This window comes from Mesorhizobium sp. P3_A2 (genome assembly GCF_056403115.1).
Genome location: NZ_JBFUGC010000015.1, coordinates 1 through 110,309 on the forward strand (window position 1 = coordinate 1; position 110,309 = coordinate 110,309).

Consider the following 110,309-nt stretch of genomic DNA (forward strand, 5'->3'; position numbering starts at 1 on the left):
AGCACTATGAGATATCCCGGTACGGCTCGCTGCGGGAATGGGCAAAGGATCTTGGGCATGATGAGGCGCACAAGTTGCTCAGCGAGATCCTCGACCAGGAAAAAGCCACCAACAACAAGCTGACGAACCTGGCGGTTACGTCGATTAACAGGACAAATTGATCCCCGGCGTTGGTGCGAGCAGTTCCTGGCCTTCGGAGTGACAGTCGCTCCTTAAGCTGTAAGGGGCACAGCGGGGAGGAGGCGCCCCGCTGCATCCAACGAACTGCACAGCGAGCTCAGCTCTGTTTGTTGATGGGTGCAGGAGGCGACCGCCAATTCGTCGGAGGCATGGCCCGCGCGACGCGACTGCGAGCTTATCGAGCGTCCCTGCAAGGGGCTGGACGCCGTGTAGGCATGAGGTAGAGCACGGCGCGATGCGAAAGAGAGGGATGGCGGGGTTTCCCTTATGCCTTTCTCTGCCGGCGGCGCCACATTCTATTGTCGGTGGTGAGACCATTATCATCTTCAGGGCGGGCGAGCGATGGAGTGCCTCCGACGGTGAAGACAATTCCGGCGTCCTCAAAGGCTTGGCGCATGGCAGCGATGTTATGGGGACGCGGTTTCCTAACGCCGTTCTCAAAATCGCTGATCGTCATTTCGCTAAGATTGGCCTTTGCGGCAAGTCGGACCCGCGACCAGTTCAGTAGGGATCGTGCTGCTCTTAATTGATCTGCTGAGAGTAGGTTGCGGCTGTCCATAAGCATTCAAACATTTAATATGGCTAATATGTTCCTTGACCTTTCTGCAGCAATCTGAGGCCTATAAGCCGCGACTAGTGCCAGATCTGCCGCACCTTCGACGATGCGTGCAGCTTGCAGGACCACGAGCTTATCGAACGGCCTGGCAAAAGCTGGGGCGCCGCGGGCAAAGGGTGCAAAGGTCCATCTACTCCAAAACGCGGTGCATGTAAGGGTCGCTATCGGATGGCTAAGAAACTCAAAGTCTATCAAACCTCCATCGGCTTCTTTGACCTTGCCGTCGCCGCACCATCGATGAAGGCTGCCGCAGAAGCATGGGGATCGGACCCCGACATCTTCAAGCGCGGATTCGCGAAACAGACGGAAGACCCCAAAGTGGTTGAAGCAGCGATAGCCACGCCAGGCGTGGTTTTGCGGCGGCCTGTCGGATCGCGCGAGAAATTCACTCAAAAGGCTGCGCTTCCGAGAGCACCCGACGTGGGTCAGCGAGTTGCGCAGGATCGTGTGCAACGCCAGGACGTTAGCAAGAAAGCCGACAAGAAATCCGCAGAGAAAGCGGAACTGAATGCGGCTGCGGCTCTCGAAAAGGAGAAAAAACGTGAGGCCCTCGATCGCGCAAAAGCAGAGGCCGAGCGCGAGCGTGCGAAAAGGCTACGCGAACGAGCGATTGCCAAGGCCAATGCCGTTTTCGAACGGGCTCGTAGCCGCCATGAGAGCGCCATGAACGCCATCAGGCAGCGACGGGAGGACCTGGACAAAGAGGAAGCTGACGAGGAGGAAAGATGGGAGCGCGAGCAGCAGGCGCACGACGCCTCGTTGAACGAAGCAAAGGCGTAGGCTGCAAGCACGGCGCTGTCCGACCGCATCAGTTCGAGCCAGCCCAATAGGGCGGCGCGGCAAATTTGCATTGTGCCCGCTGCCTCCCGCTGACCGGCCATCGCTTGCGTTCGGCCGCCGCAGGAACCAAAGCGGCCGACGGAGGTTGGTTTATCGAAGGGACCTCGAACCGTAAGGATTCGGAACGATGGTCGAAATCTATGACTTTGAAGCGGCGAAGGCCCGGCTGCGCGTGAAGCGTGCGGAGCGTTCGCTTGATCAAGCAAATCAGGCTTTGGACGACGATACCGGCGTTTGTCTCAGCCTTGCGATGCTCTGTAGTCGCATCGGATCCGACCAGCTGCGCCTTAAGGATGATCCCCTTAAGGATAATCCAAAGTAACGCCCGGTGACGCTCAATCGTCCACAATACTGACGTGGCACGATGCTCAACTTGGACCTTGCGACCGCAACGGGGAACAAAAGTCCGGGAGCGATGTTTACCCAGCGAAGGGCACTGTAGTTCCTCGGAGATCTGAAAATGAAGAATACCCTGATTCTGGGCGCGATGTCGCTTTGCCTGGCCGCGCCTACCTTGGCTTCGGCGGCCTCGGCCGACGTGGTCATTGCCACTAATCAGCACCGGTATCACCGCCATCACCACAGGCCCGCAATTGTCATAAATGAGGACGGCCAGCGCCTCCATTATCGCAAGCACGGCCGGGAAGCTTTCTACGACCACGGCAAGCGCCATTGGCACGGCAAACGCTATTGGCACCGGAAACACCGCTCTGACGACGTCGTGGTCATCAGGCGCGATGATCGCCCGCATCGCCATCGTCACGTCATCATCCAGAACTGAGTTCCGTCCATTGCAGACCCGGCTCTGTGAATGAGCCGGGCCGACTGGAAAAAGGAGTCTAATCCATGACACCGACCTTTCCTCTCGATCCTGAAATCGCCAGGAGCGGGCCAATATATCGGCAAGCCCGGCTCGCATTGCTGCAGCACGTACTCGTGCGGAGCATGGACGAAACCGACGCGGCCGCCCAACAGGTCGAGCGAGATATCGCAAGGCTGACAGAAGCAACTGCGCCCTCGCGCCACTAGCCGCGAAGGGCTGTGATGGATTACCTCAAATCGGTACTCAGGGAACTCCTGCCCGCCTGGCTCGTGCGAAAGACGGCCGATGTGGACGTGCGTCCCGTTGAGCAGCAGCCGCCAATCCGCGACCTTGTAGGCGCAGCGCCACCGCGGCGGTATCGAGGCCCCGTGCCACAAGAGGGGCGGCGCTTCTCACGCTGAGACCGTCCTGGCTTGGTTTTCCCGCTTATCAAAGCTCATCTAGAGCGCGCCAGGATGTTTTGGACGTTCGAGTACCTGCCACTGTCCGCCGCGGGCTGTTCGCCTCGGTTGTGGTCGCGACATGCAGAGGTCCACCTGGTCGATAATGGTTGACGAGACTCCGAAGGACTTCAGGCCGAGCTGAGGGTGAAGCCCTGAAAAGTGACGCGATCCTCCGGCTCTAGGGCTTCCTCAAAATAGACGCTTCGCGCAACAGCGATGTCCAATTGTGAGGCCCAAGGAAGCTGACAAGCTCGGTGGCTTGGGCTTCGGTAATCCCGGTCTCTTTCACCAGACGCCGCGCCGCAAGGCCGCTTGCTGTCTCGGTGATCCAACGTAGCGCGACAGACAATGGTTCCGTGTGCGTTTCAGCCGTAGGGGGCTTCACCGGCCCTGTCCTGTTCGGTTGGATAAATGGCGCTCTTTTCCCAGTGATCGTTTCAGGGCCGACCCGTCTAAGGATTAGCGGAACCTAATTTGCTGCCGCAACTTAATCTCGCATGAACGAACAGCCGAACCATAGGAAACTTGTACCCGACCCTCAGCCACGGCGGGAGGTGAGCAAGGGCGCATTGGTAGCGGCCGCGGCACTGTTTCTTGTCTCCTTCGTTCTGGTCGCTTTTTGGGTCCTTCAATGAGCAAGCGCGGAATTGACTTCCTAGAAAAATGGATGACGGAGCATCTGCCGAACGCCTTCACCGACGATCCGGCGGCAATTACCGACCTTGCCGATCAGGCTATTAAGGCGGCCGAAAAAGAGGGCATCAGCCTGGACGAGATCACCGAAGAAGTCGGCAGTGTGTTCGACGTCATCTTCGATGCGATGCAGAACCGCTCCAGATGATTTCGAAAGAACTCGCGGCCAAAGTCGAGAGTGTAGCCAAATTTCTCGAATTGATGGGGAATAAGAAGCGGTTTTTGATCATGAACCACCCTGGCCGGCGGCGAACTCTCCGTCGGTTTCCTCGCCGCGAAAGTTCTGCCGATCGGCCCTCTCGCGGCACATCTTGCCAGGCTCCGCGCCTTTGGCCTTGTCACCCGTCCGATGGCAAATTTTTATTTCTGCTTCTCCGAATGCGGCGCGCGATTGCCCATGCTGGATGGCTTGCTGGTTAGCGAAAAACCGCTCAAGGGGCAGCGATGAGAGCCGCGCTGAGCTGCGGGCTGTTTGTTTAAGGCTCACGAGACTCGAGGTTTCCAACTCCTTGACAACGTTGGGCGGTCTACGTCATTCATGGATGAGGGAAAAAGCGAGGGACGTATAAATGAAGAAAGCATATGAAAAGCCGGCACTGAACAAAAAGGACCGGCTCTCCGCAGTGACAGCATCACCACCAGCCTCACAGATCCCGCCGCCGCCCCAGCCGCCAGCTTAAGTTGTTTGGAGGCGAGCAGCCTCTATCGGTAAGAAATGCCAAGTCCGCCTGCTCGTGCCGGCGGGCTTTTTTTCTTTGAGCCGGGAACCAAGGGCAAGCGGCGATGTTCGCATGAGGCAGCGGAACGAAATGGCTTTCTCCTCCGCTGTAGATCGTACCTCCGTGGACGATCGGAGCCCGCTGCCGTCTAACCCCTCAAGGTCCGGCAGCGGGCTTTCTTTCGATTGACTGGAACTTCTTTCCGCAGAGACTGGCAAACTCGGGCGCGTGCTCCCTCGCACGCTCCGAAGGCCAGATGTCACCATCCTCGTCGGCCCGCGCGGCCTTGACCGAACGCGCGGGCCAATTCCCATCAAGCCACCTGGTTTCGGCCGATGGGAAGGGTACCGCTTCCTAATTTCGCCGCTACGAAAAGAAAAACCCGCCGACCAAAGTCAGCGGGCCATCTTCCCTCGTACTACGCTAGGGTTCCAAGGATTGGCCCCCAACAACCCGGCGCCCCAGCCAACAACTCGGCGCCCTAGCGCTGACGAAGGTTATATTAGCTTGCCAGAAACTTCGCTGTAGCGAACTGGCAACAGCGGCCAGAATTCGCTGATTGCGCCCTTTGCACCGCTCAATCGCTCCCTGCCGGATCTAACGTCTTCGCTGAGTGGAGAAGGGGCTAGGCCGATAGACCGTAAGGACTAATTGCCCACAATATAAGCTTTAGCTAATTTGTTCTCGACGAGTAAGCCAACCCCTCGTCAGCCTTTAGATATTTAAGCCCGCTGGCCCCCTGGCGGGCTTTTTTTGTTTTCCTCAACCTCGTTGAATTCCCCTTTTGGAAACCACTTGTCGTAACCCTTGATTCAACCATTGCTGGTATTTTTTGATTTGTGGAAGCGGCCCCGACACACTGGGCTGGGTAGGGCGTAGCCTGCCGGAGCCGCCTGCGCAGCCGGGTATGGATTTGACCGCGCCGTCCTATTTTGGGACAGTGCGGTCAATGATCCGTTAAAATTTTCCGGAACTAATCAAGCGCATGCTAATTAACTCGCCGGGTTGTGGGTGTGTTGATGCTGCGTCTGAAGTTCGTCGAACTTTTGTTGCCGACTCTTGTCGAGAAGCCTCCCGAAGGCGGCGACTGGATTCACGAAGTCAAGTTCGACGGCTACCGATCGCAGATTGTCAAGGATGCCGGCGGGGTCCGCGTCTTCACACGCCGTGGCCTCGACTGGACGACGAAGTACCGTGACATTGCCAGCGCCGCCAGCGAACTCGATGAGGTACAAAGCGCCATCATCGACGGAGAGATCATCGTTCTAAACGATGCCGGGCTGTCCGACTTCGCAGCACTGCGCAAGGCTATCACCCAGCGGCAGTATGACCTGTATTTCGTCGCCTTCGACCTTTTGCACCTCAATGGCCACGATTTGCGAGACATGCCGCTGGAGGACCGACGCGAGATACTGGCAGCTATGATCCCAGAGGGCCGACGCATCCAATTCAGCCAGTCCCTGCCAGGCGATGCCGCGGCAATCTTCCATCTCGTCGATCAAGCCGGGCTTGAAGGAATGGTTTCGAAGCGCAGGGACAGCGTTTACCGGAGCGGGCAATCGACCAATTGGTTGAAAGCGAAGTGTTACACCATTGGCGAATACGACCTGCTCGGCATTGAGCGCGAGCCCGGCCAACCGGCCTTTGCCCTCATGGCCGAGCGCGGCACCGGGCGCTATATCGGCTCTGCCTTCATCAACTCGAGCCGGGAAATCCGCGATCGGCTCTGGAAGCGGGTTCAGGAACACGCTGGGCCGGCGCCGAAAGGCATGAAGCGACCGGCGACGCAATGGGTCAAGCCGGGCCTGATCGGCCGTGTGAAGCATCTGCGCGGCGAGGCAGACCTGCGCCATGCTTCGCTGCAGGATTTTCGCGAGGAAGATTAGAGCTGTTGCACGTCAATGACATCGTGTGAAAAGGCCGGTGCAGCACCCCAACCAAGACAATCCGTCGGCACGTATGTGTGATCGCGGAACCCCGACCAAAGGCCAATGCCAGAGTTTAATGGCAGCGATCGCGTGACCGGCATCCTCGGCGATTACGGCGGCTCATGATCCTCGAACCAGAATGATGAGTGGCGTCGCGAGATAGTTCCCACCGACGGCAAGGGAAAATGTGACGTCATGACGATGCGGCCGTTGTCCGAGCAAGCCTCCAGGAATGCCCACCGCGTCCGGCGTGCCTGGTCAGGGTCCGTATCGTACCGAAAGTTCCAGTCGGGGTATATGCATTGCATCGGCCAATGCATGAGATCGCCGGAAAACACTGCTCCTACGCCTTGAGATCTCAGTCCGATGGCTACGTGCCCCGGGGTGTGGCCCGGCGTCGGCTCCAGCCACACTTCGCCATCGAGTTCATAATCCATATCGACAAGCACAGCCCGACCAGCCTCGACGATTGGCAGTACATTGTCCTCATAGGTCCGTTCGTCGGCATCGCCGGAGGCCGCCTGTGCGGCCTCGAACTCGCGCCGCGCCATGATGTAGCGGGCGTTGGGGAATGTCGGCATCCAACGCCCGTCCACCAATCGTGTGTTCCAGCCGCAATGGTCGACATGAAGATGGGTGCACAGCACATAGTCGATCTGCTCGGGAGCAACACCTGCATTCGCCAGCCGCTCCAAAAAGGTGCCGTCATTGCGGCGATGCCAATGCGGGAAGTATGCGCACGTCTTGTCGTTGCCAACGCAACCGTCGACCAGAATGGTATGGCGCCCGGTACGAACCAGAAAACTCTGGATGGGAAAAATAAGCCGGCCGGTTGCCGGCGATATCAATCGGGGCCTAAGCCAATGAAGATGCGGTTCGAGTGCTTCGTCGGTGCAGTCCGGGAATCATTCCGATGGGGTCAGCAGAGGGTCGCACATCTCCAGAATTCTGGTGACCCGGATATCCCCGATTCTCCAATCATCCATTGATACGATCTTTCTACGATCGAGGACGGATCGCCAAAGATAACATTTGCGGCGAGACTGTGCCACGCGCTGCCGTTAGTCAAGCGCTTGCTAATATTTGACTGGAGGCGCAAAAGTTCTGACACATGAGGCTCTTTTTGATCGCGCTCGTCGTCGCTCACAACTGGTATACCGGCTACCAGGATCCGGTCACCGGCTATGAATGCTGCGACGATAAGAAGGATTGTCGGGTCATCAGCCCACGCTACGTGGAGCCTCTGCCCGGCGGCGATTTCAACATCCGCACGGGAGGTAACGGCCGGTATTTCATCCCCAAGAAACGCGTCCTGGAGAGCGAAGACAGCCAGTATCACATCTGCACGTCATCTCCGAATTTGACTATCCGCTGCTTCTTTGCGCCGCACACGGAAGCCAGGACCCGCTCGGCAGCTGGCGAATTAACCTTTTAGGGTCTCAGATGCGTTATGATCTGGACCGTGGGCAAGAAGGCAAAGCAGAGCCGAAAAGAACCAATCGACCGCGAACGAATGGCCGAAGCGGCCTTCTACGCCCGCAGATGCGACCTTACCCACGAGGAAGCATTGAAGCTTCTCAAAGAGGCCAACCCGTCAAAGACCTCCCAGCCGACAGGCAAAGGTAAGAGGCGCTAGGCGCCGCTCTGACCGAGAAACGGTCAAGAAGCTCATTCGCAGTTCGTAAGGCGCAAGCCAGCGCTACCCAGCCGTAGGGGGATTTTGTCGTTGACAAACCAGGCGCGTGACCGCCCCGTCTCGGCGGCTTAAATCTGACTGAAATCAAATCCGCGCGCTGAATTGAGCTCATAATTGCTCAATGTGGGAGAGTATCCTAACCGCGCCCTTTCTCCATATGCTGGAACTCGCCGTTCTGGACGAGGGGACCATGCACTCTTTGGTTTTCCCTTGCGAAAGGATTCCGGAAGGGTGGAAGCACGCTGTCACCGGAAGGCTTGTCGACGTGAGTCCAACCCACTGGCGACATTGGGGAGAGAGGGACGAGGAAGCCTAAGTCGACCGATTTTGCGGCCCAGCAACCCGGCGATTGCGATTAGTTGTAACCGCCGGAACAAACCGAGACCGGAGCACCAGCCACACGCGATGGCTTGGACTTCTTTTCTGGCGCCGGGGGCGCGTGGCCTTTAGGATGGGCGTCTCCGATAACCTTCTTCAACACGCGATCAAAGTTCTCCTCGGACTCGTCGGTATCCAGTTCGCGCGCCACATAGGACTCGCCAGGGCGCGGGAAGCGTCCTCATCTGTTCGGCCAATGTGCCGGGCAAAGGAAGGGGAAACAGACCCGCATGAGCCGTCGCTAAAATTAACTTGCGAGGTACGGACGCGGATTTATTTTGCCAGACGTCATCTGCCGCTTAAGGGCATGGGGATGATTGAAAGAGGACAGCGCTTTCGCCTTTCCTGTCAAAGCGGGATGCTGCGATGTCAGACGCCAAGGTGTCGGCACTAGATGCTGAAATCCTCCGAAACGCATTTCAAAAAGCGGCCCATGAAGAGGGCATTCCCGAAGATCGATGGCGTGACTATGCCTTGCACATGATCCGCGACTATACCGGTGTTAAGGTGGTGGATGCCGAATTGCTGGATTGGATCACGCACAAGTAGCCAGCGCCTGACGCAGGGTAAGCGCATCAGCGGAACCTAATATACGTCGCGAGCTTATTCGCTCATGAGCACTCGCGGCATCAACTTCCTCGATCGCTGGATCGCCAACAACATCCCGAAGACGGCAAAGGCCGATGCCGTTTCGGTGAGCGAACTGACCCACAAGCTTTTCGCCGATGCCAAGGCGCTCGGGATCAAGCGCGAAGAGATCGATGAGGAAGTTTCCAGCCTCTATCGAACGTTGGTGGACGCGATAGCCCACTTTGACCCGGGGCTCCCGGAATGAGCGAGCGAGCTGTTCAATTCCTGCATTTGTGGCTGGAAAAAAATGACGTTCTCGACGCCCGTTCCGTTGACGACGTGTCGCTCCTCCATCTCGCGACGCGCCTGTTCCTTGACTCAAAGGCGGCTGGGATAAGCGAAAGCGAAATAGTCGAAAGCTGGGATGATATCCATCAAGGTCTCGTCGAGATCATGGTCCGACGCAACCTGCCGCGACCAACATTGCACTAGACCCATGATCATCGTCTGGATCGCATACTGTTTGGTTGGCATCGTGGTGGCGCTGGTGGTGTTATGGTCGATGAGGTTGTAGCGGCTCAACGCTATATTTCTCCCTGGCCACTTGTTCTGATGAGTGCTCCTGCGGTTGCACCGGCCCTCTCATGTTCGGCTGGATGATGGTCATATTCGATTTCAACCGCTGCCCAAGAACTACAGGCTGGCTAGGTCGCAGGTTTGGGAGGAGTGCCAACAATGGATGAGCATTTGCAGGGCAGAATTATTGCCCTTGAAATTTTCATGCGGTCGGAACTTGTGGCCATATCGATGAGCCAGAAAGACCCTGTCAGCCACCTTCTAGCCCTGAAGACCGCTTTGCTTGCCGACTTCCATACATTCGGGCCTGTAGACGCATATAGCCAGAGCGTGTTGAACGAAGCACAGGATGCTCTAATCCACACGTTCCAACAGGCCGAAGTGCGGTTGAAGCAGGGCGGCGGATGAGAGGAAGCCCGCCTCTTGAGGGCGCAATCGACGGGCTTCCCTTCCGGACGCTCGGTGAGGGAACCAAGCCAATCGAAACTTCGATGAAAGAGACAAGTTCCGAGGCGGACGAAAAAAACATCGGCCCTCCCTGGCGTACATCGCAACTTGTAGCCGCACCGCGAAAGACCTGGAGGAACCCCACATAGTCATCGGGCGGTCACGTTGATGTCGGATGGTGCAAGAACCGCCCGGTCCCGTCGTTTCGTCGGTCGGCTCCCCACTAGGCCCGAGGCTTCGTCGGGCCATTTTTTCCATGCAGCCCTCGGCCTGCAGCTGAATTCTCATTCATCGGCTGTTCGTGCGGCCATGGCGACACGGTCAACAACTTCGGCAACAGCCCATCGCCTCGTTTTGCGGCATGGACGTGAAGCGCATTCAACAGGGAAAGCATGCCGACCTCTCTTCCACAACTAGGAGCCTTTGCGCAGCCGGCGACACAGCCGATGATAGCTGGGCGCGCTTTGAAGGTCTCGAACTGCGTGGGTTAACAGCAGCACGATAAAGAGAACCACCAGGGCAGCCGCGAGTCCCGTAACTATAGCCATCCAAGCGAACGTCGCTGTCGTCGAGATGTTCCGGGAGGATTGCGTTTGCGAGCAAGGTTCGCCCCGCAAGGGCGCGGTTGACACGCGGGGGCTGTCAGTAGCGTCCCCAGCTAGGCGTTTGAACAGCCCAAACGGACAGCACCACGGCGATTTTTGCGAAGGAGCGGCCCGACCGCCGAACAACAGGGGAAGGCCAAGCCCGCCCGGAAATTTCGAAACGGTGCACTTTTCAATACGACGAGAAAGGCGCAATGATCACATTGCTCGGCCATGTGTAGGTTAACCCTCGCTCTCGCCTTCGTGCTGACCTGTGGCCCGGTGTCCGCAGTAGAGCATTGGTTTGCTGATGACGGCGACACGCTGTGGCGTGACAAGAAACGAGTTCAGTTACTCGGTGTCGATGCCCCCGAACTTTCCCAGCCGTGTTTTGATGCCGCTGGCAAGATCTGGCCCTGCGGCAGGTATGCGCGTGACCACATTCGCCATCTCATTGCCTCTGGGGATGTATCCTGCACCATCGAAGGCAAGGACCGCAATGACGACGATGTCGGCGTCTGCTTCGTTGGGAGCATCGATCTCGCGCGCGACCTGGTAAAGCACGGATTGGCGGTCGCCGACAAACAAGCGCCTCGATACCTTGCCGAAGAGCGCGAAGCCCGCAGTGCCAAACGCAACTTGTGGGCAGGGGCATTTATCGACCCCGGCGAATATAGACGGGGTGGTCGCCCATAGCTGCTACGATGGCCCAGGACGGCGTTAAGGTGCAGATCGAGGAGGACAACGCCGAAGCCGAATGGGCGATGGTCGTTACTTCCTCTTCGGAGTCTGAGGTGGCACTAGTGTGACATAAGGTGTCCTCGGCTCCTTGCCGGGCTCCCGGTAAAACGGGGCCAACTCGCCGGGTGGTCCGAGTGATTTGATGTAAAGATACACCGAACGCAAGTCGCTGTCGCTCATGGCTTGGACTTGGTACCAGCGCATTGGCGGCAAATTGACCTTGTTCTTGAGGTGGTCGACCCATTTGTCCTCGTTAAAGCCCATCGCCAAGTCCCTGAGGTTTGCTGCATAGGTTGTGCCCCATGGACCCTGCCAGCCAACGGAAGAGCCTTTCAATGCTTTCTCCGGGTCGATTTTCCCATCGGCTTCACGGTATCCTTCCGTGTGGCAGAAATGGCAGCCGCCTATGATCGAAATATACAAACCGCGCTCGACGGAAACTCCGTCGGCCGCCAGCAGGCTGGAAGGCACGATGCACAGAGCGCCGGCCGCAAAAATATCGATTGTTCGCATATTCGCTGCCTCCCCATGACTGATTGCCGCCCATCATACGTGAATGATCCGCAACATTCGACGGGCATCGTCAAGGCGGGCAAACTACACCGGGCCCGTGTGCCGATAGCCAGCGATGTTGATTCCTCCTCTGGAAAGGGCAATGGTCGTGCATATGTGTGGGCCAGTCACGGTCGTTGGCTCGGATATTTATGACCTCGACCGTGACGGCGTAGGCTGCGAAAACGGTTAGAGCCAACGTCGCTCATAGCAGTTTGATCGGTTCGATAAGCCCGGCGTAGTCGTTGGGCTGTTTGTTGACAGCTGCCGCATTGACCTCTCGGCCGACCCGATAGAACTGCAGGCTTCCATCAATGTCGTGACGCAAGATGTCCTTCAAGTCACCACCTGGCGTGCTGGGGTCGAGCCAGGCGTCGTAATAGGCTGGATCGAGGATGAGCGGCTGGCGGTCGTGAATCTGGCTGACAGGCGCGGCAGACGGCTGCGTGATGATCGTACAGCTGGTGACGTCGAGGTGCGAGTTGTAGGCCCACAGCCCGGCGAATGAGAATGGCGCGTGGCCGGGCTGGAAAATGTGCCAAGGGTCTCGCTTCTTGTCAGCTGGTGATATCGTCCACTCGTAGTACCCGTCGGCGGGGATGAGACAACGCTTTGACTTGAAGGCGTCGCGGAAGGCTGGTGTGATGTCGACGCCTTCAATCCTGGCGTTGAACATCGCGGCCTTGGGCATTTCCTTGGCCCAGAAGGGCACCAGCCACCAGCGGCCGGTCCGAAGCTTGTGGTTGCCGTCGTCGCCAGCGGTGATGAACGGCACCTCGTCGGTCGGCGCTATGTTGTAGCGTGGAGCGTCATTGCGGCCGACCTCAGCCGGCGCCGTCAGCCGGTAAAGGCCGTGGATCTCCGACCATGACAGATATCGGGTGTAGCGACCGCACATGGCGTTGCCCCCTAATTTAACAGCCTCGCGCTAATTCACAGGCCCGCGCGCCAGGTCGGCATATGCTGTCTTGAATTCGCGCTCGATCTGGCCTTGCACGATCCGGAACAATTCCTTTGCCTCTTCCTCATTGGGCATGAGGCTGACGATCAGATCGGTCATAATCCAGCCGGTCGCAAAAATGGCGCCGTCCGGCGTGAGTTTGTTCAAGATTTTGCACGCCTTCTTGGCTGCCTTCTCGATTTCTGGACGGTCGCGCATAATGTTGACAGACAACTCTTCTTGCCGGCCTTCGGCGGTGTAAAGCACCTCAATCATTACAACTTTCTTCCGTTCGTTGTGGCAAGTCAGCCAGCGCTTCGATGCCTCGATCCGCCTCATGTGGCTATCCTGCCAACAGTGAACAAAATAAGAACAAAAGAGTCAACCCAGCCTTGACGAGATGGGAAAATGCTCCCCATTTCCAGGTATGCCGGAGCAACCAGAAAAGTGGCCGAAGGGCGTCCCTTGGACTTTGTTGCATGCCCACGACGCCGGGCAGGTAGCGCGCATCCGGTGCGGGCATTGCAACATCAAGCGGTTCTACAAACCGAAGGAGTTGTGCGAGGTGATCGGCAACGTTTCGATTGATCAGGTGCGAGCAAAGGTTCGTTGCGAAAAATGCGGCCGCAAGGAATCAATGAGCGCGGAGCTGTTCCACCCGGTGGCGCAAGAGCATGTGACGATCCGGTACCGGCGCCTGGTTGAGATTCGATGGGAGCGGCGGGTGATCTGGAGAGATGAATGAATCAACAGAAAGGGCGCCCATCGGGCGCCCCTTGAAATTACTGGTCTTGAAGTAGAGATTCCGATCTACCAGCCTTGCATTGAATACCAGTCATCGACGTCTCTCCGGACCCGGTCCTTCTCAATGCCGTATCTCTCCTGAATCTTTCCTTCGAGCTGATCGCGCTTGCCGGCAATGCGGTCCAAATCGTCGTCAGTCAGCTTGCCCCACTGTTCCTTGACCTTGCCCTTGACCTGCTTCCAGTTACCTTCAACGCGGTTCCAATCCATGGCCGTTGCCTCCTTGGTTGTACAGCAGTTGAAACGCCTTCGGCGCGGCTAGGTTCCGCTGGCAGATCGTGGCTTGACGGAACATTAGCCGCCGCTGATGGTTGAGGCCTGCGGCGGGTGGTGCCCTCCATCGCTCGCCGAAGATCGGGCCTCCGATCGGCCCGCGCCCTTCCCGAAGAGGCGCGGGCGTTACTGGCGCTTCCGAAGCTATGGACGGCGTCAGGGTAATGCTGGTCCACCTTGCCGCCGCGCGAAGTCGACGAACGCCTTGAACGCGGCGGTCGGGTTGCGTCGGCTCGGATAGTAGAGGCTCAAGGGCGAGAGCGTTGGCATCCAATCCTCAAGCACGCCCACAAGGCGGCCTGCCTCGATGTCGTCTCGTACGTCGGACTCCATCGCCAGGGTGAGACCGAGGGAAGCGAGGGCCGCGGAGCGTGCGAGGCTCGCTTCGTCGAGGGTGACGGCGCCCTCAACGTCGATATGGACCGATTTTCCATCCTTCTCGAACGGCCAGCGATAGATTGCGCCATTGGGAAGCCGGACGCGGAGACAGGAATGCTCGGCGAGATCCTGCGGGATCACGGGCGTCCCGTGCGCTTTCAAATAGCTTGGTGTGCCCACCACAACATTGCGCCGCGCGACCCCCAATGGGAGTGCGATCATGTCGACTGGGACAAGATCTGAGCTACGGACGCCCAGGTCGAATCCGCCAGCCACAATGTCCACCAGGCGACCCTCCGTAACGATGTCGATATGGACCTGAGGGTGCACTTGGAGAAACGGTAGGACGAGCCAAGAGAAAATCTCCCGCGCGGCAGTCGGAAAGGCGTTGATGCGCAGTGTGCCCGAAGGCGTCGCCTGTCGAGACCGCGCAACCTCCATCGCCTCATGAATGTCACGCACGGCGGGAGCGACTTGCGCGACGAATTGCTGGCCTGCCTCCGTTAGGGAGACGCTTCGCGTCGTCCGGTTGAACAGCCGTACGCCCAGCGTGCGCTCCAGCTTTCCGACCGCATTGCTGAGCGCGGTGGTTGAAACCCCGAGCTCAAGGGCAGCCGTGCGGAACTTTCCCCGCCGGGCGACCATTAGAACGGCGTCCAATTCCGTCAGGCTGCTCTGCACCATAATCCCTGCTTTCGTGATGAAGCATCCCGAATTGTCCTGATTATCGCGCCAGATGTCCATCGCTATCTTGCCTGGAAACCGCTTCAGCCGCTCCAGCTGCGCCGCCACTGAAAAGGACAAAAACAATGACGCTCGAACTTCCATCCCCGATTGCCGCATATGTGGCCGCGAACGCCCGTCTCGATGTAGACGGAATGTTGAGCCCCTTCACGCGCGACGCGGTCCTTTTTGCTGATGGAGGCCGTCACGAGGGCTACGCCGGAATGCGGGCCTTGTTCGAAGAAGCGGTGATCCCGGTCAAGGCGATCTTTACGCCGGATGCCGTTCGCCACGAGGACGATCAGGTCGTCGTCGAAGGGCCGGCCCATGGCGACTTCAAGGGGAGCCCGATCCGCTTCACCTACCGCTTCACGCTCGAAAATGACGCCATTAAAGCTCTGGAGATCACGGCATGACCATCAAAGCTGATCCGATCGAGTTCGCGGGAAAGCGTGTGCTCATCAGCGGCGGCACCAAGGGTCTGGGCCGCGCCACCGTTGACCGCTTCCTTGCCGGCGGCGCCCAAGTGATCACCTCCGCCCGCGGAGCCCTAGATCCCATTGATGGTGTCGAGTTCGTCCGGGCGGACCTGACGACGGCCGAGGGCGGCGAAGCCCTGGCTAAGGCGGCGCTCGAGCGTCTGGGGGGCGTCGACATTCTCGCCCATGTGCTCGGCGGCTCGACCACGCCAGGCGGCGGCTTCGTCGCCTTGACCGACGACTACTGGCTATCCGAACTGAACTTAAACCTGCTGGCCACGGTTCGTCTTGATCGTCTCCTGATCCCGCAGATGATCGCGCGGGGCGCCGGCGCGGTGGTGCATGTCACCTCCATCCAGTCCGTCCTGCCGCTTCCCGAGGCAACCACCGCGTACGCCGCCGCCAAGGCCGCACTCCGGACCTACAGCAAGTCGATTTCCAAGGAACTGGGTCCGAAGGGCGTGCGGGTCAACGCCGTGTCCCCCGGTTGGATCATGACCGAGGGGACCGAGGTGTTTTTGGAACGTATCCAAGCCGCCAACGGCGGCACGCTAGAGGACGCGCGCCAGCTCGTCCTGGACGGCCTTGGCGGCATTGCCATCGGACGCGGAGCCGAACCATTCGAGGTCGCCGAAGCCATCGCCTTCCTGGCCTCGGATCGCGCCTCTTCGATCCATGGTTCGGAACTCGTCGTCGACGGCGGCACGGTCCCGACTGTCTGATCGCACGGACATGTCCACGCTTGGCCGGTCCTGCCATGCGTGGCCAGACGCATGCCATGGCCGGATTGTCCCAACGTCTGCTCGCCGGCCTTGGAGCGAATGTCCGCGGCTCTGGCCCATCGCGACATACTGCGCGACCGCCCGAAGTCGTCGCTATAGGGCAGAGCAGACATTGCTTTGGTCGCATCACGCCGCCGGGTTTATGGGTACACGGGTGAGTTGACCCGATGTAAGCTTCACCTAATCGTCGATGAGAATTGCAACTTCGTCGGCCATTGATGAAAGCTTCTCGCTCGCTCGAACCAGCGGGCTTTTTTGTGCATGGCCGGAACGTCCCGTCACCAAGACTGTTGTGACTCACCCGGCACGTGCTCCCTCAGCGTTTGCCGGTGACCAAGATGAATACATCATGGTCGGCCCGCGCCGCCTTGACCGAACGCGCGGGCCATTTTGAAGCCCGTTGGCTTCGATCCGAGGGCTTGTCGCCACCTAACGATCGAACACCATCGGAGGCGGATAGTTGCGCGCTGTCCCGCGAAGCGGAGGCTCGATGCATATCGGAAGCGAGTGCTACAATTTCAGGTTCTGTTGGAAACCTTTTCTCCTAATCGACATTGCATTAGCACGGCTGCACTTAAGCAGCTAACATCGATCAGGAGGAATTTCATGAACTCGAAAATGCTCGTCCTCGGCGCATCGCTCGCACTTATGACCGGTGCCGCGTTCGCCGGAAGTTCCACTGGCACTTCAGCGCTCGATGATCCGGCAAAAATGTCTCCCTTCTTCACCGACGCCGGCATGAAGACCATGAAGTCGGAAGCGGACGTCAAGGCCGCGTGGACGGCCATGAGTGCGGACGACCGGGCCGCAATAATGAAGGAGTGTGCCGACGAAGCCGTCGCGAAGTCGCATGCAGATTTCTGCAAAATGGCAATGCAAATGGGCAAATAGGCCCAAAATCACGTCAAAGGAAAAGCCCGCTGGCTCGCGCCGGCGGGCTTTTTTGGGTCTGGTTGGAACATCCGACGCGCTCTTGTAGTTGGTTTCTTGCCGTGGGCTGAACGGCTTTCTTGTCCACTGCAGATCGCTCTCCGTGGACGATCGAGGCCCGCTGCCGTCTAACCCCTCAAGGTCCGGCAGCGGGCTTTCTTGATGAGCGGACAGGGACCCGCTGCCACCCTCCTGGCGCGAGATTTTTTGTGTGCTCGAGGAACCGCACGACGACCGCGAAGTTAATGAGACCGCGGACCGAAGCCTCCGCATCGGCCCTGTTTGCGTATTGGGAGTCGCAATGCCTATTTCAGATGACATGCGAGACGAGGATTTGGAATTTGAATGCCCAAACTGCGGCTGTCTGATCGTCAAGAAGGGCTCTTGGCTTAAAGTTATTTCCGCTTTCACCTGCAGCCAATGCGAGACAAGGGTGCGAATTGGGTACCCTGCCAAAGTTGCGCTTTTCGAACGAAAGAAGAAGAGTTCTGATCGGCCCCTCTGATAGACGTCAGTCTAACGGAGAAGGTCCGCCTGGAAACTCGTGTTCTTTTTCGCCCTCGTCAATGACGCGGATCCAGTTGGGCTCGGCGATTTCGCGCTCGGCCTTCCGCGCCGCGCGTTCGGGGCTGGAAGCCTCAACAATGCGCCATGAACATGCTGAGCCGCATGGCAAGCGTTGTAGCTGGATCTTGCGCATTGTCTGGGACAAATCCGCTGCCGTGGAATTTGCCATATGGCGCAGATCTCACTAATGTCCAGAAACCGTACAGAAACGCGGGGCAGAGCTAGCGGAAACGCGAATGAGGGCTTCGATCCTTTTCATAGCCCTGTTCGCCGATACAAAGCTTGCAGCCGCGCTGACGTACTATGCGCTGGACGATGAGCGTTGTCGGCAATCCGTTTCGCTTCCTACATCTCATATCCTTATAGTGCTTGCAGCCACATGCGCGGTCATGCTGGCCATCAGAGCGCTTGCCTTGGCTTGGCAGTGGCTGAAGAAAAAATAGGAAGCCGTTTAGACCTCAGCCGCTTCCTTTTTGGCAGTTAGGAGCCAGGCCGCCATGCCGACGATGTTCGCGCTGCCTGTAGCGCCAGCACTGGCGATCATCAGGGCGGTGATGGCGACGTAGAGACCTTATTGCCAAACCTGCGTCAAAACGCGCGAGACCTAAGCTCTTACGGCGCACTGCGGAAACTGCCCAGCCGCTCGATCCGCAATCGCCTTTTTTGTCTCTGCTTCTGTGGTACAGGCTCGGCCATCCATCTTGACTGTGAAGCCTTTAGACTGGAGGCAGCGGACCAGGTATCGGTTACGCAACTCGGCGTTGACGTCACAAAGTCGTCGACGAAGCCGGAATGTTCACTGCTCCGATCCGCTAAACGCCTCGAAAGACAGATTTTGATTTGCTTTCTAGCAGGAAATCTTCAAATCAGATTGAGACTTTTGTGAATCAGCGGTAATGCGCGGTTATAGCGAGGATTTTTGTCCGATGCATTGGTGTGAAAGTCTCCGCTCATGACGGCGGTCTCGCCGGTTCGTCCGAGCAGCGATAATTTCACAGCGATTCGTCTGATCGCTGCGCTCAGTGTCGTACTGAGTCATTCCTATCCGATGCTGGGACTTCCAGTTGAACCGATCGTCATGAACAGGTCGCTCGGCAATTTCGCCGTGCATTGCTTTTTCGTGATCAGCGGATACCTAATCGCCGGCTCTTGGGCTCGCTCGCCAGGCTGGCCTTTTGTGCTTCGCCGTGCGGCTCGTTTGCTTCCAGCGTTGATCGTCAGCCACGCTTTTGCCCTCGCCGCCGCTGCTTATTTTAACGACTATGCCGGTCAACCGCAGGCAGGCATCATCCACGGGAGCTTGTGGACAATCAACTGGGAAGTCCTGATGTACATCGGCGTTGCGCTGTTTGGCATTATGGCTCTGCTGCGCCCGTCAGTTATCGGAGCTGTCTACGTGGTCGGTCTTCTGCTGATCATTATCAACATGAAGTCCGCCAGCAACGGTCAGACCGTAATAGCGCCCTTGGTCCTTTTATTCGTCTGCGGTGCCTACATCCGGCTTGAGAAAAGCATCGAGATAGCTCGCCTTGGCCCACCGGCGATAGCTGTTCTCGCCCTGCTGTTTACGCCACACGTGTCCAATGACGTCTTGGCCTTCGTGCAAGCATGGTGGAAATTCGGCTTCATCTGGGACGTCACGATATGGGAGGTACGCTATTTCATCTACCTTTTGGCGATGCCCATCGCTTTGATCTACATCTGCGCCTTCGCACCGTTTTCGATCAAGCTGCAAAACGATTACAGCTACGGTGTCTTCGTCTTCGCTTGGCCTATCCAGCAAATCTGCGTCCATTACATGATGGCGGGGTGGATGCCGGCTAACCCACTTTTGTTGTTTACCGTGTCGGGCACGCTGTCCCTTCTGGTCGCGGTTCCGCTTTGGCGTTATATTGAAAAGCCGATCAGCAAATGGCGGCTCCAGCAGCGAGCTGAAGCGCCAGCGGCTTCGACCGCATAGGCCACAAGTTGCACGAAGGCGCCGGCATCTCTGCCGACAATTGTTTGTAACAATCGCCGAACGACCACCGCTAGGATGCTAGCCAGGTCGCCTTGGGGTTTGCGTCACGCCGATTTTGGTTCAGCTCATCCAACGGGAGCAGAACAACAGGGGTACTGACGCCGCGTTTCAATTCACTACTTTTCGGTATCAACGGAATTTACATGTTCTTTCTCAAACCCACGCACCAAGCTCCGGTACTTCGGAGACTCCAGAGACAGGAGCGTGCCACGATTTTTCATCTTGGCACACCCAAGACCGGCACGACCTACATCCAATCGCTGTCACGGATAAACCAGACTAAGCTTATGGCCGCGGGTATCGTTTACCCAGATGTCAGAGTGGAGATCGGCAACTACGCCCATCACTCACTGGCTGGCGATCTCGAAGCGCCTTCTCCTGGCGCTGCTGCAGCCGACTACGGTGCGCTCAAGAACCGCGCTGAAAACATCGTGATATCCTCCGAGGGTTTTTCAGAGTTGTCCCCTCGTGGAATGAAAGCTCTTGCCGACCTGCATCCTCACCGTAGGGCTTTTGCTGTTGTCTACTTCCGCGAGATGTCAGGCTTCCTGCGATCATTCACCCAAGAGCTTGTAAAGCATGGCTGGACTGAAAGTTTCGCAACGGAAACGTATGTCAATCGCTTGTGCGCTTTCGTTGAAGACCCCGCAAAGCACAATCTGGGGCACTATCGGCAGATCGCTCAACGTTGCGCGATGACGTTTGGCGAGCCCTACACTGTCTTCGTCGCCTATAATAACGTGATCGACCAAGGCACCGATCTGTTCACCCATTTTTGGCAGAGCGTGGTCGGTATCTCAACTTATGGGATGGATATCTCGACCCCTTTCCCAAATCGTCACGTTGGCTTCGAAGCATTGGAGACCAACCGGTTACTAAATGTGGCGCTGGTAAAATTGGGCGAAGAGCCGGGTCCATGGGTCCATCGCTGGCTTCTAGAGAATCTCTCCGAAATTAGGGCGGAGGTTGTCGAACTGGCGGACCTCGTGTCGTATCGCAACTCGATCAAAATTCACTCCGAGAATGAACAGTTTCTCGCCGTCGAGCGTGATCTGGCCAACCACCATAGTGGACAGTTCCTGAATGCATCCGGGCGCGGTCGCATTTTCTCACGGGCCCATGAAAGTGAGCTTGAGTGGGCGGATATCGAGCGCTTCAGCGCCGATCATCCGGCGGCAGTCAAAAAGCTCAACGCCCTCGCTTGGAAATGCGCGAAGGAAGCGTTACGGGATTGATCCAGAGACGTGCAAAACGACTTCACATATCGGCAAACGTCGGCTTTGCAGCCAGCCGAAGCCGTTAGGGCTTGAAGACGATTCTCCTCAAGCGGCGGGGCAGGCTTACTTTGATCCGCCTGCCGGCAATTCTTAGAAGTTCAACGGTCCTTGTTTCTGCGATCAGCCGTCCAGAAACGGCCGCGTCTTCACGAGGTTGAGGATATGGGATCCAGGCGGAGTTGCGGCCAACTTTTTCGTGAAAATGATGAGCAGATAAGCCTCTTTGAATTATCTCGTCTGGCGGTACTTCAAGCAGGATTTCCGCTCCGAGCTGATTGAACATCGTCTCATATAGCCCTCGGTGATCCAGCAAGTACGACGCGATTTCAAATTTCAATGCACCCGGGTCGCAACTCGTCGACGCATTGATAAACCCGAACGCAGCATAGAAATTCTCCGGAGTAATCGTCCTCATCATGTTCACAAGGATGAGCCTATGTTCATTGATAGACCTATTACTAGTCGTAGGGCTTGGGCGACTCGTATTGGTGGCATGCACACGGAACCCTACTAACTTCTCAGGCATCACGAAAATCTCGTAGTGCTGCAAGACCCTAAGCCACATGTCCAAATCGGGGAGCTGCCTGTAAAAATTGTTATATGTCCCAACAGTCCCATAAACCTCGCGTTTTATGAGCACCGACGGATGGCAGAGGCAGTTACCACTCTCAATTAGATCCCTGATCCATGTAAAGCGGGATCGATTCGGTTGCCTGAAGACAGCCTCAAACGATGGCGAATTCGCCGATGACAAAGGGCGGCCCAGCTCGTCGATCCATTCAACGTCAGAAAAGACAGCAGCCAAATTCGGTCCGACCTTAAATTTCTCGAGCTGTTGCTCAAGCTTAGCGGGAACCCAGATGTCGTCAGAATTGCAGACCGCAATGTAGGCGCCTTGACACATCGAAAGGCCTATATTCATGGCCTGACATGCGCCAACATTGCTGGGCAGAAACCGACGAACAATTCGCTCGTCACTTTTTGATCGTATCACGTCTCCAGAATTGTCGGACGAAGCGTCGTCCACAATGACGACTTGCAAATTTTCATACGTCTGCGCAAGAACGCTATCGATGGCCGCACCGACAAAGGGGGCGTGGTTGTATGACGGTATAAGAACGGAGACCAGCGGACTAGACGTCATTTAGTGCTCGCTATGGCGGCGTCGATGTAAGGATCGAAGGAAGCGTCGACGTTGTTCTTCAAGGCTAAAAGCGACTTGATAATTGCCGATCGCTTCTGCTCCGAATTAAGCCGGGTCCATGTGCCATTCGCGTGCAACCTGTAAACCGTGCATGTTCGAGCGGCAAATAGGGCTCCCCCGCTTGAAGCGATTGTCATGTTGAGGAGCCAGTCGTAACCGCTTTTGACGTCCGTTCGTTCGACCACTTCTACGAATCTGTACGTCCGATACAAGCAATTCGAAAACGTAGCGATCGGATTGTTTGTGAGCATGTCGAGAAGTTGTACCACACGATGCCGATTGACCGGCCATCCTGGATGATGCCAACTGGTGCCTGCTGCGTCATCAGTCACCAGGCAGGCAGAAAAGCATAGGCCGACGCTCGGATGAGCATCCATGAGAGACTTCTGGAGCTCTAATTTGTCAGATGATTGCCAATAATCGTCACCCTCAAGAATTGCTAGGTATGGCGTATCCGCTAGACGTGCCAGCAGCTTGTAATGCTCCATAACTCCGAGGTTCGACGCGTTCTTCCTAACGGTGATATTCGCGACCCCGCCTGACACTTTCCGAGCGACGTCAACTGTATTATCAACTGAACAATCGTCAGATACTATTACATTGCAGTGCTGAAAGATCGACTGACTACGAACGCTTTGAATCGCCTCCTCAATGTACGCCTCGTGGTTATACGTTGGTACAACGACGGTTATCTGGGTATCAGTCATCAATGGCGTCCTTGACCGATTTCGCAATGAATAACGCATCATCGTTTGAGACCCCGCCATGCAGCGGAAGGGTCAACACTTCCGAAGCCGCGCGTTTTGCGTTCGGAAGATCAAACAATGTTTGTGACATCCGGCTTGTGTACGGCACTACATCGGACATCAGGGGGTAGAAATACTTTCGCGTATAAATGCCAATCTCACGTAAGGCCAGGTAAACTTTGTCGCGGAGTGGTCGTCCATTCTCGACAGGCAGTCTCATAGCAAAATAGCTGCTTGACCCGACGGTCCCAGGGCGCTGGGGCACTATCTGAATCTTACGGTGTTCCGAGAGGTTATCCCGATAGATTTGAGTAACGGCGCTACGGCGAGCCCGTTCTTCAAATAGGGCGTTTAAGTTTGCCAAGCCAAATGCAGCGTTCAGCTCACTCATCTTGCCGTTGATTCCTACCTCCGAAATCAAATCTTCAGATTCGATTCCGAAATTTTTCAGGATGCTAACCCGTGAGTTGACCTCGAGCGACGACGTAACCACGGCGCCGCCTTCTCCGGTATTAAATTGCTTTGTCGCGTGAAAACTCATGGTAGTGGCGTCACCATAGTTCACCACCGGGCGTCCGTTGTAAGTCGCATCGAACAAATGCGCGCCGTCATAAAGGATTGGAATTTGGTTGGAGCTCGATATCATTGCCAATGCGTCGACATCGCAGGGGCAACCATATACGTGCACTCCCAGGATCCCACTGACGTCTCCGTCAATCGCCGAAACAACAGAGTCGGGACTAATTGTAAGATAATCTTCTTCGATGTCCACTAAAACAGGGTCGAGACCAATCCAAAGCAGAGCTCCGACCGAAGCTGCGAAGGTAAATGGGGTGGTTATAACCTTTTTTTGAAAATTCAGTGCTTTCGCCGCGATCTCGATTGCAACGGTGCCGTTGCTCATGAGGTTGACATAGCGCGTGCGGAATAGCTCTGCCAATCGAAGTTCTAGATCGGCTGAGATCGGGCCCCCGTTTGTAAGCCGGCGGCTCTCTAGTGCCGGAGTTAATTGTGCAACGAAATCGTCGATCGTCGGTACGATTGGGCGAGCAACATAGATCGGCGTATTTGGCACTAGAAAGACCTCGGCTTTGCTGGCACGCCGACCACGATTTCGTGATCGCCGACGTCACTCACCACGCACGCCTGGGCGCCAACGACCACATTGTCGCCAATGTTCAAGGGATGGTCGGATGTCCCATTGATTACGGTGCAACCGACGCCCAGCCAAACTCCTGAGCCTACCTTCACATTTCCAGCAATCGTCACACCGCCGGCTATGAAGGAATTGGCACCTATTTTCACGTCATGATGAAGAATGGAGCCGAAATTGACGATCACGTTGTCCCCTAGCGTTGTGCCAGCTGAAATGACGGCATTCGCAAATATTTGTGCCGCTCCCGAAATCGATGCAGACGGAGAAACTAGAGCACGCGAGCTAATAAATGAGCCGATTGGCAAGCCTAGGTCTCGAAGCACAGCAAGGATGTTTTTCCGGCCAGCATTGTCACCGATCGCTACGAACCAGCGACCGTCCAGAAAACGTGAGGAGGCACCTTCCTGGGAAAGCACCGGTATGCCCTCAATATCAAAACCAGACCTGAAATCATCAACAAAGGCGAGCGTAGGTACTCCTTCGGCCTGCAGCTGGAACTGCAATTCCCGAGCGTGCCCGCCAGCTCCATATATTATAGCTTTATAAGTCATCACTAATTTCGCTCGAGAGATGTCGTAGCGTTCTAAGATGGGCGATCCAGGATTGCTAGTTTTTTGTGCCATTTGCCCTAGAAATGCACAGGGCGTGAACCTCGGCTTAGGTGAGGCAACTGAGAGGCCTGAGTCCGGGCTATTTTTTGGCGAGTGATTTGATGAAATCGTACGACTTGTTGATTTTCGATGACGTATTGCCATCTTCGCTCTCGCCGTTCAGGACAACGGAATGCAAATACCTTATGGGTACTTTTGATTCCGCTCTTATCTCATTGGAGGGATGGGGCGCTTGGCTCAAGGGAAGAACTTTTTCTGAAGAGCTCGCCAGTTCGACATTTGATTTGGACGCAAAGTCGCGCATTTTTAAGTTCAACAGTGTGCCAGAGATTTATGGAACTATCGCGTATGTGACATTTCTGAATAATGCAAGCGCGTTGCTTCCGTATTTCACTAAAAGACGTCTGCCGTTTATTTTGCAACTTTACCCAGGCGGCGGTTTTGAACTAAATCAAGAAAGCACGGATACTAAATTGAGGTCTGTGCTAACGAGCCCCCTCTGCAGAAAGGTCATAACAACGCAGACCATAACCCGGGAATACATCACATCGGAACGCATAGGCTGTGAAGAAGATAAAGTCTGGCATATTTTTGGCGGCGTATTTAAAGGTTCGCGGGACTTTGACTACTACTCTGATAAGAAATCATTTCCGATACACAAGCAATCCATCGACCTATGCTTCGTGGCTCACAAATACAATGGAGACATTAAGTCGAAGGGTTTCGACTATTTCGTGGAGTTATCCAAAATTCTTGGGCGAGATATCTCCGAATTACGTTTCCATGTCGTCGGTGAATACGACGTTCATGACATGCCTTTGGAGGGCATTCGCGATAGGGTAACGTTTTACGGACGCCAACCAAGTGAATTTTTCCCTGAGTTCTATGCGGGAATGGACGGTATAGTCTCGGTCAACAGGCCATTTGTTCTAACTCCTGGAGCCTTCGACGGATTCCCTACCGGCGCGTGTTTAGAGGCCGGCTTCCACGGAGTTGCGAATTTCATAAATGATCCGCTCGGACTAAACCCCGGATTCAAGGACGGTGAGGATATCTTGCTGATTGATGAGAATCTAACGGCGGCGGCCGTTAAAATTGAGGCCGTCCTTCGCGATAACGATCGGCTGGCAAAGTTGGGGCTGGGTGCGTACCGGGCCTTTAAGCGTGTAGTGGATATTGATCAGCAACTCTCGCTAAGGACGGAGCTGATCGCGTCCGAATTGTTGACCCTGAAAAGTGGGCATCTCGCGGAGATTCGTACGGCACAACCCTGAGGACGAGTATCGGGTGATTGGTCGGGCGGCAAGCACGGGCCAACCGCGCTTCATGCCTGATGACGTAATTTCGTCCTCTGGCTGTTCTCGAAGGCGAACTGGTCCTGCAAAACGTTGGCGGTTCGTGAAGGATTATCCGTCGATTGCCGGACATTGCGATGTCGCTTGGTGGCTAGGCGCGCATATTTCCTCTAGACGCTTTGAACGCCAGCTTTGGGCCTCGACTTGCGGTTCCACAAACCGAAAGAGTTGTGCGAGGTGATCGGCAACGTTCGATTGATCAGGTGCGAGCAAAGGCTGGTTGCGAAAAATGCGGCCGCAAGGAATCAATGAGCGCGGAGCTGTTCCACCCGGTGGGGCAAGAGCATGTGACGATCCGATACCGGGGCCTGGTTGAGATTCGATGGGAGCGGCGGGTGATCCGGAATCACAGAAAGGCCGCCTGATGAGCGCCCTTTGAAATTACAGCTCCCCGATCTACCAGCCTTGCATTGAATACCAGTCATCGACGTCTCTCCGGACCCGGTCCTTCTCAATGCCGTATCTCTCCTGAATCTTTCCTTCGAGCTGATCGCGCTTGCCGGCAATGCGGTCCAAATCGTCGTCAGTCAGCTTGCCCCACTGTTCCTTGACCTTGCCCTTGACCTGCTCCCAGTTACCTTCAACGCGGTTCCAATCCATGGCCGTTGCCTCGGCCGACCTCTCTTACACAATCTCGTCTCACACAATTCGCCACCCAAATGGCCAAGGGGCGCTAGGAGCCTTTGCGCAGTCGGCGACACAACCGATGATAGCTGCGCGCGCTTTGAAGGTCTCGAACTGCATGCATCAGACGGGCATCCCGGCGATAAGCGAGACTAGTGGGGCACCGGGGTCGCGACAAAAGAACCCCGCTCCGGCGGGGTTTTCTATTTGCTGAAGTTAGTCTGGCCGGTCGCCAAGCTCCGGGCTGCTTCCTCGATCGCCTCGCGGTCATTGCCCAACCTATCAATTAGGACTTGGGCTTGGTCGCCCGTAATGCCGGTGCGCATTGCCAGCGCCTCCACGGTCAAGACGTCGGAACTGGCAGCCTCAGCGCGCCGCGGCTTTCTCGTCTTGGCCGATAGTACTGTCGCTCCAACCGCGCTTGGTTCAGTAAATGCCTGTTCGGTTTCCAAACGCTCTTCGCGATCGATTTCTGCCTCGACCTGGTGCCAATGCTTCTCCGGGTCGCCTTGCACTCCGCCTTCGCGCTCCCAAATTTCGTATGCTCTTTGCTGAATTCTGTTGTGCCGATCGTCGCCCATGATGAATCCTCCCGTGATGGTTTTGCTCAACGCGGAGAAGGGCGAAATGATCCAGCACGGAATGATGATTTGGATGGATGAGGTGTGACGGCGAATTAGGGTTACGAGGCCCGACTTTGCTGTTGAGGGACAAACAAAAGCTCCGCCGTCACACTGAGTAAACTTTAATTAAAAGGGATGGTTCCGGGGAGATGGTGAACGACCGCCCCGGAAAATGCCTCGCGCGGGCTTTTTCATGCTACCTCCGCGCGCCAGTCAGCAGGTCTATGGCTGGCCTCGCGTCCATCAAGATCAAATCGGCCCAAAGCTGAGACAGTTCACGCCTGCGCTCCATGTGAATCGCACGGTTGTAGGCGCCTTCGGTCTTGTCTTTGGCTACGTGCGCCAGCATCAAATCGATAACTGGACGGTCGGCGCGAAACCGCTCATTCATAACGGACGAGAACGTTGACCGCCAACCGTGCGGGACGTGCTTGTGATGGTACCCAGCACGATTGAGCAGATACCCGATTGCGTTCTCGCTCATGGGCTTGTGTGCGTGCCGTGTGTTTGGAAAGGCGAGGGGGCCGCGGCCGGTTATTTGCCGCAGCGCGTCGATTGCCTCTAGCGCCTGCCGCGAAAGCGGCACGAGGAAGTCGCGAGCCTCGTCGCCCTTGTGTTGCAGACGCAGCTTCATTCGCTCTGCCGGAATGCGCCAGACATCGGCATCAGCGGGCCATTCCGCCCAAGGAGTTGTCGCCAGCGTTCCGGGACGCACCGCGGTCAAGGCGAGGATCCTAAGCGCAAGCTTGGTGACAGGGTGGGCGGGTTCTGCTTCGGCCTTGGCCAACATTTCGCGCGCCTTGTCCAAATCCGTGATTGCCGGTTGCTTTCCCTTCTTCATTGGCGCCATGGCCTTCTTGACCATGGCCGCAGGGTCGTTCTCGGCTCGCCCTGACGCAACTGCGTAAACGAACACCGCCGACATGCGTTGGCGGATGCGGCGGGCTGTTTCCTTCGCGCCGCGCTTCTCAATCGGACGTAGCGTGGCAAGCACGTCGGCGGCTGTTATGTCCTTGATTGGCGCGCCACCAAGAGTGGGGAATATTTCTCCCTCCAGGCTTTCGATGACATCGTCTGCGTGCCGCGCAACCCATTGCGACTTATTCAACTCATACCACTCGCGCGCGATCGTCTCGAAGGTGCCGTCTCCGCTAACCGCCTCGAGCTTCCGGATGCGTTTTGCAACTGCGGGATCTCGACCGGTGCGGAGTGTCGCCTTGGCATCGTCACGCGCATCACGCGCAGCTGAAAGCGTCACGTCGGGGTACGGACCAAGCGAGAGGAGCTTTTCTTTGCCTCCGAACTGGTAGCGTACGCGCCAAAGCTTCCCTCCAGATGGCGTGACGAACAGGTGAAGGCCGCCAGAATCGTACAGCTTGTAAGGCTTCTCGCGTTTGTCGGCCTTCCTGGCAGCAAGATCCGTCAACATGCTGTCCGTCCCTTCGTGGTATCAATTCAATTCGAATCCCACTGTACCCCAAATACCCCGGCCTTCAAGGCCGAATACCCCAGAAGATACCCCGGATACTGTGGGATTGCTTGACGCGCGGCGGGATTGTTTGGGACTAGGAATTGGCGGTAATAGATTGATTTGCGTAGGCTTTTAGCAATCAATGGGACCGCTTGGGAGCGGTAACTGGCGGAGGGAGTGGGATTCGAACCCACGGTGGGCTTGCACCCACGCCGGTTTTCAAGACCGGTGCCTTAAACCGCTCGGCCATCCCTCCGTCGTGATTTTTCAATCACTTGCGCGCTCGTTCTGATCGCCGTTCCTAGCTGCCGGAAGCAGCAGCGAAAGGAGATCATGCGCGTTTCATTGCTCTAGTGCGCGCTGCAAAGGCCTGTCAACAGCGCAAGATCGTCGGCATCGAATATCTGCCGAAACATGACAGTGAGCTGCTTGTTCTGTCCCGAACATTGACAATGCGGCGAAACACCGGCCAATCTGTGCTTGCTAAATGCAGGAGCAAGTGGGGAAACCATGAAAAAGACCTACGAGAAGCCGATCCTGGTAAAGCGCCAGAGGCTGTCGCATGTGACAGCGCAAGAAATCCCCTCCGTCGAGCCGCAATGACGGATACGGCTGACGTCGGCAGCGGTGCAACCGCCGCCACAATCTCGCCCGGTTCCGGACACAATCGATTAATACGCTGATAAACAATTCCTGCGCACAAGGGGATGGGGATTGGCGCGTCGCAGGCATTGCTGCTCTGGCTCCGCCGAGATTCTAAAAACGGTGCCTGTGTCGATACGGTAGGGGACATCTGAAAACATGCAGACCACGACGCATCGGCGTCTTCGTCGCGCTCCTGCTTTGGTCTTGTGCGCTCTTTCGGCTGCGTTGCTGGCGGCCTGCGCGTCGCCGCAGCCCGAGTCGAAAGCGATGGTCTACAAGAAGCCTCGCTCGAAGGAATATTTTGCCGAGACCGAATATGGCGTGAAAGCCAGCCCGCGCGTGCAATACATGCGGCGCGGTGGCGGCCGTGACCAGCTGGGCAAGCCCTATCAGGTGCGCGGCAAGTGGTATTACCCCAAGGAAGACAAGCGCTACGCCAAGGTCGGGCTGGCCTCCTGGTACGGCGACGCCTTCCACGGCCGTCTCACCGCCAATGGCGAAGTCTATGACATGACGCATCTGACGGCGGCGCATCCGACCATGCCGCTGCCGAGCTATGCCCGCGTCACCAACCTCGAAACCGGCAGCTCGGTTATCGTGCGCGTCAACGACCGCGGCCCGTACCATGAGGGCCGCATCATCGACGTCTCGGAGCGTGCCGCGCAGATGCTCGACTACGCCAAGGTCGGCACCGCCAAGGTCAAGGTCGAATATGTCGGCCGCGCGCCGCTCGACGGCGACGATGACCAGTATCTGATGGCTTCCTACCATCCAGGCAACCGCATACCGGACCCGTCGGATGGTTTGCCGACCGGCGTCATGGTTGCCATGAACGGACCTTCGCCAAGCCTGCCTGTCGGCGCCGCCGCCGTGCCGTTCCCCGGTCAACTGACCAATTCCGGCACCGAGGCGCAGCCCGTAATGTCGGTCCAGGCGCCGGCTTTCGGCGACATCACGCTGCCCGAATTCGGACCGATCGTGCCTCAGCGGCCGGAGACGCCTTTTGCCGTGGCATCGCTGTCCTATGCGGATGAACGCGTGCAGCGCGCCGACGTCTTTGCCGCACTGGACGACCAAGGCATGTCGCCGGCCGACATCCTGCAATCGTGGAAAAAATCCAATCCGCAGGCCGCCCCGGCAACTTCCGATTATGTCGCTGCCGGCTCCTTCGACGATGCCGCCGAGGCCGAGCGGGTGGCTGAAGCTCTAAAACCCTTCGGCAGGACCGAAATCCAGAGCACCGAACTCGACGGCAATGACTGGTACGCGGTCAATGTCTATCCGGATGGCCACGGCAATGTCGACGACCTCTTGCGCGCGGCATGGTCGCATGGCGCGCCGGATGCGCTGGCTGTGCGCGACTGATCAACAAGCTTTGCCATTGCGCGGTTGATCCGCCGGGAAGAAGCCTGATAGCTTTGCAGCACGTTTCCTGCAGGCCAGTGGGTCGAGCCTCTCATGCGTTTTCGCCTTGTCCACCCTTTTGCCGGGCTTTTGGGTCTTGGCCTTTTGTTCGCCGCGCTGGTTCCGGCCAATGCGCAGCTTTTTGAGACCAAGGCCACGCAGGCTTTCATGATCGATGCCGAAACCGGCACGGTGCTGTTTTCCAAGGATGCCGACCAACCGATCCCGCCGGCCTCGATGGCCAAGCTGATGACCATGGAGTTGGTCTTCAACGCCATCAAGTCGAAGCGCATGACCCTCGACGACACTTTCGTGGTCTCGGAGAATGCCTGGCGCAAGGGCGGCGCCCCGTCGGGAACGTCGACCATGTTCGCCAAGCTCAAATCGGCGGTCCGGGTCGAGGACCTGATCCAGGGCGTCACCATACAGGCCGCCAATGACGGCTGCATGGTGCTGGCAGAGGGTATGGCGGGCTCCGAAGAGAATTTCGCCGCACAGATGAATGATCGCGCCCGCCAGATCGGGCTGGCGAAATCGACATTCGTCAATTCGACCGGCCTGCCGGCCGACGGACAGCAGACGACGGTGCGCGAACTGGCGCAGCTCGGCCTGCATCTGTGGCGCGAATACCCCGAGCTCTACCTCTACTATGGCCGGGCCGATTTCACCTGGAACAAGATCTCGCAAAGGAACCGCAACCCGTTGCTGGCCATGGGCATCGGCGCCGATGGGCTGGCCGTCGGGTCAAGCGAGGCGGGTGGTTTCGGCATTGTCGGCTCGGTCAGCCATGACGGGACGCGGGTGATCGCTGCGATGAGCGGATTGGCGAACGATCGCGAACGCGCCGAGGAAGCGCGAAAGCTGCTCGAATGGGGTGTCCGTTCCTTCGAGAAGACCGAGATTTTCGCCAGCAATGAAGTGGTCGGCGAGGCCCAGGTGTTCGGCGGCGCCAAATCCGGCGTGGCGCTGAAGGCAAAGGCGCCGATCAACGTGCTGCTGCCGATCGCCAACCGCGACAAGCTGACCGCTAAAATCGTCTATCAGGGGCCGGTATCGGCTCCAGTTGAGGAAGGCCAACCCGTCGGGACGCTGCGCGTCTGGATCGGCGACACGCTGAGCCAGGAGACGCCGCTTTTCGCCGCCGAATCGGTCGGCGTCGGCACGCTGCCGCAACGCGCGTTCGATGCCGCCAAGGAACTGGCCGTCGGCTGGTTGCGTTAAGCAGCGTTAGAATCGTGGACCTTTGATAAGGTCCGGACTATGACGTCAGCGCAAAACAGGACAAAGGCCTTTCGGTTGGCGCGCGGATTTTTCATCACCTTCGAAGGCGGCGAGGGCGCAGGCAAGTCGACGCAGATCGAGCGGCTGGCCAGGAAGATGCGCGCCAAGAAATATGATGTTCTCGTCACCCGCGAACCCGGGGGGTCACCCGGCGCCGAGGCGGTAAGACATGTCCTGCTTTCCGGCGCCGCCGAGCCATTCGGGCCGAAGATGGAGGCGCTGCTGTTCGCCGCCGCGCGTTCCGACCATGTCGAGCAGATCATCCGGCCGGCGGTCGAGCGCGGCTCCATCGTGCTGTGCGACCGTTTCCTGGATTCCTCGCGCGTCTACCAGGGCGTCACCGGCGGCCTCGATCCGGCCTTCATGGAAGCGCTGGAAGAGGTCGCCATCAACGGCATGATGCCTGACATGACGCTGATCCTCGACATCGACCCCGCCGAAGGCTTGCGGCGCGCCACCGCGCGGCGTGGCGCCGGCGACGGTCCGGACCGCTTCGAAAAGGAGACGCTGGACATCCACCAGCGCCGCCGCGACGCCTTCCTGGCGATTGCCGCCGCCGAGCCGGACCGCTGCATCGTCATCGACGCGTCGGCGCCTCCCGATACGGTGGAGGATGTCATCACCGCGGCCGTGTTCGCCGCACTTGAGGCGAGGGCGCCCGCGCGCAACAGACAGGCGGCGCCCGCATGATCTTCGAACGCATTGCTCCCGAGCAGCACGACACACTGGACGGCGTGCCGGAACCATCCGAAACGCTGCGCCTGGTCGGCCATGAGCAGGCGGCTGCGATGCTCGCCGCTGCCTATCGCTCGGGAAAACTGCCGCATGCTCTGATCTTTGCCGGACCGGTCGGCATCGGCAAGGCAACGCTTGCCTTTCACCTTGCGCATCATCTGTTGAAGCATCCGTCCTTCGAAACGGCGCCGGAAATATTTGCCGTTCCCGACCCGGCCTCATCGTTGTTTCGCCAGATCGCCACCGGGGCGCATCCCGGCGTGCTGCATCTGACGCGGCCGCTGAACGACAAGACCAAGAGCTTCAAGACGGTCGTCACTGTCGATGAGATCCGCAAGGTCAACCGCTTCCTGTCGCTCACCTCGCACGACGGCAGCTACCGGGTGGTGATCGTCGATCCGGCCGACGACATGAACACCAACGCCGCCAATGCCTTGCTGAAGAACCTCGAGGAGCCGCCGACCCGTACGCTGTTCATCCTCGTCGTCCATGCGCCGGGCAGCCTGTTGCCGACGATCCGCTCGCGCTGCCAGATGGTGCGGTTGGCTCCGCTCGATGCCGGCAGCCTGATGAGCGTTCTGGAAACTGTCGAGCCGCCGCCGCCAGCCGATCCGGCGGCGCGCGCGGCACTGGCCGAACGGGCAGGGGGCAGCGCCCGCAACGCGATCCTCCTGACGCAATATGGCGGGCTTGAGATTGCAAGCACGCTCGACGCCCTGGTGACCGCAGGCAAGACCGACGTCGCCGGCGCCTATCGCCTTGCCGAGGCTGTCGCAGGCCGCGACCAGGCAATCCAGTTCGACATCTTCAACCGCCGCGCGCTGGATCTGCTCTCGGCGGGCGCCAGCGAAGCAGCGCTCGCCGGCGACCTCAAGCGGGCGAAAACCTTGTCGGACACTTGGCACGAGGCGTTGAACGCTATATCTGAGACCGACACCTACAATCTCGACAAGAAGCAGCACGCCTTGACCATGATCGACCGCCTGAATTCCGCAATGCGAATGTGACCGGATCCGGCTTCGGGTCGGGATGGCAATCACCGTCTCGATGCGATATCCACCGCCTCACATTCAATTCGGACATTCATGACGGTTCATTCATGTCACGCGACACATTCTACATCACGACGCCGATTTTCTATCCGAACGGCAAGCCGCATATCGGCCATGCCTACACGGTCATTGCAACCGACTCGCTGGCCCGCTTCCAGCGGCTCGACGGCAAGGACGTGTTCTTCCTGACCGGCACCGACGAACACGGCCTCAAGATGCAGCAGACAGCTGAGAAGGAAGGCATCACGCCGCTGGCGCTGGCCGACCGCAATTCAGCGATCTTCCGTTCGATGACCGAAGCGATGGGCGGCTCGAATGATGACTACATCCGCACGACGGAACCACGCCACTACGCGTCCTGCCAGGCGATCTGGAAGGCGATGGCCGCCAATGGCGACATCTATCTCGACCGCTACAGCGGCTGGTATTCGGTCCGCCAGGAAGCCTATTTCGAAGAGAGCGAAACCACGCTCGGCGACGACGGTGTGCGGCGCGAGCCGCTTGGCTCTCCCGTCGAGTGGAACGAGGAGGAGAGTTATTTCTTCCGGCTTTCCGCCTATCAGGACAAATTGCTTGCGTTGTACGAAAACCAGCCCGATTTCATCGGCCCGGCCGAGCGCCGAAATGAGGTGGCGAGCTTCGTCAGGTCCGGCCTCAACGATATCTCGGTCTCGCGCACGACCTTCAATTGGGGCGTGCCGGTGCCGGGCGACGACAAGCATGTGATGTATGTCTGGGTCGACGCCTTGACCAACTACATCACCGCCGCCGGCTATCCCGACACCAAGGCCGAGCAATGGCGATACTGGCCGGCCACGCACATCATCGGCAAGGACATCGTCCGCTTCCATGCCGTCTACTGGCCGGCTTTCCTGATGTCGGCGGGCATCGAACTGCCAAAGCGCGTCTTCGCGCACGGCTTCTTGTTCAACCGTGGCGAGAAAATGTCGAAGTCGGTCGGTAATGTCGTCGACCCCTTCACCATGGTCGAGCATTACGGCCTCGACCAGGTGCGCTATTTCTTCCTGCGCGAAGTGCCGTTTGGCCAGGACGGCAGCTACAGCCATGACGCGATCGTCAACCGCACCAATGCCGATCTTGCCAACGGCCTCGGCAATCTGGCGCAGCGCTCGCTGTCGATGATCGCCAAGAACTGCGGCGGCGTGGTGCCGCAACGCGGCGAACTCACGGAAGCCGACAGCGCCATCCTCGACCAGGCGGTGGAAGCGCTGGGCACGGCCCGCAAGGCGATGGCGGAGCAAGGCATCCATCTGGCGCTGGCGGCGATCTTCAACGTGGTGGCGGAGGCCGATCGTTATTTCGCCTCGCAGGCGCCATGGGCGTTGAAGAAGACCGATCCTGCGCGCATGGAAACGGTGCTGTGGACGACCGCCGAGTTGGTGCGGCGCGTGGCGTTGCTGTGCCAGCCCTACATTCCGGGGTCGGCCGGCAAGCTGCTCGATCTGCTGGCGGTGCCGGCCGACGTGCGCCAGTTTGCGCATGTCCATGCTGATTATGCGCTGGTGCCCGGCACGGCATTGCCTGTGCCGGAAGGGGTGTTTCCACGTTACGTCGAAAAGCCGGAGGCGGGCGCCTGATGCTCGTCGATAGCCATTGCCATCTCGACTTTCCGGATTTCGCCGAGGAGCGGGCGGCCATCGTCGCCCGCGCCAAGGCCGCCGGGATCGGTCGCATGGTGACGATCTCGACACGTGTGAAGCGGTTTCAGCAAGTGCTTGAGATCGCAGAGAGTTTCGACGAAGTCTATTGCTCGGTCGGCACCCATCCGCACAATGCCGGCGAAGAGCTGGATGTGACGGCCGAGGAGCTTGTGCGCCTGTCCGCGCATCCAAAGGTGGTGGCGATTGGTGAGGCCGGGCTCGACTATTTCTACGACAAGGCGCCGCGCGATGCGCAGGCGCAGGGCTTTCGCACGCACATATCAGTCGCGCGCGAAACCGGCCTGCCGCTGGTCATCCATTCGCGCGACGCCGATGACGACATGGCTGCCATCCTAGAGGACGAAACAGGGAAGGGCGCCTTCCCCTTCATCCTGCACTGTTTTTCCTCCGGACGCCGGCTGGCCGAAGTGGGCGTAGCGCTTGGCGGTTATGTATCCTTCTCGGGCATCCTGACCTTCAAGAACTCGGCCGAATTGCGCGCCATCGCGGCCGATGTGCCGCATGATCGGCTGCTGGTCGAGACCGACGCGCCCTATCTGGCGCCGGTGCCGTTTCGCGGCAAGCGCAACGAGCCGGCCTACGTCGCGCAAACGGCCAAGGTGCTGGCCGAAACCATCGGCATCAGCGAGGCCGAGATCGCGACGCTGACGACGGCGAATTTCTTCCGGCTGTTCGGCAAGATGCCGCGGCCTGCCGGCCTCTGACGCATGAGCGACCGGCTGCGCCTCACCATTCTCGGCTGCGGCTCGTCGCCCGGCACGCCGCGCATCACCGGCGACTGGGGCAATTGCGACCCGGCCAATCCGAAGAACCGGCGCACGCGCTCTGCGGCACTCGTCGAGCGAATTGCAGCAAATGGGTCCAAAACCACCGTCGTCATCGATACCGGGCCTGATTTTCGCGAGCAGATGCTGATGGCGGCGGTCAAGCGCATCGACGCCGTTGTCTACACGCATCCGCACGCCGACCACATTCACGGCATCGACGATCTGCGCGGCTACGTGCTCGAACAGCGCCGTTTGATCGACATCCACGCCGACCAGCAGACGATGCTTAGGCTGCGCGAGGCGTTCGGCTATTGCTTCGGGACGCCACTGGGCAGTTCCTATCCGCCGATAGTCAGGCCGCACATCATTGATCATGCAAGGCCGGTGACCATTGAAGGCGAGGGCGGTGCCCTCACCCTTGAGCCGCTGCCGCAGATCCATGGCGACATTATTTCGCTCGGTTTCCGCATCGGCGGGCTGGCCTATTGCCCCGATATCAGCGACTTCCCCGACGCCACCGCCGAGCGGCTGCGCGGCCTGGAGATGCTGGTCATCGACGCCTTGCAGCACAACACCCATCCCAGCCATTTGTCGCTCGGTCAGGCGCTCGGCTGGATTGAAAAACTGACCCCGAAACAGGCCGTGCTGACGCATATGCATGTGCCGCTCGACTATGCCACGGTGATGGCCGAGACGCCTGACACTGTGGTGCCGGCCTATGATGGCATGGTGATCGAAATTCCTTATGAATCAGCGTGATGCGAACGGCCTTTCATAACGCCGTTCAGCTCTTCGGCGCGAAGATCAGCAGCGTTCCAATCCGCTCATAGCCCATGCGGGGATAAAGCAGCGCTCCGGCATGCGTCGCCAACAACATCGAGCACCGCGACTCACGCGCCCGGTCATCCGTCAGCATTCTGGACATCAGCGCCTGGCCGATGCCGCGACGCCGGTGCGAAGGCTCGACATACATGGCCGAGCACCAGGTAGCGCCGACGGCGTCTATGCTGCGCACACGCCCGACGATGGCGTCGCCGTCGAGCGCCACATACTGGCGGAACGGCGCGCTGTCGCCGAGCAGATCGGCCGCGATCGGCCGCCTGCGCACGATCTTTGCCAGCTGCGCCGCCCGTTCGACTGTCTGCACGTGCTCGATCGAGACTGTGGCTGGCGCATCCGGGATCTGGCGCAATGGCTGGACGAAGAAACCTTCCGTGCGCAGCAGCCGGTAGCCGAGAGCCTTGTAGGCGGTTCGCACCGGCTGATCCGGTTCGTCGCTGGCGATCACGACCGAAACAGCAAAGCTTGACCGCGCGTGCTGCCGCACGATCCCATCGGCTTCCTCGGCAGCGACATCATGGACGACCCATTCTTCGCCGCGATAGTCGCGAGGATTCTTGCGCTCGGCATCGCGCATCAGCCACAACGGTCCGACGCGGCTGGCCTCATAGGGAAATGTGCCGCTCTTGTCGGTGCTGAAGCCGTGCACGAACACTTCGATCGCCGCTTCGATCTCTCGCTTTGCTGTCGTCATCGACACAGCGTAGCGTTGGCCGTCTGCTCAAGGCAACACGCTTCGATCGTGCCAAGCCTATGAAAATCAGCAGCAATTCCCGGCAGAAGCCTAACGCATAAGTTCCATAATCTATCTTATGCGACTTTCGGGTGGGATGGCGATCAGTGACACAAGCGTCTGTGCCGCCCGCTCCGAGCAGCAAATGCCATCTCGTGGCGCGGCTCTCGTCAGTGCGGCGTGACGGCTTCCGGCTGCCCGTTGCCCGACAGGATCTGCAGCGTCCCGCGCGCAGCGTTCCGGAACGCATCGTCGAAGCTGACGCCACGCACCTGCCAGCGATACTCCTTGCCTTTAAAGCCAAGCCGCCAGTCGCCGACCCAGCCCAGCGCTTCCTGGCGCCATGCCAAAGTGCCGGCAAGCACAGCATCGCCGCCCAGTGTTTGCGTCACGTCGGCAAGCACGACGTCCTGCGGTTTGGGAAGTTCCAGTGGCAAGCCGGCCCGCTGCGCGGCGGCAACCAGCGCGCCGCGCATATCCTGGGCCAGCTCGCCACCGCCATCGCGCACCAAGGTGAAGCCGTCGCCTTTCATCGGCTTTACGTCGAGCAATGCGACAATTGCGGGCCGCGGCAGCGGCCACGGTTTGCGCCCGAGTGACGCCAGCAAGGCATCGATCTTGTCCGGAGCGAAATCGGCGGTGATGTATTGCGGCCGGTCGTGCGTGCCCTGCTCGTCATGCGGCGGGCGGTTGTTGAGCAGGTCGCGATAGCCGATTTCGGTGACATAGTCGGCTGCGTGCCGGCTCATCTCCGCAACGCGCGGATCGCCAATCAGCCGCGGGTCGCCCGAAACCTTGACCAGCACTTCTTCAAGGCACGGCGCCAGGCCCCAGGCCCGGTTCTCCTCGCCAGTGCCGTTGGTCACCGACTGCGCACGGTAGAGGCTGGCGCGGTCTATGTCGGCGGCAGCTACGGGAAATGCGACCAGCACAGCGAGCGCCGCTGTCATCAACTTCAAGCATCCAGGCATCCGCCGACCCCTCCCAGACGGTCCGGAATATCCGTCGGAGCTATACTCCTGATCATTCAAGGAATTTCAAGGCGCCTGGAGGCTAGCGTCAGTCTAGGTGGATATCAGCCTTACCTGATAGCTCAGCACGCGCTTCTCACCGGGCGCGATCAGCATCACGCCCGGCTTGTCGGCGAACTCGCCGTCAAAATCGACGGGGCTGGCAAGGCCGTGCCAGGGTTCGATGCACAGGAACGGCGCGCCGCCGGGTTTCGACCAGACGCCCAATTCCTTGAAGCCCTGCCATGACACCTCGATCGCCGGACCGCGCGCAGCGGCGTAAAGCACGCTGCTGCTGGCCGGCCGGTCTAGGATTACGGCGTCTGCGTCGAACAGCCGTTCGGAGAGCGCCAGCGTTCTGCCCTCAATGGGCGTCGCCTGCGGTGCCGCCAGCACCAGCCCGTCCTTCAGCCGGCGCATCGGCGCCGGCTCATCCGCAGAAAACGTCAGGTGATAGTCAGTCTTGGCCAGACCCTGTTGCAATGGCCAATTGAACGCCGGATGCGCCCCGACCGAGGCCGGAAGCGTCTCGTCGCCAGTGTTGGTGATGTCGAAGGATATATCGAGTTGCCGGCGTTCCAGCGTGTAGGTGACAGCCAGGCGAAAGGCGAAGGGATAGCGCGCGCGGGTGTCGGCGTCGTCGGTCAGCACCAGCGTGCAGGACCGCGGGCTCGTCTCAGCCCACACAAACGGCTTGTCGCGGGCAAATCCGTGCTGGGTCAGCGGATAGACCTGGCCGCGATGGTGCAATTGGTCGCCATTCAGCCGGCCGACGATCGGAAACAGCACCGGCGAATGCCGCCGCCATTCCGGCCCGGCCTGCCACAAAAACTCCAGACCCTCGGCGTTGCGCAAGGAAACCAGTTCAGCCCCCTGCCCGACAATGGTCGCCGAGATGCCGTCGCCGTGAAGGGTCACCTGTTCCATAAATTTCTCGCGGCTGGCTGATCTGGCAGCAGGCTAGCAAAGGGCCGCATGTGAACTCAAGAGCAGGCAGGTAGCTCTTGTGCCGCGATGGCTAAGCCATACACCGCCAGAGACAAAAATGGCCGGAGGTTTCCCTCCGGCCACAGTTTGAAAATGTTGCCTGCTACGGTCCGGACTATTCGCGTTCGCCGGTGAAATTCAGCAACAGCTGGAAAATGTTGACGAAGTTCAGGTAGAGCGACAGCGCGCCGAACACGGCGAGCTTCTGCTGCGATTCCGCGTCGAAATTCTCGGCATACTGTTCCTTGATCGTCTGCGTGTCCCAGGCGGTCAAGCCGACGAACACGGCGATACCGATCACCGAAATGGCGAACTGCAGCGCGGTCGAGCCGAGGAAGATGTTGACGACGCTAGCAATCACCACGCCGATCAGACCCATGATCAGGAACGACGAGAACTGGGTCAGGTCGCGCTTGGTCGTGTAGCCGTAGAGGCTGGTGGCGCCGAACATGGTGGCGGTGATGAAGAAGGTGCGCGCGATGCTGGTGCCGGTGAAAACCAGGAACACCGAAGCCAGCGACAGGCCCATCACCGCGCAGAAGGCCCAGAACATCGCCTGGGCGCTCGCCGCCGACATCGTCTGCATCTTGAACGAGAACAACAGCACGAAGGCGAGCGGCGCCAGCATCACCACCCATTTCAACGGGCTGGAAAAGATCGGCACGTAGAGAGCCGGCGTCGAGGCGACCATGAAGGCGACGAGGCCGGTGACGACGAGGCCGATGCCCATATAGTTGTAGACGCGCAGCATGTGGCTGCGCAGGCCTTCGTCATAGACGGCGCCGGCGCGGGCGCCAGCGCCCATGCGATAGCCGAGATCAGGGGTATTCATGCGGGTTCTCCTTATGTGAGGTCTTTAGTAAAGCGTTTTGGCGAGCGTTTCGGCGGCACGGTCGAGGTCATGGACATCGCTGCGCGCAACAACCGCGTAGGCGACCTCGCCGATCTGGAAATAGGCCGAGGAAATGTCGCCCGAGGGTGCGATGGCAGGCTTGACCACCTCGAAGGTTCCGGGCCGGATCGCAAACAGCGAGACCAGCCCCATATCCTTCGTCTCCAGCGCTACCTCGACGCTCGGCCCGAAGCGCGAGGGATAGATCTGCACGTCGCGGATCTTCCAGTCTTTCGGCAGCGACGGCATGACGATCGCGGTCGCAGCGCGAATTTCATCGGCATTGTAGTTGGGCGCCTCGAGCTGCGAGGGCATCGCCTCGCGCATGAGTGTCGTCCTGTGCGCCCGGATCGCTTCTTCGACATAGGCGGGCGGCGTCGGCGAAGCCACCACCTTGGTCACCAGCAGCGGACCGAACAGGCCGTTCGCCAGCCAGCCGGCGGCGACAAAGACGGCGACGGCGGCCGCTCGTTGCAGCACGGCGAAGACGCGGCGACTGGCGAGCCCCCTGCCCAGCCGGCGCGCGACTTCCGTCGTCGCCGGCCGCGCCATCCCTGTGGAAGCGGCCAGCGCGAGGCGCAACTCGTCGCGCGTCCTCAAATCGGACATCACCCGCGCCGCTGCCTCCGGACGAGCCGACAGAAACGCTTCGACCTCGATGCGGCGCGCGACATCCAGCTGGTCGTCGACATAGGCGTCGAGGTCGGTATCGGTCACCGGGTCCCGCAACAGTTCGGTCATGACGGGTCTCCCACGATCCTCAGATGGTTCTTGGCCGGCGAAGCGACAGCGCTTTCCATCGAGCGCAGTGCGGCGCGCGCCCTGCCAATGCGCGACATCAGCGTGCCCAACGGCACCCCGCTGGCGTCGGCGGCCTCCTGGTAGGATAGGCCCTCGATGGCGACCAGGTGCAGCGCCGAACGTTGCTCTTCCGGCAGGCTGAAAAAGGCCTCGCGCACCTGCGCCAGGCGCACGGAATGTTCCTGCGGCGCCGGCGTGCTGGCATCAGTGAGATAGCCGGCCTGCTCGACGCGCGCCGCTTCCGAGTGGCGCGAGCGCATCTTGTCGATGAATGCGTTGTGGACGATCGACAGCAGCCATGCCCGCAGATTGCCGCCGGAACGGAAGGTGCCGCGCCGCTCGTAGGCGCGCACCAGCGCGTCATGCACCAAATCCTCGGCGTCACTGCAGTCGCGCGTCAGCGAACGTGCATAGCGCCGCAGCGAACCCAGCTGTCCAACTATATCGAAGCGTGGCATCGATCGTTTCATGCCCTGTTTACGGAACAGGCGCGAACTTTAATCCATTGCCGCAAAAACTTTTGGTTGGTCGCATGGGTGCCAAAATCCAGCCTCGCAACGCCCATCTCCCGTTGCTGTCCTTCTGGCCCTCAGCAGGGCTGGCGCCCGTGCCAGGACTGCGATCAACGGCTCTGATCAATCCGGCGCCGCCAAGGCCCGCGTCGCCGGCATGCTGGCGGTCGACCTGTCTGGTCGCTAACCGACGGACCGCCCGCTGGCGACGGATTGACTGCTTGGCGGCTGCTCCCTCAGGGCCGCTCGCCGCGCCGAAGCCTGCCCTCGATTACCGCAATCACCGGCAGCAGATCGGCAACCCCGTTTACGACATAGTGTGCGCCGGCGGCACTGAGCCTGGCCGAGGCTTCGGCGCGCTTGGTGCGGAAAACTTCCGGCGCCATTGCCTGCGTTTCCGCCAGTGAGTGGCCGAAGACGTTGCCGGTGACCGACACGCCGACCGTCCAGGCGCCGGCATTGATGCCTTCCGAAATACCGACCTCGGTGTCGTCGACCTTGACGCTGAGCCATGGCGGATAGACGCCGAGTTCGGTCAGCGCCTTCCACAGCATGAACGGCGTCGGCCTGCCGTCCGGCGTGTCGCCGGTGCAGACCAGGCAATCCGGTGCAAAACCATGCGCGGCCGCTCCCGGCAGGATCTCGGCCATGATGTCGCGTGTGTAGCCGGTGGTCGAGCCGAGCTTGAGGCCGTGCGCGCGCAGCGTCGCGACCACGTCGGCAACGCCGGGAATGACATCGGAAAAGCGAGCCGCGACCGCCCGGTTTTTCGGCACGAAGATATCGTAGACGGCGTCGATGTCGGCCTCGGTCGGCGCACGTCCATGCTGTTTGGCCCAGGCGGCCGAGATCCTCGGCAGCGCCATAAGCGTGGCAATGTGCGGGCGCTTGGCCATGCCCATCGGTCCGCGCGCCTCCTCGATGCTGATGGCAACGCCGAATTCCTGGAACGCTTCGACGAAGACGCCCCTCGGCGCCAGCGAGCCATGATCGACAACGGTGCCGGCCCAGTCGAAAACGACGGCGCGAAGCAGGTGCTGGGGGGTCATCAGGCGATCTTTCTGGCGTCTGCAGTGGTTGAACCGAAGAGGTCGTCGATCACCTCTTCGGCGATGGCGAACGACGTCGAGGCGCCGGTGCCGCTGGTGATCATCACCATGCGCACATTCTCCTGTGGAGCGTCGGCAAACATCGTGTGGTCGGCAGCCGAGGCATAGATGCCGGTCCAGCGCTCCAGCACCCGCGGCGGCGCGCCGCCAAAGACAGCGCTGAACTCTTCCAGGATGATTTCGTCGACCCGCTCCGAGGCGAACGGGTCGGGCGTCGCTGCGTAATGGTGCGAATCGCCGACCACCAGCGTGCCGTCGGCGCTCTGCACGACGATCAGGTGCACGCCATTGACCAGCGCGTGGCGTTGATCGCTTTCGAGTCGGCGCCGCAAGGCTGTCGCTTCAGGCAGGGCGCCGAAGCCGGTATAGCGCGCAAGCCCGAGATCCGACATCACCGGAGATGGAAGCCGGAAGCCGGGATCGGCAAGGCGCATCATCTGCAATTTGCAGCGCCGGACGCCGTAGAGCGCAATACGCTCGGGATAGAGCGTCGCCAGATCGTCGCCAGGGCAGACAATCACCTTGTCTGCGCGAACTGTGCCGCGGCTGGTCTCGATGGCTGGCGGCTCGATGCCGCGCACTGCCGTTTCGCGCCGGAACTCGACGCCGCGCTGTTCGGCGAGGAATGCAGCAAGGCGCGGAATTGCCTCACGCGATTCAACACGTACCTCGTGCGGGCTCCACAGGGCGCCGGCAAAGTCCTGCCCGGCAAGCTGTGGGTATTGGCGGCGCAAATCATCCGGTTCGAGCAGCGAACACCCCTCGCCCATCTCGGTCCGCAGGAACGCTTCGACGACGCTGCGCGCCTCGGGACGACGCGCGACGACGACCGTGCCGCGCTGGAGGATGTCGATGCCGGCCGGCCCGGCCACTTCCTGCCAGATGTCGCGCGAGCGCATGGCGCGCCGCCACACCTGGACGCGTTCCTGGCCGCTCACCGTGACGAAGCCGAAATTGCGCACCGAGGCGCCGTTGGCCTGCGCATCACGGTCGATAACGACGACAGAAAGGCCGCGACGGACGGCAGCGAGCGCATGCGCAAGACCGACAATGCCGGCTCCGACAATGGCGAGATCGAATTTGTCTTGCTGGCTCATCATTGTCCTTTCGCCGCAATGCTTTGTCCGTCCCGGCTAAGCTATTCAAACTACGACCATGTGACAGGAACGTGTAGGCGCGATTTCGGCGGCAACGATGGGCCTGGCGAGGCTTTCCGTCTGGTGCACATGAAAGCGCTGGCGAAGCCCGGCCGATTTGCGTATCAATCCGCCGCCACCGGAAACGCTCTCCATGTTCGAAACACTGCAGCCTGCTCCCGCCGACAAGATCATCGCCCTGATCGGCCTCTATCGCGCCGATCCGCGCCCCGGCAAGATCGACCTCGGCGTCGGCGTCTACAAGGACCGCGACGGCAAGACGCCGGTCATGCGCGCTTTGCGCGAGGCCGAGAAGCGGCTGTTGCAGGGCCAGGACACCAAGACCTATCTCGGTCTTCCCGGCGACACCGGCTTCAACACGGCGATGGTCAAGCTGGCCTTCGGCCCCACAGCCGACATGACGCGCATTCGCGCGGCGCAGGCGCCCGGCGGCTCCGGCGCGCTACGGCTGGTGGCCGAGCTTTTGAAGCGGACCCGCTCCGACGCAACCGTCTGGCTGTCGGACCCGACCTGGCCGAACCACCCGCCGGTGATGCGCGGCGCCGGCCTCAAGGTACGCGACTATCCGTATTTCGATGCGGCGTCCGGCGCGGTGCGTTTCGACGACATGCTGGCGGCGCTGGGTACAGCCGAGGCCGGCGACATCGTGCTGCTGCATGGCTGCTGTCACAACCCGACCGGCGCCAATCTCGACGCCGCGCAATGGGCCAAGGTCACCGACCTTGTCGTCGAGCGCGGGCTGTTGCCCTTTGTCGACATTGCCTACCAGGGCTTTGGCGAGGGTCTCGATGCCGATGCCGCCGGTCTGCGCCTGCTGGCCTCGAAGGTGCCGGAAATGGTTGTTGCCTCGAGCTGCTCGAAGAACTTTGCCGTCTACCGTGACCGCGTCGGCGCGGCGATGATCCTGGCCAGGAACAGTGCCGAGGCCGATGTGGCGATGAGCCAGATGCTGTCGGCGGCACGCGCCATGTATTCGATGCCGCCGGACCATGGCGCGGCGGCAGTGCGCATAGTGCTGGAAGACGATGGCCTTCGCGCCGATTGGGAGGCGGAGCTCGAGGAAATGCGGCTACGCATGCTGAGACTGCGCGTCCAGTTCGCCGACGCACTGCGCCGGCAATCCAATTCCGACCGCTTCGATTTCATCGCCAGCCATCGCGGCATGTTTTCAAGGCTCGGCCTCACCGAGGCACAGGTCGAACGGCTGCGGGCCGAGTACGGCGTCTACATGGTTGGCGACAGCCGCATCAACGTCGCCGGCCTGCCCGAGGACGGCATGGACGATCTCGCCAAGGCGGTTGTCTCGGTGCTCGACTGATACGGCTCGGCTGTGGACAAGGCTAGGCTACCGGCTGACAGCGTTGGCCGAGCGACGGGGAGCGGGATAGCATTCGCCGCATGACGCCATCCAAAGACATTTCCCGGCTGATCGAGATCATGGCCGCGCTCCGGGCGCCGAAGACCGGCTGTCCCTGGGACATCGAGCAGGATTTCTCGACCATCGCGCCCTATACGATCGAGGAGGCCTATGAGGTGGCGGACGCCATTGCGCGCGGCAACCTCGACGATCTGCGCGATGAACTCGGCGATCTCCTGCTACAGGTCGTCTACCACGCGCAGATGGCGCAGGAGACGGGCGACTTCGCCTTCGGCGATGTGGTTGAGGCCATCACCACCAAGATGATCCGCCGCCATCCGCATGTCTTCGGCGACGAGGAGGCGCGCAGCGCCGGCATGGCCAAGGGCATGTGGGAAAAGATCAAGGCTGAGGAGAAGGCTGAAAAGCGAAGTGCCCGGCTCGCCCGCGGCCTCGACCCTGAAGACAATGGAAAAGGGTTTCTAGACAGCGTGCCGGTCGCCCTGCCCGCCCTGACCCGGGCCCTGAAACTGCAGGAGAAGGCGGCCAGGGTCGGCTTCGACTGGAGCGAGGCGGCCCCGATCCTCGACAAGATCGAGGAAGAGATCGGCGAGCTGCGCGAGGCATTGGCCAAGGGCGAAACGGCCGAGATCAAGGACGAGTTCGGCGACATGCTGTTTGCCGTCGTCAATCTGGGACGCCACCTCAAGCTCGATTCCGAAGCCGCACTCAGCGGCACCAATGAAAAGTTCCGCTCGCGCTTCCACTATGTCGAGCGCACGCTGCAGGCGTCGGGAACCACGTTGGATAAAGCCACGCTGGACGAAATGGAAGCTCTCTGGCAGCAGGCCAAGGGCAAGACGTAAGCAGGCCTATGCCCTGTTTTTGCGATGCAATCGGCTTTCGATCTCTTGCCGGGCGGTTTGCGTGGCCTTGAGCGCGATGGTCGCGCTGCCATCCTCATTGTCGGTGCGCGAAACGATGTCGCCATTGCGGTAGAGCCAGTCGACGAGGCCGAACTGCGCCGGCTCGATCGTCACCGTCAGCTCTTCCAGCTCGCCCGACATCCTGGTCTCGATCAGCGCCTTCAGCGCATCGATGCCCTCACCGGTGATCGCCGAGATGGCGATCGGCGGCGCCTTGTTGGCGTCGGCGCCATCGGCAAGCAGGCGCGCCCGGTTGCCGTCGTCGAGCAGGTCAACCTTGTTCCACACCTCGATGACCCGCTTGGCATCACCGGCATCGACGCCAAGATCGGCCAGGATGCGTTCAACGTCCTCGGCCTGCGCAGCGGTGTCCGGATCCGAGATATCGCGCAGATGGATGACGAGGTCCGCCTCGACCACCTCTTCCAGCGTGGCGCGGAAGGCGGCGACCAGATGCGTCGGCAGGTCCGAAATGAAGCCGACCGTGTCCGACAGGATGATCGGCGTGCCGTGCGGCAGCCGCACGCGGCGCAGCGTCGGGTCGAGCGTGGCAAACAGCATGTCTTCGGCCAGCACGTCGGCTCCGGTCAGCCGGTTGAACAGCGTCGACTTGCCGGCATTGGTGTAGCCGACGATCGCCACCACCGGGAACGGCACCTTCTTGCGCTTGGCGCGATGCAGGTCGCGGGTGCGGCGCACCGTTTCCAGCTCATGCTTGAGCTTGATGATCTTTTCCTGCAACTGCCGCCGGTCCGACTCGATCTGGGTTTCGCCGGGGCCGCCGAGGAAGCCGGCGCCGCCGCGCTGACGTTCAAGGTGGGTCCAGCTGCGCACCAGGCGGCCCTTCTGGTAGTTGAGATGGGCAAGCTCGACCTGCAGTGTGCCTTCCTTGGTCCGCGCGCGTTCGCCAAAAATCTCTAGGATCAACCCGGTGCGGTCCAGCACCTTGGCGTTGAATTCCTTCTCGAGATTGCGCTGCTGCACCGGCGTCAGCGGATGGTCGACGATGACCACCTCCGCGTGACCTTGCTTGACGATCTCGGCGAACTCCGCGACCTTGCCGCTGCCGAGCAAGGTTGCCGGGCGCGGGTCGTTGACGGTCACCACCGCCGTGTGGATCAGATCAAGGTTGATGGCGCGGGCAAGGCCGACCGCTTCGTCATGGCGGGCGTCGGCCGAACGCGTCAGCCGCGGACGATTTGTGTCGTCATCGCTGCGCTGGTGCCGGGTAAGCACCGGCACAATGACAACCGCCCGGGTCGGACCATTGGCTTCCGTCCCGGGGTGATGCGCTGGTTTCCCGCGAACGTTGCGGTCCGCGTCTTTCTCACGTGCCAATCAGGCGCCCTGGCTTTCCTCGCCATCGAACATCTGAACCGGCTGGCTCGGCATGATCGTGGAAATGGCATGCTTGTAGACGAGCTGGGAGTGGCCGTCGCGGCGCAGCAGAACGCAGAAATTGTCGAAGGAAGTGACCACGCCGGTCAGCTTGACGCCGTTGATGAGAAAGATGGTGAGTGGATTTTTGCTCTTGCGAACAGAATTCAGGAACAGGTCCTGAAGGTTTTGCGATCGTTCCGCCATTGTTCTTGTCTTTCGCCGATCCCCTTCGGTTTGCAGGCCAATGCGCCAAATTAGCGGGCACATGTCAAGCTTGCAAACACCCCCTTGCCGTCAGTAACGACAACCAGAACGAGATATATTGATGTGCAGTCCATCTGTGCGGTTATCAGGCTGGACTTTTTTCCGCAACGTCAAAAAAGGCTTGCCGCAAGGAAAGTGTTATTGAGCCGGGATGGCCATTGGCGACCGCTGCGCCGTCGATTGCCACCACCGGCATGGCGATTGTCGTTGCCGAACTGATGAAAGCTTCGCGCGCCGCCTTGGCCTCGGTGACCGAAAACCCGCGCTCCTCGATCTTCAAACCGAGCTTGGCCGCCACCTCGAACATGGTGGTGCGGGTGATGCCGCGCAGGATGCCGTGCTCGGCTGGCCGGGTCACCAGAACGCCGTCCCGGGTCACGATCCAGGCATTCGACGAGCCGCCTTCCTTGACGTTGCCTTCTGTATCGACGAACCAGGCTTCCTGCGCGCCGGCCTCCTTGGCCTTCTGCTTGGCCAGCACATTGGGCAGCAGGCCCGTGCTCTTGATATCGACCCGGTCCCAGCGGTTTTCCGGCACAGTGATGACCTTGATGCCGGTCTCGGCCCGCTTTGCGGCCGCCGTCGGGTCGGCCTTTCTGGCCGTAATGACCAGCGACGACAGTGTATCGGCCGGGAAAACGAAGTCGCGGCTGGCGACGCCGCGCGTCACCTGGACATAGACCAGGCCGTTGACGACCTGATTGCGCCGCACGACTTCGCGCAGGAGAAGCGGCAGCACCCCCTTGGTGACCGGCCAGTCGATCGACAGTTCGCTGAGCGAGCGGTTCAGCCGGGCAAGATGCCGCGGCATGTCGACGATAAAGCCTTGAGCCACCTCGCAGACCTCGTACACGCCGTCGGCGAATTGGTAGCCGCGATCTTCGATATGCACGGCAGCGTCGGCATGGGCGACATAGCGCCCGTTCACATAGGCAATGCGCGGCATTCAGTGATCCCTCAGAAAAGTCCCGGTATTTTTAGGCGATTCCGCCGTCGTCGTAACCGGCAATTGTATGGGCCACGATGTGTTGAGATTCAGGTCAGGCCTAGCCGAGAATGGTGGCTTCCGAGAACCGGAGCGGAGCGTACTTAAAGTACGTGAGCACCGGAAGCGCAGGAAGCCGCCCTTCGCAGGCAGGCCTCACCTGAACATCAGCGCATCGTCAGACCCCCAGCGACTTCAGCTTGCGATGCAGCGCGGAGCGCTCCATGCCGATGAACTCCGCCGTCTTCGAGATGTTGCCGCCAAAGCGGTTGATCTGGGCGATCAGATAATCCTTCTCGAACTGTTCGCGGGCTTCGCGCAGCGGCAGCGCCATGATGTGCTGGTCGGACTGGTTCGGCGTACGCGGCATGACATCGCCGATCTCGGACGGCAGAAGGTCGGCGGTGATCGGTGAATCGACATCGTCGCCGCGCGCTAGGATCATCAGCCGTTCGACATTGTTGCGCAGCTGGCGGACATTGCCCGGCCAGTTGTGCGCCTGCAGCACGGCAAGCGCGTCGTCGCCGATGCGGCGCGGCTTGATGCCGGCCTGACGCGCGATCTGCTTCATGAAATTGTCGACCAGATACGGAATGTCCTCACGCCGCTCGGCCAGGCCGGGCACCATGACCGGAACCACTGCCAGGCGGTGATAGAGGTCCTCGCGGAATCGGCCGTCAGCGATCATCGCCTCCAGGTTCTGGGAGGTTGACGAGATAATGCGGACGTCGACCTTGACCCGCTTGGTGCCGCCGACCCGCTCGAACTGCTGCTCGACCAGCACGCGCAAGATCTTGTTTTGCGTCTCGCGCGGCATGTCGGCGACTTCATCGATGTAGAGAATGCCGCGGTGGGCCTCCTCCAGCGCGCCGACCTTGCGCTCGGTGCCGTTGGATTCGGTGCCGAACAGCTCGATCTCCATGCGTTCGGGCGTGATGTTGGCAGCACTCAGCGTCACGAACGGCGCACCCTTGCGCGCCGACAGCGTGTGGATGGCGCGCGCGGCGAGCTCCTTGCCCGAACCGGACGGACCGATGATCATGACGCGGCTGTTGGTCGGCGCGACGCGCTCGATGGTCTGGCGCAACTGGCTCATCGCCGACGACATGCCGATCAGGTCAAAGGTCTCGCCGCTGCGCTGCTTGAGGTCGGAGACCTCGCGCCGCAATTTCGAGGTTTCGAGCGCCCGCTCGGCAATCAGGATCAGCCGGTCGGCCTTGAATGGCTTCTCGATGAAATCATAGGCGCCGCGGCGGATGGCCGACACCGCCGTCTCGATATTGCCGTGGCCGGAGATCATCACCACCGGCAGGCTCGGATGCATCGTCTTGATCTCGTCGAGCAGCGCCAGCCCGTCCAGGCGCGAGCCCTGCAGCCAGATGTCGAGGAAAATCAAACGCGGCGCCCGGTCGGCTATTGCCGCCAGCGCGCTGTCGGCATCGAATGCCGTGCGGGTTTCATGCCCTTCGTCGCTCAGTATGCCCGCGACGAGTTCACGGATGTCTTCCTCGTCATCGACGATGAGAATATCAGACGCCATTACCGACCTTTTCAGTTTCTCTTTCGAGTTCAGTTTCGCCTTGACCGCGTGGCGGCGCGGTAGCGGCAGCGGGTGGCAGGATGATCGAGATCATCGCGCCGCGTCCACCGTGGAAGTCCGCAGGCGCATCGTGCAGTTCGAGCCGCCCGCCATGGTCCTCCACGATCTTCTTGACGATTGCGAGGCCGAGCCCGGTGCCCTTCTCGCGCGTCGTCATATAGGGCTCGAGCAGCCTTTGGCGATTCTCGCGCGGCAAGCCTTTGCCATTGTCGATGACGTCGATTCTGATCGCGCCATTCTGCCGGGCAGCTTGAATCCGGATTATGCCGTGCGAACCGTCCTTTTGTTCCAGTCCGTCAATCGCTTCGGCGGCGTTCTTGATGACGTTGCCAAAAGCTTGCGCCATCAGGCGGCTGTCGAAAGTGCCCTTCAGCGGCTCGTTGCCGAAGACGCGTTCGAAAGCGATGTCTGCACGGCTGACCTCGACCAGGAACGACGCCTCGCGCAATGATTCGCGCAGATCGATGGCCTTCATCTCGGGCTTCGGCATGCGGGCGAAAGCGGAGAATTCGTCGACCATGCGGCCGATGTCCTCGACCTGCCGGATGATGGTGTCGGTGCACTGATCGAAAATCTCGCGGTCCTCGGTGATGACCTTGCCGAAACGGCGTTTGATGCGCTCGGCCGAGAGCTGGATCGGCGTCAACGGGTTCTTGATTTCATGCGCAATGCGCCGTGCCACGTCCGCCCAGGCCGAGGAGCGCTGGGCCTGGACCAGATCGGTGATGTCGTCGACCGTCACCACGTAGGATTTCTCCTCCAAGCCGTCATCGCCGGCCTCGATGGTGATCTGCACGTTGAAGGTTCGCTCGGCGCCAGCACGGTAGAAGGTGACCTGCTCGCGATAGACCGGCTTGCCGGATTTGCGGCCGATCTCGAAGACGCGGCCGACATGCGGCAGCACGGCCGACAGGTTCTGCCCGAGCGCTGCCGTCGCCGATATGGCCAGCATCGTTTCGGCCGACTTGTTGACGATGGTGACGATGCCATAGGGATCGACGCCGATGACGCCGGCGGTGACGCCGGCCAGCACCGCTTCCGAGAAACGCCGCCGTTCGTCGATCAAATCCTTGGCCGACAGAATCTCGTTGCGCTGCGATTTCAGCTCCAGCAGCATCTTGTTGAACGTATCGCCAAGCGAGGCGACATCACCGTCGGAAGGCCGCACCGGCACGGCGACGTCGAGATTGCCGGTGGCAACCTCGTCCGCGGCGCCGATGAGCTGGCGGATGGGCCGCACCAGACGGTCTGCCACCGCTATACCGGTCCAGATGGCCGACAGGATGATGATCAGCGTCAGCGACAGATAGGGCAGTGCGAACGCCACCTGCGAGGTCCGCCTGTTCGCTTCCAGGCCGCGATATTCCGCGGTGTTGGACTGTACGATCTGCCGCGCCTTGATCACCTCGGGATCGACGAGGCGAATGGTGTAGAGGTAGAGGCCTTCGATCTCGCGCAATTTGACGATCGCGCCCATGATGTTGCGCGTCTTCGGCTCGATCAGCACCGGTTTGCCGTCGGCCGCACTTGCCACGGCCCCTTCCGGCGGCTCCGGCATGGCGAAATTCGTATCGGTCTTGGCGCTCATGACGAAGGAGCCATCCGGCTTGATCAGCGCCGCGTGCGCCAGGGTCCTGCCCACGGCTTCCTTGTTCATCAGGTCGAGAAAGCCGGTTCGATCGAGGCCGTAAAGCGTGCGTGAAGCGTCGAGATCATAGGCCATCGACAGCGTCGTGCCCTGAAGATTGCGAGCATTTTCCTGCACATAGGCATCGGCGATCGACAGCGACGAATTGACGATCGTCTTGGTGCGGATCTCGAACCAGCGGTCGAGGCCGATATCGAGTGTGATTGAGGCAATGATGGCCACCATGATGGCCGGAATGGCGGCAACCAGCGCAAACATCGCCACGATGCGCACATGCAGCCGCGATGCCGCCTTGCCGTGCCGGCGCGCCATGACGATGCGGTGCACCTCGCGGCCGACCAGGGCGATCAGCGCAAGCACGAACGCCGCGTTGACCGCGATCAGCGTCAGCGTCGTGGCAGCGTCCGGCGTGATCGGCGTCGCGCCGACGAGGATCGCAAATGAGATTGCCGCCGTAACCAGCGCACCAGCGATTGCGACGACACCGGGCAGCGCAAGCAACCGGCGTCCATCCCTTCCGCCGGGTCTGCTGAAAAGCGGTTCGTTTGATGTAAGAGCCTGCGAAGCCATGTCGCCGTCTAAGAGCCAGTGATTGCGTCGGATGTATGCAACGCATTGTGGCGATTATGCAACAAGTGTGGCCGTGAGGGAAACTTTCGACCGCCGATCCCCTGAAAAGAGGATGACCACGCGTCACTTCGAGCGGTACGCGCTCACGATCTCGACGATTTGTAGACGTTGACCCCGAGTTCGCGAATCTTCTTGCGCAGCGTGTTGCGGTTCAAACCCAGCAATTCGGCCGCCTTGATCTGGTTGCCGCGCGTTGCCGTCATGGAAGCCAGCACCAACGGATATTCGACCTCGGACAGGATGCGCTGATAGAGGCCGGCCGGCGGCAATTCGCCGGCGAAAGAGGCAAAATAGCGCTGCAGGAAGTGCTCCACCGCCTGACCGATGGACAGATCGTCCGGGATCAGGTTGCCGCCGCCGGGAACGACCGGCCTTTCGCCTGTCTTCAGCTCGGCTTCGATGATCTCGGCGGATATTTCGTCCTGCGAGTAGAGCGCGGCAAGCCGACGCACCAGGTTTTCCAATTCGCGCACATTGCCCGGCCAGGGATAGCGCTTCATCAATTCGATGCCGCCGGTCGAAATGCGCTTGGTCTGCAAGCCTTCGCTGGCGCCGATCTTGAAGAAATGCCGCACCAGATCGGGAATGTCTTCCGACCTCTCACGCAAGCCAGGCAGCCGCAACGGCACGACATTCAGCCGATAGAACAGATCCTCGCGGAAAAGACCCTGGTTGATCAGCGTGCGCAGGTCCTTGTTGGTGGCGGCGACGATGCGCACATCCGTCTTGATCGGCGTACGCCCGCCGACCGTGGTGTATTCGCCCTGCTGCAGCACGCGCAGCAGCCGCGTCTGCGCCTCCATCGGCATGTCGCCGATCTCGTCGAGGAACAGTGTGCCGCCCTCGGCCTGCTCGAAACGGCCGGTCGAGCGGTTCTGCGCGCCGGTGAAGGCGCCCTTCTCGTGACCGAACAGTTCCGATTCGATCAGGTCGCGCGGGATCGCCGCCATGTTGATGGCGACGAACGGCCCGCCGCGGCGGCGGCCATATTCGTGCAGCGCGCGCGCCACCAGTTCCTTGCCGGTGCCGGACTCGCCCGAGATCATCACCGTCAAATCGGTCTGCATCATGCGCGCCAGCATGCGGTAGATGTCCTGCATGGCGGCCGAGCGGCCGACCAGCGGCATGGCGTCAGGCTGTTCGTCCGGCCGCGTATCGATTTTCGGCCGCCGCGGCTCGGACAGCGCCCGGTTGACGATGCTGAGCAGCTCGGTCAGGTCGAACGGCTTCGGCAGATACTCGTAAGCTCCTGTTTCAGAAGCTCGAATCGCAGTCATGAAGGTGTTCTGCGCGCTCATCACGATGACCGGCAGCTCGGGCCGCGCCTTCTTGATGCGGGGCAGCATGTCGAAGGCGTTTTCATCCGGCATGACCACGTCGGTGATGACCAGATCGCCCTCGCCGGCAGCCACCCAGCGCCACAACGTCGAGGCGTTGGAGGTCACCCGCACCTCATGGCCGACGCGCGACAGCGCCTGGTTGAGCACGGTGCGGATGGCCGCATCGTCATCGGCGACGAGAATATTGCCGCGAACCGTCATTTGCGGTCTCCTTCGCCTTCATCTGCAGTGTCGTTCGGTGCTTCTTTCCAAGCCGGCATCAGGATGCGGAAGGTGGTGCCGCGCGGCGTCGAATCGCATTCGATGATGCCGCCATGCTCGCCGACGATTTTCGCCACCAGCGCCAGCCCGAGCCCCGAGCCGTTCGGCTTGGTGGTGATGAACGGGTCGAACAGAATCGGCAGGATGTCTTCCGAAACACCCGACCCATTGTCGCGCACGCAGAATTCCAGCGGCAGTGACACACGGTCCTGCGTTCCCGGGACGGAAACGCGGATGCCCGGCCTGAACGCGGTCGACAGCACGATCTCGCCTTGCGGGTCGCCGCCGATGGCCTCGGCGGCGTTCTTGACCAGGTTGAGAAACACCTGGATCAGCTGGTCGCGGTTGGCGAAAACCGGAGGCAATGATGGATCATAGTCCTCCAATATCCTGATTCTCTTGGCAAAACCGTTCTTGGCGATCGCCTTGACGTGATCCAACACAACATGGATGTTGACGGGGTAACGGTCGATCGGCCGCTCGTCGGAAAACACCTCCATGCGGTCGACCAGCGACACGATGCGGTCGGTCTCGTCGGTGATAAGCCGGGTCAGCGCACGATCCTCGTCGGACGCCGAGAGTTCGAGCAGTTGCGCCGCACCGCGTATACCCGACAGCGGGTTCTTGATCTCGTGCGCCAGCATGGCGGCAAGGCCGGTGACCGAACGTGCAGCACCCCGATGCGTCATCTGCCGGTCGATCTTGTCGGCCATCGAGCGTTCCTGGAACATCACCACGATCGAGCCCGGGAATTCCGGCACCGGGGCAACGTAGAGGTCGACGACCTTCTCTATGCCGAGACGCGGCGACGACACGTCGACACGGTATTCATTGACCGGCGCGCGGCGCTCGCGCACCTGGTCGACCAGCTGTAACAGCGGGCTGCCGAACGGGATCAGCTTGGACAGCGTGTTGCGGGCAAGCATATTGGCGCTTGAGCGGAAGAAATCTTCCGCATCGGCATTGGCGTAGGTGATGAACCCGTCGGGATCGACCATGATCACCGGTCGGCGGATGGTGTTGAGCACGATATGGGCGGCGTCCGCCATCTCGGTGCCCGGTGCAGCAGGCGCGTTCATGCGGCACTCCGCAACGGCGCGGCTTCGCCTTCGCCGGAAAACACCTCACGCAGCAGGGCAATGACGCGGGCAGGTTCGAACGAGGTGAGGATGGCTTTGCGCCGGTCGTCAGTGACGCTGGCGGCGTGGCGTTCAAGATACCAGCCGAGATGCTTGCGCGCCTGGCGCAGGCCGCTTTCAACGCCGTAGAGCGTCAGCATGTCCTCGTAATGGGCGGCAATGTAGTCGGCCATGGCTTTCGGGCTGTCCGGCACGCCGGAGGTCGCCTCGCCCGCAGCCGTCGCCGCGATGCGACCCGCCGTCCACGGCGCGCCGTAATGCGCCCGGCCGATCATCACCGCGTCGGCGCCCGACTGCTCCAGGATTTCGGCAGCCTCCGCCGGTGATCCGACATCGCCATTGGCGACGACAGGAATTGAGACGGCGTCCTTGATTCGGGCGATCGCGCTCCAATCGGCCTTGCCTTGATAGAACTGGCAGCGCGTGCGGCCATGCACCGTCACCATTTTGACGCCGGCCTCTTCAGCACGGCGCGCCAGAGCCGGCGCGTTGAGGGCATTCTCGTCCCAGCCGAGCCGCATCTTGACCGTGACCGGCACCTGCACCGCGCCGACCACCGCTTCGATCAGCGACAGCGCGTGGTCGAGATCGCGCATCAGCGCCGAGCCGGCATAGCCGCCGGTCACCTTCTTGGCCGGGCAGCCCATATTGATGTCGATGATGTCGGCGCCCTCGCCGGCAGCGATGCGCGCGCCCTCGGCCATATGCGAGGCCTCACGGCCGGCGAGCTGGACCATGTGGACGGGCAGCCCGGAATGACGAATGCGGAGGTCGCAGCCGGCCCTGCCCTTGGCAAGCTCGCCGCTCGCCACCATTTCCGACACGACCAGGCCCGCGCCATGCGCGTAGGCGCGCTGCCGGAACGGCTCGTCCGTTATTCCCGACATCGGCGCAAGGAACACGCGGTTGCGGATCGTCACGCCGCCGACATCGAGCGGCAAAGCCAATTTTGTCACTTCAGGCATGCACAAAAACCAAGCATATCGGATTGCTGCACATTCTCTAGCCATAAGAAAGGCATTGTGCAACGCGCAATGACGTCACATTGCGGCGCATTTGGGAAAATGCTGGCCTTAGCCATGAGCCGCGACTAAGCCTCTCGGCATGACAGAAGCAAGCGAAAAACTGGCCGGGCCGGCGACCGACAAGGTCGGCGTGGTCATCGTCGCCGCCGGCCGCGGCGCGCGCGCCGGACAGGCCGACGGGCCGAAACAATATCAGAGCATCGGCGGCCGCGCCGTTATTGCGCGCACGCTGGAGACATTCCTGGCGCACCCTGAGATTGGCCCAATCGTCGTCGCCATCCACGCCGATGACCGCGCGCTGTTCGACAAGGCAGCCGGCGCCAATGCCGAACGGGTCACCATCGTGGTCGGCGGTGAATCGCGCCAAGCCTCGGTTCGGCTCGGGCTGCTGGCGGTGAGAGACCATGCGCCGGGCCGCGTCCTGGTGCACGATGGAGTGCGGCCGTTTGTCGACGCAGCCCTTATCGACCGCACCATCGCGGCCATTGGCGAGCGCCAGGGTGCGCTGCCGGCGCTGCCCGTCGCAGACACACTGAAGCGCGAATCGGCCACCGGCATGATCGAGGAGACGGTGCCGAGGGCGGGCCTTCATGCTGCACAAACGCCGCAAGGCTTTCCGTTCTGGCCGCTGCTCGCGGCGCACGAAAAGGCCCATCATCTCGGCAAGACGGATTTCACCGACGATGCCGCGATCGCCGAATGGGCGCATATTCCGGTCAAAATCGTCCAGGGGTCGCCGGACAATGTCAAACTCACCTGGGCAAGGGATATTGCGATGGCGGATCAGCGGCTTACCGGCGAACGTTTTCCCGACATCCGCACCGGCAATGGCTATGACGTGCATGCCTTCGAAGCCGGCGACCATGTCACCTTGTGCGGCGTCGCCATTCCGCACGGCAAAAAGCTGTCGGGACATTCGGACGCCGATGTCGGCCTGCACGCGCTGACCGACGCGCTGCTTGCCACCTGCGGCGCCGGCGACATCGGCACGCATTTCCCGCCCTCCGATCCGCAATGGAAGGGAGCGGCTTCAAAAATTTTCGTCGAACATGCGGCAAAGCTGGTGCGGGCGCGCGGCGGGCGCATCGCCAATGCCGACATCACGCTGATCTGCGAAGCGCCGCGCGTCGGCCCGCATCGCGAGGCCATGACCAAGGCCTTATCGGCAATGCTGGGCATTTCCAGCGATCGCATCTCGATCAAGGCGACGACCAATGAAAAACTCGGCTTTGTCGGCCGCGAGGAAGGCATTGCCGCCATCGCCACCGCGAGCGTCGTCTTCCCCGGGGACGTGCCGGCATGAGCAATAGCGATCTCGCCAACGCCCTGCTCCAGGCCTGCCAGAAGCGCGGCATCATGCTGGCGACCGCCGAAAGCTGCACCGGTGGCATGATCATCGCCGCCCTCACCGACATTGCCGGCTCGTCGGCGGTGGTCGACCGCGGCCTCATCACCTATTCCAACGAAGCCAAGATGGAGATGCTCGGGGTCTCGGCGGCCACGCTTCAAGCGCACGGCGCCGTCTCGCGCGAAACGGTTCTGGAGATGGCGGCCGGCGCGCTCACGCGCTCGCGCGCCGGGCTGGCGCTTGCCGTCACGGGCATAGCAGGCCCGGGCGGCGGCTCGCCGGAAAAGCCGGTCGGCCTGGTCTGGTTCGGGGTGGCGCTCAAGGGAGGGCCGGTGGCTGCAGAGCTCAATATGTTTGCCGACAATGGCCGCGACTTCATCCGCCGCGAGACGGTCAGGCACGCGCTGGAGATCGGCCTGCGTGCGCTCGGCGACACTCACGAGATGGGCGTCGTTCCGTAGATGACGTCGGCGCGCTTCTCGAACGCTTCGGAAAACATTCGGAAGGCGCGGTCGAACATGGTGCCCATCAGTGCGCCGAGAATGCGGCTCTTGAACTCGTAGTCGATGAAGAAATGAACTTCGCAGCCGCCGTCGGCCGGATCGAAGCGCCAGATATTGCTGAGATATTTGAACGGCCCATCGATGTATTTGACGTCGATGGTGTTCTCGTCCGGCTTCAACAGCACCTGCGTCGTAAAGGTCTCGCGGATCGCCTTGTAGCCTATGCTCATATCGGCGATGAGAATGGTGCGGCCTTCACGCTCCTTGCGCGAGCGCACCGTCAGCGCCTCGCACAGCGGCAGAAATTCAGGATAGGTCTCGATACCGGCGACCAGCGCAAACATCTGCTTCGGCGTGTGGGCAACGCGGCGAGTGGCTTCGAATTTGGGCATTAATGCATGTCGCTCAAAAGTGGCCCCGGTTTTGAGAAAACGACATGCATCACTTAGAGCAGGATTAGCTGGCTTTTTTGAGCTGCGCCTCGCGCGCCGCCCGCAACCTGGCGAAATCGTCGCCGGCGTGATGCGAGGAACGCGTCAGCGGGCTCGACGCCACCAGCAGGAAACCTTTGGTCTTGCCGATCGTCGCGAAGGAGCTGAATTCCTCCGGCGTCACGAAGCGGATCACCGGATGGTGCTTCTTTGACGGCTGCAGATACTGGCCGATGGTCATGAAGTCGACATTTGCCGAGCGAAGATCGTCCATCAGCTGCAGGATCTCGTTCCGTTCTTCGCCGAGGCCAACCATGATTCCGGACTTGGTGAAGATCGAGGGATCGAGCTCCTTGACCCGCTGCAACAGCCGGATCGAGTGGAAATACCGCGCACCCGGCCGCACCGTCAGATAGTTCGACGGCACCGTTTCGAGATTGTGGTTGAAGACGTCGGGCTTGGCCGCCACCACAATCTCCAGCGCGCCGTCCTTGCGCAGGAAATCGGGGGTCAGTATTTCGATCGTGGTCAAAGGCGTTGCCGCCCGGATGGCGCGGATGACCTCGGCGAAGTGCTGCGCGCCGCCATCGGCGAGATCGTCGCGGTCGACCGAAGTGATGACGACATGGGTCAGCCCCATCTGCTTGACGGCATGCGCGACGCGCGCCGGCTCATCGGCATCGAGCGCGGTCGGGATACCAGTGGCGACATTGCAGAAGGCGCAGGCGCGCGTGCAGATCTCGCCCATGATCATGAAGGTGGCGTGCTTCTTTTCCCAGCACTCGCCGATATTGGGGCAGCCGGCCTCTTCACATACCGTGACCAGCTTGTGCGACTTCACGATTTCGCGTGTTTCGGCATAGCCCTTGGACACCGGCGCCTTGACGCGGATCCAGTCGGGCTTGCGCAGCACGTCCTGGTCGGGCTTGTGCGCCTTTTCGGGATGCCGCAGGCGCGGCGCGTTGGCGATCGTGTCGAGAACAGTGACCATCTCAAACCTGACTTGTTGGCGTCCGCCCGTCGGCGTCAGCCGTTAGAACGTCACTTAAGACTTTTCGGGGCAAAGAAAAAGACCGCGGCAGCGCATGCCGCCACAGCCTTTTTCGCATAGCGGCTCTCTAGCGGCGTATAAGCCGACCCGCAAAGATTAGCAGGCAGGCGCCGATGAAGGCCGTGATCAGATAAGCCCACCGGCCGGCACCGAAGTCGCCGACTTCGAGAGCCTGCAATATCGCGTTCAGAACCACCGCGCCGACAATGCCCATTACTATGTTCATGAAGATGCCGGTGTTGCTCTTCATGACCATCTCGGCCAGCCACCCGGCCAAGCCGCCGATGATAATCGCTGAGATCCAGCCGACGCCATTCATGTGCATATGCCAACTCCTCCAGTGTCAGGTGAAAATGCATCCGGAAACGAACTGTCTTGCCGCAAGGTTCCTCCGGCGTATGCGTCTGAGTCTCGCGGCAGCAATTTATCATGCGTTGAGCGCGCGCCCATAGGCGTCGAGCACGCTTTCCTTCATCATCTCCGACAGCGTCGGATGCGGGAAGATGGTGTGCATCAGCTCTTCTTCCGTCGTTTCCAGGTTCATCGCCACGACAAAACCCTGGATCAGCTCCGTCACTTCGGCGCCCACCATATGCGCACCGAGCAACTGGCCAGTCTTCTTGTCGAAGATGGTCTTGATGAAACCCTGGTCCTCGCCAAGCGCGATCGCCTTGCCGTTGGCGCCGAACTGGAAGCGGCCGACACGGATGTCCTTGCCTTCGGCCTTGGCCTTGGCTTCGGTCAGACCGACCGAGGCGACCTGCGGGTTGCAGTAGGTGCAGCCCGGGATCTTCAGCTTGTCTGTCGCATGCACGCCAGGGAAGTTGGCGATCTTTTCGACGCAGACCACGCCTTCATGCTCGGCCTTGTGGGCAAGCATCGGCGGTCCGGCGACATCGCCGATGGCGTAAATCCCAGGCACATTGGTCTTGCCGTAACCGTCGACGACGACACAGCCGCGGTCAGTCTTCACGCCGAGCGTCTCAAGTCCGAGGTTCTCGATATTGCCCTGCACACCGACAGCCGAGATCATGCGGTCGGCGGTGATCTTTTCGACCTTGCCGTCCTTCATCTCGACATGTGCAGTGACGGAGTTCGCACCTTTCTCGACCTTGGTCACCTTGGCTTCGAGGATGATCTTCATGCCTTGCTTCTCGAACTGCTTCTGCGCGAATTTCGAGACCTCGGCATCTTCGACCGGCATCACCGCCGGCAACAGCTCGACCACCGTCACCTCGGCGCCCATGGTGCGATAGAAGGAGGCGAACTCGATGCCGATGGCGCCGGAGCCCATCACCAGCAGGGACTTCGGCATTTCCTTCGGCACCATCGCTTCGAAATAGGTCCAGATCAGTTTGCCGTCCGGCTCGATGCCGGGCAGCGCGCGCGGCCTGGCGCCGGTGGCGAGGATGATGTGCTTGGCGGTGTAGGTGCCCTCGCCCTTGACGCCCTTCGGCACCGGTGGTTGCGGCTCCATCGGCTTCTTGGCTGTCTTGGAGACAACGATCTCACCCGGCTTCGAAAGCTTGGCCTCGCCCCAGATGACGTCGACCTTGTTCTTCTTCATCAGGAAGGCGACGCCGCCATTCAGCCTGAGCGACACTTTGCGCGAGCGGTCGACGACGGCCGCGGTATCGGCGCTGACCTTGCCGCCTTCGAGTTTCAGCCCGTAATCCTTGAGATGGTCCGAATAGTGCATGATCTCGGCCGAGCGCAGCAGTGCCTTGGTCGGGATGCAGCCCCAGTTGAGGCAGATGCCGCCGAGATGCTCGCGCTCGACAATCGCCGTCTTGAAGCCGAGCTGGGCGGAGCGCACCGCCGTGACATAGCCGCCGGGGCCTGAGCCGATGATGATGACGTCGTAGGATTCTGCCACGGGGTTTCTCCCTGATTGTCTTTGTCTAGAGTTCCAGCATCACGCGCACCAATGGCGCCAATGCCTCACCTATATTGCGCGTGTTTTCCGCATCGAGATGGACACCATCCAGCGGTGTGGTCGTGGCCACGGTTCCGGCATCGAAAAAGCCGCAACCGGCCTCGTCGGCAAGCGCGGAATATTGCGGCGCAAGCCGCTTCGAGGCCTCGTCGCCGCCAGCAAACATTTCCTTGAATTCGGCATTTTCCGTGCGGCTGACCGCAGGCGGCGCCACGACCAGGATCTGCGGTGCAGCCCAGTCGAACGGGTAGTCATGGCCGCGCACGATATCGATCAAGCGCTGCATGCCTTGCTTGGCCGCCACCGGATTGCCGTGGATCCAAGGCTTCATGTCGTTGGCGCCGAGCATGATGACGATCAGGTCGAGCGGCGCATGCGTCGTCAGAACCGTCGGCAAAAGCCTGGCGCCGTTACGGTCGGCACCGGCCAGGTGGTCGTCGAAGGCCGTGGTGCGGCCGTTGAGGCCCTCGGCGATGACTTCGATGCCATCGTCGTTCAGCGCCGCCTTGAGCACGCTCGGCCAGCGGTTTTCCAGGGAGTGGCGGCCGAGGCTCGCAGCGTCATAACCCCAGGTCAGGGAATCGCCATAGCAGAGAATTGTCTTCACGCCCTTGCCTCACCTCTGCCAAAACCCGGCTGCCCGCGCATGACCCGCCAGCGTACGAACAGCCAATGCACCACAATCGTAACCAGGCTCGGCAGAACCAAACCCGCGATGATTGGCAGGTTCCCTCCCCAATCGCGTCCCTCGGGCGGTTGGGAAAAAGTCCAGCCGATCAAGCCGAAACCGATCAGCACGAACAAGGCGAATGTGCCGATCCCCGCCCAATTGATGGCCTTGAGCGGATTGGGAAAATACTGTGCAATGAAAAACAATATCGTCACGACAGTGGTGACTAACCCGCACGCGAAGAAAACGAGAATGTATTCCTCGTGCGCGTCTGTGTTTATCGCCAGTCCCACCGCAACGATGGCGCCAACAAGCAAGGACAGGAAGAAGGCCATGAAGGAGGTGAAGAATGTCCGCACCGCCCTTTTCCTTCCCTAGACCAGCATGCCCATCGGGTTTTCGATCATGCGCTTGAAGGCGACCAGAAGTTCGGCGCCGAGCGCACCGTCGACGGCGCGATGATCGGTCGACAGCGTTACCGACATGACGTTGGCGACTTTGATCTCGCCATTCTTGACCACCGCGCGCTGCTCGCCGGCGCCCACCGCCAGGATCGTCGCATGCGGCGGGTTGATGACGGCAGCAAAGTCCTTGATGCCGAACATGCCGAGATTGGACACCGCCGTGGTGCCGCCCTGATATTCCTCGGGCTTCAGCTTGCGGCTGCGGGCGCGGCTCGCCAGATCCTTCATCTCGTTGGAGATGGTGGACAGCGTCTTTTCATCGGCGTGGCGGATGATCGGCGTGATCAGGCCGCCGGGGATCGACACGGCAACGCCGACATCGGCATGCTTGTGCTTGACCATGGCGCTGTCGGTCCACGACGCATTGGCATCCGGCACCGCCATCAGCGCCATCGCCATCGCCTTGATGACCATGTCGTTGACCGAGAGCTTGTAGACGGGCGCCTCGCCCTTGTCCGTCTTCTTCGTCGGCGCCGCGGCATTGAGCTGCGTGCGCAGCGCCAGCAGCGCATCGAGCTCGCAGTCGAGCGTCAGGTAGAAATGCGGAATGGTCGACTTCGCCTCGACCAGCCGGCGTGCGATGGTCTTGCGCATATTGTCGTGCGGGACGAGCTCGTAGGAGCCTTCGGCGAACAGCTTCAGCACCTGCTCGTCCGACATCGCCTTGGGCGCGGCAGCCGCAGCTGCAGGGGCCGGAGCGCCGGCAGGTGCTGCTTTCGCGGCCGGTGCAGCCTTGGCGCCGCCACCGGCAATCGCTGCCTCGACATCGGCTTTGACGACGCGGCCATGCGGGCCGGTGCCGGTCACGGCGGACACATCGACGCCGGCGTCCTTGGCGATGCGCCGAGCCAGCGGCGAGGCGAAAGTACGCTCGCCTGCGGCGTGACCGTTCGCAACTGGCGCGGCCTCTGCCTTCGTCGGAGCAGGCGCCGCGGCAGCGGCTTCCGCCTTTGGTGCTTCAGCTTTCGGTGCATCGGCTTTCGGAGCCTCGGCCTTGGGCGCGGCATCGCCGCCGCCCTTTGCCGCGGCCCCGGCATCCTCGCCTTCGCCGGCCAGAATGGCGATCAGCGCATTGACCTTGACGCCTTCGGTGCCGGCCGGAACGACCAGCTTGGCGACCGTGCCCTCATCGACCGCTTCGACTTCCATCGTCGCCTTGTCGGTCTCGATCTCGGCGATCACGTCACCCGGCGAAACCTTGTCGCCTTCCTTGACCAACCACTTGGAAAGATTCCCCTCTTCCATCGTGGGCGAGAGCGCTGGCATGGTGATGTTGATTGGCATTTTTCCTCCTCAGTTCCGCCCGGTTAGCGAACGGTGCTGGATATTGAACTGCTCCGACATTCTGCCGCGATAGCCTTCTTCCAATGCCTGAAGCGTCTCGATTACAGGGATGTCGTCTCGTCCAGTCTCATCCTGGCTATGTGCATGCCGACATCAGCGAGCACCATGCCCCAGTTGTGAGCGTCTGGTCCAAAGAGGTCTTGCATCGCGACCACCGCGTCCGAACCAATCCAGACGCGGAGTATTTCATCGAATTCGCTATCCTCGACGACCGCTGCGGGAACTTCGAGTTCGCGAGCCATTTCGTTAACCCCGGTACGTCACAGCCTTCACTGCCTCGATGACCTCGCCGACATTGGGCAGGGCCAGCTTTTCGAGGTTCGCCGCATAAGGCATCGGCACGTCCTTGCCGGCAATGGTGATGACCGGCGCGTCGAGGAAATCGAAGGCGCGCTGCGACACCTGGTTGGCGATGTGGTCGCCGACCGAGCTCTGCGGGAAACCTTCCTCCACCACGATCAGGCGATTGGTCTTCTTCACCGAGGCGATGACGGTGTCGAGGTCGAGCGGACGGATGGACCTAAGATCGATGATCTCGGCATCGATGCCCATCCCGCGCAGTTCGGCTTCGGCCTTGATCGCGTAGGTCATGCCGATGCCGAACGAGACGATGGTGACGTCCTTGCCCTGCTTGTGGATGCGCGCCTTGCCGATCGGCAGCACGAAATCGTCCAGCTTCGGAACGTCGAAGGACTGGCCGTAGAGGATTTCGTTTTCGAGGAAGATGACCGGGTTCGGATCGCGGATTGCTGCCTTGAGCAGGCCCTTTGCGTCCGCCGCCGTATACGGCATCACCACTTTCAGCCCAGGGATATGGCTGTACCATGCGGCATAGCACTGCGAATGCTGGGCACCGACGCGGGCGGCGGCCCCGTTCGGTCCGCGGAACACAATCGGTGCGCCCATCTGGCCACCCGACATATAGAGCGTCTTGGCTGCCGAGTTGATGATCTGGTCGATCGCCTGCATGGCGAAGTTGAAGGTCATGAACTCTACGATCGGCTTCAGGCCGGCCATTGCTGCACCGACGCCGACGCCGGCGAAACCGTGCTCGGTGATCGGCGTGTCGACGACGCGGCGCGGTCCGAATTCCTGCAGCAACCCTTGCGTGATCTTGTAGGCGCCCTGGTATTCGGCGACCTCCTCGCCCATGACGAAGACATCGCCGTCGCGGCGCATTTCCTCGGCCATCGCGTCGCGCAGTGCCTCGCGCACCGTGGTCGAAACCATCTCGGTGCCGGCGGGAATATCCGGATCGGCGGCAACTTCCGTCTTCGGAGCGGCCGCCACAGGCGCCGCGGCCTCGCTCTTGGCTGCGGCAGGCGCCGGCGCGGGTGCGGCTCCTTCAGCCTTGGCGGGCTCCTCGCCGATGCCTTCGCCGGCCTTGTCGACATCTTCGCCGTCGACCGCAAGCACGGCGATCACCGCGTTGACCTTGACGCCTTCGGTGCCGGCCGGAACCACGATCTTGGCCAGCGTGCCTTCATCGACGGCCTCGACTTCCATCGTCGCCTTGTCGGTCTCGATCTCGGCGATCACGTCGCCGGCGACAACCTTGTCACCCTCGTTCTTCAACCACTTGGAAAGATTGCCCTCTTCCATGGTCGGCGAGAGAGCGGGCATGAGAATTTCGATCGGCATGTCCTTGCCCTCCCGTTACAATACGATGTCGGTCCAGAGCTCGGACGGATCCGGCTCGGCGTCGTGCTGGGCGAATTCGGCGGCGTCGGCGACAATGTCGCGGACTTCCTTGTCGATATTTTTGAGCTCGTCCTCGCTGGCCCACTTCTTGGCCGTCAGCCGCGCCTTGACCTGCTCGATCGGATCATGATCCGAGCGCATCTTCTGCACTTCTTCCTTGGAGCGGTATTTCGCCGGATCCGACATCGAGTGGCCGCGATAGCGATAGGTCTGCATCTCCAAAATAATCGGCCCGTTGCCGGCACGGCACCATTCGGTCGCCTGATCGCCGGCGGATTTGACCGCACGCACATCCATGCCGTCGACCTGGATGCCAGGGATCTTGAACGAGGCGCCGCGATGCGAAAAATTGGTTTCGGCCGACGAGCGCGACACCGAAGTGCCCATGGCGTAGCGGTTGTTCTCGATGATGTAGATCACCGGCAGCTTCCACAGCGAGGCCATGTTGAAGCTTTCATAGACCTGGCCCTGGTTGGCCGCGCCGTCGCCGAAATAGGTCAGCGAGACATTGTTGTTGTCGCGGTAGCGGTTGGCGAAGGCGAGGCCCGTGCCGAGCGACACCTGCGCGCCGACAATGCCGTGGCCGCCGTAAAAATGCTTCTCCTTGGAGAACATGTGCATGGAGCCGCCCTTGCCCCTCGACAGGCCGCCGCGGCGACCGGTCAGTTCGGCCATGACGCCGCGCGGCGAAAGCTCCATCGCCAGCATGTGGCCGTGGTCGCGATAGGCGGTGATCATCTGGTCGCCGTCGATCAGCGCCATCTTCATGCCGGTGACGACCGCTTCCTGCCCGATGTAGAGGTGACAGAAGCCGCCGATGAAGCCCATGCCGTAGAGTTGGCCAGCCTTTTCCTCGAAGCGGCGGATGAGCAGCATGTGCCGGTAGGCGGCAAGCTCCTCGTCCTTCGTGAATTCGGCTGGTTTGGGGGCGGAAAGCCCCGTGGATTTGGCGGATGTCGATTTGACGGATTTGGCAGGCGCTTTTTTGGCGGCGGTGGCCATGCATCACTCCCTGTTGGCGTCTCTTTGCGGACACAAGAGCAGCACGAAAATCTGCTCCGAGGGAGATCAGCTCTCCCCACCGATTTGAAAGAGGCTAACACGCGAGAATGCGTTTCGCCATGCTGAAAAATGCATGGCTGTCATGCGTCTAAGGGATTAAAATCATTGGAAATAACAGTGATTAACTGAATTCAGGTTATTTCGAGTTAGCCGGCAGCATGATGGTAATTTCATCCGCTTGGGACAGATTGAGCGCCCGGCGCGCCTGCTCGTCGAGCATATCCTTCTCAAGCGTGCCCTCATGCATCAGCTGGACGCGCCGCTCGAGATCGACCCGGCGCGCTTTGATGGCATCGTATTTGGCCTGCAATTCGACGGTCTGCGCTTCGAGCTGGTATTTGGAATAGATGCCGAACTCGCCATGATAGGCATGGAAGCCGAAATACGCCAGGAACGCCACGCAAAGCGACGGGATGATCAGCCGGCCGGTGTTTCTCTGCTTGTGCTGGCGTGTCCACATGATCGCAATCCAACTTTGTTGGAGCATGATCTTTCCGAAAACCGGTTCCGACTTTTCGGGATCATGCTCTGACCTCCTTATCTCGCCCGATTGTGCTTAATGGACGGTTACGGACCCTGGGATTTTGCGAGCGGGAAAGGACTCACCCGGCAAGTTGGGTCCACCTCGTCGATTTTGCTTCTCCACCCTTTGCGGTCGCAGCTTGCATGCGCGAAAAGCAGTTGACGTTCTCCTGAAGTAATATATGCATACGCTATGCAATTGTTAGACGCCAACAAGCTCGGCGCGCTCGGCGCCATGATTCGCGACAGGACGGAAGCGTCCTTGAGAGAGCTTTCACCGAGCGCGGCGGCGGTGCTGTCGATGCTGCACTTCAAACCGGGGTTGACGACGACGGAGCTCGCCGAGGTCGTCGGCGTCAGTCAACCGACTGCCGTGCGTTTGATCGACGGGCTGGAACGGCAGGCGCTGATAGGGCGCGGCAAACCGGAGGGTCGTGTCACTCCGCTGACGCTGACGGAGACTGGCCACGCACAGGTAAGGGAAATGCAAGCTCTCCGGCTCGCCGCGCTCGACGGATTGCTGTCCGTGCTGCAACCGGATGAGCGGCGGCGCTTTGTTTCCATGCTGGACGAGATTCTTGCGGGCGCGACTACTTCCCGTCCTTTCGCGAGAACAACCTGTCGCCTCTGCGAGCATGATCTTTGCGGACCCGAAATTTGCCCGATCGGCTGCCGAGCGGCTGAGATCGAGAGAAAGGAGAGCGAGCGATGATCATTTCCTATGCGGGGCATTCGCCTGCCATCGATCCCGATGCTTGGGCCGCTCCGGATGCCACAATATCCGGCGATGTCGTCATTGGCGCCGGCAGCCGGGTCATGCATGGCGCCCGCCTTGTTGCGGAGTCTGGCGGATCGATCCGCATTGGCCGCAACTGTATCGTGTTGGAAAATGCGGTGATCCGGGCCACAGCAAGTCACCCTTTTACTATCGGGAATTATTGCCTCGTAGGCCCCAACAGCCACATGGTTGGCGCAGAGGTCGGCGATGAAGTTTTTATCGCTACAGGTGCTGCGGTTTTCCATGGTGCGCACATAGGGCGCGGATCGGAAGTCCGCATCAATGGCATCGTTCACCTGCGCACCCGCCTCGAACCTGGTACGGTCGTACCGATCGGCTGGATTGCCGTGGGCGATCCGGCTCAGGTCCTGCCTCCGGACCAGCATTTGGCCATCTGGTCTCACCAGAAACCGCTCGATTTCCCAGGCTTCGTCTACGGTGTCGACCGAAACTTGCCAGATGTAATGCAGAAAATCACTGCAAATCTCTCGGTGGCGCTAGGCGTACATCGCACGGGAAACGCTTGAGCGCTTTCCGCCGCAGCAGAAAGCGTTCCGATTCAAGCTCGCTGGAGCATGTCGCCCAAATCTTGCCCAAGGGCCTGACCGAGGACGCGCAGATCAGCTTTTCACCACCGACTTGCCGGCGTAACGCGCCTGCTTGCCGAGCTCTTCCTCGATACGGATCAGCTGGTTGTACTTGGCCATGCGGTCTGAGCGCGACAGCGAACCGGTCTTGATCTGCCCGCAATTGGTAGCGACGGCGAGATCGGCGATGGTCGAATCCTCTGTCTCACCCGAGCGGTGCGACATCACAGCGGTATAGCCGGCCTTGTGCGCGGTCTCGACGGCGTCGAGCGTCTCGGTCAGCGAGCCGATCTGGTTAACCTTGACCAGGATCGAATTGGCCACGCCCATTCGAATACCGTCGCGCAGCCGCGCCGTGTTGGTGACGAACAGATCGTCGCCGACCAGCTGCGTCTTCTTGCCGATCAGATCGGTCAGATACTTCCAGCCTTCCCAGTCGTCCTCAGCCAGGCCGTCCTCGATCGAGATGATCGGATAGTCGGCGGCAAGCTTGGCCAGGTACTTGGCCTGCGCCTTGGGATCGCGGGTCTTCTTCTCGCCTTCATAGACGTAGTTGCCGTCCTTGAAGAATTCGGTCGCCGCGCAGTCGAGGCCGAGCGCAATCTCCTCGCCCGGCCTGAAGCCGGCCTTCTCGATCGATTCCATGATGAAATCGAGCGCCACCGGCGCGCTCTTCAGGTTCGGGGCAAAACCGCCTTCGTCACCGACATTGGTGTTGTGGCCGGCGTCCTTGAGCTTCTTGCGCAGCGTGTGGAAGATTTCCGAACCCCAGCGCACGCCTTCGCGCAGCGTCGGCGCACCGACCGGCAGGATCATGAATTCCTGGAAGTCGATCGGATTGTCGGCGTGCGCGCCGCCGTTGATGATGTTCATCATCGGCACCGGCAGCACATGCGCCTTGGTGCCGCCGACATAGCGGTAGAGCGGCAGGCCGGCGGCTTCCGCGGCCGCCTTGGCCACCGCCAGCGAGACGCCGAGAATGGCGTTGGCGCCGAGCCGGCTCTTGTTGGGGGTGCCGTCAAGCTCGATCATGGTCTGGTCGATGTGGATCTGGTTTTCGGCTTCCATGCCGCCGATCGCCTCGAACAGCTCGCCATTGACGGCCTCGACTGCCTTGAGCACGCCCTTGCCGAGATAGCGGGCGCCGCCGTCGCGCAGTTCGACGGCTTCATGCGCGCCAGTCGAGGCGCCGGACGGCACTGCGGCGCGGCCCATCGAGCCGTCTTCGAGAACGACGTCGACCTCGACGGTCGGATTTCCACGGCTATCCAGGATTTCACGCCCGATAATGTCGATGATGGCGGTCATTGCGATGTCCCCGATTGATCGATAAAGCGTCGCGCCCCTCTTAGCCAAAGCACCGCAAAAGGCAATCGGGGCGCTTGCAAATAGTGCCGCGTCAGCGATTCACGAAGCGCAAATTTCTGTCATCATAATTCATGCGTGGCGTGGCGGTTTCTGGTTTATGGTTACACCCGCGCGGGGCGAAACAGGAGGAGTTTCGCCATGTCTGAGTTGAGCGGTATCGTGAGTTTGTTCTTGATCGCGGCGGCGTTCCTGACGTCATGCGACAACCAGCAGCCGCCGAAGGCCGCAACGCAGTTGTCGACGCTTTACGCCGCCGAATAGGACCATCCCGTCCCATTGAAAAGGCCCCCGGCTTCGGGGGCCTTTTCACGTCAGGCGTCGGCGCGCCGGATCAATGCCAATAGGGCGTGACCTTGTAGTAGTCATAGGAAGCGTCACGTGCGGCCTCGCCATCGGCGCCGGCCAGTTCATTGATCGAATAGGACGGGGCCGCTTTCAACTGGTCCTTGGAAAACGGCACGACATAGCCGCCCTTATCCTCGTCATAGTCGAGGCTTGCCCACGGAATGGCGTGATATTTCTCACCAATACCAAGAAAACCGCCGAACCCGATCACCGCGAACATGATGCCGTTCGACGTCTTGTCGAGCATGACGTCCTCGATGCTGCCAATGCTCTTGCCTTCGGTGTTGTAGACCGACGTGCCGATGACGCGCGAAGCGGCGATAGCTTCGGTGTGGCCTGTCTGAGTGGTCATGTCTGATGCTCCTCTTTGTCGTTGGTCGTACTTTGACAATGAGGGGCGCGGGCGAAAGTTCCCGACTTTTTTGAAACGTTGGATGGTCACTCCGCGAGGATGAACGTGACCTTCATGTTGACGCGATAGGCCGTGATCTTGCCGTCCTCGACGACGATCTTCTGGTCCTGAATCCAGGCGCCTTCGACGTTCTTCAGGGTCTTTGCGGCGCGCGCAATTCCCTTCTCGATGGCATCCTGAAAGCTCTTTTTCGAAGACGATGTGATTTCGGTGACGCGGGCAACAGACATGGCTTCCTCCTGCCAAGGCGCTCATTTGCAAGGAGGAGCCTACAGCCGGCCTTTGGCGACTACAAGCTGACCATCACGGTGGCCAGTCAGGCAGCGTTCTTGGCGATGCGGTCGAAGGCCATCAGTCTTTCGAGCAAGGCCGGCATGTCCTTCAGCGGCAGCATGTTCGGACCGTCTGAGGAGGTCGAATTGTCCGGATCCTGGTGGGTTTCGATGAAGACGCCGGCGACGCCGACGGCAACGGCAGCGCGGGCAAGTGTTTCGACGAAGCGGCGCTCACCGCCGGAAGAACCGCCCTGCCCGCCCGGTTGCTGCACCGAATGCGTGGCGTCGAAAATCACCGGCGCGCCGATCTCGGCCATCACAGGCAAAGCCCGCATGTCCGACACCAGCGTGTTGTAGCCGAAGGAAGCGCCACGTTCGGTGGTGAGCACATTGGCGTTGCCGGAGCCGGTGATCTTGGCGACGACATTCTTCATGTCCCAGGGCGCCAGGAACTGGCCCTTCTTGACGTTGATCACCTTGCCGGTCTTGGCGGCAGCGACCAGCATGTCGGTCTGGCGCGACAGGAAGGCCGGGATCTGCAGCACATCGACATGCGGCGCGACGATCGCGCACTGCTCCTCGGTATGGACGTCGGTCAGGATGGGAAGCGCAAATTCCTTGCGCAGTTCGTCGAAGACCGGAAGTGCGGCATCCATCCCGGCGCCGCGCGTTGCCGAGAGTGAAGTGCGGTTGGCCTTGTCGTAACTGGTCTTGTAGACGAGGCCGATGCCGAGCTTGCCGGTCAGTTCCTTCAGTGCGCCGGCCATGTCGAAGGCGTGCTGGCGCGATTCGAATTGGCATGGGCCGGCAATCAGCGCCAGGGCTGCGTTGTTGTCGAAAACGACGTTGCCGACGGTTACCGCCGAATTGGGCGCCAGGGGCTTGCTCATGGGATCTCCCGGAAGATGAAAGCCGCGCCCTGTCCGGATGCCGGCTGCACGACAATTTCGTTGCCCGCTATATCGTGCTGGATGGCGCTGGCTGCAAGCAGCCTGGCGGTGACATCGACACTGCGGACCGAAAAGATGACCGCAGCAAAGCGAAGATCGCTCGGCTCACCGGCCGCAAGGCTGAAGCGCGCGGTAAACGCTCCGGGATCGAGCACAGATATAACAGCATTCGGCAGGCCGAACGCCGTGCCGCTCCCTTGCTCTAAACCCGTCGCTGTTTCGATCAGGTGGGCCTGTGCGGAAGGCGCATCGCTGACCGCAACGATTTCGACGATGCCGGTCACGCCATTGGCATGGGCCTGCAGCGCCGTTCGGTCGATTTTCGGCGCGTTGATCCGCTCGCAGGCGAACAGGAACGCGTCTGTTGCCCCAGAGCCGGAGGCGAAAGCCAGCTTGAACGACGCCATATCGCTCTTTCCAGCCGCATCCGTGAAGGCGCGGGAAAAACTCAACACGTTTCCGGCCGACAGGCCGGCCGAGACATAGCGTGCATGGTCGGCATCGGCGTCCCCGGTGCCCAGCACTACGGCGGAAAAGCCCTCATTGCCCAGGCTGGCGCGATAGAGCCGGTCGCGCGCGACAAAGACATTGCCGTCGGCAATCGCGCGCGCTGCCGTCTGTCCGTCGCCGATCGCCAGCGGTTCGAGATAGGTGCCGTCGGCGAAGAAGACGCAGCAATTTTCGGTGCCGAAGGGGTGTATGCCGGTTGGCGCGACGATGAAGCCAAGCGACGTCAGCCGCGCCCGCGCCACGGCGAGGCTCGCCGTCGGCAGCACCAGATGGTCAAGCGGATGGGTTGTGCTGGTCATGCCGGCGCGGTGTGCATCATTCCGGAAATTGGTTCAAGGCCTCTTGCCTGGCTGATCAGGCCACCGCCACGACATCGGCCGAATAGCGCAATTCGCGCAATGGCTTGACCCGGCTGGTCGTCTCGGCATAGAGCGGGTGCGCCTTGTAGGCGGCCAAGGCCGCCTCGTCCTCGAACTCGGCATAGACGACCACGTCGATCGCGTCCGACAGCGGGTCGACCTTGGTGTTGAGCGTCACCTCGAACAGGTTTGAATGCGGGATATTGCTCAGGTTGAGCAAGCCCATGCGCACAGCCTCGACATCGTCCTTGCGCCGCGCGCTAAAGAAAACGATATGCCGGATCACGCCTGCCTCCTCGATCGATTTGCCGGCATGTTTTGTGTGAGCGGAACCGTCGCGTCAACCGCCACGATGTCGCGCCCGGCGACCCCGGGAGGCGACTTTGCAGAGGCGCAAAAAGCTAGCCCCCGCCGGTGACGTAGCGCACGATGCGCGACATCTCTCTGACCGTCGTGTCGAGATAGCGGCCCTGATTATAGAGGCCGTCCCAGATCAGGAAAAAGGCGATGGCCATGATGACGACGACGTAACGCATGACTGAAACTAACGTATGTGGCGGTTCGGAACCATAGTGATTTCGCCGAGGGCCGCGCTCTCCCGCGGATTCTGGCCTCAGGCCGGCGACCTGGGTCAGTGCCGCGCGAAGCTTGCCTCTTGAAGTTTCGGCCAATGCCATGGAAGATTGTGGCGAAAATTCACGCAGGCCGCGGCGTTCGCGCCTGCGAATGAAATGTGGAGGATGTGGAGGCCGGCAGATCTTGCGCCGTCCCCGCGGAAGTCCAGGGGGATGTGGGATGGCTGCTAGGGAACACAAGGGCGTCGGCGACGCCATCAGGCTGGACGAACTCAACTTCGCCGAGATCGTCAAAGGCTTGCCGGCCAAGGCGCGCATGGTGCTGTCGGCGGCGATGAAACTGCCGCGCGGCTCGCTCAAGGTAAGGATGCCGGACGGCCGTGCCGTTCTTGTCGGTGGCAATGCGCCCGGTCCCGACGCCGAACTGGTGCTGAAGAACTGGCGCCTGCCCGGCCGCGCCTTTTCGGGCGGCACCATCGGCGTTGCCGAATCCTACATGGACGGCGACTGGGAAAGCCCTGACGTGACCAGCTTTCTCGAACTGTTCGTCGTCAACTCGGCCATCGGCGAACGCGTCGCCGGCGGCGCCAACTGGCTCATCAACACCGTCCAGCGCATCCGCCACTGGTTCAACGAAAACACCCGCGCCGGCTCGAAGCGCAACATTTCGGCGCATTACGACCTCGGCAATGTCTTCTACAAACAATGGCTCGATCCCAGCATGACCTATTCGTCGGCGCTCTATGCCACCGGCGCCAACGATCTGGAAAGCGCGCAGGCCGCCAAGTATCGCGCCTTGGCCAAGGACACCGGCATCGGTAAGAAGGACCATGTGCTGGAGATCGGCTGCGGCTGGGGCGGTTTTGCCGAATTTGCCGCGCGCGAGATCGGCTGCCGCGTCACCGGACTGACCATCAGCCGCGAACAGCACGACTTTGCCAAGGAGCGCATCCAGAAGGCCGGACTGTCTGACAAGGTCGACATCAAGCTCCAGGATTACCGCGACGAAACAGGCACTTACGACCGCATCGCCTCAATCGAGATGTTCGAGGCGGTCGGCGAAAAATATTGGCCGGTGTTCTTCGGCAAGATGAAGGCCTGCCTGAGACCCGGCGGCACCGCCGGCCTGCAGATCATCACCATCAATGAGGCCGCCTACGACACCTATCGCGCGCGGCCGGATTTCATCCAGCGCTATGTTTTCCCGGGCGGCATGCTGCCGACGCCGTCGATCCTGAAGTCGCTGGGCAAAGACCATGGTCTCGCCCATCTGCGCGAGCGCGTCTTTCCGGACGACTATGCCCGCACGCTGGCCGAATGGCGCAACCGCTTCTGGCAGTCGTGGGAAAAGATCGTCCCACTTGGCTTCGACGACCGCTTCAAGAAGCTCTGGGAGTTCTATCTCCACTATTGCGAAGCCGGCTTCAGAGCCAGCTACATCGACGTGCGCCAGGTGATCTACAAGGCGTAGTGCGAGCGGGTATTTGCCCGCCCGTTTCCTCAAAGCAGGATACGATACTTTGCAAACCCGCCTTCGCCCTCGCCGACCGGCTGGATCTTGAGCGATTTCACCCCTGAAATAAAATCCTTCGCTTTGGGACCGGTCTCGAACACGACACTGGTTCCGGGCAGCGGCGTGAACGACCAGTTGTCGTCGGCCGAGGGATTGATCGTGCCCTCGCTGACGACATAGCGCACGATCACGTCGCGGTTGGTGTCCGGCGCTTCGTAGATGATCTTCGAGGCGTTGATGTCAGGAAAATTGCCGCCACCGCCGGCGCGGTAATTGTTTGTGGCGACGACGAATTTCGCTGCTGGATCAATGGGCTTGCCATCGAAACTGAGGTCGACGATGCGGCTGGAGTCGGCATTGGCGACGCCACCCTTGGCGTCGTATTTCGGCGGCTGCGACAGGTCTATCCTATAGCTGACGCCGTCGATCACATCGAAATTGTAGGACGGGAATTCGGTGTCGATCAGCGCCTGGTCGGCTTTCCCGGCCTCGATCTTCTTGAAAATGCCGGCCGACATTTCCAGCCATTCCTTGACCTGCGCCCCGGTGATCTCAACCGCCCGCACCGTATTGGGATAGAGATAGAGATCGGCGACATTCTTGATGGCGATGTCGCCAACCGGCACGTCGGTGTAGTAGTCGGCCCCATTGCGCCCGCCGGCCTTGAAGGGCGCTGCCGCCGACAGCAGCGGCACATCCTTCCACTCAGTGCTCTTCAGAATGTCCTTGAGATACCAGCTCTGCGCCTGGTTGACGATCTGCACCGACGGATCGTCAGCCACCAGCGCGAAATAGGAATAGAGCGGCGCCGACGTCTTGCCGACGGGACGGCGGACATAGGCAAGTGTCGCCTCATGGTCCGCCTTCAGCGCATCGACGATGCGCTGGTCGTCCGCGACCGTCGGCTTGTTTGCCTTGTCGACGCGTTCGTAGATCGGCCGTGCCTCCGAGGTCGCCGAGACCACGCGCCATTTCGATCCATCGCGTTCCAGAAGCAGGTCGATCAGGCCCATATGCGAACCCCAGAAGCCGCCCATCACCGCCGGTTTGCCTTGCAGCGTGCCTTTCTCCGTGTCGACCCCATCAAGCGCCTGAAAATCCTTCTTGCCGGGGAAGACGAGATGCTGATGGCCGGTGAACACCGCATCGATGCCCTCGACGCCGGCAACGAAGAACGAGGCGTTCTCCATGCCGTCGCCTTGCTTGACGTCGATGCCGGAATGCGAGAGCGCAATCACGATGTCGGCGCCCTCCTCCTTGATCTCAGGCACCCAGGCCCTGGCCGCCTCGACAATGTCGCGCGTCCGGACATTTCCTTCCAGGTTCTTCAGGTCCCAGACCATGATCTGCGGCGGCACGAAACCGATGATACCGATCTTGATCGGCTGCTCGGCGCCCGACCCGTCCTTGATCTTCTTGTCCAGGATGACGTACGGCTTGAGATAGAGCTTGTCGTCGCGCGGGCTGGCGGCGAGCTCGGTGCCGCGGATCAGATTGGCGCAGACGAACGGAAAATTGGCCCCGGCCAGAACCTTGTCGAGGAACGACAGGCCGTAATTGAACTCGTGGTTGCCGAGCGTCGAACATTCATAGCCGAGCAGGTTCATGCCCTTCATGATCGGATGCAGGTCGCCGTCCTTCAGTCCCTTCTCGTAGGCGATGTAGTCGCCCATCGGATTGCCCTGCAAAAGGTCGCCATTGTCGATCAGCATCGCATTGGTGGCTTCCTGGCGCACCGCAGCGATCAGCGAGGCCGTCCGCGACAGGCCCATCGTGTCGTTCGCTTTGTCGGCGTAGTAATCGTAAGGCAGGACATTCACATGGATGTCGGTGGTCTCCATGATCCTCAGATGCGCCTGATTGGCCTCAGCGCGGGCGGAAAACGGATGCAGCATGATCAGCGCCCCGCTGGCAGCGGCGCCGGCAAGAAAACCGCGACGGGAGACGGGGTGGAGCAAAGGCGACATTGGTTTTCCTTCCCAGCGACGTGAACATCCCAGCCCCTAGCGAAAGCTTCGCCCCGAAAGCCGGCCATGTCCATCGGGAAGTCAATCGATCAGCAAAAGGTGACGGCTGAATGAATTGCCGGGAGGACGTCAGCCCTTATCATCGTCGCCCTGGGTGATCAGTCGCGCGCTGCGCTGGCCGGTGAAATATATCCATAGCCAGCTAAGCGATACCGACAGCCGGTTGCGGAAGCCGATCAGGAAGTAGATGTGCGCCACACCCCACAGCCACCACGCAAGCCAGCCGGTAAGCTTGATCCAGCCGAAATCGATCGCGGCTGCCCACTTGCCGATCGTCGCAAGATCGCCGGCATGTTTGTAGCGGAAAGGACGCGGCGCGCTATCGCCTGCCAGCCGCGCCTTGATCGTCGCGGCGACATGTTTGCCTTCCTGCTTGGCGGACGGCGCCACGCCTGGCACCGGCTTGCCATCCGGCCGCAGCACATGCGCGGTGTCGCCGATGACGAATATCTCCGGGCTATTCGGAACGGTCAGATCTGGCTCGACCATCACCCTGCCCGCCCGGTCGACCGGCGCTCCCAGCCACTCTCCTGCTGGCGAAGCCGCAACGCCCGCGGCCCACAGGATGGTCCTTGCCGGCAGATGTTTATCGCCAAAAACGACACCTTCGGCATCCAGCCGCGTGACGGCGCGGCCGAGTTCGACCGTGACGCCCCGCCGCTCCAACGCCTTGCGGGCATAGTCGGACAGTTCCGGCGCGAAATTGGCCAGGATGCGATCGCCGGCCTCGACCAGCACCACACGCGCTTGCCGCGTGTCGATGTTGCGGAATTCGCCGCGCAGCGTCTCATGCGCGAGTTCGATAATGGTGCCGGCAAGCTCGACGCCGGTCGGGCCGCCGCCGACGATAACCAGCGTCAGCAGCGCCTGGCGCGTGGCCGGATCGGTCTCGCGCTCGGCCTGCTCGAAGGCAAGCAGGATGCGCCGGCGAATGGTGGTGGCATCCTCAAGCGTCTTCAGTCCGGGTGCGAAAGGCTCCCATTCGTCATGGCCGAAATAAGCGTGGCGCGCGCCGGTGGCGAGCACCAGCGTGTCATAGGGAACCGAACTGCCGTCCTCGAGCAGCACGCGTTTGCCGGCGCGGTCGACGCCGGTGACATTACCCAGGAGCGTCGTCACGTCCTTGCGCTTGCGCAACAGATGACGGATCGGCCATGCAACTTCCGATGTCGCCAGCAATGTGGTTGCCACCTGGTAGAGCAGTGGCTGGAAAAGGTGGTGGTTGCGCTTGTCGATCATGGTGATGCGCACCGGTGCACCGGCCAGTGCCCGGGTCAGTTCGAGACCGCCGAATCCCGCACCGACGACAACGACATGATGGCCCGTTTCGTTCATCGCACTCACCTCGTTTTCACCGTTCTTATCTAGTGATTTTTGTGCACCGCACAATGTTGTGGCGCGCAAGACTGCCATGCATCAAGGCTGCCCCGGACTCGCCGCCCAATGTCGCGAATGCCTATGTCATCAGGCTCAGACGGGTATAGCCTCGCAGGGAAGGAACCACAGGAGTGAGGCATGGCCAACGATCATGACGACGCCAAAGATCACGACGGCCCGGCGCACTATTCTTCGCCGCCTTGCTTCATGCACGAACTCGATCCGGAATTTCACGCACCACTAACCGACTGGACCGACGTACGACGTTGGCGCAAGGCCGAGCGCGAGCGGTTGATCGCGGCGCGTCTTGCTGTTTCAGCCGATGCGCGCGCAGCCATGTCGCAGCGTATCGCCGACGGTCTCGACGCGGTGATCGGCGACATTGCCGGCCGCATGGTCAGCCTCTGCTGGCCGTTTCGCGGCGAGCCGGACCTGCGGCCATGGATGGCGTCGCTCAACGAACGCGGTGGCCGCACGGCGCTGCCCGTCGTCGTCGAGAAGGGCCAGCCGCTGATCTTCCGCGCCTACGTTCCCGGCGATCGGCTGGAGAAAGGCGTCTGGAACATCCCGATCCCCGCCGAAGGCGATCCGGTGCTGCCCGACATCGTCATTTCGCCGATCGTCGGCATCGATCCGCAAAATTATCGCCTGGGCTATGGCGGCGGCTTCTTCGACCGCACACTGGCGGCAATGCCGTTCAAGCCATTGGTCATCGGCGTCGGCTACGAGTTGCAGCGGATTCCCACTATCTACCCGCAGCCGCACGACATCCCGATGGATCGGCTGGTGACCGAGACCTAGCTGAGCCACTGTTTCGCTGTGACAAAAATCCGACTTGGTCGACCAATAACATGATCGTCGAGGAGACAACGGAGCACCGTTTCGACAGGCGCACTGGGCGAATCCAACAGTGTCCAGCCGCTCTTGAATTGGCTGCGTCACAACGGATGACAAGATGATCGGACGAACCATAGCAACTGCCCTCGCAATTGCGTTTTCCTTTTCGCCTGCGCATGCGCAACCACGGCATCGTTTGCCGAGCGGCTATAAATGGGGCCGCTGCCTGCTTGTTGTTGACGGCCAGACCCGCATATCCGGAAAGTGCTCCTATCAAATCGAGAAGGGCGGCGATTTTAATATCCAGGGGCCTCGGCAGGTTTTTGCAGGTATCGACTATCCCGATCCGCATAGTGGCGCTGGTGAAATGTCCGAAGATTACTGGGCAGTTGTAAACAAGGACGGTGATGTCTGGGAGGGCTATGGGAACTCCGACATTCGCGCAACGCACGGTGATGAACGCTGGGAAGAACTTCGCCGCGAAGGCGCGTGCTATATCGGGAAGGACGTCCGGATCTGCCTTTGGCGTTAAGCCAGTTCCGGCTTCATGCCCATGGCCGTGCGATCGACGATCTCGCGCAAGGCAAATGACGAATTGATCTTGGTCACATGCGGCATCGCCGACAGCCATTCCTTGTGGATGCGCTCATAGTCGACCAGGTCCTTGGCGGCGATGCGCAGGATGTAGTCGTATTCGCCCGACATCAGGTGGCAGGACAGCACATTCGGGCAGCGCTTGATCGCCGCCTCGAAATCCGACAGCGTCTTTTCGAATTGTCCCGACAGCGATATGTGCACGATCGCCGTCATCTGGTGCCCGAGCGCTGCATTCGAAAGCCGGGCGTGATAGCCGCGAATGGTCCCGGATTTCTCCAGATTGTCGAGCCGCCGCGAACATGCCGACTGCGACAGGCCGACCCGCTCGGCGAGCGCCGCATTGGGTATGCGCCCATCCTTCTGCAATGTCTCGAGAATGGCGATATCGATCCTGTCGAGCGGCATTTTTCGTGATTCCTGCGAAAATCATGCAATTTGGCGCAACGATTATCGAAGCGCGCGATCCCGCGCAAGCGCATTCGCAAACATCTGCGCAACGATTCGTGGTTCACTGTGTTCATACAGGGAACGAGCCCAAAAGGGCCGGGTCAGGAGAAGACAATGCGCGTCGGTTGCCCCAAGGAAATCAAGAACCATGAATACCGCGTCGGCCTGACGCCCGGCTCGGTCCGCGAATATGTCGCGCACGGCCACGAGGTGCTGGTCGAGACCGGCGCCGGCGCCGGCATCGGCGCCGACGACAATGCCTACCGCGCTGCCGGCGCCACCATTGCCAAGACCGCCGCCGACGTGTTTGCCAAGTCGGACATGATCGTCAAGGTCAAGGAGCCGCAGCCCAATGAATGGGCGCAGCTGCGCGACGGCCAGATCCTCTACACCTATCTGCACCTGGCTCCGGATCCGGAGCAGACCAAGGGCCTGCTCGCCTCCGGCGTCACCGCGATTGCCTATGAGACCGTGACCGACGACCGCGGCGGCCTGCCGCTCTTGGCGCCGATGTCGGAAGTCGCCGGCCGCCTGTCGATCCAGGCCGGCGCCACAGCGCTGCAGAAGGCCAATGGCGGCCGCGGCGTGCTGCTCGGCGGCGTGCCCGGCGTGCTGCCCGGCAAAGTCACTGTGCTCGGCGGCGGCGTCGTCGGCCTGCATGCCGCCCGCATGGCCGCCGGCCTTGGCGCCGACGTCACCATCATCGACCGTTCGATCCCACGCCTGCGTCAGCTCGACGACCTCTTTGCCGGCCGTGTCCACACCCGTTATTCCACTGTCGAGGCGCTGGAAGAAGAATGCTTCTCCGCCGACATCGTCGTCGGCGCCGTGCTCATCCCGGGCGCGGCGGCACCCAAGCTGGTGACCCGCGAAATGCTGTCGGGCATGAAGAAGGGCTCGGTGCTGGTCGACGTCGCCATCGACCAGGGCGGCTGCTTCGAGACCTCGCATGCTACCACCCATGCCGATCCGACCTACGAGGTCGATGGCGTCATCCATTACTGCGTCGCCAACATGCCTGGCGCCGTGCCGGTCACTTCGGCGCACGCGCTCAACAACGCGACGCTGCATTATGGCCTGCAGTTGGCCGACAAGGGCCTGAAGGCGCTCGTTGACGACCATCATTTGCGCAACGGGTTGAATGTCCACAGGGGCAAGATCACCAATCGCGCCGTCGCTGAGGCTCTCGGCTATGAGCTGGTAGAACCCAAGGCGGTCCTGGCCGCTTGATCTGACTTAAGCATTTTGCCTCCCCTCACCCGCCGGTTGTACCGGCGGGTTTTTTCTTGGCCCGCCCCGCCCACAAAACGCCCACTCCAAGGCCGTGTCATCGGCGAAGCGCTCCGCCAAAAGCCCGTCGGTCAATTCCGGCGGGCTTTTTCTTTGCGTGGAACAAAGTCGGCAACAAAAAAGCGGAGCCAAAGCCCCGCTTCCTCAGTCGCCGAGATTCCCGCCGGTTCATCCGCGGTCGGCAAATCCATCGACACTGACCTTTTAGCGCGTGAGTACGACGGGAGTACGACAGCTCCGGCTATGGCTGCCATGCCGGCAACGATCGCTTCTGTAATCCGAGTTGCAACGTCAACCCCCTTTCTTCGGGGCGGATGTCCGGTTTCGGGTAGAAGCGGCCACCCCAAGAGCAAGCGCGGGCGTCTCACTTTGACCCACAACGGTCATCGGCCTGTCATGGCGTAGGGTCCGTCGGCCCCTCAGAAGGGCTCACTACAAGCTGAGTGTACCTTCAATCAGGAAGCAAGTCTGACCGCCGATCCAAACGGTTTCTGCTGCGCTGTCATAACGGATCGACACCCTCCCGCTGCGACCAATGCACGTGCCTTGTGCCACTGTGATAGGTCGTTGCCATTCGCCGGAGCCATATTTCCATCTGGCGATAGCAGCATTCAAAGAACCCGTAATCGGGTCTTCGCTCATTCCGCTCGATGCTCCCAGCATGCGGACCTCGTAGTCGCATTCGGAGCCGGCTGCGTGCGCTCCGATTAAACCGACGCCAAGGAATTGGGGATATCGTATCTTCGCGGAATCCACCGCCAATACATCGGCGGCGCTTGCAAGTTCAATCACCTGCCAGACCGGTCCATTGGATAGTTGCGCTGTGCGCAATATGCGGTCGGGCGTGAGGCCAAGGGCGGACATAATTGCTTTGAGCTTATCATCCGGGAGAGGCACGACGGTCGTCTTGGGGGCAGCGAAAGCAGGAATGGGGCCGCTTAAGTCGATGTCGACGATCCCAACACCGCATTCCTGTTTGACCACGCCTTGAATCTTCGGTCTTCCGCCTGAACGGAGCCATGCCGCGCAGCTTCCGAGCGTCGGATGCCCAGCGAAGAGCATTTCCCGCGCAGGCGTGAAGATGCGCACCTTGTAATCCGCTTCGGTGGCGGTCGGCGACATAAGAAAAGTTGTCTCAGCGAGATTCGTCCAGGCGGCGAAGCCCTGCATTGCCTCATCTGAAAGGCCCTCCCCATCAATGACGACGGCGAGCCCATTTCCTTTAGTAGGTACAGACGTGAATACGTCGCATTGAACAAATCGTCGACTGATCATGTCGGTGGCTCCCTACGAGTGATCCGCAGCCGGACAGCATGGTTCTTAGCCAATTGTACCGGCGTGGTCCATTTCCGAATCTGGCACTTTTCTGACCGCCGCATCAACCCGAGCACAAGATTAGCGAGTGGCCGGGATCGGATTACCCCAGCTCGCACTGTGTGAAGTGCTTCACATCAGGCAATCGAAAAACCTGCGCAGACAGATATCGCCAACTTGACGGCCCCAGCCGCCTCCCGAACGCCTGATGTCTCCTATGCAGGCCTCTTCGGCGGCAGCTTCCGTCACACGGCTCCCAACTGCCCGCCAGACGACCGGCGGGCATTTTTTTGCGTCGCCGTCACGCGCGCTCGATGCGGCACTGATAGCAATTGTTGCGCGCCGATCGGACATGGACATAGGCGATGTCATCGCGCTCAAACAGCGTCTTCGCCCGCGCCGCAATGGCGCCCGTCGGGATGACGCCGCCACTGCCATAGACGATGCGGTCATCGGCTCCATAGCCGCGCACGATATAGTCGCTGCTCTCCAGCATATCCGGCAGCGCTTCTGTCTCGGCGGCGCGTTCGCACTCCTGCGCATGTAGAAAGATGGGTCCGGTCTCGGCATAGGGCTGCAACGCAGGAAACGGCCGGTAGGCCAGGATCAGATAGCCATCGCCTTCGGCGACGTTTCTCAGGCAATGCCGGCACGGCACGCCGTCACCATCGGAAATCCTGCGTTCGGGCGTCTGCCCATAGGCGTCCGGACCGCCGCGCTGCAGCGCTCTCACGTCTTCTGTCGGCAAGGCTTTGAACTGAACGGTCATGGCTGAATCTCCGGTGTCTTTGATCTGAGAATATGCCGCCACGCAGGTGCCTCCCACCCGATTCCTGCCAAGGCTGTGAGACCGCCAGCAGCTCGACCATTTCAAGCCGGACTGCTGAAGCGTTGCTTCAGAAACCTGTGCTCGTCAGCGGATGAAATCGTCGAAGCGGCGCAGCGTCACGCGGCGGTTGCGCCAGTTCTCGTCCTGGGTCTGCACCAGCAGGAATTCCTCGCCATAACCGACGGTTTCCAGCGCATAGCCCGGCACGCCGAATTCGCGCACCAGCGTGCGCTTCAGCGAGGCAGCGCGTTGCTCCGACAGGACCTGGTTCGACTGGAAGGAGCCAACCGCATCGGTGTGGCCTTCGATCAGCACACGGGCGCGGGGATCGCGGCGCAGGATGCGCTCCAGCGCGTCGGCGATGTTCTCGATCTTGCCGTATTGCGAACTGGAAATGGCCGCCGAGCCAAAGGCGAAATTGATGGACTGGATGTCGATCGAGCGCGCCTGGCGCCTCAGATCCGGCCGCCGCTTGAATTCGCGGATGGTGACGCGCTGGTTGGGGCGCAGTTTCACCCGGGGCGCCGCGTCGAGCTGTCGCTCGATCGTTGCCGCCGACGGCGTGGTTGCCTGTGCGGCGGCCAAGGTCGGCCCAAGGGTCGGCAGTGCAAATGCAGCAATCAGCGCCGCGGCAAATGTACGTCGGCTCAGCATATCTTTCTCCTCGGCAATGGTCGCGTCAGTGTTGACGCCACCATGGCAAAGGCAGTCTGAAGCGCCGATGAACGGCTGGTTCAGCTTTCGGAGAGATTAGGGACGCATGACGCTGGCCGAGCGCTCGGCAAAAGGCAGCGGATGCACGGTCTCCTTCTTTTGCGCCACCGGCGCAAAGCCGAGCTTCTGGTAGAGCGGCAAGGCGGCCGGATGGTCGAGCGTACAGGTCTGCACCGTCACCCGTTTCGGCCCGTAGGACCAGGCGGCGGCGATCGCCGCGCCCAGGAACCAGCGGCCGATACCTTGCCCGGTCGCATGCTCCATCATGCCGAAATAAGCGAGCTCGACCTCTTCCGGCAGATGCGGCTTGAGGTCGAAGAACCCCGCCGGCGCGCCGTCGAGATAAAGCACCCTGATGTCGCGGTCCTCGCGGTGAATGCCGGCCGCAAGCTCGTCATCGTCCAGCCGCAGCACATTGACCCAATGCCATTTGCGCCCCACCCGATCCATCAGGTAGCGGTAGAAATGCAGCGGAATGTCCTTGGTCTTCAACAGCGCGATCTGCTTGTTGTAGGGCACCGGCGGCGAATAGGCCGGCGGTACATGCATTTCCAGAAACGTCACCGTAACCTCGATGTCGTCCAACACGCCGTTTTCCATCGCCATCATTCCTTGCCCGTCACCACGGGCGTGTCGGCCAGCCCGCCCCATTCGGTCCATGAGCCGTCGTAGAGCCTGTTGTCGGTGTGGCCGAGCGTCTCCAGCGCCAGCGTAACGACAGCCGCGGTGATGCCGGAGCCACACGAGGTGACGACAGGCTTCGACAGATCGATGCCGGCATCCTCAACGGCCTTGCGCAGCCTATCCTTCGACAACAGCTCGCCATCTTGCGACAGCGCCGAATAAGGCAGGTTGCGCGCGCCAGGCATGTGACCGGAGCGGACACCGGCGCGCGGCTCGGGTTCGGTTCCGGTGAAGCGGCCGGCGCCACGGGCGTCCGCAATCTGGCTCTCTTTCGTTTCGACGATGCGGCGCATGTCGGCGAGGCTGGCGACCCGGGCGGCATCGAAATCGACATGAAACACATTCGGCGCGATCTTCGTTGGTTCCGCCGTCACCGGCCGGCCCGCCGCCTTCCAGCGGTCGAAGCCGCCGTCCAGCACATAGACCTGGAACACGCCCATGACGCGGAACATCCACCAGGCGCGCGGCGCCGAGAAGAAACCTGGACCGTCATAGACGACGATGGTGTCGTCGGCCGAAATGCCCATCGTGCCGACATATTGCGCGAAATGCTGTGGCGAAGGCAGCGTGTGTGGCAGCTTGGCATCCGGGTCCGAGGCCGCATCGTGGTCGAAGAAGCGCGCGCCCGGAATATGCGCCGCCTCATACTCGGCGCGCGCATCGCGCTTTTGCGCCGGCAGATACCAGGACGCATCGACAATCGTCAGGCCGGGCTCACCAAGACGGCTCTGCAACCAGTCCGCATCGACGGTAAAAGGGCTGTCATCGGCCATTCTTTTTCTCCCGCCCCGCGCACGCGAAGCATCTTGGTTTCAAGCCACAGGCATCGGTCCGAAGCGAATGCGAAAACGCCGGTTCTCGCGGCCCTTCTTTTCGATCTTGCCGATGTGGATCTCGCCGACCTCGCCGGTGCTTTTGACGTGGGTGCCACCGCAGGGCTGGCTGTCGACCGAAGCGTTGTCGCCGATGCAGACCAGGCGGATTTTGCCAGTGCCGACCGGCGGGCGGACATTCTTCGACTTCACCAGGCCCGGATTGGCCGCCAGTTCCTCGTCGGTGATCAGCCTGATGAAGATCGGATGATCGGCCCGCACCAGCTCCATCAACCCGGCGGTGACATCCTCTTTGGTGAAGCCGGCATCGGGAGCGTCGAAGTCGACACGGCTGTCATCCTCGGAAACCGAAGCACCGGTGATCGGAAACGGACAGACGACGGTGAGCAGGTGGCAGGCGGCATGCATGCGCATCAGGAGATGCCGCCGTTCCCAGTCGATGGCGATTTTTATCCGTTCGCCAACCTCCGGCACCGGCTGCTCCGGCGCCGGCACATGGATGATCTCGTCCTTGGTCTCGCCGGTGATGGTGGCGGCAATAGCGATGCGGCTGCCGTCGGCGCGCTCTAATGTGCCGGTATCGCCGGGCTGGCCACCCGATGTGGCGTAGAAGATCGTCCGGTCGAGAATGATGCCGCCACGCTCGTTGATCGCGACCACCATGGCTTCGGCCGTCTTCAAATAGGCGTCGTCGCGAAACAGCGCTTCGGTCTTGTGCGCCATCAGGCGACCTTCTCGTAGGGCACCGAAATTGTGCTGCGCTCATCCATCCAGCCCGGCACAGGCAGGTTCTTCTCGCGCAGGAATTCCGGGTTGAACAGCTTCGACTGATAACGCGTGCCATAGTCGGCAAGGATGGTCACGATGGTGTGGCCGGGGCCAAGCTCGCGCGCCAGCCGGATCGCGCCAGCGATATTGATACCGGTCGAGCCGCCGACGCACAGGCCCTCTTCCTGGATCAGGTCGAAGACGATCGGCAGCGCTTCCTCATCCGGAACCTGGAACGAGACGTCCGGCGTGAACCCTTCGAGATTGGCGGTGATGCGCCCCTGCCCTATGCCTTCGGTGATCGAGCTGCCGACGGACTTCAATTCGCCGCTGGTGTAGTAGGAGTAGAGCGCGGCGCCGAGCGGATCGGCGAGCGCGATCTTGACGTCCTTGCTTTTGGCCTTCAGCCCGAAGGCGACGCCAGCCAGCGTTCCGCCCGAACCCACAGCCGAGACGAAGCCGTCGACCTTGCCGCCGGTCTGCGTCCAGATTTCTTCCGCCGTGGTGCGGATATGGCCGTCGCGATTGGCGACATTGTCGAACTGGTTGGCCCAGATCGCGCCGTTCGGCTCGGAACGCGCCATCTGCTCGGCCAGCCGCCCCGACAGTTTCACATAGTTGTTGGGGTTCTTGTAAGGCACCGCCGGCACCTCGATCAGCTCGGCGCCAAGCAGCTTGATCGTATCTTTCTTCTCCTGGCTCTGCGTGTCGGGAATGACGATCACGGTGCGATAGCCCAGCGCCTTGGCGACCAGCGTCAGGCCGATGCCGGTATTGCCGGCCGTACCTTCGACGATGACGCCGCCCGGCTTCAACAGCCCGCGCTGCTCGGCGTCGCGGATGATGAACAGGCCAGCGCGATCCTTGACCGATTGGCCCGGATTCATGAACTCGGCCTTGCCCAGAATCTCGCAGCCGGTCAGCTCCGAAGCCTTGTTGAGCCGGATCAGGGGCGTGTTGCCGATCGCTTCGATCACAGAACGGGGCATCCGGGATTCCTTCATGTAGCTGCGGCGAGACCCTAGAAACCCGAAGCTTGCGTTTCAAGGCAAGAATTCGCCTGGTCCAGTCGCATTTCGGGTACTGCAATCTCCTGCCGCCGGATGGCGCGCGATGAAGATCATTTCAACCTTGTGCGGAAAAGCACTCTTTTCATTCGATTTTTTCACCGCTAGAGCACTGATGACAGATCGGCAGGGCGCAGCATGACACTATATCGGGCCAACCCGAAGCACGGCGTCGCCTGGATCACCGGCGGCAGCAGCGGCATCGGCCGTGCTCTGGCCAAGGACCTTGCGGCAAAGGGCTTCGTCGTCGCGGTGAGCGCGCTTGACGAGCATCCGATCGACACGCTCATCGTCGAGACGGCACAGATGCCGGGACGCGTGGTGGCCTATCCCTGCGACGTCACCGACGAGCCGCGCATGGCAAGCACTGTGGCGGCAATCGAAAAGGATCTCGGCCCGATCGTGCTCGCGGTCTTCAATGCCGGCAACTACATCGCCACCCCCGGCGAAGACCTTAGGGTCCGCGACTTTCGCCAATCCTTCGAGGTCAACTATTTCGGCATTATCAATGGTCTCGTCCCGCTGATGGAGCGCATGCGCATCCGCGCGCGCGGCCATATCGTGCTTGTCGGCTCGGTGACCGCCTATTTCGGCTGGCCGACCACGGCGGCCTATGGCGGTTCGAAGGCGGCGATCAACATCCTGGCCGAGTCGCTGAAATACGATTTCGACAAGATGAATGTTCGCGTTCAGGTGATGAATCCGGGCTTCATCGACACACCGCTGACCGAAAAGAACATGCTGCCGATGCCGGGACTGATGCCGGTCAACCGCGCCTCGCGACGCATGCTGCGCGGCATCGAGTCCGGCGGCTTCGAGGTCACCTTCCCGCGCCGGCTGAGTTGGGGGCTGAAGCTGCTGGCGCTGCTGCCGAGGCCGGTCTGCCGCTGGTTCATCAGTACCGCGACCCGCTGGCAGGGGCGGCCACTGAATTTCGATCGCAAGCCGCCGAACGACTAGAGCAATTCCAGGAAAAGTGTGAGCGGTTTTCCGTCCGGAATTGCGTAAAAACAAAGAGCTAGAGCGGTTCACCGTTTCCGTAAAACGGTGAACCGCTCTAGCTGTCCACAGGCCGGCTGTTGCTTGGGTGCAGCAGCCGCCATAGGTTGAGATTTGTTGCGTGGAGTCTGCGATGGGGCGACGGATCGTGCTTGCGGTGCTGGGCGTCGTCGTCATCCTCATCCTGGCCGTCCTGCTTGGTCCGCGCGTTCCCGTCGACACCACGATCCATTTCGATCCCAAAGTGATCGGCGATGATCCGCAGGCCTATCTGGCGCGTGAAGAGGCGGCCGTGCCCAACATCCGCGACGGGCTTGAGAAAGAAATCATCTGGGCCGACCCGATGGTTCACGCCAAGACGCCGCTGGCGATCGTCTATATCCACGGCTTTTCGGCGTCGAAGGGCGAGGTTCGACCGCTGGCCGACGAGGTCGCCGACCAGCTCGACGCCAACCTTTTCTACACCCGCCTCACCGGCCACGGACAGGACGGCGCGGCGATGACGCAAGGCAGTGTCAATGCCTGGATCAACGACTATGAGGAGGCGCTCGCCATTGGCCGGGCCATCGGCGACAAGGTGATCGTCATCGGCACCTCGACCGGCGGCTCGCTGGCGGCATGGGCGGCGACGGAGCCTGGCGCATCGGACGGCGTCGCCGCAATCGCGTTCATCTCGCCGAATTTCGGTGTCAGGGCTTCAGGCGCCGAGCTGTTGACCATCCCCTGGGGCAGGCAGATCGCCGAACTCGTCGGCGGCAAGGAGCGCAGCTTTCCGACCCGCAATGCGCTGCACGAGAAACTCTGGACGCACACCTATCCGATGGCGGCCGTACTGCCGATGGCAGCATTGACCGAGCTTGCCTACGCAGCACCGGTGGAGAAAGCGACGATACCGGCCCTGTTCATCTTCTCTGATTCAGACAGCGTGGTGCGGGAAGACCGCACCCGCGAGATCGCCGGCCGCTGGGGCGCCGCGCACGAACTGGTGCCGGTCGACGACAATGGCGATCCCGACAACCACGTCATTGCCGGCGACGCGCTGTCGCCGTCGACCACGGCATTCCTGGCGCAGCGGATTGTGGTCTGGGTGAAAGCAATTACCGAGTAGCCGCAAAACGAAAAGGACGGCCGGAGCATTGCTCGGGCCGTCCTCATTTCAACAGTCAGCAATCAAGCCAGGCGCGACGCGCCTGGCCGATTGTCGATCAGGCAGCCCGCGCCGCGGGCCGCTTGCCGCCGAAGCGACGCTTGTTGTTACCCTTGAAGGGCTTGGCGCCTTCCGGCTTGCGCTCACCTGCACCTGCAAAGGCCGGCTTGTCACCAAAACGCTTCTTGCCGAAGCCGTTGTTCTGGCCACCGGGCCGCCTGCCGTCGCGACGGCCATTGCGGTCGTTGCGATCGTTGGCCGGCTCGAAGCGCTCGTTCTTTTCAGCCGGATTGCGCACCGGATCGGGGCTGCCGAGATGGTCGGCAACGATCGGCAGCTTGCTGCGGATGATGCGCTCGACCTGGCGCAGCTTGCTGTTTTCCGAAGGATCGCAAAGCGTGATTGCAATGCCGTCCATGCCGTTACGGCCGGTGCGGCCGATGCGGTGGACATAGCTTTCCGCCTCATCCGGCAGGTCGAAATTCACAACATGGCTGATGCCGGGGACGTCGATGCCGCGCGCCGCAATGTCGGTGGCCACGAGAATGCGCACCGAGCCCTCGCGGAAATCGTTGAGCGCCTTCTGGCGGGCGTTCTGCGACTTGTTGCCGTGGATGACGGCGGCCTTGAAGCCGTCGCGCTCGAGGTCCTTGGTCACCCGGTCGGCGCCATGCTTGGTGCGCGAGAAGATGATGACGGACCTCATCGCTTCGTCGGCGAGCATCGACGACAGCACCTGGCGCTTCTGCTTGGTGCGGGCAAAGACGACGCCTTGCACGATTTCGGCGGCCGCGGTGCTTTGCGGCGCGACTTCGACGCGGATAGGGTTCTTCAACAGGCCCTTCGCCAGCTCGGCGATTTCATTGGGCATGGTGGCCGAGAACAGCACCGTCTGACGGTCGGGCGCGGTCGCCTTGGCGATGCGCTTGACGTCGTTGATGAAGCCCATGTCGAGCATGCGGTCGCCCTCGTCCAGCACCAGCCATTTGGTGTCGGAGAGAATGAGGTCACCCTCGCGCACCAGGTCGGTCAGACGGCCGGGCGTGGCGATCAGGATGTCGACGCCGGGCGCAACCTTCTTCACCTGGCTGAAGCGCGAAACGCCGCCAAGCACAAGCGCGGTCGAGACATGCGCGCCCTTGGCGAGGATCTTGATGGTGTCCTCGATCTGTACGGCGAGCTCGCGCGTCGGCGCCAGGATCAGCGCACGGGTGGTCTTGGCCCGGCGCTTGGTGCCGAGCGCGATGATCTTTGACAGGATCGGCAGCGCGAAGGCCGCGGTCTTGCCGGAGCCGGTCTGGGCGATGCCGAAAATGTCACGGCCTTCCATCTGCGGCGGGATCGCCTGCGTCTGGATCGGCTTCGGCTCGGTGAAGCCGGCGCCGTGCGTCGCCTTGAGCAGCGCGCCGGTGATACCAAGGGCTGCGAAACCGGTGAGTTCCGCAGTGTTACCGGCCGCAGTGTTGCTACCGGCTGATGTGTTTTCGTTGGTCAAAATAGTCTTCTTTCACGCGGCCTTAGCCGCAAACATCGATGGCGGCAGGGCGCAACCTGCCGTCGAAAAATTTGATATGAAACGACAAGGCGGGCGGACGGTAACGTCCACTCGGCTGCGCTGTCGTGCCCGCAGGCATCATGCCACGGGGCTTTTCCGCCACCTTGCCGTTCAACCGGAAAGAGGGAAAACAGACGCAACCAGTCTCATTTGTCGAGAAGGCCGGAATCTCCCGGCCCAAGCGCCTATGGGCTGCATATGGCTGAGTTCGTCCCGGAATGCAAGGGGCGTCATGTTGCAGTGCAACAAAATCGAAGGCGAAAGCGGCGCTTGCGCCCGCCTGCAGGCACCATTACCACAAAGACAGCTTCCATTTCTGGGGACCGAGAGATGAAGGACGTGCTGAAGGAACTCGAGCGCCGCCGCGACATCGCCCGCTTGGGCGGCGGCCAGGCCCGCATCGATGCCCAGCACAAGAAGGGCAAGCTCACCGCCCGCGAACGCATGGAGGTGTTTCTCGACGAAGGCTCGTTCGAGGAGTTCGACATGTATGTCGAGCATCGCTCGACCGATTTCGGCATGGAGAAGACCAAGATCGCCGGCGACGGCGTCGTCACCGGCTGGGGCACCGTCAACGGTCGCCCGGTCTATCTCTTCGCCAAGGACTTTACCGTGTTCGGCGGTTCGCTGTCAGAAGCGCATGCCGAGAAGGTCATCAAGGTGCAGGAGATGGCGCTGCGCAACCGCGCGCCGATCATCGGCCTCTACGATGCCGGCGGTGCCCGCATCCAGGAAGGCGTGGCAGCCCTTGGCGGCTATGCCGAGATCTTTCAGCGCAATGTGCTCGCGTCCGGCGTCATCCCGCAGATATCCGTCATCATGGGCCCATGCGCCGGCGGCGATGTCTATTCGCCTGCGATGACCGACTTCATCTTCATGGTCCGCGACACCTCCTACATGTTCGTCACCGGGCCGGATGTGGTGAAGACCGTGACCAACGAGACGGTGACCGCCGAAAGCCTGGGCGGCGCTTCCGTCCACACGACAAAGTCCTCGATCGCCGACGGTGCCTACGACAATGACGTCGAGGCGCTGCTTCAGATGCGCCGGCTGGTCGATCTGCTGCCGGCCTCCAACACGTCGGAGCTTCCCGAGATCGAATGCTACCAGTCGGTCACCGACCATGATCTGTCGCTCGATCGGCTGATCCCAGACAACGCCAACAAACCCTATGATATCAAGGAGCTGATCCTCAAAGTTGCTGATGAAGGCGATTTCTTCGAGATCCAGCAGAACTTTGCCAGGAACATCGTCACCGGCTTCGGCCGCGTCGAGGGCCGAACGGTCGGCTTCGTCGCCAACCAGCCGATGGTGCTGGCCGGCGTGCTCGATTCCGACGCCAGCCGCAAGGCGGCGCGCTTCGTGCGCTTCTGCGATTGCTTTTCGATCCCGATCGTCACCTTTGTCGATGTCCCCGGCTTCCTGCCCGGCACCGCGCAGGAATATGGCGGGCTGATCAAGCATGGCGCCAAGCTGCTGTTCGCTTATGCCGAAGCGACCGTGCCGAAAATCACCGTCATCACCCGCAAAGCCTATGGCGGCGCCTATGACGTGATGGCCTCGAAACATCTGCGCGGCGACATGAACTATGCCTGGCCGACGGCGCAGATCGCGGTCATGGGCGCCCGAGGCGCGGTCGAGATCATCTACCGCAAGGATATCGGCGATGCGGAGAAGATCGCAGCGCATACAAAGGCTTACGAGGATCGCTTCCTGTCACCCTTCGTCGCCGCCGAGCGCGGCTATGTCGACGAGGTGATCATGCCGCACTCGACTCGCCGCCGCATTGCCCGCGCGCTCAGGATGCTGCGCAACAAGGACATGCAGAACCCCTGGAAGAAGCACGACAACATCCCGCTGTAGTCTCCAATGTCGCGACTGATCATCAGCGTCGGGCGGCGGTTCGGCAGGTTCGCGGTCCTGTTTTTCGTTGTCCCCGCTCTCATCATTTTCTGCGTCTGGATGTCCCTGCTCGACAGCCATCCGATCTGGTTCATTGCCAGCGGTTTCGTCGCCATGCCGATCGCGACCACCGCGTTGGCGTTCCTGTTCGGCACATTGTTTGCCGGCTTTCGGCGCAGCAAGGTCAAGGGCATCAGCGAAGCGGAGGCGCCTGGCCTGTGGGCGCTCTGGCGGAGCGTCGCCGGGCCGCGCCGGGCAGCACGGACGGTTGTCGTACTAGAGGACGACCTGAATGCCGGCGTGCACGAAGAGCGCACGCTTTTTGGCCTTCTCGGCAACCGCCTGTTCCTGACCGTCGGCATTCCCATCCTGGCCGTAACCGATGAGACAGCCTTTGCCGCCATCCTCGCCCATGAGGACGCGCATGTGCGCAACAAAGACACCAATGGCAGCCTCAATCTGGCTGAGTTCGAAAACGGTTTCGGATTTGTCTTCGAGTACGCCCCGCCCGGCGCTACGATTACCGGCAGTCTGCTCTATTCCGCCATCGGCTGGCTGTCGCAATCCCTGGAACGGGAAACCATCCGGCTGTCGCGCGATGCCGAAATCAAGGCGGACCGGCACGCGGCATCCTCCGGCGATGCGGCTCAAGCTGCCCGCGCTCTGTTGCTCATCGGCGCCGCGGACACGCATTTCAGGGAAAGGGTTTATGATCCTTTGGAACATGAGTTGCGGGGCGCGCTGCGTGCGCCACGACCGCCGCTCGACCGGCTTCTGAGCACCGCCGGAGAGTTGCGGGAGCCCACTCGCCTGAATGCCTTTGCCCGCAAGGCGTGGGAAAGCCCGCACGCCGAAAAATCCACCCATCCATCATGGGCGCAAAGGCTGGCCGCACTTGGCTACGCGCAGCCGCCAGATCTGGACCCGATAGCGGCAACCGCCCTCTCGACGCTGGTGACTTCGAGTGCCGCCGAACGGCATATCGCGGAATTCAACGCCAAATGGACCGCTGAGATAGAAGACTATCTGCAGCGTTGAAACCGGCGGCCTACTCCTCTTCCGCCGCGCCGAACCCTGCATCCCTGGTGGTGGCGGTGGCGCTCGCCCAAGGTGTCGCGTGGTTGTCGATGCGCATCTGGAAGATGAAATAGGTCGGCGAGCAGAAGCCGATGCCCTTCACCTTGGCGGCGCCCGGCGTATCCGGCGGCAGTGACTGGCACATGTAATCCTCGCGGCAAAAATGATCGGCCGAGCATGCCGGCCGGTTGCCGCGATTGACCGCGCCGCCGAGACACTGGTCGAAATTGTTGGTCGCCACGCAGGTGTCGAACTTTTTGCCGCCGACCAGGCCGCAGATTTCATCCGGCATCGGCTTGCCCGCCTTGAAGGCGGCAAAGCTGCGGTCCTTGTCGTCGCAGGCGCGGTAGGCGATGCCTGCCGGCACGCCGATCTTCGGTGGCCGGCAAGTGTAGGCGGTCCGCGAAAAGCTCGGTGCGAAAGCGGCAAACTGGCCGGTGATCTTGTAGCGGTCGTTGAAGGGCTGCGACGCATTGCTGGCGATCGAGCCGGTCAGGCAGGGATGGCCGGAGAACATCTTTGGGCTGTCCTTGGGCAGCAGACATTGCGCCAGCGTGGTGCGCACGCCTGATGCGGTCGCCAGCGGCGTGCAGACGGTGCCGCCACCGCATTGCCAGGTCGCGCCGAAGCGTTTTGCGTCCTCCGGCATCAGGCACGGCATCGCCATCTCGGCCGGCGTGTAGTCGACATCGCCGGCATCGGTCCAGGCGGCCGGCGGGGCGAAGGACAGCGGCCGGTAGCGGTTCGGCTGTTTGGCTTCCTGCGTTGCGCGCAGCCAGGCCTGGCGCCTGGGAATCTCGGCATGGAGATGCGGCGAGATGCCGACCTCGATGCGGTTGAGTGGCGACGTCGTCTTGTCGTCGAGGCCGATGAAGTGAAAGCCGGCCGTGGAGCCCGCCTGGTGACAGCCCTGGCAAGTGCCATTGTCCAGCCGCTCGACCAACGCCTCCGGCGTGCGCACCAGTTTCAGCGCCGCATAGTCGAGGCCGGCGAAATCCCCTGGCTGGAACAGTGGGGTAAACGGATGATTGGCCTGTCTGGCGCTGCCGAAGGTCGACCACGAGATGATCTTCTTCGCCAGGAATTCGTCGGGGATTTCGTAGACGCCGAGGTCGACCGCCGCGACATTGGCGCTAACATAGTCGGCGAGCCTTTTCTTCAGTGCCGCGTCTTGCGAGAGCCGCGCAGTGTCAGGCGTATTCTCCAGCGGCTTCTCACTGATTGCAGCGCCATCGATGGCGAAGATGCGCATGAAATAGGCGGCCTGCCCGCCGAACTCGGTCTCCTGGCCCGAGGGAAAGCGCACCACTTGCGCGTTGAGTTCAAGCTGCTTGAAAGTCAGCTCCTCCGGTTCCAGCGGCCCGCCGGCCAGCCAGCCGGCATCGACGTTTTCATCGAGTTGCGGCGTCCAGCGCCCGGCAACGCCGACGCAGCCGCCATCGGGATCCGGCGCCACGCTGTAGACGGCGTTGAAATTGAACGGCAGCCGCGAGGCCAGGACCTTGCCGTTCTTGCGAAAACTATAGGCCAGGCGATAGATGAACCGCACCTCGCCACAGCTCTTGTCGCCTTGCAGCGCAGCGAAATCGCGCCGGTCGAGCCGGTTGACGACACCGACCAAGCGGAAGCGCGCGGCTTCGGTCTGAAGCCAGCGCATGTCCATGATGCGGCCGACATTGCCGTCGGTCACCTCATAGAGCGTGCGCCCGCCGGCCTTCATCTCGGCGCGCAGGGCCGCAATGTCAGCCGCCACCATGTCTACAATTGCATGATAGGCCGGCGCCTCGCTGTAGAGCGATTTCAGATCGTTCTCGCCGTCGACGGCGAAAATGCCGGCGAAACCAAAACCCTTGGCATCGAGAGCGGCGAGCACCGCCGGATCGTCGATGATGGTCACTGGCTCGGCGCGCACGCCGTGTGATGCCAATGCGGCCATGATGAGCGAGGTGAAAAGGACAGCCAGGCGTCTCATAGAAGGTCCGGCTGGCTTTCGACCAATTCACGTAGCACCGGCACCAGCGCCAGCGGCAAATCCTCGGCGATCAGTCCCGGCCCAAAGCGCCTGCCGGCTTCGGCGTGGATCCAGACCGCGGCGCACGCGGCCTCGAAAGGCGGCATGCCTTGCGCCAGCAGCGCGGCAATGATGCCTGCCAGCACATCACCGGAACCGGCGGTGGCAAGCCAGGGCGCGCCGTTGGCGTTGATCGCGGCGCGGCCGTCGGGGGCTGCGATGACAGTGTCGGCGCCTTTGTAGATGACAATGGCATTGGCGCGGGCTGCGGCCGCACGCGCCTTGGCGAGCTTTGAGAGGCTTTTGTCATCAGCGATATCAGGGAACAGCCGGCCGAACTCGCCCTCATGCGGCGTCATGACCAGTGCTGGCGCATCCGGCCTGCTGGCCGCCTCGAACAGCGTCGACGCCGCATTGCGAAACGACGTGATGCCGTCGGCATCGAGCACCAGTCCTTCGACACCGCCTTCCCGCCGTTTTCTGGCAAGCACGGCGAGGGCAAAATCGCGCGCCTTGTCGCCGACACCGAAGCCAGGGCCAAGGACGAAGCTCGACGACCGGCGATCACCGAGAAAGTCGTGCACGTCCTCGATAGCATCGGTCTTGCGCAGCATGATCGAGGTCAGATGCGCGGCATTGACCTGCATGGCATTTGCAGGCGACAGCACGGTCACCGCCCCTGCTCCACTTCTAGCAGCGGCAAGTGCGGCCAACCGCGCCGCGCCCGTCGCCGACGGTCCGCCGGAGAAGACGCCGACATGGCCGCGCTTGTATTTGTGCGCATCGACCGCCGGCACCGGCAACGTCTCGAGCCAGAACGCCGGCTTGTTTTCGAATGTGCGCGGCGCGACCTGTGCGATGATGTCGTCGCCAATGCCGGTATCGGCGACGACGATCTCGCCGCATCGATCGCGCCCAGGCAACAGCAGATGCCCCGGTTTCTTGCGCGCGAAGGTGACGGTGATGTCGGCACGAAACGCCGCGCCGAGAATGTGGCCGCTGTCACCGGAAACACCTGAAGGCAAATCGACGGCAACGACAGACAGGCCGGCGGCAATGTCTACGGCACGCGCCGCATCACCCGAGAGGTCCTTTGACAGCCCCGCGCCATAGAGAGCGTCGACAATCAACGAGCCCGGCTCAGCGACGAAAGTCGCCAGGGGCCGGCGTTCCAGCGAGCATTCGGCCGCGGCAATCGCCGCATCGCTGCCTGCCCTCGGCTCACCGGAAACCCACAGCGTGACATCGACACCACTTTCCCCAAGCAACCGCGCCACCACATAGCCGTCGCCACCATTGTTGCCGGGGCCGCACAGCACGTGCACACGGCTTGCGGCGGGATAGCGCGCCAGCACCACCGCCGCGACCGCCTCGCCGGCGCGCTGCATCAGGCCATAACCGTCGAGCGGACCGGCCGCGATTGCCAGCCGGTCGGCTTCGCCCATCTCGGCCGGCGACAGCACTTCGTTGCTCATGAATTGCCGATCCGCATTTTGTTCAAAGCCCAACCTCTATCCGGTTGAGCATTGTCCAGTTTCGGGTTCGAAGCAAACGGCCAGGTGCTGAGTTGGCGTGCGGCCAATCCTTTCGCAGACTGGCGCCACGGATCCGCGCGCCCGCAAAATACGCGACCTGCCTAATTATCGTGCAGACGACCGGAGCGGCAATGTGTAGGCTCCGAACACCCGCGCCGCTTCCGAAGCAGTGGATGACGCGAATGTGCATCCCGGCCCGGCGCGGCATTGGAATTGCGCGAAACCGCTTCTCGTGGGCTGAAATTGGCACAGTTCGTGCTTGATGGAGGCGCAAGCGGGGCGCACAACCCGTCTTTTTGGCAGTGGAGGCCACTTTTTACATGAAAAAGATCGAAGCGATCATCAAGCCGTTCAAGCTAGACGAAGTGAAGGAAGCGCTTCAGGAGGCCGGGCTGCAAGGCATCACCGTCACCGAAGCCAAGGGCTTCGGCCGCCAGAAAGGCCATACCGAACTCTATCGCGGCGCTGAATATGTCGTCGACTTCCTGCCCAAGGTGAAGATCGAAGTCGTGCTTGGCGACGATGCGGTTGAAGGCGCGATCGAAGCCATCCGCAAGGCCGCCCAGACCGGGCGCATCGGCGACGGCAAGATCTTCGTCTCCAACATCGAGGAAGTCGTTCGTATCCGTACCGGTGAAACAGGGATGGACGCCGTCTGAGGTTTCTGATTTCAGATTAGCGTCTCCTCGAAACGTCATCACACAGGGAAGAAATGACATGACGACAGCCAAAGACATCATGAAGCAGATCAAGGATAACGACGTGAAATTCGTCGACCTGCGCTTCACCGATCCGAAGGGCAAGCTGCAGCACGTGACGATGGATGTCATCGAGGTCGAGGAAGACATGTTCGCCGACGGCGTCATGTTCGACGGCTCTTCGATTGCCGGCTGGAAGGCGATCAACGAGTCCGACATGGTGCTGATGCCCGATCCCGACACCGTCCACATGGACCCGTTCTTCGCCCAGTCGACCATGGTCATCCTGTGCGACATCCTCGATCCGGTCTCCGGGGAATCCTACAACCGCGACCCGCGCGGCACCGCCAAGAAGGCCGAGGCCTACATGAAGGCCGAAGGCATCGGCGATCAGATCTTCGTCGGCCCGGAAGCCGAGTTCTTCGTCTTCGACGACGTCAAGTACAAGGCCGACCCCTACAACACCGGCTTCAAGCTGGACTCCACCGAACTGCCGTCCAATGACGACACCGATTACGAGACCGGCAATCTCGGCCACCGCCCCCGCATCAAGGGCGGCTACTTCCCGGTGCCGCCGATCGACAGCGCGCAGGACATGCGCTCCGAAATGCTGACCGTGCTCGCCGAAATGGGCGTGCGCGTCGAAAAGCACCACCACGAAGTGGCGGCCGCCCAGCACGAACTCGGCATCAAGTTCGACACGCTGGTCCGCAACGCCGACAAGATGTTGATCTACAAGTATGTCGTGCACCAGGTCGCCAACGCCTACGGCAAGACGGCCACCTTCATGCCGAAGCCGGTCTTCGGCGACAACGGCTCGGGCATGCACGTTCACCAGTCGATCTGGAAGGGCGGCAAGCCGACCTTCGCCGGCAACGAATATGCCGGCCTGTCGGAAAGCTGCCTCTTCTACATCGGCGGCATCATCAAGCACGCCAAGGCGATCAACGCCTTCACCAACCCGCTGACCAACTCCTACAAGCGCCTGGTGCCAGGCTATGAAGCCCCCGTGCTGCTCGCCTACTCCGCGCGCAACCGCTCGGCCTCCTGCCGCATTCCGTTCGGCTCGTCGCCGAAGGCCAAGCGCGTCGAAGTCCGCTTCCCCGATCCGGGCGCGAACCCCTACCTCGCCTTCGCCGCCATGCTGATGGCCGGTCTCGACGGCATCAAGAACAAGATCCATCCGGGCCAGCCGATGGACAAGGACCTTTACGACCTGCCGCCGAAGGAGCTGAAGAAGATCCCGACCGTCTGCGGCTCGCTGCGCGAAGCGCTGCAGAGCCTCGACAAGGACCGCGGCTTCCTTAAGGCTGGCGGCGTGTTCGACGACGACCAGATCGACAGCTACATCGAGCTGAAGATGGCCGAAGTGATGCGCTTCGAAATGACCCCGCATCCGGTCGAATACGACATGTACTATTCGGTCTGAGCGATCGGTTCAGCGACAAAGAAAAACCCCGGCGTCAGTTCAGACGCCGGGGTTTTTGTTTGTTCAGACGACTGGCGTCGGATGCCGCCAGAGCAGATCGAGGCGGAGACCAAGTCTCCGCCTCAGCGAATGCTTACGCCGCGGCCGAAACCTGGGCGCTGGTCGAAACCTCCGCGATCGTCTTCAGGATCTGCGAGGCGATCTGGTAGGGGTCGCCCTGCGAGTTCGGGCGGCGGTCTTCCAGATAGCCCTTGTAGTCGTTGTTGACGAAGGAATGCGGCACGCGGATGGAGGCGCCGCGGTCGGCGATGCCGTAGCTGAACCGGTTCCACGGCGCGGTCTCGTGCTTGCCGGTCAGGCGCTTGTCATTGTCCGGGCCGTAGACGGCGATGTGGTCCATCAGGTTCTTGTCGAAGGCAGCCATCAGCGCCTCGAAATAGGCCTTGCCGCCGACTTCGCGCATATAGGCGGTCGAGAAGTTGGCATGCATGCCCGAGCCGTTCCAGTCGGTGTCGCCGAGCGGCTTGCAGTGATACTCGATGTCGATCTCGTATTTCTCGGTCAGGCGCTGCAGGAGATAGCGGGCCATCCACATCTGGTCGGCGGCCTTTTTCGAGCCCTTGCCGAAGATCTGGAATTCCCACTGGCCCTTGGCCACTTCGGCGTTGATGCCTTCATGGTTGATGCCGGCGGCGAGACATTGGTCGAGATGCTCCTCGACGATCTGGCGCGCAACCGGGCCGACATTGGAGTAGCCGACGCCGGTGTAGTACGGGCCCTGCGGCGCCGGATAGCCGCTCTCAGGGAAGCCGAGCGGACGGCCGTCCTTGTAGAAGAAATATTCCTGCTCGAAACCGAACCAGGCGCCCTCGTCATCGAGGATGGTGGCGCGCTTGTTGGAGGCATGCGGCGTCACGCCATCGGGCATCATCACTTCGCACATCACCAGCACGCCATTGGTGCGGGCCGGATCGGGGAACACGGCGACCGGCTTCAGCACGCAGTCGGAGCTGTGGCCTTCGGCCTGCTGCGTCGAGGAGCCGTCGAAGCCCCACAGCGGCAGCTGCTCGAGCGACGGGAACTCGGCATACTCCTTGATCTGGGTCTTGCCGCGCAGATTGGGGACCGGGGTGTATCCATCGAGCCAGATGTACTCGAGCTTGTATTTCGTCATTCTAGAGCCTCTCGTTGCTAAATCACCGAAGCTGGATGACGCCGGCGCGCGCCGAGCCATCCGGCAGACCGGCTGCCGGTCGATAAAATGCAAGTCATGTGCCATTTCCGCTGCACGGGGTGCGTCAAAAATGTCCGTTCACCCCGGCGATCCGGCGAAGCCGCCTAAGCAATGCGCCGGGATCGATCAAAGGCGGAATTTGCTTAAATAACAGGCAAATACTGATCTTTCTTTAGGCATCTTGCCTAAACGGATTGCAGGACCTACTTTGATGGAAAGATGAATCGATAAGCCTCTCCAGAAGAAAGGAGACCGACCATGGAAATCACGTCAGCCCGTCCGTCGGCAAAAATCCTGATGTTCCCGCTGGCAGCACGTGCGGCTGCCTCAAATTTAGGCGTAAAGGCCAAGTTCGCGGCAGAGCTTGCCTCACTGCGCGATCATCCCTTGGGTCATGGCGAGGCCTGGTACCATGAGGCGGCCATCGCGGAAGCCGAGCAGCCTCGCAAGAGCTAGCCGTTTTCCGGGCTAGCAAGCTGAAAGCAGGCCTGACCATTGAAAAACCCGGCGCGATCGCTCGCGCCGGGTTTTTTGTTGAACGCAGGAACAGCGCCTATTGCTTGGTGTGCAGGTCGGTTCCCAGCGTATCCCTGACGAAGATCATGCCGATGATTAGCGACATCGCCGCGATCACCACCGGGTACCAGAGGCCGTAATAGATATCGCCCTTGGAGGCGCTGAGCGCGAACACGATCGCCGGCAGCAGGCCGCCGAACCAGCCATTGCCGATGTGATAGGGCAGCGACATGCCGGTGTAGCGGATGCGGGTCGGGAACATCTCGACCAGGATCGCCGCGATCGGCCCGTAGACCATGGTCACGTAGACGACCAGGATGAACAGGATGCCGATGACCTTGGCCCAGTTGACTGCTGCCGGGTCGGCAAACATCGAGAACGCGCCGGCCGCCGGAACACTGTAGACCGTCACGTCGGCGGTGCCGGCGGCGTCATCTGCCGTCAGCAGCTTGTCCTTGACCGCCTGGGCGAGCGGGACAGTGGCTTTTTCACCGGCGCGAATGGCCGCCGCGTCGAGTTTCAGTTCGGGATTGGCCGCAACAAAGGCGTCGAGCTTTTGGTCGGCAACCTTGGCGGCAGCACGTTTCAGCGGATAGCCGCCGCCCTGAAGCGCGAGGTTGACCGCCTTCTTGAAGGCAGCGTCGTTTGAAGCCGCCTTGTCCGCGGCTGCCACGGCATCATAGGACGCCACCGTTTCGGTCCCAATCTTCACAGTGGCCGCGGTTCCCGGTGCCGCCGTCGTAATGATGTCGTAGGGTACGGAGCTCTTGGCAAGGAAGTCGGTCGCAATATCGCACGAAGTGAGAGGCTTGCGTGTTCCGGTCGGATTGAACTGGAACTTGCAGTCTCCCGGTGCAGCGGTCACCGTGGCACGCGTGTTCTGCTGGGCGGTGGCGAGCGCCGGGTTGGCGGCCCAGGTCAGCGCCTTGAACAGCGGGAAGGTGGTGACGATCGCCAGCGCGAGACCGGCCATGATGATCGGCTTGCGGCCGACCTTGTCGGAGAGCCAGCCGAACACGACGAAGAAGATCGAGCCGAGCGCCAGCGCGATTGCGATCATGATGTTGACCGACTGCGGATCGACCTTGAGCACATTGCCCAGGAAGAACAGCGCGTAGAACTGGCCATTGTACCAGACCACGGCCTGGCCGGCGGTGAGGCCGAACAACGCCAACAGGGCGATCTTGGCGTTCTTCCACTGTCCGAAGGCTTCTGTGAGTGGCGCCTTGGAGCCCTTGCCCTCGTCCTTCATGCGCTGGAAGGTCGGCGATTCGGCAAGCGACAGGCGAATCCAGACCGATATGGCGAGCAGGATGGCCGAGACCAGGAATGGAATGCGCCAACCCCAGGCCGCGAAGTCCTCCTTGCTCAGCGAATTCTGCACGATCAGGATGATGATCAGCGACAAGAACAGGCCAAGCGTCGCCGTTGTCTGGATCCACGACGTGTAGAAGCCACGGCGGTCGTCGGGAGCATGTTCGGCGACATAGGTCGCCGCACCGCCATATTCACCACCGAGTGCCAGGCCCTGCAGCATGCGCAGCCCAACCAGGATGATGGGCGCCGCAATGCCCCAGCTCGCCGAGCCGGGAAGCAGGCCGACCAGGAAGGTCGACAGGCCCATGATCGTGATGGTGACAAGGAATGTGTATTTGCGGCCGACGAGATCGCCGATGCGACCGAACACCAGCGCGCCGAACGGACGCACCAGGAAACCGGCGGCAAAAACCAGCAGCGTGAAGATGTTGCGGGTCGCCTCTGGATATGAAGCGAAGAATGTGGCGCCGATCGCGGCCGCCAACGCACCGTAGAGATAGAAATCGTACCATTCGAAAATCGTGCCGAGCGAGGAAGCGAAGATGACTTTCTTCTCCTCTCGCGTCATGCCGCGGCTGCTTCCGCCGGCGGTCGATGCCATTGCCATGGAAATGTCCTCCCGTGAGATCCCGTCTGCCTCGATGCTGTGCATCATCGTCCACGTTCCCTCTGAATGCGGACTCAGCTCAGCCATCGGGCACAAAAAATGACAGAAAGCGGCGTCCGGAGGCAGAGCGCCTTTGGGATTATGACTTTGGTATTAGGTGCAGTGCGGCAAAGACCGGAGATCAGGCCTTGAGCGCTTCCAGCAGGCTGACGACGCCCATCATGTCGCGCTTGCGGGCCGAGCGACGGGCCACGGCCTCGGCGTCCTGGCCCCAATGCTCGGCCTGCCAGTCCTCATCGACATGGCCGGCGGCCCAAGCCGCCTCGCCGTCAAGCGCGCCGTAGTCGACTGCAAGCGCCAGCAGCGCCGACCCGGTCAGCGAGGTCATGACATGGATGGCAGCGAGCCGCAGCGGCTCGGCGCGCTGGGCAAGATGGGCGCCGAGCACGGCGATGCTCTCGCGCGGTTGCTCGACATGGATCACCCCTTCGGCAAGGTTGAAGCGAGCGCCGAGCGCGCTGCGCGCCCAGTCGATGACCGGGTCCCAATGCTGATTCTGGCGCTCGACCAGTCCCTGCGGCGCGTCGGCGCGGTAGCAGGTCAGATCGGACGACGCGAACCGCAACACGTCCTCCAGCACCGCCTGCGGGTCGCTGGCGACGCCATCGATGGCGGTGTTGACCAGACGCAGCACCGGCATCGTGACGGGATCGATGGTCTCGCCTTGCGCTGCGAATTCGCTGGCTACCAACTGTGCCGCCGTCTCGGTCGGCAGCGCCAACACCGCTTTGCCCGGCGTGCGCACCGGCTTGCCGTCGAGATGCACGGCAAAGCCGTCGTCCACCGGCACGACGGCAACGTCCTTGTAGAAACGCTTCGGCAGATGCGTCTTCATCTGGATCTGCGCGCGGCGCACCGGATCCGGATCGGAGAGCTGCTTGCCTGCTTCGAGGTCGTTGAGGATATCGCGCATGGCGGAACTTTCTATACGGGTACCTGCTTGCGGGCCGGCCGGTTGACGATAATGAGGCCGACCGCGATCAGCCCAAGCGCCACAAAAATCCTGACTGTCGGCGCCTCGCCCAGAATAATAGCGCCGCACAGCACACCGAACACCGGCGACAGGAAGGCGAAGCTCGACAGGCCCGATGCCGGATAGCGCCTGAGCAGCCAGAACCACAGCACATAGGTGAAGGCAACAATATAGAGCGACTGGAACAGCAGTGCCAATGTCGGCAAGGCGGCGACTGCGCGGATCGGCGGGCCGGCGAACGGCATCACCAGGAAGCCAACGACGGCGGCGCCCGCCAGTTGGTAGAGCAGCAGTTTTTCGGCGCTGGTCTCGACCAGTTTCGAGCGCTTGATGACGATGCTGGTCGCCGCCCACAGAATGCCGGAGCCGAGGCTGAGTACATCGCCCATCAGAGTCACTTTGTTGCCGCCGACGATCCCGTCGGAAAACACGGCCACCAGGCCGCAAAAGGCGAGAATAAGGCCGCCAAGCTTCCTTGCATTGATGCGCTCGCCGAGCAGGAAATGGCCGCCGATCAGGACCCAGAACGGCATCGTGTTGACCAGCAGCGTGTTGCGGGCAACGGTCGTGTATTCCAGCCCGATATAGAGGCACAGAAACTCGACGCCGAACAGCACGCCGACAATGATGCCGGCTACAAGCGACCCGTCGGCCTCGAACAGCTTGATGCCGCGCAGCCAGCACCAGCCGAGCACGCAAAGCCCGCCAATGATCGAGCGTGCGATCGAAACGAAAACGGGGTCGAACCCGGCATAGGAGATCTTGGCGGCAACGTAGTTCAGCCCCCAGGAAAAGGTCAGCCCGACCATGATGGAAGCAGCCGCCAGATCGACCGCGTCACGGCGATCCAATGCCGAGGCAACGGCCAATGTCAGTCCTCCGCGCTGGCGTCGTCAAAGCCGATCAGGTTCCAGCTCTGGCGCATATGCGGCGGCATCGGCGCGGTGACGTCGATGACGCCCTTGTCCGGGTGCGGAATGACGATGCGGCGCGCATGCAGATGCAGGCGGTTTTGAATGCCACCCGGGAAATCCCAATTGGTGTCGGCCTCGAAATATTTGGGGTCGCCGATGATCGGGCAGCCAATATAGGCGGCATGAACGCGAAGCTGGTGGGTGCGGCCGGTGTAGGGCTCCATTTCCAGCCAGGTCATCGTCTGCGCCGCCTGCTCGATGATCCGGTAGTAGGACACGGCATGATCGGCGCCTTTTTCACCATGCGCGGCCACGCGCACGCGGTCGCCGTCCTCGGTCGGCTCCTTGATCAGCCAGGTCGAGATCTTGTCCTCGCGCTTGGGTGGCACGCCCTTGACCAGCGCCCAGTAGGTCTTCTTGGTCTCGCGTGCACGAAATGACTCGGAAAGCTTCATCGCCGCAAGCCTGGTGCGGGCAACCACCAGCACGCCCGACGTGTCGCGGTCGAGCCGGTGCACCAGGCGCGGCTTCTCGCCCTTCTGGCTGCGCCATGCCTCCAGCATGTCGTCGACATTGCGGGTGACACCCGAGCCGCCTTGCACGGCCAGGCCAGCCGGTTTGTTGAAGACGAAGACCTTCGGGTCTTCGTGGATCAGCATCTTGGCCAGCACATCGGCGTCACCCTGGTTGCGGATCGAGTGACCGGTAAGCGCGCTCTCGCCTTTCTTGTCGACCTCGAGCGGCGGCACGCGCACCACCTGGCCGGGCTCGACACGACTGTCGGCCTTGACCCGACCGCCGTCGACGCGGATCTGGCCGGAACGCAGCAGCTTCTGCAGATGGCCGAAACCGAGGCCGGGGAAATGGGTCTTGAACCAGCGATCGAGCCGCATGCCCGCCTCGCCGGCCTCTACTGTGATCTGTTCAACGCCTGCCATAATTCCAATCGCCGTTCCGCGGCATGCGACGGCATTCGCCGGCACCCGCAACCTCATACTCGGTCATTCGTTGTCGGTTCCATATTGCAGAACCTGAACTTTCTCCAGCGTGATCAGACCGCTTGTCATGATTGTCTCAAGTATTGGCAGGAAAGCGGCTATCTTTTCCTCGCCATCGACGATCTCGATCACAAGTGGCAAGTCCTCCGACAAACGGAGGATTTTCGTGGTGTGAAGCCGGCTGGAGTGGCCGAACCCCATCGCTCCGCGCAGGACGGTCGCGCCGGCAATCTGCATTTCGCGGGCCTTAAGCACGATCGCCTCATACAGCGGATGGCCGTCTGCCCTGTCGTTCTCGCCGATGAATATGCGCAACAATTGCGCCTGTCTTGGTATTTTCATTGCCCGGATCCTCTCAGTCGGTTGAGGCGCATAGCAAAGATGTGGCCAAGCCAGACGGCGGCAAGCCACGCCACCACGGAGATCGCGATATTGAGCCCCGCCGCCACAAGCTCCCCGCCTTGCGCGAGGATGAGCGTTTCAAGGCTGAACGCGGAAAAGGTCGTCAGGCCTCCACAGAAGCCGGCCATGAAGAACTGGCGCTGCAACGGGCTGGCGAAGACGCGGCCTTCCGGCCCCGTCAATGTCGCATAGAAGCCGATGAGGAATGAGCCGATAATGTTCACGAGGAGCGTGCCGAAGGGGAATCCACTGCCCCACAAGGCATTGCTCGCCAATGAGACAAGCGCCCGCAGCACGCCGCCGATCATGCTGCCGGCTGCGACGGTAGCATAGATCCGAACCGTTTCATTCGTTTTACGCCAGCCAACGAGGCGCGCCGCGTGCCCTGCCGCGGCAGCGTCCGTTCCGCCGGAGCGAAGCTTCCGCGGACTGCTCATGGCGCCCCGTTGCCGATCAGGAGACTTCCCGCGGCAAAGCCCAGCGTCACGCCGCCAAGGCTCAGAACAACCGAAAGCAGCACATTGCCGCCGGCGCGCAACCATTCACCCTCGCGCGCCAGCGCCAGCGTCTGCAGGCTGAAGGAAGAGACCGTGGTATAGCAGCCGAGGCAGCCGGTAACTGCAAAGGCCCAGAAGGCGGGCATTCCGTCGCGCGCCACCGCATGCGCGACGACGCCGATCGCAAACGCCCCCGAGACGTTGACGACCATCGTACCCCAGGGAAAGGTCTCGCCGACTCGGCGGGCGATGAAGCCGGACAGGAGGAAGCGGCCCATCGCGCCGATCGCGCCGCCAAGACAGACAAGCAACAGGTGATACATCGCGCTCCCTCTTGCCGGTCAAGACTACGCGTCAGGTCGTCTCGACCTTCTTTGCCTTGCTCGAGCCGATCATCTTCCAGTTCTTATAGAACATGGAATTGATGCGCTCGACGGTGACCGAAACGATGGCGAGAAGGCCGGCGATGAAGCCGGGGAATGGCGACGGACGGATGATGTCCATGAACACGCAGTAGCGGCGCCCGTCATACTCGTTGACCGAGCGGTGCAGCAGCGTGTCGTCGAAAATATAGAGCGGGTTGTCGTGCCAGTAGTTCCTGGCGCCGTTGCACTCGACGAAAACCTCTGCCTTCACCGGCAGGAGATTGTAGAGGATGCGCAGGCTGAGCCGCAGCGGTCCGAAATGCCAGGAGGTCGATTCCTTGCCCCTGAAGACCGAGACGGCAATGGTCTTGATGTATTTGAAATCCTTGTTGAATTCGGCGACGTTGTCGATCTTGTGCTTGCCGTACCATTGATAGACATACATGCCGCGACGGCCGGTGCCGAAATTGGCGTCGATATCGGCGATGATCTCGTCCTTGCGCGCCTTGAAGACGTCGAGAACCTCGTTGACCTCGCGCTGATAGTCGGCGGGAAACTGCTCCAGCTTCCACACGCCCGGGTTCCGGTAGCAGAGCAGGTCGACCAGAAGGTTGAAGGGCGACAGCAGCCAGGTGAAAATGCCGTTGCCGAGGAAATAGCCGCGCAACAGCGACAAGTCCTTGTTGGCGTTGCGCAGCACATCGATCAGGCCGCAGACGATCCAGATCGTAGTCAGGATCGGGATGAAATAGAAGCCGAGCGCAAGCAGCGGCAGTGCAATCACAGCCTGGCGAAGGGATTTGCGAAGGGATTTTTTCATTTTTTTCTCGCGCCGTCGGGCGCGATTCCTGTTGCGACGACAATCGCCAAGCATCTTGGCGACGGCCACCCCCGAGGCCGTGCGCCTTGATAGGGTCTTTTGTCCCCACGCACAATGCCATCGCACGGCGCTGGGGTGGCCGTCGGCGGCTGCCGGCAAAATTATTTGGACGTTTGCACTCCACTTTAGTTCAGTGCACAGGAAAGGACAAAGGCGGGAATGCCCCATAGCGGGATTTCGTCCTGCGCCGACAAAATCACAGGCGCGCGCAAGCCTATTTTTCCCGCTCGCTGCGCAGCTTCGCCCAATAGTCCAGCCGTTTCCGGATATCGCGCTCGAAGCCGCGTTCGGGCGGATCGTAAAAGGTCTGCCGGCCCATCTTTTCCGGAAAATAGTCCTGGCCGGAAAAGGCATCGGGCTGGTCATGGTCGTAGCGATAGCCGGCGCCGTAATCCTCCTCTTTCATCAGCTTGGTCGGCGCGTTAAGGATGTGCTTGGGCGGCAGCAGCGAACCGAACTCCTTCGCCGCCCGCGTGGCGGCCTTGAAGGCGGTGTAGACGGCGTTGGATTTGGGCGCGGTGGCGAGATAGACAGTCGCCTCGGCAAAGGCGAGTTCGCCTTCGGGCGAGCCCAGATAGTCATAGGCGTCCTTGGCGGCATTGGCGACGACCAGTGCCTGCGGGTCGGCCAGCCCGATGTCCTCCATCGCCATGCGCACCAGCCGGCGGCCGAGATAGAGCGGATCCTCACCGGCGTCGAACATGCGGGCGAGATAATAGAGGGCCGCGTCTGGATCGGACCCGCGCACCGATTTGTGCAGCGCCGAGATCAGATTGTAATGGCCGTCCTGGCCC

The 110,309-nt window shown here is 61.1% G+C and carries 119 protein-coding genes and 1 tRNA gene (1 of these 120 running past the window's edge); 45 read left to right on the forward strand and 75 right to left on the reverse strand.

Features of this window, described 5'->3' with window-relative positions; genetic code table 11:
- Positions 1-161 (forward strand): YciE/YciF ferroxidase family protein (locus AC1DXM_RS27255; protein ID WP_477238200.1); only part of this gene is annotated, 161 nt, incomplete at its 5' end.
- Positions 162-445: 284 nt separating this feature from the next.
- Here the strand turns inward: AC1DXM_RS27255 and AC1DXM_RS27260 are convergent.
- Positions 446-745 (reverse strand): helix-turn-helix domain-containing protein, encoded by a 300-nt coding sequence (locus AC1DXM_RS27260; RefSeq protein WP_477237985.1) that lies wholly within the window; start codon positions 743-745, stop codon positions 446-448.
- A gap of 219 nt (positions 746-964) precedes the next feature.
- Between AC1DXM_RS27260 and AC1DXM_RS27265 the strand changes: the two genes are divergently transcribed.
- The 4 genes from AC1DXM_RS27265 (at position 965) to AC1DXM_RS27280 (ending at position 3,743) form a co-directional block, all read left to right on the forward strand.
- Positions 965-1,576 carry a cell envelope biogenesis protein TolA gene (locus AC1DXM_RS27265; protein ID WP_477237987.1) on the forward strand — a complete coding sequence of 204 codons (612 nt, stop codon included), beginning with the start codon at positions 965-967 and terminating at the stop codon, positions 1,574-1,576.
- A 187-nt stretch (positions 1,577-1,763) separates the two neighbouring features.
- Entirely contained in the window at positions 1,764-1,958 is a 195-nt protein-coding gene (locus AC1DXM_RS27270; RefSeq protein WP_477237989.1) for a hypothetical protein, read from the forward strand.
- A gap of 138 nt (positions 1,959-2,096) precedes the next feature.
- Positions 2,097-2,417, forward strand: a complete 321-nt coding sequence (locus AC1DXM_RS27275; protein WP_477237991.1) for a hypothetical protein — start codon at positions 2,097-2,099, stop codon at positions 2,415-2,417.
- A 1,116-nt stretch (positions 2,418-3,533) separates the two neighbouring features.
- Positions 3,534-3,743, forward strand: coding sequence for a hypothetical protein (locus AC1DXM_RS27280; RefSeq protein WP_477237993.1), 210 nt, complete (start codon positions 3,534-3,536; stop codon positions 3,741-3,743).
- A gap of 78 nt (positions 3,744-3,821) precedes the next feature.
- Here the strand turns inward: AC1DXM_RS27280 and AC1DXM_RS27285 are convergent, their stop codons facing one another.
- The gene (locus AC1DXM_RS27285; protein ID WP_477237995.1) at positions 3,822-4,082 is read right to left on the reverse strand and encodes a hypothetical protein; all 261 of its coding nucleotides are present in this window, start codon (positions 4,080-4,082) and stop codon (positions 3,822-3,824) included.
- Between the two features lie 1,254 nt (positions 4,083-5,336).
- Here AC1DXM_RS27285 and AC1DXM_RS27290 point away from each other — a divergent pair.
- On the forward strand, positions 5,337-6,200 hold the full coding sequence (locus AC1DXM_RS27290) for an ATP-dependent DNA ligase (RefSeq protein WP_477238202.1): 864 nt from the start codon (positions 5,337-5,339) through the stop codon (positions 6,198-6,200).
- Between the two features lie 152 nt (positions 6,201-6,352).
- Here AC1DXM_RS27290 and AC1DXM_RS27295 read toward each other — a convergent pair whose 3' ends face one another.
- Positions 6,353-7,090 carry an MBL fold metallo-hydrolase gene (locus tag AC1DXM_RS27295; protein ID WP_477237997.1) on the reverse strand — a complete coding sequence of 246 codons (738 nt, stop codon included), beginning with the start codon at positions 7,088-7,090 and terminating at the stop codon, positions 6,353-6,355.
- Positions 7,091-7,365: 275 nt separating this feature from the next.
- On the opposite strand from AC1DXM_RS27295, the gene AC1DXM_RS27300 reads away from it, so the two are divergent.
- The 3 genes from AC1DXM_RS27300 (at position 7,366) to AC1DXM_RS27310 (ending at position 9,151) form a co-directional block, all read left to right on the forward strand.
- On the forward strand, positions 7,366-7,677 hold the full coding sequence (locus tag AC1DXM_RS27300) for a hypothetical protein (protein WP_477237999.1): 312 nt from the start codon (positions 7,366-7,368) through the stop codon (positions 7,675-7,677).
- 1,005 nt (positions 7,678-8,682) lie between these two features.
- Positions 8,683-8,865 (forward strand): hypothetical protein, encoded by a 183-nt coding sequence (locus AC1DXM_RS27305; RefSeq protein WP_477238001.1) that lies wholly within the window; start codon positions 8,683-8,685, stop codon positions 8,863-8,865.
- Positions 8,866-8,929: 64 nt separating this feature from the next.
- Positions 8,930-9,151, forward strand: coding sequence for a DUF768 domain-containing protein (locus AC1DXM_RS27310; RefSeq protein ID WP_477238003.1), 222 nt, complete (start codon positions 8,930-8,932; stop codon positions 9,149-9,151).
- Between the two features lie 113 nt (positions 9,152-9,264).
- Here AC1DXM_RS27310 and AC1DXM_RS27315 read toward each other — a convergent pair whose 3' ends face one another.
- The gene (locus AC1DXM_RS27315; RefSeq protein WP_477238005.1) at positions 9,265-9,468 is read right to left on the reverse strand and encodes a hypothetical protein; all 204 of its coding nucleotides are present in this window, start codon (positions 9,466-9,468) and stop codon (positions 9,265-9,267) included.
- Between the two features lie 153 nt (positions 9,469-9,621).
- Here AC1DXM_RS27315 and AC1DXM_RS27320 point away from each other — a divergent pair, with 153 nt between their 5' ends.
- Both AC1DXM_RS27320 and AC1DXM_RS27325 read left to right on the forward strand, forming a co-directional pair.
- Positions 9,622-9,870, forward strand: coding sequence for a hypothetical protein (locus AC1DXM_RS27320; protein WP_477238007.1), 249 nt, complete (start codon positions 9,622-9,624; stop codon positions 9,868-9,870).
- Between the two features lie 857 nt (positions 9,871-10,727).
- Positions 10,728-11,189, forward strand: a complete 462-nt coding sequence (locus AC1DXM_RS27325) for a thermonuclease family protein (protein ID WP_477238009.1) — start codon at positions 10,728-10,730, stop codon at positions 11,187-11,189.
- A gap of 75 nt (positions 11,190-11,264) precedes the next feature.
- Here the strand turns inward: AC1DXM_RS27325 and AC1DXM_RS27330 are convergent, their stop codons facing one another.
- The 3 genes from AC1DXM_RS27330 to AC1DXM_RS27340 form a co-directional block, all read right to left on the reverse strand.
- Positions 11,265-11,747 carry a hypothetical protein gene (locus AC1DXM_RS27330; RefSeq protein ID WP_477238011.1) on the reverse strand — a complete coding sequence of 161 codons (483 nt, stop codon included), beginning with the start codon at positions 11,745-11,747 and terminating at the stop codon, positions 11,265-11,267.
- A 244-nt stretch (positions 11,748-11,991) separates the two neighbouring features.
- A complete protein-coding gene (locus tag AC1DXM_RS27335) occupies positions 11,992-12,684 on the reverse strand; it encodes an SOS response-associated peptidase (protein ID WP_477238013.1) in 693 nt (230 codons plus the stop codon).
- A 30-nt stretch (positions 12,685-12,714) separates the two neighbouring features.
- Positions 12,715-13,065, reverse strand: a complete 351-nt coding sequence (locus AC1DXM_RS27340; protein WP_477238015.1) for a hypothetical protein — start codon at positions 13,063-13,065, stop codon at positions 12,715-12,717.
- A gap of 226 nt (positions 13,066-13,291) precedes the next feature.
- On the opposite strand from AC1DXM_RS27340, the gene AC1DXM_RS27345 reads away from it, so the two are divergent.
- On the forward strand, positions 13,292-13,471 hold the full coding sequence (locus tag AC1DXM_RS27345; RefSeq protein ID WP_477238017.1) for a hypothetical protein: 180 nt from the start codon (positions 13,292-13,294) through the stop codon (positions 13,469-13,471).
- Between the two features lie 65 nt (positions 13,472-13,536).
- Here AC1DXM_RS27345 and AC1DXM_RS27350 read toward each other — a convergent pair whose 3' ends face one another.
- Positions 13,537-13,740 (reverse strand): CsbD family protein, encoded by a 204-nt coding sequence (locus AC1DXM_RS27350; protein ID WP_112564507.1) that lies wholly within the window; start codon positions 13,738-13,740, stop codon positions 13,537-13,539.
- 219 nt (positions 13,741-13,959) lie between these two features.
- Positions 13,960-14,865 carry a LysR family transcriptional regulator gene (locus AC1DXM_RS27355; RefSeq protein WP_477238204.1) on the reverse strand — a complete coding sequence of 302 codons (906 nt, stop codon included), beginning with the start codon at positions 14,863-14,865 and terminating at the stop codon, positions 13,960-13,962.
- A gap of 125 nt (positions 14,866-14,990) precedes the next feature.
- Here AC1DXM_RS27355 and AC1DXM_RS27360 point away from each other — a divergent pair, with 125 nt between their 5' ends.
- The 3 genes from AC1DXM_RS27360 to AC1DXM_RS27370 all read left to right on the forward strand — a co-directional run bounded on the left by AC1DXM_RS27360 (position 14,991) and on the right by AC1DXM_RS27370 (position 17,056).
- Entirely contained in the window at positions 14,991-15,320 is a 330-nt protein-coding gene (locus AC1DXM_RS27360; RefSeq protein ID WP_123166947.1) for a nuclear transport factor 2 family protein, read from the forward strand.
- A complete protein-coding gene (locus AC1DXM_RS27365; protein WP_477238020.1) occupies positions 15,317-16,105 on the forward strand; it encodes an SDR family oxidoreductase in 789 nt (262 codons plus the stop codon). The genes AC1DXM_RS27360 and AC1DXM_RS27365 overlap by 4 nt, the downstream gene beginning before the upstream one ends.
- 666 nt (positions 16,106-16,771) lie before the next feature.
- Positions 16,772-17,056 carry a hypothetical protein gene (locus tag AC1DXM_RS27370; RefSeq protein ID WP_477238022.1) on the forward strand — a complete coding sequence of 95 codons (285 nt, stop codon included), beginning with the start codon at positions 16,772-16,774 and terminating at the stop codon, positions 17,054-17,056.
- A gap of 550 nt (positions 17,057-17,606) precedes the next feature.
- On the opposite strand, the gene AC1DXM_RS27375 is transcribed toward AC1DXM_RS27370, so the two are convergent.
- Positions 17,607-17,795: a hypothetical protein gene (locus AC1DXM_RS27375; RefSeq protein ID WP_477238024.1), complete on the reverse strand. Its 189-nt coding sequence runs from the start codon at positions 17,793-17,795 to the stop codon at positions 17,607-17,609.
- A gap of 103 nt (positions 17,796-17,898) precedes the next feature.
- On the opposite strand from AC1DXM_RS27375, the gene AC1DXM_RS27380 reads away from it, so the two are divergent.
- The 3 genes from AC1DXM_RS27380 (at position 17,899) to AC1DXM_RS27390 (ending at position 20,917) form a co-directional block, all read left to right on the forward strand.
- A complete protein-coding gene (locus AC1DXM_RS27380; protein ID WP_477238025.1) occupies positions 17,899-18,105 on the forward strand; it encodes a hypothetical protein in 207 nt (68 codons plus the stop codon).
- Positions 18,106-18,614: 509 nt separating this feature from the next.
- Positions 18,615-19,622, forward strand: coding sequence for an acyltransferase family protein (locus AC1DXM_RS27385; protein WP_477238027.1), 1,008 nt, complete (start codon positions 18,615-18,617; stop codon positions 19,620-19,622).
- A gap of 203 nt (positions 19,623-19,825) precedes the next feature.
- The gene (locus tag AC1DXM_RS27390) at positions 19,826-20,917 is read left to right on the forward strand and encodes a hypothetical protein (RefSeq protein WP_477238029.1); all 1,092 of its coding nucleotides are present in this window, start codon (positions 19,826-19,828) and stop codon (positions 20,915-20,917) included.
- 64 nt (positions 20,918-20,981) lie between these two features.
- On the opposite strand, the gene AC1DXM_RS27395 is transcribed toward AC1DXM_RS27390, so the two are convergent.
- Genes AC1DXM_RS27395 through AC1DXM_RS27410 form a run of 4 tightly spaced genes read right to left on the reverse strand, consistent with a single transcriptional unit; the run spans position 20,982 to position 24,616 of the window.
- Complete coding sequence (locus AC1DXM_RS27395; RefSeq protein WP_477238031.1) at positions 20,982-22,103, reverse strand: glycosyltransferase; 1,122 nt, start codon at positions 22,101-22,103, stop codon at positions 20,982-20,984.
- Complete coding sequence (locus tag AC1DXM_RS27400) at positions 22,100-22,870, reverse strand: glycosyltransferase family 2 protein (RefSeq protein WP_477238033.1); 771 nt, start codon at positions 22,868-22,870, stop codon at positions 22,100-22,102. Before AC1DXM_RS27400 ends, AC1DXM_RS27395 begins: the two co-directional genes overlap by 4 nt.
- Positions 22,863-23,984, reverse strand: a complete 1,122-nt coding sequence (locus AC1DXM_RS27405; protein WP_477238035.1) for a DegT/DnrJ/EryC1/StrS family aminotransferase — start codon at positions 23,982-23,984, stop codon at positions 22,863-22,865. Before AC1DXM_RS27405 ends, AC1DXM_RS27400 begins: the two co-directional genes overlap by 8 nt.
- Positions 23,984-24,616, reverse strand: coding sequence for a NeuD/PglB/VioB family sugar acetyltransferase (locus AC1DXM_RS27410; protein WP_477238037.1), 633 nt, complete (start codon positions 24,614-24,616; stop codon positions 23,984-23,986). Before AC1DXM_RS27410 ends, AC1DXM_RS27405 begins: the two co-directional genes overlap by 1 nt.
- A gap of 161 nt (positions 24,617-24,777) precedes the next feature.
- Between AC1DXM_RS27410 and AC1DXM_RS27415 the strand changes: the two genes are divergently transcribed.
- The gene (locus tag AC1DXM_RS27415; protein ID WP_477238039.1) at positions 24,778-25,950 is read left to right on the forward strand and encodes a glycosyltransferase family protein; all 1,173 of its coding nucleotides are present in this window, start codon (positions 24,778-24,780) and stop codon (positions 25,948-25,950) included.
- Positions 25,951-26,427: 477 nt separating this feature from the next.
- Here AC1DXM_RS27415 and AC1DXM_RS27420 read toward each other — a convergent pair whose 3' ends face one another.
- From AC1DXM_RS27420 to AC1DXM_RS27435, 4 genes are all read right to left on the reverse strand, one after another.
- Positions 26,428-26,631 (reverse strand): CsbD family protein, encoded by a 204-nt coding sequence (locus tag AC1DXM_RS27420; protein WP_477238041.1) that lies wholly within the window; start codon positions 26,629-26,631, stop codon positions 26,428-26,430.
- A 227-nt stretch (positions 26,632-26,858) separates the two neighbouring features.
- Positions 26,859-27,236 carry a DUF2934 domain-containing protein gene (locus AC1DXM_RS27425; protein WP_477238043.1) on the reverse strand — a complete coding sequence of 126 codons (378 nt, stop codon included), beginning with the start codon at positions 27,234-27,236 and terminating at the stop codon, positions 26,859-26,861.
- A gap of 238 nt (positions 27,237-27,474) precedes the next feature.
- Positions 27,475-28,707 carry a tyrosine-type recombinase/integrase gene (locus tag AC1DXM_RS27430; RefSeq protein ID WP_477238045.1) on the reverse strand — a complete coding sequence of 411 codons (1,233 nt, stop codon included), beginning with the start codon at positions 28,705-28,707 and terminating at the stop codon, positions 27,475-27,477.
- Between the two features lie 208 nt (positions 28,708-28,915).
- A tRNA-Ser gene (locus tag AC1DXM_RS27435) sits at positions 28,916-29,005 on the reverse strand.
- Between the two features lie 254 nt (positions 29,006-29,259).
- Here AC1DXM_RS27435 and AC1DXM_RS27440 point away from each other — a divergent pair.
- The 8 genes from AC1DXM_RS27440 (at position 29,260) to AC1DXM_RS27475 (ending at position 37,074) form a co-directional block, all read left to right on the forward strand.
- Positions 29,260-29,352 carry a putative RiPP precursor gene (locus AC1DXM_RS27440; protein WP_477238047.1) on the forward strand — a complete coding sequence of 31 codons (93 nt, stop codon included), beginning with the start codon at positions 29,260-29,262 and terminating at the stop codon, positions 29,350-29,352.
- A 198-nt stretch (positions 29,353-29,550) separates the two neighbouring features.
- A complete protein-coding gene (locus AC1DXM_RS27445) occupies positions 29,551-30,759 on the forward strand; it encodes a septal ring lytic transglycosylase RlpA family protein (protein WP_477238049.1) in 1,209 nt (402 codons plus the stop codon).
- 93 nt (positions 30,760-30,852) lie between these two features.
- Positions 30,853-32,019 (forward strand): D-alanyl-D-alanine carboxypeptidase family protein, encoded by a 1,167-nt coding sequence (locus AC1DXM_RS27450; RefSeq protein ID WP_477238051.1) that lies wholly within the window; start codon positions 30,853-30,855, stop codon positions 32,017-32,019.
- Positions 32,020-32,094: 75 nt separating this feature from the next.
- Entirely contained in the window at positions 32,095-32,769 is a 675-nt protein-coding gene (gene tmk / locus AC1DXM_RS27455; protein WP_477238053.1) for a dTMP kinase, read from the forward strand.
- Complete coding sequence (locus AC1DXM_RS27460) at positions 32,766-33,821, forward strand: DNA polymerase III subunit delta' (protein ID WP_477238055.1); 1,056 nt, start codon at positions 32,766-32,768, stop codon at positions 33,819-33,821. The genes tmk and AC1DXM_RS27460 overlap by 4 nt, the downstream gene beginning before the upstream one ends.
- Positions 33,822-33,913: 92 nt before the next feature.
- Positions 33,914-35,464 carry a methionine--tRNA ligase gene (gene metG / locus AC1DXM_RS27465; protein ID WP_477238057.1) on the forward strand — a complete coding sequence of 517 codons (1,551 nt, stop codon included), beginning with the start codon at positions 33,914-33,916 and terminating at the stop codon, positions 35,462-35,464.
- Positions 35,464-36,252 carry a TatD family hydrolase gene (locus AC1DXM_RS27470; protein WP_477238059.1) on the forward strand — a complete coding sequence of 263 codons (789 nt, stop codon included), beginning with the start codon at positions 35,464-35,466 and terminating at the stop codon, positions 36,250-36,252. The genes metG and AC1DXM_RS27470 overlap by 1 nt, the downstream gene beginning before the upstream one ends.
- 3 nt (positions 36,253-36,255) lie before the next feature.
- Positions 36,256-37,074, forward strand: a complete 819-nt coding sequence (locus AC1DXM_RS27475) for an MBL fold metallo-hydrolase (protein WP_477238061.1) — start codon at positions 36,256-36,258, stop codon at positions 37,072-37,074.
- A gap of 25 nt (positions 37,075-37,099) precedes the next feature.
- Here AC1DXM_RS27475 and AC1DXM_RS27480 read toward each other — a convergent pair whose 3' ends face one another.
- The 8 genes from AC1DXM_RS27480 to AC1DXM_RS27515 all read right to left on the reverse strand — a co-directional run bounded on the left by AC1DXM_RS27480 (position 37,100) and on the right by AC1DXM_RS27515 (position 44,299).
- Positions 37,100-37,849 carry a GNAT family N-acetyltransferase gene (locus AC1DXM_RS27480; protein ID WP_477238063.1) on the reverse strand — a complete coding sequence of 250 codons (750 nt, stop codon included), beginning with the start codon at positions 37,847-37,849 and terminating at the stop codon, positions 37,100-37,102.
- 209 nt (positions 37,850-38,058) lie between these two features.
- The gene (locus AC1DXM_RS27485) at positions 38,059-38,838 is read right to left on the reverse strand and encodes a DUF2066 domain-containing protein (protein ID WP_477238065.1); all 780 of its coding nucleotides are present in this window, start codon (positions 38,836-38,838) and stop codon (positions 38,059-38,061) included.
- A 114-nt stretch (positions 38,839-38,952) separates the two neighbouring features.
- Positions 38,953-39,825, reverse strand: a complete 873-nt coding sequence (locus AC1DXM_RS27490; protein ID WP_477238067.1) for an aldose 1-epimerase family protein — start codon at positions 39,823-39,825, stop codon at positions 38,953-38,955.
- A gap of 175 nt (positions 39,826-40,000) precedes the next feature.
- Complete coding sequence (locus AC1DXM_RS27495; RefSeq protein ID WP_112561756.1) at positions 40,001-40,717, reverse strand: Bax inhibitor-1/YccA family protein; 717 nt, start codon at positions 40,715-40,717, stop codon at positions 40,001-40,003.
- Between the two features lie 24 nt (positions 40,718-40,741).
- Positions 40,742-41,518 carry an anti-sigma factor family protein gene (locus AC1DXM_RS27500; protein WP_477238069.1) on the reverse strand — a complete coding sequence of 259 codons (777 nt, stop codon included), beginning with the start codon at positions 41,516-41,518 and terminating at the stop codon, positions 40,742-40,744.
- Positions 41,515-42,048 carry a sigma-70 family RNA polymerase sigma factor gene (locus AC1DXM_RS27505; protein ID WP_477238071.1) on the reverse strand — a complete coding sequence of 178 codons (534 nt, stop codon included), beginning with the start codon at positions 42,046-42,048 and terminating at the stop codon, positions 41,515-41,517. Before AC1DXM_RS27505 ends, AC1DXM_RS27500 begins: the two co-directional genes overlap by 4 nt.
- Before the next feature lie 278 nt (positions 42,049-42,326).
- Entirely contained in the window at positions 42,327-43,139 is an 813-nt protein-coding gene (gene phnX, locus AC1DXM_RS27510) for a phosphonoacetaldehyde hydrolase (protein ID WP_477238073.1), read from the reverse strand.
- On the reverse strand, positions 43,139-44,299 hold the full coding sequence (locus AC1DXM_RS27515) for a TIGR03364 family FAD-dependent oxidoreductase (protein WP_477238075.1): 1,161 nt from the start codon (positions 44,297-44,299) through the stop codon (positions 43,139-43,141). The genes phnX and AC1DXM_RS27515 overlap by 1 nt, the downstream gene beginning before the upstream one ends.
- A 190-nt stretch (positions 44,300-44,489) precedes the next feature.
- Here AC1DXM_RS27515 and AC1DXM_RS27520 point away from each other — a divergent pair, with 190 nt between their 5' ends.
- Both AC1DXM_RS27520 and mazG read left to right on the forward strand, forming a co-directional pair.
- On the forward strand, positions 44,490-45,674 hold the full coding sequence (locus AC1DXM_RS27520; protein ID WP_477238077.1) for an amino acid aminotransferase: 1,185 nt from the start codon (positions 44,490-44,492) through the stop codon (positions 45,672-45,674).
- 80 nt (positions 45,675-45,754) lie between these two features.
- Positions 45,755-46,579 (forward strand): nucleoside triphosphate pyrophosphohydrolase, encoded by an 825-nt coding sequence (gene mazG, locus AC1DXM_RS27525; RefSeq protein ID WP_477238079.1) that lies wholly within the window; start codon positions 45,755-45,757, stop codon positions 46,577-46,579.
- Between the two features lie 6 nt (positions 46,580-46,585).
- Here mazG and hflX read toward each other — a convergent pair whose 3' ends face one another.
- From hflX to dusB, 8 genes are all read right to left on the reverse strand, one after another.
- Positions 46,586-47,977, reverse strand: a complete 1,392-nt coding sequence (gene hflX, locus AC1DXM_RS27530) for a GTPase HflX (protein WP_477238081.1) — start codon at positions 47,975-47,977, stop codon at positions 46,586-46,588.
- On the reverse strand, positions 47,978-48,223 hold the full coding sequence (gene hfq / locus AC1DXM_RS27535) for an RNA chaperone Hfq (protein ID WP_006202172.1): 246 nt from the start codon (positions 48,221-48,223) through the stop codon (positions 47,978-47,980).
- Between the two features lie 145 nt (positions 48,224-48,368).
- The gene (locus AC1DXM_RS27540; RefSeq protein WP_477238083.1) at positions 48,369-49,229 is read right to left on the reverse strand and encodes a D-amino-acid transaminase; all 861 of its coding nucleotides are present in this window, start codon (positions 49,227-49,229) and stop codon (positions 48,369-48,371) included.
- Positions 49,230-49,446: 217 nt separating this feature from the next.
- Complete coding sequence (gene ntrX, locus AC1DXM_RS27545) at positions 49,447-50,808, reverse strand: nitrogen assimilation response regulator NtrX (protein ID WP_112561767.1); 1,362 nt, start codon at positions 50,806-50,808, stop codon at positions 49,447-49,449.
- On the reverse strand, positions 50,798-53,086 hold the full coding sequence (locus tag AC1DXM_RS27550) for a sensor histidine kinase NtrY-like (protein WP_477238085.1): 2,289 nt from the start codon (positions 53,084-53,086) through the stop codon (positions 50,798-50,800). The genes ntrX and AC1DXM_RS27550 overlap by 11 nt, the downstream gene beginning before the upstream one ends.
- 143 nt (positions 53,087-53,229) lie before the next feature.
- Complete coding sequence (gene ntrC, locus AC1DXM_RS27555; protein WP_112561769.1) at positions 53,230-54,687, reverse strand: nitrogen regulation protein NR(I); 1,458 nt, start codon at positions 54,685-54,687, stop codon at positions 53,230-53,232.
- The gene (locus AC1DXM_RS27560; RefSeq protein WP_477238088.1) at positions 54,684-55,826 is read right to left on the reverse strand and encodes a two-component system sensor histidine kinase NtrB; all 1,143 of its coding nucleotides are present in this window, start codon (positions 55,824-55,826) and stop codon (positions 54,684-54,686) included. Before AC1DXM_RS27560 ends, ntrC begins: the two co-directional genes overlap by 4 nt.
- Entirely contained in the window at positions 55,823-56,851 is a 1,029-nt protein-coding gene (dusB, locus tag AC1DXM_RS27565) for a tRNA dihydrouridine synthase DusB (RefSeq protein ID WP_477238090.1), read from the reverse strand. The genes AC1DXM_RS27560 and dusB overlap by 4 nt, the downstream gene beginning before the upstream one ends.
- Positions 56,852-56,990: 139 nt before the next feature.
- Here dusB and AC1DXM_RS27570 point away from each other — a divergent pair, with 139 nt between their 5' ends.
- Complete coding sequence (locus AC1DXM_RS27570; RefSeq protein ID WP_477238092.1) at positions 56,991-58,214, forward strand: bifunctional 2-C-methyl-D-erythritol 4-phosphate cytidylyltransferase/2-C-methyl-D-erythritol 2,4-cyclodiphosphate synthase; 1,224 nt, start codon at positions 56,991-56,993, stop codon at positions 58,212-58,214.
- A complete protein-coding gene (locus AC1DXM_RS27575) occupies positions 58,211-58,720 on the forward strand; it encodes a CinA family protein (protein ID WP_477238094.1) in 510 nt (169 codons plus the stop codon). Before AC1DXM_RS27570 ends, AC1DXM_RS27575 begins: the two co-directional genes overlap by 4 nt.
- On the opposite strand, the gene AC1DXM_RS27580 is transcribed toward AC1DXM_RS27575, so the two are convergent.
- From AC1DXM_RS27580 to AC1DXM_RS27630, 11 genes are all read right to left on the reverse strand, one after another.
- Complete coding sequence (locus AC1DXM_RS27580; RefSeq protein WP_477238096.1) at positions 58,696-59,154, reverse strand: type II toxin-antitoxin system RatA family toxin; 459 nt, start codon at positions 59,152-59,154, stop codon at positions 58,696-58,698. The two genes, AC1DXM_RS27575 and AC1DXM_RS27580, sit on opposite strands and share 25 nt — an antisense overlap.
- Before the next feature lie 64 nt (positions 59,155-59,218).
- Positions 59,219-60,184, reverse strand: coding sequence for a lipoyl synthase (lipA, locus tag AC1DXM_RS27585; RefSeq protein ID WP_477238098.1), 966 nt, complete (start codon positions 60,182-60,184; stop codon positions 59,219-59,221).
- A 127-nt stretch (positions 60,185-60,311) separates the two neighbouring features.
- Positions 60,312-60,569, reverse strand: coding sequence for a GlsB/YeaQ/YmgE family stress response membrane protein (locus AC1DXM_RS27590; protein WP_477238100.1), 258 nt, complete (start codon positions 60,567-60,569; stop codon positions 60,312-60,314).
- Positions 60,570-60,671: 102 nt separating this feature from the next.
- On the reverse strand, positions 60,672-62,120 hold the full coding sequence (lpdA, locus tag AC1DXM_RS27595; RefSeq protein WP_477238102.1) for a dihydrolipoyl dehydrogenase: 1,449 nt from the start codon (positions 62,118-62,120) through the stop codon (positions 60,672-60,674).
- A gap of 25 nt (positions 62,121-62,145) precedes the next feature.
- Positions 62,146-62,787: an SGNH/GDSL hydrolase family protein gene (locus tag AC1DXM_RS27600; RefSeq protein ID WP_477238104.1), complete on the reverse strand. Its 642-nt coding sequence runs from the start codon at positions 62,785-62,787 to the stop codon at positions 62,146-62,148.
- Positions 62,784-63,209: a hypothetical protein gene (locus AC1DXM_RS27605; RefSeq protein WP_477238106.1), complete on the reverse strand. Its 426-nt coding sequence runs from the start codon at positions 63,207-63,209 to the stop codon at positions 62,784-62,786. Before AC1DXM_RS27605 ends, AC1DXM_RS27600 begins: the two co-directional genes overlap by 4 nt.
- Before the next feature lie 15 nt (positions 63,210-63,224).
- Complete coding sequence (locus AC1DXM_RS27610) at positions 63,225-64,598, reverse strand: pyruvate dehydrogenase complex dihydrolipoamide acetyltransferase (protein ID WP_477238108.1); 1,374 nt, start codon at positions 64,596-64,598, stop codon at positions 63,225-63,227.
- A gap of 101 nt (positions 64,599-64,699) precedes the next feature.
- Positions 64,700-64,900: a DUF5076 domain-containing protein gene (locus tag AC1DXM_RS27615; protein WP_477238109.1), complete on the reverse strand. Its 201-nt coding sequence runs from the start codon at positions 64,898-64,900 to the stop codon at positions 64,700-64,702.
- A gap of 4 nt (positions 64,901-64,904) precedes the next feature.
- Positions 64,905-66,299, reverse strand: coding sequence for a pyruvate dehydrogenase complex E1 component subunit beta (locus AC1DXM_RS27620; protein WP_477238111.1), 1,395 nt, complete (start codon positions 66,297-66,299; stop codon positions 64,905-64,907).
- 15 nt (positions 66,300-66,314) lie between these two features.
- A complete protein-coding gene (gene pdhA, locus AC1DXM_RS27625; RefSeq protein WP_112561782.1) occupies positions 66,315-67,361 on the reverse strand; it encodes a pyruvate dehydrogenase (acetyl-transferring) E1 component subunit alpha in 1,047 nt (348 codons plus the stop codon).
- Between the two features lie 196 nt (positions 67,362-67,557).
- A complete protein-coding gene (locus AC1DXM_RS27630; protein WP_352558862.1) occupies positions 67,558-67,881 on the reverse strand; it encodes an FtsB family cell division protein in 324 nt (107 codons plus the stop codon).
- A gap of 255 nt (positions 67,882-68,136) precedes the next feature.
- Here AC1DXM_RS27630 and AC1DXM_RS27635 point away from each other — a divergent pair, with 255 nt between their 5' ends.
- Both AC1DXM_RS27635 and AC1DXM_RS27640 read left to right on the forward strand, forming a co-directional pair.
- Complete coding sequence (locus AC1DXM_RS27635; protein ID WP_477238113.1) at positions 68,137-68,655, forward strand: MarR family winged helix-turn-helix transcriptional regulator; 519 nt, start codon at positions 68,137-68,139, stop codon at positions 68,653-68,655.
- Positions 68,652-69,248 (forward strand): gamma carbonic anhydrase family protein, encoded by a 597-nt coding sequence (locus AC1DXM_RS27640; protein ID WP_477238115.1) that lies wholly within the window; start codon positions 68,652-68,654, stop codon positions 69,246-69,248. The genes AC1DXM_RS27635 and AC1DXM_RS27640 overlap by 4 nt, the downstream gene beginning before the upstream one ends.
- A 93-nt stretch (positions 69,249-69,341) precedes the next feature.
- Here the strand turns inward: AC1DXM_RS27640 and eno are convergent, their stop codons facing one another.
- Positions 69,342-70,616: a phosphopyruvate hydratase gene (eno, locus tag AC1DXM_RS27645; protein WP_477238117.1), complete on the reverse strand. Its 1,275-nt coding sequence runs from the start codon at positions 70,614-70,616 to the stop codon at positions 69,342-69,344.
- A 198-nt stretch (positions 70,617-70,814) separates the two neighbouring features.
- On the opposite strand from eno, the gene AC1DXM_RS27650 reads away from it, so the two are divergent.
- The gene (locus tag AC1DXM_RS27650) at positions 70,815-70,937 is read left to right on the forward strand and encodes a hypothetical protein (protein ID WP_112561787.1); all 123 of its coding nucleotides are present in this window, start codon (positions 70,815-70,817) and stop codon (positions 70,935-70,937) included.
- A gap of 70 nt (positions 70,938-71,007) precedes the next feature.
- Here the strand turns inward: AC1DXM_RS27650 and AC1DXM_RS27655 are convergent, their stop codons facing one another.
- From AC1DXM_RS27655 to AC1DXM_RS27680, 6 genes are all read right to left on the reverse strand, one after another.
- The gene (locus AC1DXM_RS27655) at positions 71,008-71,373 is read right to left on the reverse strand and encodes a PRC-barrel domain-containing protein (protein ID WP_477238119.1); all 366 of its coding nucleotides are present in this window, start codon (positions 71,371-71,373) and stop codon (positions 71,008-71,010) included.
- A gap of 86 nt (positions 71,374-71,459) precedes the next feature.
- Entirely contained in the window at positions 71,460-71,663 is a 204-nt protein-coding gene (locus AC1DXM_RS27660) for a dodecin family protein (protein WP_477238121.1), read from the reverse strand.
- Positions 71,664-71,749: 86 nt separating this feature from the next.
- Positions 71,750-72,598: a 3-deoxy-8-phosphooctulonate synthase gene (kdsA, locus tag AC1DXM_RS27665; RefSeq protein WP_477238123.1), complete on the reverse strand. Its 849-nt coding sequence runs from the start codon at positions 72,596-72,598 to the stop codon at positions 71,750-71,752.
- Positions 72,595-73,467, reverse strand: coding sequence for a VOC family protein (locus tag AC1DXM_RS27670; protein WP_477238125.1), 873 nt, complete (start codon positions 73,465-73,467; stop codon positions 72,595-72,597). The genes kdsA and AC1DXM_RS27670 overlap by 4 nt, the downstream gene beginning before the upstream one ends.
- A gap of 55 nt (positions 73,468-73,522) precedes the next feature.
- Positions 73,523-73,813, reverse strand: a complete 291-nt coding sequence (locus AC1DXM_RS27675; protein WP_477238127.1) for a Dabb family protein — start codon at positions 73,811-73,813, stop codon at positions 73,523-73,525.
- Between the two features lie 115 nt (positions 73,814-73,928).
- Positions 73,929-74,063, reverse strand: a complete 135-nt coding sequence (locus AC1DXM_RS27680; RefSeq protein WP_281401903.1) for a hypothetical protein — start codon at positions 74,061-74,063, stop codon at positions 73,929-73,931.
- Between the two features lie 259 nt (positions 74,064-74,322).
- On the opposite strand from AC1DXM_RS27680, the gene AC1DXM_RS27685 reads away from it, so the two are divergent.
- The gene (locus AC1DXM_RS27685; protein ID WP_477238129.1) at positions 74,323-75,573 is read left to right on the forward strand and encodes a class I SAM-dependent methyltransferase; all 1,251 of its coding nucleotides are present in this window, start codon (positions 74,323-74,325) and stop codon (positions 75,571-75,573) included.
- Positions 75,574-75,602: 29 nt separating this feature from the next.
- Here AC1DXM_RS27685 and AC1DXM_RS27690 read toward each other — a convergent pair whose 3' ends face one another.
- Together AC1DXM_RS27690 and AC1DXM_RS27695 are read right to left on the reverse strand one after the other, a co-directional pair.
- Complete coding sequence (locus AC1DXM_RS27690) at positions 75,603-77,582, reverse strand: bifunctional 2',3'-cyclic-nucleotide 2'-phosphodiesterase/3'-nucleotidase (protein WP_477238131.1); 1,980 nt, start codon at positions 77,580-77,582, stop codon at positions 75,603-75,605.
- Positions 77,583-77,711: 129 nt separating this feature from the next.
- The gene (locus AC1DXM_RS27695) at positions 77,712-78,977 is read right to left on the reverse strand and encodes an NAD(P)/FAD-dependent oxidoreductase (RefSeq protein ID WP_477238133.1); all 1,266 of its coding nucleotides are present in this window, start codon (positions 78,975-78,977) and stop codon (positions 77,712-77,714) included.
- A gap of 180 nt (positions 78,978-79,157) precedes the next feature.
- Here AC1DXM_RS27695 and AC1DXM_RS27700 point away from each other — a divergent pair, with 180 nt between their 5' ends.
- Positions 79,158-79,820, forward strand: coding sequence for a 5-formyltetrahydrofolate cyclo-ligase (locus AC1DXM_RS27700; protein WP_477238135.1), 663 nt, complete (start codon positions 79,158-79,160; stop codon positions 79,818-79,820).
- A gap of 154 nt (positions 79,821-79,974) precedes the next feature.
- Entirely contained in the window at positions 79,975-80,388 is a 414-nt protein-coding gene (locus tag AC1DXM_RS27705; protein ID WP_477238137.1) for a hypothetical protein, read from the forward strand.
- On the opposite strand, the gene AC1DXM_RS27710 is transcribed toward AC1DXM_RS27705, so the two are convergent.
- Positions 80,385-80,858 carry an Lrp/AsnC family transcriptional regulator gene (locus AC1DXM_RS27710; protein WP_112395099.1) on the reverse strand — a complete coding sequence of 158 codons (474 nt, stop codon included), beginning with the start codon at positions 80,856-80,858 and terminating at the stop codon, positions 80,385-80,387. The two genes, AC1DXM_RS27705 and AC1DXM_RS27710, sit on opposite strands and share 4 nt — an antisense overlap.
- Positions 80,859-81,014: 156 nt before the next feature.
- On the opposite strand from AC1DXM_RS27710, the gene ald reads away from it, so the two are divergent.
- Positions 81,015-82,130, forward strand: a complete 1,116-nt coding sequence (gene ald / locus AC1DXM_RS27715; RefSeq protein ID WP_477238139.1) for an alanine dehydrogenase — start codon at positions 81,015-81,017, stop codon at positions 82,128-82,130.
- Positions 82,131-82,622: 492 nt separating this feature from the next.
- Here the strand turns inward: ald and AC1DXM_RS27720 are convergent, their stop codons facing one another.
- From AC1DXM_RS27720 to AC1DXM_RS27750, 7 genes are all read right to left on the reverse strand, one after another.
- Complete coding sequence (locus AC1DXM_RS27720) at positions 82,623-83,465, reverse strand: PhzF family phenazine biosynthesis protein (RefSeq protein ID WP_477238141.1); 843 nt, start codon at positions 83,463-83,465, stop codon at positions 82,623-82,625.
- A gap of 340 nt (positions 83,466-83,805) precedes the next feature.
- Positions 83,806-84,273 carry a DUF1203 domain-containing protein gene (locus AC1DXM_RS27725; protein ID WP_477238143.1) on the reverse strand — a complete coding sequence of 156 codons (468 nt, stop codon included), beginning with the start codon at positions 84,271-84,273 and terminating at the stop codon, positions 83,806-83,808.
- 144 nt (positions 84,274-84,417) lie between these two features.
- A complete protein-coding gene (locus AC1DXM_RS27730) occupies positions 84,418-84,987 on the reverse strand; it encodes an OmpA family protein (protein WP_477238145.1) in 570 nt (189 codons plus the stop codon).
- Between the two features lie 96 nt (positions 84,988-85,083).
- The gene (locus AC1DXM_RS27735) at positions 85,084-85,647 is read right to left on the reverse strand and encodes a GNAT family N-acetyltransferase (protein WP_352558829.1); all 564 of its coding nucleotides are present in this window, start codon (positions 85,645-85,647) and stop codon (positions 85,084-85,086) included.
- A gap of 5 nt (positions 85,648-85,652) precedes the next feature.
- Positions 85,653-86,504, reverse strand: coding sequence for a 3-mercaptopyruvate sulfurtransferase (sseA, locus tag AC1DXM_RS27740; protein WP_477238148.1), 852 nt, complete (start codon positions 86,502-86,504; stop codon positions 85,653-85,655).
- Positions 86,505-86,543: 39 nt separating this feature from the next.
- Positions 86,544-87,287 carry an alanyl-tRNA editing protein gene (locus tag AC1DXM_RS27745; RefSeq protein WP_477238150.1) on the reverse strand — a complete coding sequence of 248 codons (744 nt, stop codon included), beginning with the start codon at positions 87,285-87,287 and terminating at the stop codon, positions 86,544-86,546.
- Positions 87,287-88,321, reverse strand: a complete 1,035-nt coding sequence (locus AC1DXM_RS27750) for a cysteine synthase A (protein WP_477238152.1) — start codon at positions 88,319-88,321, stop codon at positions 87,287-87,289. The genes AC1DXM_RS27745 and AC1DXM_RS27750 overlap by 1 nt, the downstream gene beginning before the upstream one ends.
- Positions 88,322-88,537: 216 nt before the next feature.
- Here AC1DXM_RS27750 and AC1DXM_RS27755 point away from each other — a divergent pair, with 216 nt between their 5' ends.
- Together AC1DXM_RS27755 and AC1DXM_RS27760 are read left to right on the forward strand one after the other, a co-directional pair.
- Entirely contained in the window at positions 88,538-89,359 is an 822-nt protein-coding gene (locus tag AC1DXM_RS27755) for an SDR family oxidoreductase (RefSeq protein ID WP_477238154.1), read from the forward strand.
- Between the two features lie 172 nt (positions 89,360-89,531).
- Positions 89,532-90,506 (forward strand): alpha/beta hydrolase, encoded by a 975-nt coding sequence (locus AC1DXM_RS27760; protein ID WP_477238156.1) that lies wholly within the window; start codon positions 89,532-89,534, stop codon positions 90,504-90,506.
- A gap of 97 nt (positions 90,507-90,603) precedes the next feature.
- Here the strand turns inward: AC1DXM_RS27760 and AC1DXM_RS27765 are convergent, their stop codons facing one another.
- On the reverse strand, positions 90,604-92,040 hold the full coding sequence (locus tag AC1DXM_RS27765; protein ID WP_477238158.1) for a DEAD/DEAH box helicase: 1,437 nt from the start codon (positions 92,038-92,040) through the stop codon (positions 90,604-90,606).
- A gap of 390 nt (positions 92,041-92,430) precedes the next feature.
- Between AC1DXM_RS27765 and AC1DXM_RS27770 the strand changes: the two genes are divergently transcribed.
- Positions 92,431-93,963, forward strand: coding sequence for an acyl-CoA carboxylase subunit beta (locus AC1DXM_RS27770; RefSeq protein WP_477238160.1), 1,533 nt, complete (start codon positions 92,431-92,433; stop codon positions 93,961-93,963).
- A gap of 6 nt (positions 93,964-93,969) precedes the next feature.
- Positions 93,970-95,040: a M48 family metallopeptidase gene (locus AC1DXM_RS27775; protein WP_477238162.1), complete on the forward strand. Its 1,071-nt coding sequence runs from the start codon at positions 93,970-93,972 to the stop codon at positions 95,038-95,040.
- A gap of 10 nt (positions 95,041-95,050) precedes the next feature.
- On the opposite strand, the gene AC1DXM_RS27780 is transcribed toward AC1DXM_RS27775, so the two are convergent.
- Positions 95,051-97,051 (reverse strand): hypothetical protein, encoded by a 2,001-nt coding sequence (locus AC1DXM_RS27780; protein WP_477238164.1) that lies wholly within the window; start codon positions 97,049-97,051, stop codon positions 95,051-95,053.
- Positions 97,048-98,565, reverse strand: coding sequence for an NAD(P)H-hydrate dehydratase (locus tag AC1DXM_RS27785; RefSeq protein WP_477238166.1), 1,518 nt, complete (start codon positions 98,563-98,565; stop codon positions 97,048-97,050). The genes AC1DXM_RS27780 and AC1DXM_RS27785 overlap by 4 nt, the downstream gene beginning before the upstream one ends.
- A gap of 380 nt (positions 98,566-98,945) precedes the next feature.
- Between AC1DXM_RS27785 and AC1DXM_RS27790 the strand changes: the two genes are divergently transcribed.
- Together AC1DXM_RS27790 and glnA are read left to right on the forward strand one after the other, a co-directional pair.
- Positions 98,946-99,284, forward strand: a complete 339-nt coding sequence (locus tag AC1DXM_RS27790) for a P-II family nitrogen regulator (RefSeq protein WP_006205430.1) — start codon at positions 98,946-98,948, stop codon at positions 99,282-99,284.
- A 58-nt stretch (positions 99,285-99,342) separates the two neighbouring features.
- A complete protein-coding gene (glnA, locus tag AC1DXM_RS27795; RefSeq protein ID WP_477238168.1) occupies positions 99,343-100,752 on the forward strand; it encodes a type I glutamate--ammonia ligase in 1,410 nt (469 codons plus the stop codon).
- Between the two features lie 133 nt (positions 100,753-100,885).
- Here the strand turns inward: glnA and AC1DXM_RS27800 are convergent, their stop codons facing one another.
- Positions 100,886-101,926, reverse strand: coding sequence for a glutamine synthetase beta-grasp domain-containing protein (locus AC1DXM_RS27800; protein ID WP_477238170.1), 1,041 nt, complete (start codon positions 101,924-101,926; stop codon positions 100,886-100,888).
- Positions 101,927-102,244: 318 nt separating this feature from the next.
- Between AC1DXM_RS27800 and AC1DXM_RS27805 the strand changes: the two genes are divergently transcribed.
- The gene (locus tag AC1DXM_RS27805) at positions 102,245-102,442 is read left to right on the forward strand and encodes a DUF2735 domain-containing protein (protein WP_352558808.1); all 198 of its coding nucleotides are present in this window, start codon (positions 102,245-102,247) and stop codon (positions 102,440-102,442) included.
- Between the two features lie 97 nt (positions 102,443-102,539).
- On the opposite strand, the gene AC1DXM_RS27810 is transcribed toward AC1DXM_RS27805, so the two are convergent.
- The 9 genes from AC1DXM_RS27810 to AC1DXM_RS27850 form a co-directional block, all read right to left on the reverse strand.
- Positions 102,540-104,426, reverse strand: a complete 1,887-nt coding sequence (locus tag AC1DXM_RS27810) for an MFS transporter (protein WP_477238173.1) — start codon at positions 104,424-104,426, stop codon at positions 102,540-102,542.
- A 181-nt stretch (positions 104,427-104,607) separates the two neighbouring features.
- On the reverse strand, positions 104,608-105,399 hold the full coding sequence (locus AC1DXM_RS27815) for an ATP12 family chaperone protein (RefSeq protein WP_477238175.1): 792 nt from the start codon (positions 105,397-105,399) through the stop codon (positions 104,608-104,610).
- 11 nt (positions 105,400-105,410) lie between these two features.
- Entirely contained in the window at positions 105,411-106,268 is an 858-nt protein-coding gene (locus tag AC1DXM_RS27820) for a DMT family transporter (protein ID WP_477238206.1), read from the reverse strand.
- Between the two features lie 62 nt (positions 106,269-106,330).
- Positions 106,331-107,311 (reverse strand): RluA family pseudouridine synthase, encoded by a 981-nt coding sequence (locus tag AC1DXM_RS27825; protein WP_142865539.1) that lies wholly within the window; start codon positions 107,309-107,311, stop codon positions 106,331-106,333.
- Positions 107,312-107,374: 63 nt separating this feature from the next.
- Positions 107,375-107,713, reverse strand: coding sequence for a DUF190 domain-containing protein (locus tag AC1DXM_RS27830; RefSeq protein ID WP_477238177.1), 339 nt, complete (start codon positions 107,711-107,713; stop codon positions 107,375-107,377).
- On the reverse strand, positions 107,710-108,081 hold the full coding sequence (locus tag AC1DXM_RS27835) for a CrcB family protein (protein WP_477238179.1): 372 nt from the start codon (positions 108,079-108,081) through the stop codon (positions 107,710-107,712). Before AC1DXM_RS27835 ends, AC1DXM_RS27830 begins: the two co-directional genes overlap by 4 nt.
- Positions 108,082-108,206: 125 nt before the next feature.
- Positions 108,207-108,593, reverse strand: coding sequence for a fluoride efflux transporter CrcB (crcB, locus tag AC1DXM_RS27840; RefSeq protein WP_477238181.1), 387 nt, complete (start codon positions 108,591-108,593; stop codon positions 108,207-108,209).
- A 31-nt stretch (positions 108,594-108,624) separates the two neighbouring features.
- Complete coding sequence (locus AC1DXM_RS27845) at positions 108,625-109,455, reverse strand: aspartyl/asparaginyl beta-hydroxylase domain-containing protein (protein ID WP_112562348.1); 831 nt, start codon at positions 109,453-109,455, stop codon at positions 108,625-108,627.
- A gap of 274 nt (positions 109,456-109,729) precedes the next feature.
- Positions 109,730-110,309 carry the 3' portion of a replication-associated recombination protein A gene (locus AC1DXM_RS27850; RefSeq protein ID WP_477238183.1) on the reverse strand. The gene runs 731 nt beyond the window's last position, so the window shows 580 of its 1,311 coding nt (coding positions 732-1,311); its start codon lies beyond the right edge, outside the window — the gene reads right to left on this strand; its stop codon occupies positions 109,730-109,732.

Coding starts and splice junctions, on each gene's coding strand:
- AC1DXM_RS27670 (WP_477238125.1), bottom strand. CDS start 73,467: ATGACCAGCACAACCCATCCGCTTGACCATCTGGTGCTGCCGACGGCG.
- AC1DXM_RS27395 (WP_477238031.1), bottom strand. CDS start 22,103: ATGACGTCTAGTCCGCTGGTCTCCGTTCTTATACCGTCATACAACCAC.
- eno (WP_477238117.1), bottom strand. CDS start 70,616: ATGACCGCCATCATCGACATTATCGGGCGTGAAATCCTGGATAGCCGT.
- AC1DXM_RS27470 (WP_477238059.1), top strand. CDS start 35,464: ATGCTCGTCGATAGCCATTGCCATCTCGACTTTCCGGATTTCGCCGAG.
- mazG (WP_477238079.1), top strand. CDS start 45,755: ATGACGCCATCCAAAGACATTTCCCGGCTGATCGAGATCATGGCCGCG.
- AC1DXM_RS27340 (WP_477238015.1), bottom strand. CDS start 13,065: ATGAGGCGGATCGAGGCATCGAAGCGCTGGCTGACTTGCCACAACGAA.
- AC1DXM_RS27710 (WP_112395099.1), bottom strand. CDS start 80,858: ATGCCGCTCGACAGGATCGATATCGCCATTCTCGAGACATTGCAGAAG.
- AC1DXM_RS27560 (WP_477238088.1), bottom strand. CDS start 55,826: ATGAACGCGCCTGCTGCACCGGGCACCGAGATGGCGGACGCCGCCCAT.
- AC1DXM_RS27835 (WP_477238179.1), bottom strand. CDS start 108,081: ATGATCGGCGGCGTGCTGCGGGCGCTTGTCTCATTGGCGAGCAATGCC.
- AC1DXM_RS27775 (WP_477238162.1), top strand. CDS start 93,970: ATGTCGCGACTGATCATCAGCGTCGGGCGGCGGTTCGGCAGGTTCGCG.
- ntrX (WP_112561767.1), bottom strand. CDS start 50,808: ATGGCGTCTGATATTCTCATCGTCGATGACGAGGAAGACATCCGTGAA.
- AC1DXM_RS27760 (WP_477238156.1), top strand. CDS start 89,532: ATGGGGCGACGGATCGTGCTTGCGGTGCTGGGCGTCGTCGTCATCCTC.
- AC1DXM_RS27650 (WP_112561787.1), top strand. CDS start 70,815: ATGTCTGAGTTGAGCGGTATCGTGAGTTTGTTCTTGATCGCGGCGGCG.
- AC1DXM_RS27580 (WP_477238096.1), bottom strand. CDS start 59,154: ATGCCCAAATTCGAAGCCACTCGCCGCGTTGCCCACACGCCGAAGCAG.
- AC1DXM_RS27540 (WP_477238083.1), bottom strand. CDS start 49,229: ATGCCGCGCATTGCCTATGTGAACGGGCGCTATGTCGCCCATGCCGAC.
- AC1DXM_RS27380 (WP_477238025.1), top strand. CDS start 17,899: ATGAGGGCTTCGATCCTTTTCATAGCCCTGTTCGCCGATACAAAGCTT.
- AC1DXM_RS27770 (WP_477238160.1), top strand. CDS start 92,431: ATGAAGGACGTGCTGAAGGAACTCGAGCGCCGCCGCGACATCGCCCGC.
- AC1DXM_RS27745 (WP_477238150.1), bottom strand. CDS start 87,287: ATGGCGCACAAGACCGAAGCGCTGTTTCGCGACGACGCCTATTTGAAG.
- AC1DXM_RS27440 (WP_477238047.1), top strand. CDS start 29,260: ATGAAAAAGACCTACGAGAAGCCGATCCTGGTAAAGCGCCAGAGGCTG.
- AC1DXM_RS27550 (WP_477238085.1), bottom strand. CDS start 53,086: ATGGCTTCGCAGGCTCTTACATCAAACGAACCGCTTTTCAGCAGACCC.
- metG (WP_477238057.1), top strand. CDS start 33,914: ATGTCACGCGACACATTCTACATCACGACGCCGATTTTCTATCCGAAC.
- AC1DXM_RS27620 (WP_477238111.1), bottom strand. CDS start 66,299: ATGCCGATCGAAATTCTCATGCCCGCTCTCTCGCCGACCATGGAAGAG.
- AC1DXM_RS27365 (WP_477238020.1), top strand. CDS start 15,317: ATGACCATCAAAGCTGATCCGATCGAGTTCGCGGGAAAGCGTGTGCTC.
- sseA (WP_477238148.1), bottom strand. CDS start 86,504: ATGGCCGATGACAGCCCTTTTACCGTCGATGCGGACTGGTTGCAGAGC.
- AC1DXM_RS27800 (WP_477238170.1), bottom strand. CDS start 101,926: ATGACGAAATACAAGCTCGAGTACATCTGGCTCGATGGATACACCCCG.
- crcB (WP_477238181.1), bottom strand. CDS start 108,593: ATGTATCACCTGTTGCTTGTCTGTCTTGGCGGCGCGATCGGCGCGATG.
- AC1DXM_RS27270 (WP_477237989.1), top strand. CDS start 1,764: ATGGTCGAAATCTATGACTTTGAAGCGGCGAAGGCCCGGCTGCGCGTG.
- AC1DXM_RS27810 (WP_477238173.1), bottom strand. CDS start 104,426: ATGGCAATGGCATCGACCGCCGGCGGAAGCAGCCGCGGCATGACGCGA.
- AC1DXM_RS27325 (WP_477238009.1), top strand. CDS start 10,728: ATGTGTAGGTTAACCCTCGCTCTCGCCTTCGTGCTGACCTGTGGCCCG.
- AC1DXM_RS27410 (WP_477238037.1), bottom strand. CDS start 24,616: ATGACTTATAAAGCTATAATATATGGAGCTGGCGGGCACGCTCGGGAA.
- AC1DXM_RS27305 (WP_477238001.1), top strand. CDS start 8,683: ATGTCAGACGCCAAGGTGTCGGCACTAGATGCTGAAATCCTCCGAAAC.
- kdsA (WP_477238123.1), bottom strand. CDS start 72,598: ATGAGCAAGCCCCTGGCGCCCAATTCGGCGGTAACCGTCGGCAACGTC.
- AC1DXM_RS27415 (WP_477238039.1), top strand. CDS start 24,778: ATGAAATCGTACGACTTGTTGATTTTCGATGACGTATTGCCATCTTCG.
- AC1DXM_RS27480 (WP_477238063.1), bottom strand. CDS start 37,849: ATGACGACAGCAAAGCGAGAGATCGAAGCGGCGATCGAAGTGTTCGTG.
- AC1DXM_RS27640 (WP_477238115.1), top strand. CDS start 68,652: ATGATCATTTCCTATGCGGGGCATTCGCCTGCCATCGATCCCGATGCT.
- AC1DXM_RS27260 (WP_477237985.1), bottom strand. CDS start 745: ATGCTTATGGACAGCCGCAACCTACTCTCAGCAGATCAATTAAGAGCA.
- AC1DXM_RS27450 (WP_477238051.1), top strand. CDS start 30,853: ATGCGTTTTCGCCTTGTCCACCCTTTTGCCGGGCTTTTGGGTCTTGGC.
- AC1DXM_RS27430 (WP_477238045.1), bottom strand. CDS start 28,707: ATGTTGACGGATCTTGCTGCCAGGAAGGCCGACAAACGCGAGAAGCCT.
- ntrC (WP_112561769.1), bottom strand. CDS start 54,687: ATGACGGTTCGCGGCAATATTCTCGTCGCCGATGACGATGCGGCCATC.
- AC1DXM_RS27350 (WP_112564507.1), bottom strand. CDS start 13,740: ATGGATTGGAACCGCGTTGAAGGTAACTGGAAGCAGGTCAAGGGCAAG.
- AC1DXM_RS27280 (WP_477237993.1), top strand. CDS start 3,534: ATGAGCAAGCGCGGAATTGACTTCCTAGAAAAATGGATGACGGAGCAT.
- AC1DXM_RS27805 (WP_352558808.1), top strand. CDS start 102,245: ATGGAAATCACGTCAGCCCGTCCGTCGGCAAAAATCCTGATGTTCCCG.
- AC1DXM_RS27520 (WP_477238077.1), top strand. CDS start 44,490: ATGTTCGAAACACTGCAGCCTGCTCCCGCCGACAAGATCATCGCCCTG.
- AC1DXM_RS27515 (WP_477238075.1), bottom strand. CDS start 44,299: ATGATGAGCCAGCAAGACAAATTCGATCTCGCCATTGTCGGAGCCGGC.
- AC1DXM_RS27735 (WP_352558829.1), bottom strand. CDS start 85,647: ATGGAAAACGGCGTGTTGGACGACATCGAGGTTACGGTGACGTTTCTG.
- phnX (WP_477238073.1), bottom strand. CDS start 43,139: ATGACCCCCCAGCACCTGCTTCGCGCCGTCGTTTTCGACTGGGCCGGC.
- AC1DXM_RS27375 (WP_477238024.1), bottom strand. CDS start 17,795: ATGCGCAAGATCCAGCTACAACGCTTGCCATGCGGCTCAGCATGTTCA.
- AC1DXM_RS27750 (WP_477238152.1), bottom strand. CDS start 88,321: ATGCCCCGTTCTGTGATCGAAGCGATCGGCAACACGCCCCTGATCCGG.
- AC1DXM_RS27425 (WP_477238043.1), bottom strand. CDS start 27,236: ATGGGCGACGATCGGCACAACAGAATTCAGCAAAGAGCATACGAAATT.
- AC1DXM_RS27570 (WP_477238092.1), top strand. CDS start 56,991: ATGACAGAAGCAAGCGAAAAACTGGCCGGGCCGGCGACCGACAAGGTC.
- AC1DXM_RS27755 (WP_477238154.1), top strand. CDS start 88,538: ATGACACTATATCGGGCCAACCCGAAGCACGGCGTCGCCTGGATCACC.
- AC1DXM_RS27310 (WP_477238003.1), top strand. CDS start 8,930: ATGAGCACTCGCGGCATCAACTTCCTCGATCGCTGGATCGCCAACAAC.
- AC1DXM_RS27845 (WP_112562348.1), bottom strand. CDS start 109,455: ATGAAAAAATCCCTTCGCAAATCCCTTCGCCAGGCTGTGATTGCACTG.
- AC1DXM_RS27370 (WP_477238022.1), top strand. CDS start 16,772: ATGAACTCGAAAATGCTCGTCCTCGGCGCATCGCTCGCACTTATGACC.
- ald (WP_477238139.1), top strand. CDS start 81,015: ATGCGCGTCGGTTGCCCCAAGGAAATCAAGAACCATGAATACCGCGTC.
- AC1DXM_RS27790 (WP_006205430.1), top strand. CDS start 98,946: ATGAAAAAGATCGAAGCGATCATCAAGCCGTTCAAGCTAGACGAAGTG.
- AC1DXM_RS27630 (WP_352558862.1), bottom strand. CDS start 67,881: ATGTGGACACGCCAGCACAAGCAGAGAAACACCGGCCGGCTGATCATC.
- AC1DXM_RS27685 (WP_477238129.1), top strand. CDS start 74,323: ATGGCTGCTAGGGAACACAAGGGCGTCGGCGACGCCATCAGGCTGGAC.
- hfq (WP_006202172.1), bottom strand. CDS start 48,223: ATGGCGGAACGATCGCAAAACCTTCAGGACCTGTTCCTGAATTCTGTT.
- AC1DXM_RS27335 (WP_477238013.1), bottom strand. CDS start 12,684: ATGTGCGGTCGCTACACCCGATATCTGTCATGGTCGGAGATCCACGGC.
- AC1DXM_RS27615 (WP_477238109.1), bottom strand. CDS start 64,900: ATGGCTCGCGAACTCGAAGTTCCCGCAGCGGTCGTCGAGGATAGCGAA.
- AC1DXM_RS27815 (WP_477238175.1), bottom strand. CDS start 105,399: ATGCGCGATATCCTCAACGACCTCGAAGCAGGCAAGCAGCTCTCCGAT.
- AC1DXM_RS27355 (WP_477238204.1), bottom strand. CDS start 14,865: ATGGTGCAGAGCAGCCTGACGGAATTGGACGCCGTTCTAATGGTCGCC.
- AC1DXM_RS27730 (WP_477238145.1), bottom strand. CDS start 84,987: ATGCTGAGCCGACGTACATTTGCCGCGGCGCTGATTGCTGCATTTGCA.
- AC1DXM_RS27690 (WP_477238131.1), bottom strand. CDS start 77,582: ATGTCGCCTTTGCTCCACCCCGTCTCCCGTCGCGGTTTTCTTGCCGGC.
- AC1DXM_RS27820 (WP_477238206.1), bottom strand. CDS start 106,268: ATGGTCGGGCTGACCTTTTCCTGGGGGCTGAACTACGTTGCCGCCAAG.
- AC1DXM_RS27330 (WP_477238011.1), bottom strand. CDS start 11,747: ATGCGAACAATCGATATTTTTGCGGCCGGCGCTCTGTGCATCGTGCCT.
- AC1DXM_RS27360 (WP_123166947.1), top strand. CDS start 14,991: ATGACGCTCGAACTTCCATCCCCGATTGCCGCATATGTGGCCGCGAAC.
- pdhA (WP_112561782.1), bottom strand. CDS start 67,361: ATGGCCACCGCCGCCAAAAAAGCGCCTGCCAAATCCGTCAAATCGACA.
- AC1DXM_RS27390 (WP_477238029.1), top strand. CDS start 19,826: ATGTTCTTTCTCAAACCCACGCACCAAGCTCCGGTACTTCGGAGACTC.
- AC1DXM_RS27655 (WP_477238119.1), bottom strand. CDS start 71,373: ATGACCACTCAGACAGGCCACACCGAAGCTATCGCCGCTTCGCGCGTC.
- AC1DXM_RS27700 (WP_477238135.1), top strand. CDS start 79,158: ATGGCCAACGATCATGACGACGCCAAAGATCACGACGGCCCGGCGCAC.
- AC1DXM_RS27680 (WP_281401903.1), bottom strand. CDS start 74,063: ATGCGTTACGTCGTCGTCATCATGGCCATCGCCTTTTTCCTGATCTGG.
- AC1DXM_RS27320 (WP_477238007.1), top strand. CDS start 9,622: ATGGATGAGCATTTGCAGGGCAGAATTATTGCCCTTGAAATTTTCATG.
- AC1DXM_RS27660 (WP_477238121.1), bottom strand. CDS start 71,663: ATGTCTGTTGCCCGCGTCACCGAAATCACATCGTCTTCGAAAAAGAGC.
- AC1DXM_RS27575 (WP_477238094.1), top strand. CDS start 58,211: ATGAGCAATAGCGATCTCGCCAACGCCCTGCTCCAGGCCTGCCAGAAG.
- AC1DXM_RS27495 (WP_112561756.1), bottom strand. CDS start 40,717: ATGAATACCCCTGATCTCGGCTATCGCATGGGCGCTGGCGCCCGCGCC.
- AC1DXM_RS27400 (WP_477238033.1), bottom strand. CDS start 22,870: ATGACTGATACCCAGATAACCGTCGTTGTACCAACGTATAACCACGAG.
- AC1DXM_RS27475 (WP_477238061.1), top strand. CDS start 36,256: ATGAGCGACCGGCTGCGCCTCACCATTCTCGGCTGCGGCTCGTCGCCC.
- dusB (WP_477238090.1), bottom strand. CDS start 56,851: ATGCCTGAAGTGACAAAATTGGCTTTGCCGCTCGATGTCGGCGGCGTG.
- AC1DXM_RS27445 (WP_477238049.1), top strand. CDS start 29,551: ATGCAGACCACGACGCATCGGCGTCTTCGTCGCGCTCCTGCTTTGGTC.
- AC1DXM_RS27420 (WP_477238041.1), bottom strand. CDS start 26,631: ATGGATTGGAACCGCGTTGAAGGTAACTGGGAGCAGGTCAAGGGCAAG.
- AC1DXM_RS27720 (WP_477238141.1), bottom strand. CDS start 83,465: ATGATCAGTCGACGATTTGTTCAATGCGACGTATTCACGTCTGTACCT.
- AC1DXM_RS27590 (WP_477238100.1), bottom strand. CDS start 60,569: ATGCACATGAATGGCGTCGGCTGGATCTCAGCGATTATCATCGGCGGC.
- AC1DXM_RS27705 (WP_477238137.1), top strand. CDS start 79,975: ATGATCGGACGAACCATAGCAACTGCCCTCGCAATTGCGTTTTCCTTT.
- AC1DXM_RS27275 (WP_477237991.1), top strand. CDS start 2,097: ATGAAGAATACCCTGATTCTGGGCGCGATGTCGCTTTGCCTGGCCGCG.
- AC1DXM_RS27780 (WP_477238164.1), bottom strand. CDS start 97,051: ATGAGACGCCTGGCTGTCCTTTTCACCTCGCTCATCATGGCCGCATTG.
- AC1DXM_RS27830 (WP_477238177.1), bottom strand. CDS start 107,713: ATGAAAATACCAAGACAGGCGCAATTGTTGCGCATATTCATCGGCGAG.
- AC1DXM_RS27725 (WP_477238143.1), bottom strand. CDS start 84,273: ATGACCGTTCAGTTCAAAGCCTTGCCGACAGAAGACGTGAGAGCGCTG.
- AC1DXM_RS27785 (WP_477238166.1), bottom strand. CDS start 98,565: ATGAGCAACGAAGTGCTGTCGCCGGCCGAGATGGGCGAAGCCGACCGG.
- lipA (WP_477238098.1), bottom strand. CDS start 60,184: ATGGTCACTGTTCTCGACACGATCGCCAACGCGCCGCGCCTGCGGCAT.
- AC1DXM_RS27610 (WP_477238108.1), bottom strand. CDS start 64,598: ATGCCAATCAACATCACCATGCCAGCGCTCTCGCCCACGATGGAAGAG.
- AC1DXM_RS27635 (WP_477238113.1), top strand. CDS start 68,137: ATGCAATTGTTAGACGCCAACAAGCTCGGCGCGCTCGGCGCCATGATT.
- AC1DXM_RS27485 (WP_477238065.1), bottom strand. CDS start 38,838: ATGACAGCGGCGCTCGCTGTGCTGGTCGCATTTCCCGTAGCTGCCGCC.
- AC1DXM_RS27695 (WP_477238133.1), bottom strand. CDS start 78,977: ATGAACGAAACGGGCCATCATGTCGTTGTCGTCGGTGCGGGATTCGGC.
- glnA (WP_477238168.1), top strand. CDS start 99,343: ATGACGACAGCCAAAGACATCATGAAGCAGATCAAGGATAACGACGTG.
- AC1DXM_RS27500 (WP_477238069.1), bottom strand. CDS start 41,518: ATGACCGAACTGTTGCGGGACCCGGTGACCGATACCGACCTCGACGCC.
- AC1DXM_RS27490 (WP_477238067.1), bottom strand. CDS start 39,825: ATGGAACAGGTGACCCTTCACGGCGACGGCATCTCGGCGACCATTGTC.
- AC1DXM_RS27460 (WP_477238055.1), top strand. CDS start 32,766: ATGATCTTCGAACGCATTGCTCCCGAGCAGCACGACACACTGGACGGC.
- AC1DXM_RS27265 (WP_477237987.1), top strand. CDS start 965: ATGGCTAAGAAACTCAAAGTCTATCAAACCTCCATCGGCTTCTTTGAC.
- AC1DXM_RS27385 (WP_477238027.1), top strand. CDS start 18,615: ATGACGGCGGTCTCGCCGGTTCGTCCGAGCAGCGATAATTTCACAGCG.
- AC1DXM_RS27825 (WP_142865539.1), bottom strand. CDS start 107,311: ATGGCAGGCGTTGAACAGATCACAGTAGAGGCCGGCGAGGCGGGCATG.
- AC1DXM_RS27505 (WP_477238071.1), bottom strand. CDS start 42,048: ATGAAACGATCGATGCCACGCTTCGATATAGTTGGACAGCTGGGTTCG.